Raw genomic sequence first — 115,343 nt, 5'->3', positions numbered from 1 at the left:
AAACTCGTCGGATTGTCAAGCGCCATATTAATGAAATTATGGAAACTCCATTGGTCAGAACTTCACTGCAGCTTTCATTAGGGCCAAGAGAATATGCTAGACTCAAGACCGACTTGATTGATCGCTCAATTGAAATTACTATGGGTCCAGTATGTGACCCAGCTCTGAATGCAAGTCGTGCGCAGAAGATCTTTCAAATGTTTAGAGACCGCATCCGTGAACTAACACCGAAAGAGTTCCAGAATTTATTGCGACCAGCGTTCCAAGAAGATGAGTGGATCCTAATTGTATTGGGTGGTGTGACTGGTTTTTTTGCAGGTTTAATCCACTTATTTGTTGCTTTCTTATAATTAATTTGATGTTGGTTGAGCAATAAATCTGTATCATATTGCTCAATTTAAGATTTATTGTTTTTAAATGAGGATGTTCTTTTATGCGCATTATTTTACTCGGACCACCTGGGGCAGGTAAAGGTACTCAAGCTCAGTTGATCTGTAAGCGCTACAATATCCCACAAATTTCAACCGGTGATATGCTCCGTGCTGCAATTCGTGAAGGGACTGAACTAGGTCTTAAAGCGAAAAGTGTTATGGAGTCTGGTGGTTTAGTATCAGACGAACTCATTATTGGTTTGGTTCAAGAGCGTATTGCTCAACCAGATTGCGTGAACGGTTGTATTTTTGACGGTTTCCCACGTACGATTCCACAAGCTGAAGCTTTGGAAACGGCGGGTATTTCAATTGATCATGTGATCGAAATTGATGTTCCAGATGAAGAGATTGTTCAACGTCTTTCAGGTCGTCGTCAGCACCCAGCTTCTGGTCGTGTTTATCACCTTGTTTATAATCCACCTAAAGTAGAAGGTAAGGATGATGAAACTGGCGAAGACTTGGTACAACGTCCAGATGATCAAGAAGAAACGATTCGCAAGCGTTTAGGTTCATACCATAGTGAAACTGAACAGTTAGTAGGTTTTTATCAAGGTCGTGCTGCTTCAGGTGAAAATGCACCAACTTATGATAAATTGAATGGCTTACGTGCAATCGAAGAAGTTCAAAAAGAATTATTTGCTATTTTAGATAAATAATTTAATTTTGATAGAACTGTCTTATGTAGCCATAAGACAGTTTTTTTATACCTATAATTATCTACGACATAAAATGTCGCTATGTCAGATTAAATGATATAAAAACTAAACAAAAAACGTTATATTTCATTCAAGCGTACAATTTAAAAATACTGAAACTTAGAATTATTTTAAAGGGTTAACTATGTTGCTGACGATTCAATCTGATCAAGTCGAGCAAATTATTCCAGATGCTAGTTCGGCAAAATCAGCCAAGAAACTCGCAAAATTTGAAGCGTGGAACAATATCTCGGGTTCGACTGATCAGTGGATTTGGGGAGAAATTCAGGGTAGTGCGATTTATCAAAGCGCAGTTTTTTTACCTGAACTTAAATGCGAATGTAGTTGTCCAAGTTTTAAACGACCTTGTAAACATGCTTTAGCATTATTGTTTGTTTATACCGAGTATCAAGATAAATTTACTGTGCAATCAGATGAACAAAGCATACCTGATCGAGTACAAAAATGGCGAGATAAAAAAACTAAAACACTTGAGAAAAAAGAAAACAAGATTGATAAACCGATTGATGAAGAAGCACGTGCGAAACGCCAATTGGCACGTGAAAAAAAAATGGATGCAGGCATTGAGGCATTACAAACATGGTTGAATGATGTTGTCACGATGGGACTAGGGAGATTGCGTCAACAACAACATGAAAAGTTCCGCGATATTCAAAGTCGTTTGGTCGATGCTCAAGTTGCAGGTTTAGTCAGCTATTTAGATGAGTTTTCGAGTGCACTGTATCAAAGTGATTGGCAAATGCAGAGTTCATTTTGGATAGCTAAATTACAAACAGCCGTTCATTTATGGCAAAACCGTCAACAGCTCAAACCAGAACTTTATGAAGAACTAAAACAGCTTTTTGGTGTGAATTTGCCAACTGATGCGTGGGATAACATATCCGCTCAGATACTTCATATTTATGCCTTAGGACAAGTAACACAGGAGTTGGTGAATACTCGTGGACGTTATCGTCGTCAATGGCTGTGGGATAGTCAAAATTTACGCGACTATTTGCTATTAGATTTTGAAATTCCACCTTATTCGAACTTTGGCTTAACGTTACCTTTCCAAAAACAACTGGCTTTAAATGCCAAACTTTATCCAGTGGTAAGCCAACAACGTCTTCGTTTAGAAGATAATTTAATGTCATTCAATGATTTGGGCCTAACGCTGGTTGCGCCAAAAGGCTTTGATAATTTTGATCAAGCATTTACTCAATATGCGAATGGATTAAAACAATATCCTTTGCAGTTAGTACGCTTTTTCTGGCTAGAGCAATTACGTTTAGTCAAACATGACAAAGTGATTTATTTGATCGATCAGGATCAAAAGATGTGTGAAATTGAAATTAAACAATTTGTTGAGCTATGGTTTTTAGTGGGGACTGAGCCATTTAGTGCAGGCGTTGAATGGAATGGATTGCAACTTAAACTGGTGAGTATTTGGCAAGGAGGGCACTTTGAATGTCTTTAAGTCTATCATACAGTGAGTTTAATCAGCAGTTATTACTCAAACTGACACTAGGGCAACAGTTTAAACAGACTGTAAAAGTACCGAGTGAATTGCAAATCTATGTGCCTCAGCAGATTGATTCAGCTCAAGATTTATTAGTCTTGAACCAATATTGGGTGCTGATGCAACAAGCAGGCTATCAAGCGCAATGTGTACCTGAAACATTACAAAAGAATATTGCTGAGATTGATCAGATAGAAAATGAAAAGCAATTGGATAATCAACTCGTGCAAATTTTGAAATGGGTTGTTGCACAAGAGTCGCCATTTTTATATCAAGATTGGGTTACTCAAATTTTGAAGCTTGCTCAACAGCAGCAGCACGTGATTCCTCGTTATTTGGTGTTGAAAGTTTTGCCACTGTGTCGAAACCCTGTGTTATTGGCCTCTATTCTGCCTGAGTTTGCATTTCAGGGCGATGTGACAACGCGTTTGGATGATGCAAAAAGGGTGTGGAAATATGTGAAGCAACAAGACGCAGCACCATTGATTCGTCAATTACAGAAATCAAAAAGTAGCGAATGGTCTTTGTTGATGAGCCAATTATGCGGTCATTTGCCGAACTTTATTCATCAACATATAGCAGAGTTTTGGTCACAATCGATTCAGAGAAATCATTTGCAAAGTCATGCTGAGAGTCTTGTGACATATAATATGCCAGTGACTCAATTTGAAGCTTTATACCAGCATGTAAAAACATTAGAACCACAGAATGCAGCGACAGTAAGTAGTAACGCTGCATTAGCTTTCTATTTATATTATCAAGATAATGCGCTTTATAACGAAATTATGGCGTTACTGCATTTATGTTTGAGCTACGATGCTCAAGCTAAAAAAGTTAAGTTCGACATTAACTTAGATCAAGATGATGCCCTCAATGATTATGGCTTTTTTGATCGAGAAGCTAATTTGGTTGAAAGTCGTAAGAGTTTAAAAACAGCTTACCAAAGTGCTCAAGTCGAGCAAGCTTATCAGGCATTTTGTGCAAGTTCGCAGGGCGTACTTTATCTCAAAAGAATTTTAATCCAATTGCCACTTGCGTATTGGTTAGAATTATTTGGTGCTTGGGAGCATTTATTCTCATTGCATTCACAGCAAAAAGATTCAATTTGGAATGCGTTTATTGTGTGTTGTTATCGAGAGCAACGACATGATTTAGCTTTATGGTTTTACCAACATCAAGTCAAATGGTGTGAAGCTGTAACGGCATCAAGTGGGAACATGTTTGAACGTGAGTTAGTCTTTATTTTACTAGACCAAGAACCAGCAACTGGATTGTTATTAAAGCAACTTGAGTCCCATTACCAAAATCAAGATTTAGAACATTTCTGGTTGTTGTTTCAGCGTGCTAAGGCGCTGCATGATGTTCAAAATATCTCAGAAATGGCAGTCGTTTTATTACAACATGCATATATGAACTTAGATTTGCAGCAGGATCAGAAGAAATTTGCATTATTAAAAGAGCAGGCTCAATGGCTGATTTTGCAAGCTTATCCAATCGACATCAGTAGTTTACAAGCTCTTTTTTCTATTTCTGAATGGAAACAGCTCATTCAATTGAATCAGTACAAACAAAAATTTATTGCTTAACGATCAAGAAATCATAAATTAGGATAATCAAGATGTCTCAACAAGTTTTACGTGCACGTGCAGAACAACAATTTTCTCATGAATTAGATGCATTAAAAGCACATGACAATTTAGTAAAACCTCCTCAATGGCAGCTTTCACCAAAAGCAGTGGTTGATTATTTACTAGGAACAACTTTAGCTGATGGCACAGTGATTTCACCGAAATATATTGGTAATCGCCGTTTGATGGAAATTGCAGTCGCAACATTGGCGACTGATCGCGCCTTATTATTATTAGGAGTGCCAGGGACAGCAAAATCATGGGTATCTGAACATTTAGCAGCGGCGATTTCAGGTAATAGCGCTTTGTTGATTCAAGGTACGGCTGGAACTAGTGAAGATACCTTACGTTATAGTTGGAATTATGCCCAATTATTATCCAAGGGCCCAAGTGAAGATGCTTTGGTGAAAAGCCCGATGTTACGTGCAATGCAAGAAGGTAAGATCGCGCGTGTGGAGGAACTGACTCGTATTCCTGCTGATGTCCAAGATACGTTGATTACTTTACTTTCAGAGAAAAATTTGCCTGTTCCTGAGTTGGGAATTGAGTATCAAGCGGTACAAGGTTTTAGTGTGATTGCCACCGCCAATAATCGTGATAAAGGGGTGAATGAACTCTCTTCTGCTCTCAAGCGTCGTTTTAATACCGTGATTTTACCACCGCCTGCAACTATCGCTGAAGAAGTGGAGATTGTTCAAAAGCGTGTTCATTCATTAGGTAAAAGTTTACAACTGCCTGAGATTCAGCCTTTGGATGCTCAAATTCAAAAACTGGTGACGATTTTTAGAGAGTTACGTCATGGGCAAACCTTAGATGGCAAGCAAAAACTTAAAACCACCACAGGAACTTTATCAACGGCTGAAGCCATTTCAGTGATGAGTCATGGTTGGGTTATGGCAGGGCATTTTGGTTCGGGCGATGTCACTGATCATGAGTTGGCAGCAGGTCTACAAGGTGCGGTATTAAAAGATCCTGTGCAAGATATCGTACCTTGGAAAGAATATGTTGAAACCGTGATTAAACAACGTGAGGGTTGGCAAGACCTGTATCGTGCTTGTCGTGATTTAGAATAAAACCAAATAATAAAAACCTCATCCCAATCTTCTCCTTGAAAGGGAGAAGCTGTGATCGGAATAAAGGATAAAAAATGCTGCATATTCTCGGTATTCGTCATCATGGGCCTGGTTCGGCGCGTAGTGTCTGTAATGCTTTGGCTTCGATTCAACCTGATTGTATTTTGATTGAAGGACCACCTGATGCCAATTCAATCATTGCTCAATTGCAACATGCCGATTTTAAGCCGCCTGTTGCATTATTGTTGAATACCCCTGTACAAAAAGAAGTGCGTTCACAAGCGGTTTTTTATCCCTTTGCTGAGTTTTCACCAGAGTGGCAAGCCTTACAATATGCGTTGCGTCAGCAAATTGCAGTAGAGTTTATGGATCTGCCTTTGCAACATCGTTTTGCGCTGGAAAAACAATGGGCAGAACAATGTTTACAGCAAGCTTCAGCAGACGAACAAGCATTAGTAGACGAGCAAGAGATTGAGTCTAATCAGCAAGGTGATGTTGAGCCAGAACAGAACTTGGAACAGCATTATCTTTCGATTCGCCGAGATCCAATTCAACTTTTGGCAGAACAGGCAGGTTATCAAGACAGTGAACGCTTTTGGGAACATTTGGTCGAACAGCAACCGCACGCTGGACAAATGTTTGCCGCAATTAGCGATGCCATGGCAGCTTTGCGTGATTATTTGCTAAGCCAGCAACCTGAAAATTATAGTAGTGAAGACCAACTGCTAGAGCAGTATCGCGAAGCCTACATGCGCAAAGTGATCAAGCAGGCAGAAAAGCAAGGCTACCAAAATATTGTGGTGATTTGTGGTGCATGGCATGCACCTGTATTGGCGGATTTAAAAGCGCAAAATAAAGCAGATACCGCCTTGCTCAAAGGCTTACCTAAAGTCAAAGTTGATGCTGCATGGATTGCATGGACACATGGGCGTTTGAGCAGGGACAATGGCTATGGTGCAGGTGTACAAGCGGTTGGATGGTATACCCATCTTTGGAAGCATTACCAACAAGCCTTAGATGCAGAGGCAGATGGTGAAAAAATTACGATTGATTGGTTAAGCAAATTTGCCCATGCCTTACGCCAAGCAGGTCACGATGCTTCTAGTGCTCAGATTATTGATGCGGTACAACTGATTCAATCTTTATTGCAATTACGTGGACGACGTATTCCTGATTTGGAAGATTTATTTGAGGCAATTCGTTCGGTCTTAAATCACGGCTTAGATATTCCGCAACCGATTTTAGCTAAATTGCTTGAAGACGAGCAATTGGGGCAAGTGCCTGATGAGTTGATTGAGTTGCCCATTCAAAAAGACTTTTTACAGCAAGTGAAGCATTTCCGTCTGAAGCTCGAAGCACCTCATCGTGACATTAGTCTGGATTTACGTGAAGCCTTCGACTTGGCAAAAAGTCAATTTTTACATTGCGTGAAATTACTTGGTCTCGCTTGGGCAGAGTTAGCAGGTACAGGCTCAAAACAAGGTAACTTTAAAGAAGTTTGGCAGTTGTCTTGGCAGCCTGAAACTAGTTTATATCTGAATGAAATGTCGTTGTGGGGCAATAGCATTCAGCTTGCCACACAAAGTTATGTCGAACATCAGATTAGACAATGTGAAGATGTGGCGCAAATTGCGCAACTGATCGAGAGCATTTTATTGTCTGGTTTGGATCAAAGCCTAAATTTGGCTTTGGATAAATTGAATGAGCTTACTACTCAGCATCAAGACCCAAGTATTATTTTGGCAACTTTAAAGCCGCTTATTACGGCAATTCGTTATGGCAGTGTGCGCCAATTTTCAATGCAACATTTACATCAAGTGGTAGAACATTTAGCGATTCGTTTGATGTTGAGTTTGCCAAGTTATTGTGTACAACTGAATGCCGAAATGGCTCAGCAATTTGCCCAACAACTACAAACTTTATATGAGCTTTTAGAACAATTACAACAAGATGAATTGTTACAGCTCTGGCAAGAGACCTTACATCAGTTATTGCAGTTGGAACATATGCAAGGTTATTTGCATGGTTGTTGTGTACGTTTAGCTCGAGAACAGCACTTGATTGATGTGGAGCAAACACAGGGATTTCTGTCTCGAGCTTTGTCGATCGGGCAGACGGCGGATTATAGTGCGGCTTGGTTTGAAGGTTTCTTGACCCATCAAGCTTTGTTATTGATTCATGAGCAAAGTCTTTGGGACACCGTGAGCCAATGGGTCAATCAATTACAAGAACAGCAATTCATTGAGTTATTGCCAATTTTGGCCAGAACAGCTTCAAGTTTTAGCCCTGCTGAAGCACAGCAATTAATTCAGAAAGTGACGCAGAAAGCGACTGCAGTCAAACAAGAGGTCGGTACTTTATATATTGCACGTGCTCAAACGGTACTAGATGAAATTTACGCGTATTTACAGCCTGTTGCTGTCGAGGTTTAAGTGATGAATATGAATGAAGAACTGATCACTTTAGAGCAACCTGACCTTGCGGAACAAGAACGACGTTGGCGATTAATTTTAGGACAAGTCCCAAATTCGACTTCGCATTTACCGAATTGGTCGGTGCAAGATACCAAAATGCAAGAATGTCTGAATGAGCTTTATCAGGCGCAACAGCCTAATCGCCGTGGTGGTTTGGGGCATTCTAGTCCTAGGGTGGCACAATGGTTGGGGGATATTCGCCAGTATTTCCCATCTTCTGTGGTAAAAGTTATTCAAAAAGATGCTTTAGAGCGTTTAAATTTACAACAAATGTTGTTAGAGCCCGAATTGTTAGCGAGTGTAGAAGTCGATATTCATTTGGTTTCTACCTTAATTTCACTCAATCATTTGATGCCTGAAAAAACCAAAGAAACTGCACGTATCGTGGTGCGTCAGTTGGTAGAGCAACTTGAAAATCGTCTAAAGCAACCATTACAGCAAGCGATTCGAGGCAGTATTAATCGCTCAGCACATACACGCCGTCCTAAACGCATGCAAGACATTAATTGGCAGCGCACCATTCAGTCTAATTTGAAACATTGGCAGGAAGATTTTAAAACGATTATTCCACATGAGTTACATGGTCATCCACGTCAACAAACGGCTTTAAAAGACATTGTACTCTGTGTTGATCAGAGTGGTTCGATGGCACCTTCCGTGATTTATTCCAGTGTTTTTGCGGCGGTGATGGCAAGTATTCGTGCAGTCAGTACGCAAATGATCGTGTTTGATACTGAGTTAGCCGATTTAACCCCTTTACTCGAAGACCCAGTGGATGTGTTATTCGGTACACAGTTGGGTGGGGGAACCGATATTGCTAAAGCAATTAAATACTGTCGTAGTAAAATCACTCGCCCAGAAGATACCATTTTTATTCTTATCAGTGATTTATGTGAAGGTGGAGATGCTAAGCAAATGCTCAAGCAAGTGGCTGAAATGCTAGATAGTGGTGTGCAAGTGATTACGCTACTGGCATTGTCTGATGACGGTGCACCTTGGTACGATACCCAACATGCACAGATCTTTGCGGATATGGGGATTCCAACGTTTGCCTGCACACCTGATCAATTTCCAGAACTTATGGCGACGGCTATTGAAAAACGAGATATTCATGCATGGTATGCAACCCAGCAAAATCTGACATAATAGAGGTTAAAGATGATGTTACGGCATGCAAGTCGAAACGTATGAGTAAATTGAGGATATGTCTTTGCTGAAAATTATTTTGATTGTGGTGGTAATTTTAAGTTTAGCTTTACTGTTGTTTTTATTGTATCAAAGTCAAAAAATGCTGCGTCATGTGCAGAAACAACAGGCTTCGGAAAATAAGAAAAATGGTCGAGAACGTCAGCTACATCCCAAATTACAGCAGCGTAAAAAACCTCAGGATTAACTGAGGTTTTTTGTTGGAATTGTTTTTACGGCTCCAAATTCAAAACGCTCAGGCCAGTTGCAGACATCGGATACGATACATTCAGCACATTTAGGTTTACGTGCTATACAACAATAACGCCCATGCAAGATCAGCCAATGATGAGCATCAATAATAAACTCTTTAGGAATAACCTTAATTAATCGATCTTCGACTTCTAAAACATTTTTACCTACTGCCAAACCAGTACGATTGCCAACACGGAAAATATGGGTATCGACTGCCATAGTAGGGTGGCCAAAGGCGGTATTGAGCACAACGTTTGCCGTTTTACGCCCTACACCTGGTAAAGCTTCCAGTTCTTTTCGCGTTTCTGGAATTTGTCCTTGATATTGATCAACTAAAATCTGACAAGTTTTGATCACATTTTCAGCTTTAGCGTTATATAAGCCAATCGTCTTAATATATTCTTTTAAGCCATTAACCCCAAGATTTAAAATAGCTTGTGCAGTATTGGCAACAGCATAGAGTTTATCAGTCGCTTTGTTGACACTGACATCGGTTGCTTGTGCAGAAAGCAAAACAGCAATCAGTAACTCAAAAGGAGAGCTGTAGTTCAGCTCCGTTTGGGGATGTGGTCTTTGTGTACGTAAACGTTCAAAAAAAGTCTGAACTTGTTTTTTGGTCATATTTTTGACAGGCATTTAGATTCCCTGTAATTCATTTAAACGTTTTTGCAAATCAAGCAATTGTGTTTGCTTGGATTCATCTGCACGTACACTTAACTGCTTTTCTAACTTTTTGATTTGCGTTCTAATTTTCGCAAGTTCAATTGTCGTTTTTGCATCTAATACAGGATTTTCTTTCGGTTTATCCATGAGTGTGATCACGGGTACATTGTTAAGTGCTTGAGAAAATTGAGCAAAAAATTCAGTATCAATTTCAGCACGAACAATCGGTCCTTTACGACTCAAACGACGTTTTTCTTCTCGTTGAATATGCGCATAGTAACGATGTCTTAGATCATCTTGTTCAAGAGTACGTTGTTGAGCTGTGGGTAATGGATTGGAATCTGCGACCAGATCAATACAATCTACAGGACAGGGTGGAATACATAACTCACAACCCGTACATAGATCAGTCAAGATACTATGCATTAATTTCCCGCTACCGATGATTGCATCAACAGGACAGGCACTAATACATTTAGTACACCCGATACATTCATCTTCACGAATTATCGCTTTCATTTGTTGCGGTCGACCATCTGCTTGAATGTCCCAAACACTTGGTTCCGCAATCATTGTTGGTCTTTTTAATAATGTCGCAAGTGCATCTGCAACGGGTTGTCCACCTGGAACGCATTTGTTTGCATCTTCACCTTCCACGATCGACTTTGCATAAGGTAAACAACCGTCACGATGTCCACATAAACCACATTGCGTTTGTGGTAAAAGTTGGTCTACTTGAACGATAAGAGAGAGTTGTTGTGCTGAAACTGACATGAAAGAAGATAGGATAAAAACAGTATCGCTATTATAGCAAAGAATAGTTTAATCGGCGGCAATCGTTGTTTAAATCTACTTTGATAGACTTTTTATTTTTGCGATTTTATAGTGCTAACATTGTTTTATTTTGGTGCTAAATTTTGTATTTTGAATTATTTCTGATGTTTTATTACTAAGTTAAACGCTGATTTAAGCTATTTTTTGAATATTTATTATAAAAATAATGAATATTTTTAAATTTAAAATATTGATTTAAAATAATAAAAAATATTTTTCATGAAAATTGGGTTGAGAGTTGATCATAAAGGGTATTAAATGTGTTTAATATTCTATTTTGGTGCATTTTTTGCACTAAATTAAATCACTATCTGGGGGTGAGAGTTGAAATACGATAGCTTAAATGATTTCTTGGAGTATGTTAAAGCTAGAGATCTATATCAACCTGAGTTTTTACAAGCAGTAGAAGAGGTCATGACGAGTTTATGGCCTTTTATACAGAAAAATCCTAAATACGCTCAATACGGTTTGTTAGAGCGTTTGGTTGAGCCTGAACGTGTTATTCAGTTTCGTGTATCGTGGATGGATGACCAAGGTCAAACTCATGTGAATAGAGCTTTTCGGATTCAATTTAATTCAGCGATTGGGCCATTTAAAGGTGGCATGCGTTTTCATCCTTCAGTAAATTTATCGATTTTAAAATTTTTGGGTTTTGAGCAAACTTTTAAAAATGCATTAACGACTCTCCCTATGGGTGGTGGTAAAGGTGGTTCAGACTTTGATCCAAAAGGAAAGTCAGAAGCGGAAATTATGCGTTTTTGCCAAGCGTTAATGTTGGAGTTATATCGTCATTTAGGATCGAATACCGATATTCCAGCAGGTGATATTGGGGTTGGTGGTCGTGAAGTAGGCTTCATGGCGGGGATGATGAAAAAGCTGAGTAATGATACGGCTTGTGTTTTTACGGGCAAAGGTATTTCTTTTGGCGGAAGTTTAATGCGTCCAGAAGCGACTGGTTATGGCACTGTTTATTTTGCTGAAGAAATGCTGAAAACTCGTGGTGATAGCTTTGCAGGAAAAACGGTTTCGATTTCGGGTTCGGGGAATGTAGCGCAATTTGCTGCTGAAAAAGCTATGTTTTTAGGTGCAAAAGTGGTGAGTCTGTCAGATTCGAATGGCACTGTTTTTGTAAAAAATGGTTTCACTGATGCATTACTTGCCGAAGTGATGGAGCTGAAAAATATCAAGCGTGGACGTATTTCAGAGTTTGCATTGAAGCATGGTTTTGAATATTTTGAGGGTAAAACCCCTTGGCATATTCCTGTTGATATCGCATTACCTTGTGCCACTCAAAATGAGCTAGGTGCAGAAGATGCAAAATTATTACTAGAAAATGGTGTGATGTGTGTTGCAGAAGGAGCCAACATGCCATCTACTTTGGACGCAGTTGAAAAATTTATCGCAGCTAAGATTTTGTATGCACCAGGTAAAGCATCAAATGCAGGCGGAGTTGCAACTTCTGGTCTTGAGATGTCTCAAAATGCGTTACGTTTCGGTTGGACACATGGTGAAGTCGATGAACGCTTACATGCCATCATGAAAGATATTCATGCCAATTGCTTAAAATATGGGACCAAAGAAGATGGTACTGTCAATTATGTTGATGGTGCGAATATTGCTGGTTTTGTCAAAGTAGCAGATGCCATTCTCGCGCAGGGTATTTATTAAGGGTCTCCTAAACTCCCGCTTTAATAAAGAGGGGATTTCCATAAAAAAATCCGATGTTGAAACATCGGATTTTTTATTTAGCTGACTAAAATTATGGTTTTTTCACAATTTCTTGTTCAACCACCATATCTAATACATCTGCAATACTTGATTGATCGGCAGCAGGGTTTTTAATGTCGAAACGTTTAACTCGAACGATCACACGTTGGTTTGGATTATGTTCAAAACCTTCGATTTGACCATAGTAAAGTGACCAATTTTTATCAGCGTATGTTTTGATGCCTTTATCGTCATATTTAATTTCACGAACTTGCATACAAGTTTGCGGTGCTACACCAGTACATGATTTAGTTTGTGGTGAAATTTCGAGGAAAACGATTTTACCTTCAGACTGGTATTTTGCTTCAGCTGTCATTTTACCAAGGAACGTATATTTTTGACCGTTTGCATCGCTTAAAGTTAAGCTCGGCTGGTCTAAATTTGTTGCATTGATTTCAAATGGAACTTTACGTTTTTGTAAAAGTGTACCTGCAAATTGCTCTTGTTTCATCAGCGCTGGTTCACATGCCATCATTGTTGAAGCGCCGTTACCTGTAACAATTGAACCATTTTCAATTTTCCATGAGGTATTTAAGCGGTTACAACCAGTGTCTACAGATAAACGATCATTAGCTAAGAAACTTAATACGATTGGTTTTTTTGTATCAGTTGGTTGATATGACCAAGTATAGTTTGTTAACACACTCGTATTCACGATTTTGCTTCCTGTAAATACATGTTTTTGACCTTTACTATCAGTTACCGTCAAGATTGCTTGATCATTTTGGGTACTGAGTGTGAAAGGAACTTTTTTCTCACTAAAAATATCAGCAGATAAGCGTTCTTGTTGCATTAAATCATCCGCACACGCCATCATTGTTGATGCTAGTGGTGAGGTTACAATGGTATTACCTTCAACTTTCCAAGTCCCACCTTGATTATTACAACCAGTTTGAATAGATAATCGTTGATTATCATCGAAAGATAAAACTAAAGGTTTTGATGCTTTTGAACCTTGATAAGTCCAATTATATTCAGTTAAATTTTTTGCTGCAGTTGTATTAATTTGAGAAATAACATTATCAGTTACATTTTGTACAGTTTGGCACGCCATCAAAGAAAGCGGTAATAAGGCAAGAACTAAATATTTAATTTTCATAGTCAAACAACAGTAAATAAATAACAGTGATAAGCTTAAAGTATTCTTAAAAAAATAAAATGTAATCAGTTTATGGATTAAGTTCGTTAAATGTATCTGTTTGTAAATTTTAAGAAAATTGATTGGGAAAATGACTTACTTAAATATGAGTAAGTCATTTGAAAAAGATGATGCTTGGTTTTTAATCAAAACGATAAATGTCCATACCTAATGACCCCATTGAAAAACTACTATGCACGATACTAAATCGATGACCAGTTCCCATTGCAAAGAATAATGGTGCAAAATGTTCAAGGGTAGGATGATTTCGTTGCACGTAGGGTAAAGATGGCCAGTCAAGTACAGCATCATAATCTTGATGGTTTAGTTTACTGACTACACTATTTCGAAATGTGCTTGCCCATATTGGAACTTCAGCATCTGCATGCCATGAAAGTTCAGAGAGATTATGGGTAATACTACCAGAGCCGATTAATAAAATTTGTTGTTCGCGTAAAGGTGCTAAAACTTGCCCGATTTTGTAAATCTGGTCAGCATTCATTTCGATAGGTAAGGAAATTTCAATCACAGGAATATCTGCTTCTGGATACATATGCAATAAAGGCATCCATACACCGTGATCTCGTGGTCGTGTGCTATTTGCATGTGCAGGAATATCTGCTTCTGCAAATAGAGTCAGTATTTCCTCAGCAAGTTTTGGAGCGCCCGCAGCAGGATAACGGATCTCATAAAGTTCAGGGGGGAAACCACGAAAATCATGCCACGTTTGAGCTCGAGTTGATGTACTCACTTCTAGCGCTTGGCTTTCCCAATGAGCAGACATCACAATAATTGCTTGAGGTTTTGGTAAATTATTGCTTAAACGATGCAATGCAGGACCTACTTGTTCAGGATCAAGTGCGAGCATGGGAGAACCATGAGAAATAAATAACCCGGGTAAAGTCTGGAAATTCATAGATAAGCACCTGATTGGAAATACATCATTATCGTGACAAATTCATGGGAACAATGACAGCCCTTAAATATCAACAGATTGTTCTATAATCAGAACAATTTTAAGCACGATGATAAGGATGATTATGATTGATACTCATTGCTCTATAAAGTTGTTCAATCAGTAGAATACGAACCATTGGATGTGGCATGGTCAATTTAGAAAGAGACCAATGCCAAGCTGCTGCTTTACGAACTGCGTCTGAATGTCCATCAGGACCACCAATCGCAAGAGCAATATCATTGCCTTCAAGCATCCATTGTTTCATGGTATCTGCCAGTTTTTCTGTACTGAGTTCTCGACCACCTACTTCTAAGGCAATTAACGTTTCATTGGGTTTAAGTGCATTTAAAATACTATCACCTTCAATTTGACAATATTTTAAAATATCGGCTTCGGAATCATTTTTACCTCGTTTTGCCATCGGGAGTTCAATCACTTGAGTTTGTACAAAAGGTTGAATGCGTTTGAAATAGTCTTCAAATCCAGTTAACACCCAAGCAGGCATTTTTTGACCAATAGTCAGAATACGAATTTTCATAGAATAAATAGATCGAGAAATTACACCTATTATAAACAGTGTTCTTTATCGATAGTGATCAGCATGAAAGGGAATAGTCGCTGAAAGTGTATTTATTGATTACGTCGCATAAAAAACGCAGCTCAAAATTGCGTTTGAGCTGCGATCAAAGTGTCATCAGTCTGGAGTTCGGATGACACTAAAAAATAGGTTCACTGAGTCAAGCTTCATCTTTATTTTTATCGACTCTATTTTATTATGCAATATATTGGTTGTTTTTCAACCAAATTATGTAACAAAAAAAGAGAGCCGAAGCTCTCTTTAATTTTCATTTACTTACTTGTTTAATGACGCGCAGCCTTTGCTTCTTCTACTGGTTTAACAATAGGTGTTTTAGGTAAAGGCTTCGGTGTATCCGTCAATGCTAAAGGTAAGATCTCATCAATACTTTTTACAGCTTTGATTTCTAAGCCTTCTTTTACATTGTCAGGAATCTCAGCTAGGTCACGAACGTTATCTTGTGGAATGAAAACTAATTTAATTCCACCGCGGTGAGCTGCAAGAAGTTTCTCTTTTAGACCACCAATACGCATCGCACGACCACCTAGACTCGTTTCACCTGTCATCGCAATGTCTGGACGAATCGCAATCCCTGTAAATGCTGATACAAGCGCAGTTGTGAGTGCTAGACCAGCAGATGGACCATCTTTTGGCGTTGCACCTTCAGGTAAGTGAACATGGACATCAGTTTCATCAAAACGTGATGCCTCAATACCTAATTCATCAGCACGAGTACGAACCACAGTCATTGCAGCAGTAATCGATTCTTTCATCACATCACCGAGAGAACCCGTTGTAATGAATTTACCCTTACCTTTCACGGCTGCAACTTCAATAGTAAGCAATTCACCACCTACCGAAGTCCAAGCTAAACCATTTACACGACCGACTTGTGCTTCATCTTCAGCCATACCAAAGTCAAATTTGTGCGGACCTAGGTATTCAGGAAGATTGGCAGAAGTGACATCAACTTGTAAGTTTTTAGACTTCTTGCTAACGGCTTCTTTCACCACTTTACGTGCAATTTTAGACACTTCACGCTCTAGGCTACGGACACCCGCTTCACGTGTATAACGTTGTACGATGTCACGGATTGCTTCTTCGTGAACAGTCAATTCTTTTGCACGTAGACCATTGTTCTTAATCGCTTTTGGAACAAGGTAACGTTCAGCAATATTCACTTTCTCATCTTCGGTATAACCCGGTAGACGAATGACTTCCATACGATCCAGTAAAGCTTCAGGAATATTCATACTGTTAGCCGTACAGATGAACATGACTTCTGAAAGATCAAGATCAAGATCTAAATAATGATCGTTGAACTTACTGTTTTGTGATGGGTCTAATACTTCAAGCAATGCAGAAGCAGGGTCACCACGGTAGTCTTGTGCCATCTTGTCAATTTCGTCGAGTAAGAACAGAGGGTTCTTCACGCCAACTTTTGTTAAAGACTGTACAATTTTACCCGGCATCGCACCAATATAAGTACGACGGTGACCACGGATCTCAGCTTCATCACGTACACCACCAAGCGCCATGCGAACAAACTCACGACCTGTTGCTTTAGCAACAGATTCACCAAGTGATGTTTTACCCACACCTGGAGGACCAACTAGACAAAGAATAGGACCACGGAGTTTTTTCACACGAGATTGCACTGCAAGATATTCAACAATACGATCTTTGACGTCATCTAAGCCGTAGTGATCTTCATCAAGAATCTCTTGTGCTTTCGCTAAGTTAATGCTGACTTTGCTCGCCTTATTCCAAGGTGTATCTAAAATGACTTCTAGATAGTTACGAACAACGGCAGCTTCGCTTGATGCAGGTTGCATAGCTTTCAGTTTGCGAAACTCAGCTTCAGCTTTTTTGCGTACATGTTCAGGCAAATCTGCTTCAGCAAGACGTTTTTCAATTTCCGCAACGTCATCTTCAGCACCGCCGTTCATATCAGAAAGTTCACGTTGAATAACTTTCATTTTTTCATTTAGAAAGTATTCTCGTTGATTCTTTTCCATCTGACGTTTAACACTGTCATGCAACGTTTGTTCAATTTGCTGTTCAGCAGATTGATTCATCAAGTAGCTCATCAACTCTTGCAAATGCGCTTCAAACTCGTCGTGCTCTAAAAACTTTTGTTTCACTTCGATATTTAAAGGTACACGAGTTGCAACAAAGAACATTAATTGTAATAAGTCTTCGATTTTATTTGCTGCTGCAACAAGCTCACGTGCATTGCGTAATTTCGCTTCAGCATATTGAGCGAATAGGGTACGCAATTCGTTTAAGCGAGTTGCTTGAGCTTCCTCATCCAATGGTAATGTAATTGGACTGAGGCTGTGCTCAGCAGTCAAGTATTCTTCACCATCAATAATCCGCTCTAATTTAGAACGATGCAGACCTTCAATCAGTACTTTAATGCAGTTTTCATCATTTTCATGATTTACGACTTGTACGATTTTAGCCACAGTTCCGTATTGATAGAGGTTATCGTGATCAATTTCTTCTGTAAGCGAATCTTTTTGCGCAACTACAAATACTAAATTGTCACCGTTACGAGCCACATCCACTGCATTGATCGATTTTTCACGACCCACAAATAGCGCAATTTGCATGTGTGGATAGACCACAACATCACGTAATGCTAATAGTGGTAATACACTTGGAACCTGTGGCTCTAAGCTTGATTCATTATTTAAAATATATTCAGACATGGGCACTCCTAATGAGTGACAACGGTGTTGCCATGTTTTTTATAGTGATGTGCATTTCAAAAATTACAAGGGTTTTTACTTAGAAAATATTAAAAAAAGACTAAATTGGTCGGTTTTTTTCTAAAAAATATTAGAACAATAAGGTTAAGGATTGAAAATATAGAACTTTTTAGGTGTTAGTAAACCATGAATAGGTTGATCCCATTTCTGTCTAGGTAAGGTTTGATCAATATATTGAAATGTATGAGCGAGACCCAAACGAAAAGGTCGATGCGGCGCACTTGCCAAAGTACGATCATAGAAACCACCTCCCATGCCGATTCGTGTCCCTAAGTGATCACAGGCAAGTAAAGGCATAATTAAAATATCCAAAATGGAAATATGATGACCGCGACTTGCCATGGGTTCTTTCATCCCGAGAGGATGATAGGAAAAACGTTGATTTGAGTATTGCTTAGAGCTTATTTTTACCCATACAAGTTCTTGATTCATCGTGCAAATCATGGGTAAGTAAACGAGTTTTTTGTGTTTAAAACAAAGTTGAATGAGTTTGTGAGTGTGCACTTCGCCAAAAGCATGAAGATATAATCCAACGCTTTTTGCAAACTTGAATTGAGGTATTGATCTGAGGCGATTTAAAGCGTCTTGCTCACTTTTTTTATGTTCAAACCGATTCACTCGTTTTCTTTTTAAACGAATATCTTTTCTGAGTACATGTAAATCACTATTCATCGTATTCAAAATAAAACAAAGCCTCGAGAATCATACTTGATTTAAGTGTGCTTAAGCATCTAAATAAATTGAAGCTCTAATCTTGTTGGTCAGTTCTGGATTCTGACAATTCAAAGTAATCACACAGCTGTAGCACTAGACTTAATCAGTGTGCTGTCAAAAATAAGAATAAAATAACAAATTTTGGTTTTATATGGCAAAAATATCACAAATTGTGTAAAAAGTGCTCTATAATCTTGCTGTGAAAATTGCAAATACTTGGTTATTTCACATATTTAAACAATTAAAAGGAATATTTTAGCGCTATGAATGGGGTGTTTTATTTCATTCGTTACGATATTCACTGTGTCACTTTATAAAAATATTGAAAAGACCATAGGGTAATGTTTAGAGGGAAAAAGTATGTTTGATTCAAAAAATGTAATTGTCTTAGATCAAATGCTTATCTTAACTAAAGAAGGTAAAAATGATTTGGTTTATCACAATGATACGCTGTTGAAAGTAATGATGATCTCTAATCAGCATCTCATCGTCGCCGATGATTACCAAACCAGTTTCTTATTGAAACAGAAGGATGAAAATGTGATTTGGTCATTTATCTAATGTTATGTACTTTTTTGATGAGTATTGATTCAACTGTCTAGATTGATTGATGGAATTTATTGTTTGAGTTCCATCAATATTGGGCAACATTCATTTTCTGTCGTTTTACACTCGTGTAACCATGTGGAAAGTCTTTGCTTAAGACCCATAAGTTCCTGAATTCTTTGATCGATCTTGCTCAATCGTTGTTCAATAACATGTCTGACTTGGATGCGATCTTCTAAATTCAATGTGAGCAATTCTTTAATTTCATTCAGTTGTAATCCAGCATCCTTCGCTTTCTGAATAAAGCTCAAGGTCTCTAAATCTTGCTGACTATAATGTCGGTAACTTTGAGTACTTTCAGGTATTCGCATTAAGCCTATACGTTGATAATAACGAATGGTTTCGACATTAACGTGGCAGGATTTTGCTAGTTTTCCGATTGTAAGGTTCATTTTCTCATACCTTTGTTGGGATAGTAAAAAAGCACTTGACTCTGTACCTAGGTACAGACTTTATCCTAGTCCTATCGAGAAAGAAAAGATAGGTGTCGTCATGACTCAACAACCATCTTCATGCCATTCTAAAAATGAAGTACCGCTTGTGTACGAATATATTGATCCAGTTTGCGGTATGACAGTCGCTGAAAATTCGCAGTACTATTTTGATTATCTAGGTATCCGCTATTTATTCTGTTCAGCAGGTTGCCAACAGAAATTCAGCTCAAAACCTGAAAATTATTTAAAATCAGATCAAGATCTAAAATTGACATCATCTTGCTGTGCTAAGCAGCCTCAACAAAAAGCAGGTTCATGTTGTGAAAGTGAATCAGAGCTGTCTATTGAATTAGCTCAAACATCTTCTTGTTGTAAGCCTAAGCCAACGAAGCAAAAACTAAGTTCATGTTGTGGCCCTAAACCAGAAGTACCATCTATTCAAGATGAAGCTAAAAAATCTTCTTCTTGTTGGGGTGGAAAGCATGATCATTCAAGTGAAAGCAATTTAGTTGATACAGAGATTGATCCTGTTTGTGGTATGTCAGTCAAAATCACGACAGATTTAAAAACAGATTATCAAGGTAAAACCTATTATTTCTGTAATTCATCTTGTTTATATAAATTTAAAAATGATCCTGAATTTTATCTAATTCCAGTCGATCAGCGTCCTGTACCTGAGGAGGCAATGGATATGGATTATACCTGTCCAATGGATCCTGAAATTGTACAAAAAGGGCCAGGAACTTGCCCAATTTGTGGGATGGCACTTGAGCCGATGCAACCCACTTTGGATGATGGACCAAATCCTGAGTTAGTAGATTTTAGTCGACGTTTTTGGACTACATTACCTTTGAGTTTGTTGGTGATGATCTTGGCCATGGGTTCACATATTCATGCCTTTATTTCGCCACATGTTCAGCCGTGGATTGAACTTCTTTTAAGTTTGCCTGTGGTGCTATGGGCGGGTTATCCCATTTTACAGCGTTGTTGGGTGTCCTATAAAACAGGACATCTGAATATGTGGAGTTTGATTGGTGTTGGGGTACTTGCAGCATTTATTTATAGTGTTATTGCCACGATTTTTCCATCATTAATCCCTATTGAAGCGAAAACAGGGCATGGTGTTGCTGTGTATTTTGAAGCAGCATGTATGATTGTTTCGTTGAGCTTACTGGGTCAAATTTTAGAACTAAAAGCACGTTCACAAACAGCAAATTCATTAAAAGCTTTACTACGTTTACAACCTGCTAAAGCGAAACTTGTGCAGCATGATCAAGTTGTTGAAGTAGATATAGCGATGGTCAAACAAGGTGATATTTTGCAAATATCATCGGGTGAGCAAATTCCATTAGATGGTCTAGTCGTTGATGGAAAGACCTATGTTGATGAATCCATGATGACAGGTGAGCCTGTTCCTGTGAAAAAGGAAAAAGATGACCGAGTGATTGGCGGGACAATTAATCAACAAGGCGCTATTCGAATCCAAACAACTGCTGTGGGTACGAACACGACATTAGCCAAAATGATCCAAACTGTCGCTGATGCGCAACGCTCCAAAGCACCATTGCAACGAATTGCAGATGTGGTTGCAAAATATTTTGTGATCGCCGTACTCAGTATCAGTGTGCTGACTTTTATTGCGTGGATGGTATTTGGGAAAGCACAGTTTGATTTGGCTTTAATGTGTGCAGTCGCTGTTTTGATTATTGCTTGTCCATGTGCTCTTGGCTTGGCAACGCCAATGTCAGTGATGGCAACCACGGGTCGAGCAGCTCAAAAAGGTGTGCTGTTTAAAGATGCAGAAGCAATTGAAGCCTTAAGCAAGGTCAATACTTTGATTATTGATAAAACAGGAACATTGACCGAGGGTAAACCAAGTTTAAAAGAGATTCGGCCTTTATCTGAAGCGTATAGCCAGACACAAATTGAGTTATGGATTGCATCGATTGAACAATATTCGACACATCCAATTGCACAGACATTAACTAAACTGGTTGATCTAAATCAATTGCTCAATGTCTCTGATTTTGAAGATGTCGCAGGCTTTGGTGTGAAAGGAAACATTGATCACCAGACCCTGTATATTGGTAGTCAGAAGCTTATTGAACAGTTGGCGTTGACCTTAGATGCTGATTTAATCCATGAGTTGGATCAAAAACGTGCACAAGGCGATGTGTTTAGTTTTTTGATGTCAGAACAAGAAGTGATTGCCTATATTTCGATTCATGATGCAATCAAACAAAATGCCAAAACTTTGATTGATCAACTACATGCTGATGGAATTGAAGTAATTATGGCAACTGGTGATCATCAGAAAAATGCAAATATGGTTGCAGATGTTTTAGGTATTAAAACAGTCTATGCCAATCTTGATCCTAAGCAAAAACTTGAAATTGTGAAACAAGCACAAGCTCAGGGAAAAATTGTGGCAATGGCTGGGGACGGTATCAACGATGCACCAGCACTAGCGCAGGCGAATGTTAGTATTGCGATGGGAACAGGAACAGATATTGCCAAGCAAACAGCGCAAGTGACTTTAGTTAAAGGGGACATTCAAGGGGTTGCACAAGCAGTTCATATGGCAAAATTAGGGGTAAAAAATATGAAGCAAAATCTTGCATTCTCTTTTGTTTATAATGGATTAGGTGTTCCTGTTGCAGCAGGTTTATTTTATCCACTAACAGGATTATTGCTCACACCAATGTTTGCTGCTGTAGCAATGTCATTAAGCTCGCTCTCTGTTGTGGTGAATGCTTTACGTTTGAATAAATCATAATTCATTTTTAGAAAAATAAAGCTTCTATTCTCATAAGTTGAGAGTGGAGGCTTTATTTTGACCCAACTGACATCATCAAAATGAATACTGTCAATTCTATTTCTCTCTTTTATCCTTAATTTGAATGAAAACTATTGGGAAATAGCTAAGGATGGAACTGAAGATGCAAAACAATAAATTTAGTCGTGTTGTAAAATCACTTTTTACTTCAAGTATTATCGTATCATCATTATTATTGACGAATGCGAGTCATGCAGCACCTGAAGGTAAACTGGATTTAACACTTTCTGCACATTCACAAAATAAGATTAAACAGCTACTTAACGATCCTAAAACGTGGCAACAAATTCCAAATCAAGTCACTTTATGTGTGTTCTCTCCAAATGGAGAGCATAGTGAGGCTTTTGAACAGGCTACAAGTTACATCACTGAAATTCCACGTATGGTACGTGTAGCCAAGCAGTTTGGTGTCAATATGAATGTGACACGACCATCTCATTTACAGTTCAAATTAGATTTTGATTATCCAAAACTTAAAAAATCAGCGTCTACTTTGGTCAATTTAAAAGTTTATACCAATGAAGCGGTATTAACAGAAGATTTCCGTAGTAAACGCTGTGATGGTGCAGGGATTAGTAATCTGCGTGCAAAACAATTTAATAAATTTGTAGGAAGTATTGATGCAATTGGAGCACTACAAACCTATAAACAATTAAGTTCAGTGATTCAAGTTCTAGCTAATCCAAAATTTGATGAAAAAATGGTGAATAAAGACTATGAGGTTGTGGGTGTTGTACCGTTAGGTGCAGCCTATATCATGGTGACGGATCGTAATATTAATACTTTAGCCAAAGCAGCAGGTAAGAAAGTTGCGGTTTTCCAATTTGATGAAACTCAAAAGAAATTGGTACAAAACGTGGGTGCGCAACCTGTCTCAGTTGATTTGGTGACTGTCGGTGGGAAGTTTAATAATAAAGAAGTTGATATCATGGCAGGTCCAGCTATTTTATTTGAACCGCTTGAGTTACAAAAAGGGATGACAGATAAATCGGGCAAAGCTGTTGGCGGAATTATCAAGTTCCCAGTCATTCAAGTCACTGGAACGTTAATTATGCATCGCAATAAGTTTCCAGCAGGAATGGGTTCTATTGCGCGTGAAGTTATCTCAAAACAGTTGAACCCAGCATTTGAATTTGTAGATAAAATTGAAGCCAAAATTCCAGATAAATTTTGGCTTAACCTTAACGAAAGTGATAAACCTGGTTATGTTCGATTAATGCGCGAAGCTCGAGTGCAAATGACCAAAGAAGGTTTTTACGATAAAGATATGATGAAGTTGCTGAAACAGGTTCGTTGTTCACAAGACCCTAGCAATTATGAATGTGCTTTGAAAGATGAGTAATCTTTAAGTCATTTTACATTATAGAAAAAGAGAATCATGGAAGTATCTGGATTAAGTTATAAACTTGGTATTTCCAACTTTGATCAATCAAGTGATACGTCATATCCAAAGAATTGATCATTTGATTCATAGAAATGATTTATTTTATAGAAATGAAGAGCTATAGGATCAATCATGAATATAATTTTTCAACTTAAAAATAAATTAATAAAACAAGATGTTAATCTAAATAAACCAGCAACGTGGCAGGAAATTTTGGCTTTTGAATATAAGCATCAAGTTAAATTATCACCCATTTTAACAGCTTACTTTTTGGAATTTAATGGTATAGCTGACCGAGATACGGATGATAATTATTTTACGTTCGTGTCGCTGGACGCATTCCAATCGGTTGAAAGTATTTCAAGCTACTATGATAAAGATAAGTTTTTATACCCTAACTGTTTTGTATTTTCGGACTATCTAACGTGGTGTTGGGGGTATGCGGTACAACTAGATCAGATTGGTTCGGATGGTGTTGTATATCATGTGGGAGGATCATCAAAAAGAAAAGTTGCAGATTCATTCACAGCATTTTTAAATCAATATTTGATTGATAGTGATGGATTATTATAAAAAATATTTAATAGAGATTGTTAAAAGGTTCATAAAAGGATGAGCAAAAGTTAAATTATTATTTTAATTCGATTTGAAAAAGTACTCCAGAGATGCCGCTGCATGGTCGTTACCCTGAACCCGATGAGTTCAAGGTGGAGGCGACGCATACTTACTGGGTTTCCTACTCGAGGTAGGCATACACTCAAAATACACAGAACGCATCCATAAATTTAAGTATCGGCAGGGGAATAGACGTACTGGCGAACACCCTAGAGACAGTTTTAGTATAACCTATCTTTACACGATGACAATCGCTACTTGTAAAGATAATTATTAATTGATGAGGCTTTGTGCAATTTTACTCAACAGTTTGTTCTATATCTTCCAAAATCGTTTGGAGTAAATGCTCACAATGTGCATATTCCTGTAATGATTTGTTTAAGCTAAACACTTCTTGAGCCATTTGCAGTGCAACCATAATAACAAGTTTATTATGTTCAACACGTGGTGCGTTACGGCGCATATCATGAAACTTTTGATTTAAAAATTCAGCGGCACGTTCAAGTTCTTCTCGCTTATCTTCGGTCGTATTTAGACGGAAGGTCTGTTCAATTAAGCGAAGCTCAACAACAATGGGTTCACTCATGATCAGGTTTCCTCTTGAGTTTCAGCATTTGGATGCGCGAGTTGCTGAATTTCTTGTGCATGTTGATCCTGTGCAGTACCTAAAATTGAAAGACGTTGAATAATCGCCTCAACTTTAGATTTTGCCAACTCATTTTTCTGTAGCAAGCGATCACGATCTTGTTGTAAATCTTGAATTTCTTGCTGACTATGACGTTGCTGTGCTTGGAACTTCTCTTTATTTACACGTAAGTCATTACGCTCAGCCAAAATCTCTTGGAAGCGGTTTTTTAAATCAGTGGTGCTTTTCTCTAAACGGCTATAACGTTCCGCTAAAGTTGTTGCATCTTGATTCAGTTGTTTAAATTGATCTTGTAACTGAGACAATTGTTCAGTTAAGTTATCAACTTCTTCCTGCTTTTGCGTGATGATGCTATTTTTCTGCACAACTTGTGCATGGTGGTCAGTTTCAGCTAATTGTTTAGCCTCAGTAAGCGAAGTATTCTCTCGCTCTAAATGATGTAAGCGTGTTTTTAAAACACCAATATGCGCTTGTAGACGCTGTAATTGTTCTAACATAACGAAGGTCGCACAGAGTTGCAATCAAAGGTAATATATACAGCAGTATAGAGATTGGATAAACGAATGCAAGACGATATTTCAGGTTGGACGGAATGGAATGCTCATTTTGATGGGATTGAAGAAATTTCAAGTCCAAGTGAGTTACATGGTTTACTCACAGGTATAGTTTGTGTCACACAAGCGCCAACCACCGATGAATGGTCACAAATTTTAAACACCCTCAACGTGCCAGCTTTACAGCCAGAAGCACTAGAAAGTTTAACGGATGAAGCAGAAGATGTTTCTCATGCTTTGTCAGATGATGAATTAGATTATTTGCCTATGCTTCCAGATGATAGCCATTTGCTCGTAGATCGTGTGCAAGCTTTAGCAGATTGGTGTGCAGGCGTAGTTCTTGGTTTTGGTTTGGCTTCAGGTCATATTCGTGGTGAAGAACAAGAGCTGATTGAACATTTACAAGATGTTGCAGCTGTTGAGTTTGAAGACTCTGATAATGATGAAGAGGGTGAAGAAAGCTATCAGGAATTGTATGAGTTTGTACGTTTGATTCCTGTGAGTTTATCAATTGGTCGTACTAAGATTCCTGTCGCTGAAAGTTCATTATTGAAAAACTTTCATGCCAAAAGCAGAAATCAAGATAATCAGGCGACTGATCCGCAAACGGTTGTCGAAATGTTCACCCCACATCGTCCGAGTTAACTCGGGCGGTGCCTTAAGCTCTTATAAATAAAGATACTTACAATCATTCATCTTCATCAGAAGGACAATATGAAATTAAGTCAAGCCGATTTCAAACAACGTCGTGATCTTCTTGCTAAACAAATAGGCAGCAATAGCATTGCAATTATTGCGACTCGAGCAGAAATGTATCGTAATCGCGATGCGGATTATAAATATCGTGCAGACAGTAGTTTTTATTATCTGACTGGATTCGCCGAGCCAGAAGCGGTTGCAATCATTGAAACTTTTGAAGCAGGTGAGGAATATAGCTATAGCTTGTTCTGCCGTGAACGTAATCGTGAAATGGAAATCTGGAATGGCTATCGTGCTGGGATTGATGGTGCGATTGAAATCTATGATGCAGATGAAGCGTATGCAATTGATCTGCTAGATGAAGAAATTATCGACAAGTTGTTAAATAAACAGCGTCTTTACTATCGTATTGGCCAAAATGCGGAATTTGATGCACGTGTCAGTCAATGGATCCAAAAAGCAGATGCACAACAGCGTCGTGGTGGTGCCGCACCCGCTGAAGTGGTTCAGTTGGACCGTATTGTTGATGAAATGCGTTTGAAAAAATCGACTCAGGAAATTGAGTTGATGCAGATCGCATCCAATATTAGTGCTGAGGCACATACACGTGCCATGCAAACGGTTAAACCAGAGATGATGGAATACGCGTTAGAAGCAGAATTGAATTATATCTTTGGTAAAAATGGTTGCGTGCCATCGTATAACAGTATTGTTGGCGGGGGTGAAAATGCTTGTATCTTGCATTATGTTGAAAATAACAAGCCATTAAACGATGGCGATTTAGTTTTAATTGATGCGGCATGTGAATACGAGTTTTATGCATCGGATATTACCCGCACGTTCCCTGTGAATGGTACATTTAATCCTGAGCAGAAAGCACTTTATAATGTGGTTTTAGCAGCGCAGCTTGCTGCGATTGATGCAACTCGTATTGGCAATCACTATAAATATCCACATGAAGTGGCCGTCAAGATTTTAACTCAAGGTTTAGTTGATCTTGGCTTAATGAGTGGCAATGTGGATGAGCTGGTTGAAAGTGAAGCATTCCGTCAATTCTTTATGCATGGTACAGGACACTGGCTTGGTATGGATGTACATGATGTCGGTGCATACAAGACTGGCGAAGATTGGCGTGCTTATGAGGCGGGTATGGTCGTGACAGTTGAACCAGGTTTATATGTTGCACCGGATGATGAAACCGTCGATGCAAAATGGCGGGGTATTGGCATTCGTATCGAAGACGATATTGTCGTGACTGAAAATGGTCCATTGGTTCTAACCAAAAATGTGGTCAAAACCGTTGAGGAAATTGAAAGTTTGATGATTAAAACAAAAATATAAAGATATGATATGGGCTAATGAATTTAGCCCATTTTTCTATAAAAAAAGAGAATAATAATGAGTGAATATGCGCCAAAATATACCTTTAAAGAAGGAGTAAAGTTGCGGTTATTGTATGTATTATATTCAATGCCAGTGATTTTATTTTTATGGGGCATTTTTGGAATAACTAAAATATCATATTGGTTGGAGTGTTCTCCTTATGGGCGGCAAGTGTTTTTCTATGGTGAATTTGTAGGAATGTATATTTTTTTTGGATGTGTTTCCTTATTTTTTTGGATTAAAAATGATTATCCGGTGATTAAGTTAAAACAATATCCATTACCTCATAAAAAAGTCTTAAGAAAAATAAAATATAAATATGGTTGGCGAGCGGTAATGCCCGTGGTCATTAAATTGATAATTTGTATTTCATTTTTTATTATTTCGATATGGGGATATTTTCAGGCAACCATTATAATTAACAATAATATTAATGTAATAGAGCAGCAGAGTTGGACTGTATTGTGTGAAAATATGAGTCAACGATCAAAAGAAATTAAAATGCTATCAAATATGCAATAACACCAAAAAAACACTAATGAAATTGGAAATCGCGACGGTTTTGTCTTTAATTAAGATGCCATACTTATACCCAAAGTGTGTAATTAATCGCAGCAGCCGCAGGTTGAATTGGATTGGCTTTATGACCTGCCAAATTTTCCATAATTTGTGGAATATAAGAAATTTACATTGCACAAGAAGTTACAGTTGCAATAATTGCAAGATATTTGAGATAAGGTGGTTGTTGTGTATTTCGCTAACTATTTTCTCTCTATACCTTTATTTGCAAGATAGAGGACTTTTGAACAGAAGAATCTTATCGCTATATGCTTTTAATAAATTAGCTACAAAGATCATAAGTTCGGAAACAAGAAAAAAGTATTTAATTTTTAAGTCTAATTTGAATGTAATTTGAAAAAAATAGACCAAACAAAGTACAAATTCCAATCCTGATTTGAGTTAGAGTAAGATAGTCCCGAAACATCAAGTCATGAAAAACTGATAAGGAATAATATTATGCAGCAACAAGTCATCATTGTCGGTGGAGGTATGGTTGGACTCAGCCTTGCTCTAATGTTGGCAAAATCTAATATCGTAGTAAAGCTATTGGAAGCTGTGAAATATCCGAATTACGATGACGAAAACGTTGCGCCTTATCATTCTAGCTTTGATGCGCGTAATACCGCATTGTCACGCCGTAGTGTACAGATTTACCAAAAATTAGGCTTATGGGATGCATTACAGCAACATGCGACACCAATCTTGCAGGTACATATTACTGAGCAGGGGAGTTTTGGTAAGGCACGCTTAGTTGCAGAGCAAGAAAAAGTAGAAAGCTTTGGACAAGTGATTGAGAATGCATGGCTAGGCCGTGTGTTGCTCACCCAAGTACGTCAACAACCATTGATTGAGTTGATTGATGGTGTACAAGTAACTTCACTGACGCAAGACGCAGACCAAGTCCAAATTGAAGCCATGCGCAATGGTGAATATATCCATTCCTTAAAATCCAAGTTAGTGATTGCAGCCGATGGTCGCGACTCTTTCTGCCGCCAAGCGATTGGCGTGGGTGTCGATGAGCATGATTATGACCAAGTCGCGATTGTGACCACCGTACAGACCTCTAAGCCGCACCAGCACGTTGGCTTTGAACGCTTTAGCGCATTGGGGCCATTGGCATTGTTACCATTACCGGGTGAATACCATCGTTCAGTGGTTTGGCCTGTAAAAAAAGGTACTGAAGCAGAATGGTTAGGTGAAGAAAATGATCAACATTTCCTTGATGCCTTACAGGAAACCTATGGTGATCGGGCAGGGAAATTTGAAAAAACGGGTAAGCGTTTTAGCTATCCATTGTCGCAAGTGTTAGCAGATAAGCAGGCGGTTGGACGTGTGGTGTTGATGGGGAATGCAGCACATACCATTCACCCAGTCGCAGGACAAGGTTTTAACCTGTGTTTGCGTGATGCAGATGTGTTGGTTCGGTTCCTGATGGAACAATTGGCGAAGTCCGATGATATTGGTGCTCCAGAAAATTTATTGTCCTATGAGCAATCTCGCTTAAAGGATCAGCAACGTGTGATTAAGTTCTGTGATTCAGTGGTGCGTGGTTTCAGTAATCAAAATCCAATCCTCAAATTATTACGTAATACGGGGCTGATTGCATTTGATGTGATTCCGGGTGTTAAGCCTTTGGTTGCCAATTATGCGATGGGACTAAAAGCATGAGCGAAATGTTAGATGTAGTCATCGTCGGTGGTGGTTTGGTTGGTGGTCTAACCGCTTTATTGCTAGCTCAAGGTGGCGTGCAAGCTACAGTGCTGGATGCTGCACCTGTGCTAGATCAAGAAAAGACATTGGCTGTAATGAATCCTCGAGTATTGGCACTGAGTCAGGCGACGATTCACTTACTTAAAACAGTTGATGTCTGGGATGATTTAGCGCGTCAAATGCCCTATTCAGGTATGCAAGTCTGGAATAAAAATGGCTATGGCGAAATTAATTTTGGTCATGCCTCTGAACAGCAACCTCAATCAGATCAGGCTTTGGGTTCGATGGTTGAGCCAAGTGTCTTGAATGTTGCGATTCAACAGAAAATGTTGCAGCAGCTTAAAGACTATCGTACCCAAGTCAAAGTCATACGGATTGAGCAGATTCCACAAGGCTGGTCAATTCAATTGGCGGATGGCACAACATTAAAAACCAAGTTGCTCATTGGTGCAGATGGTGCGAATTCTTTTGTACGTGAGCAAGCGTATATTGATCTAGATGTATTGGATTATAAGCAAGCCGCGATCAGTTGTGCGATTAAAACCACTCAGCCGAATCAATATGTTGCACGACAAATTTTCCTACCGACGGGTCCATTGGCTTATTTGCCGATGGCGAGTCTTGATCCACAAGAGAACGGCTATTGGCAGTCGATTGTTTGGACTTTACCAGATGATTACGCCGATGAATATTCAGCACTCAGCGATCAAGCGTTTATGCAACTATTGACGCAAGAAAGTCTGCAAATGTTGGGGGAAGTGGTTGCGGTTCGTTCCAGAGCACAGTTCCCACTAAAAGCTCGCGCTGCCCAGCGTTATATTAAATCTGGTTTAGCCTTGATTGGTGATGCAGCACATGTAATTCATCCTTTGGCTGGGCAGGGTGTGAATATTGGTTGCTTAGATGCCGCGGTACTGTGCGATGTATTACTGTACGATTTAAAGCGTGGTGTGTGGGCCAATGATCAAACCTTATTACGTTATGAACACCAACGTAAAGGGCAGAATGATGCCATGATGCACAGTATGTCCGCGATTGGTTGGTTGGAAAGTTCAGAATTATTTCCGTTTGTTTGGGCAAGGAACTTTGGTCTAAAACAAGTTGAACAATTCGATTGGTTTAAAGATCGCTTTATGCGACAAGCGAATGGATTAGGGGCTTTACAGCACACTCGTTATGCTTGCTAAAAAACAGTAGATATTTTTTAAACAATCATTTATAAATCAGAGTGAATTTGGTTATAAAAAGCACAATTTAATGAATATTTTGCTTTGATAAATGAGAAGAGCTTGTTAAATTTCATCAAGTTCTGATGACCAAATAACGATGATGAGAGTTTAGTCATTGTGGGGAGAGTAATATGACGGAAATGAATGATTACGACGAAAACACTGAAGATTCTGCGGTAGACGATGAAGAAGCGAAAGCTGCAGAAAGTGGTGCGGATAGCGAAGAGTCAAGTGCCAATGACGCAGATTTGGCTGAAGCAGAAACCTTAACAGTGACTGCTAAACAGAAACAACGCCAAGCTCTAGAAGATGAGGTTGCAGCGTTTTTGGCACGTGGTGGGCGTATTACCGAAGTGCCACCGGGTGAGACCCACGAATAATTTATGCATAAAAGAAGCCTAATCATAGGCTTCTTTTTATTGAGTTAAAGTAACTAGGATTCTGTGTTTACTATATTATTAGCTTATTGAAATATTTTTCTTATTATTCACAGTCGAACTCTTGCTAATCAATCCTCTAATTGCACCCATTAAATTGCTCATTGGTCAGTTTGTAGTCAGTCGAATAATTTTTTGATAGTTGCCAGTAGTTACGAAAAGAGAGCAGTTGAAAATTGATAAGGATTAAAATTAAAACCATAAATTGTCATGATTGAGGTGCTTTTTTATGTTGATGAGATTCATGTTCACATTCAAGTGGTTGATGTAACTCCTTTAAAATACCACATTGCTGAATTGTACGATGTTGAGAGCATTGCTGTTTTAGGTGATAAAGATCTTGCTTGAGATGTTCTAGATTTTTTATTTTCTGAGAAACTTCATTAAGATATTGATCTATTAGATGGTCTACTTCCATACATGTTTGATCTGGTTTTGCGGATAGTTCTTTGAGTTTTTGAATATCGTGCAGCGTAATTCCAAGCTCTCGACAATGTTTTAGAAATAAAAGCTCTGAAAGCATCTGTGCAGAGTAATAGCGATAATTTCCAGCACTTCTTTTTGCTTTTTCAAGCAATCCAATTTTTTCATAATAACGAATGGTATCTACTGAAACACCAGTCTCTTTTGCTAATTGTCCAATCGTAAGATGAATCATGCTTGACTCTGGAGTTACTCTAGGGTTTTAAATCACTATAACTATAAAAGATTATGTGAGAAAAGTCATGGCAGGATGTGGATGCAATACAGCATGTGCCCCAGCAAAAAAAATTAGCCCAAAATTCAGAAAAGCACTGTGGATTGCTTTAGTTTTAAATGCACTGATGTTTTTTGTTGAGATTATTGGTGGTTCACATGCACGTTCTGTGTCGTTATGGGCAGATGCATTAGATTTTGCAGGTGATGCCGCCAACTATGCTATCTCATTGGCAGTGTTGTCGATGACCTTGTATTGGCGGGCAACAGCGGCTTTGTTAAAAGGTATTACCATGGCTGCGTTTGGCATTTTCGTTATGATGAAAGTGATGTGGACATGGTGGCTTGGGATCACGCCTGAACCGATGTTGATGGGAACGATTGGTGTACTGGCATTAGTCGTGAATGTGGTTGTTGCATTAATGCTTTATGCATTCCGTGATGGTGATGCAAATATGCGGTCAGTATGGCTTTGTAGCCGTAATGATGCGATTGGTAATATTGCGGTGATTATCGCTGCGGTGGGGGTATTTGGGACAGGAACCATGTTTCCAGATTTAATTGTTGCTTTTATCATTGCATATTTAGGTGTTTCATCTGGTTTGAGTGTCATTCAACAAGCCAGAGCAGAAAGAAAAATAGACCCAAATACTTTCGGTACAAAAGCTTAAAAGAGATTGTTTTGATACTTTATCTTAACAGAGGTATAGATTTCACAGAAATCTATACCTCTGTTTTTTTTAATCTTTTTGAGTGAGTTCTAAAGCACGTTGATAAGCAACTTTCTTTTTGATACCTGTCAAATCAGCAGCCAATTGAGATGCTGCCTTGACTGATAAATCTTGTAATAAACGTTTTAGCAACTCATCCAATTTATCTTGCTCCATATCTTTTTCAGCAGTGGCACCACCCACCACGACTACAATTTCACCTTTCTCTTGGTTGTGATCGTTTTCAATAAATACGATTAACTCTTTTAAGGTCATTTTTTTGATGGTTTCAAAGGTCTTTGTGATTTCACGAGCAAAACCTACAGGACGATCTTCACCAAATACCTCAGCCATATTTTTAATACTGTCTAAAATACGATGTGGTGCTTCATAGAAAATGAGTGTTTGTGTCTCATCTTTTAGTTTTTCAAGTTGGCTAATTCGTTGCGAAGCCTTTGACGGTAAGAAACCTTCAAAACTAAAGCGATCACTTGGTAAACCTACAGCACTCAAAGCTGCAATTGCAGCACAGGCACCTGGTACTGGAATGACGCGGATCTTATGTTCTTGTGCTGCGCGTACTAACTTAAATCCAGGGTCACTAATTAACGGTGTTCCCGCATCACTAATCAGAGCAATACTTTCACCATTTAACATTCTTTGTATAAGTTGATCAATTTTGTTACTTTCATTGTGATCATGGCACGCTGTTAACGGTGTTGAGATATTATAGTGTTTAAATAATTGAGCAGATTGACGAGTGTCTTCTGCCGCAACCACCGATACAGACTTTAAAATATCAATCGCACGAAAGGTCATGTCATCTAAGTGCCCAATCGGGGTTGCTACAACAAATAATTGAGCACTCATAAAAGGTAACTCCCTCATGTATTACAAAAAATATTGTTTGCTGCTAGGTTTGGCAGCGCTTGTGAGTCCTGTATATGCGGACATACTCGTGATTCTACCTGAATCGGGTACGATGGCGCGAGCGAGTCAAAGCATCAAACGCGGTTTTCTGAGTGCTTATACAGCATCTGGCAGTAAAGAAAAAATTATTTTTGTAGATTCAACTAAAAATAGCATCGATACGATTTTTAAGAAAAAAATAGATCACAACGTCCATTTGATTGTTGGGCCCTTACTACGAACTGAAATTGAAGAGGTGATTCAAAGGAATCCTCAAATTCCTGTGCTTGCTTTAAATGATGTCAATACTCAAAGTGATAAGGTATGGCAATTTAGCTTAGCAAAGCAACAAGATGCGGCAGCATTAAATCAGCGCTTTCAAAAAGATCGCATCAAAAAGCTTTTTATTGTTCGAGAAACAGGTACTGAGTCAGCAACAGAACTTTTGCTTTCTGCATTAAAGGATCAATTTTCATCAGAAATAGAATTTGTTGATGAAGTACCACAAAAACGATCAAGTAAAGAAGGGGTATTATTGTTAGGGAGTCACCATTGGTTAGAACAATTAGGTACATTACCCGAAAAGAATATTTACGTCACACCGATGAGTATTGAGCAGGGACAATCTATTCCAATCGGTTTAAGTTTTTGTGATACACCCGCGCTATATAATGGGCAATGGGCAGATTTAATCGAAGCCTATAAGAAACAACCAGAAACAATGGCATTTCAACGTTTATTAGCTTTTGGAGGAGATGCTTGGACGATAAGTCAACAATTATTAGAAAACCCTGAGCGTAAATTCACCTTTGAAGGGCGTACAGGTACGATTAGCGTTAAAGATGGAAAAATTGATAGGCAACCTTATTGTTATCAACAACAAAAAAATGAAATTCAAATTTTAAAATAAAAATGGTCGTAGTATGGCAGAAGATATTGTTAAGGATTTGGGTCGTTGGGCAGAACAAAAAGCAAGGGAATTATTGGAATTAGAAAATTACCAATATGTAAATCAAAATTATCATTCTAGATATGGTGAAATTGATCTGATTGTAAGATCAGGTAAAGAGCTTGTTTTTATTGAAGTAAAGGCTAGATCTTCAGGGAGTTATGCGACCGCTTGTGAAGTTATTACTCGCGCGCAACAACGTAAAATCATTAAAACAGCACAATTTTTTTTACAAAAACATCCTAATTATGATGATTTTGATTGTCGTTTTGATGTGATTTGTTTTGATTTTCCAAAGAAATTTGCAAAAACAGTACAACCAGATTTTTCCAAATTGCAGTATGATCAGCAATGGATTCAACATGCGTTTACTTTAGATTGAGTAATAATTTATTATTTTTTAAGATAAATGCCAAAGATTTAACAAGTTTGAAGATAGGGAGTCTTGCCAAGTGTTAAAACGTTTAACGATTACGTTACTTTGCGCTGCAAGTTTATCAGGATGTGCGAGTTTTATTTCAGGTGGTACAGGAACTTCGCCGATTGGTACTGAAAGTGGTGAACGTAGTTTAGGGCAGGTTTTTATTGATTCCTCAATTAAACGCACTGCAAATATTAATTTGTATAAATTGGATCATCGCTTTAAGCAGTCACGAATCAATATTGAAAGTTTTCATAGTAATGTTTTATTAACAGGGCAAGTTCCTGATCCTTATTTGAAACAATTAGCAGAAGACAATTTAAGAGCGATGAGTGATGTAAAAGCTGTGCATAATTACATTACTGTTGGTGATAAAGTAAATTACAACACGATTATGCAGGACTCTACTGTGACTGCAAATACTCGTGGTTTGCTAATGAGAGCGCCTGTTGTATCTGACAGTAAAGTATTAGTTCATACTGAAAATGGCATCCTTTATGTGATGGGGCGTTTAAATACCGCTGAGATAAGAGATTTAGATGATGTCTTACAAAAAGTTGGTAATGTGAGTAAAATCGTGACACTGATTGATAATATTGATCAACCATCTGGAACGGTAGCAAGTGCTACTGCAGCAACACCGATGATTGGTGGTGCTTCAGCACAACCTTTAGTTGAGACTCCAGTTGCAATTGATCCCGATCAGACTGAACCAGCGACTATTACTCCGACTAAACCCTAATCTATGAAGCAACTTATTCAACAAGTACAAGAAAATGTTATACGGGCGAAAAACTTTTATCAGGAATTTCGCCTATATGATTTAGCAAGCTATTCGATGAATTATCTGACGCCAAAGGATACTTTTGAAAAAGAAGAACATCTTGCTTATGGATTAAAAGCCCGAAATCGATTGGATCTTTATCGAACCAAGAATCCAAAGAAGCAAAAACCTTTGATTGTTTTTGTACACGGTGGATCATGGCAACATGGTAATAAGAGAGATTATTTATTCATTGGCGAAACCTTTGCTCGAGAAGGTTTTGATGTTGCTGTGATTAATTATCAACTTGCTCCAGAGAATATCTTTCCAGCATTTGTCGATGATCTAGCGCAAGCGATTCATTATTTGAATCAAAATAAAGCGAAGCTGAATATTTCAACTGATAACATTATTTTGATGGGACATTCTGCGGGTGCTTTTAATGTGATGTCTGTGGTGTATTCTGCTCAGCCTCAGCAATTTAAATATACAGATAATATTAAGGCAATTGTTGGTTTGGCTGGTCCGTATCATTTTGACTATAAAGATGATCCTTTATCTGAACATGCTTTTGATCAAAAAACATCGTATCAACAAGTGATGCCGTATTATTTTATCAATCCGAATAAGATTAAACATTATCTATTAATGGCTGAGAATGATCAGTTGGTTGGTAATCATAATAGTTTCGATCTTGATAAGGCATTGAGAGAAAAGGGTAATCATAGCCATGTGATGATTATTCCTAAGACTGGACACATTACTATTGTGGCGACTTTGGCCAGTTTTGTAAGTCATTACTTCAAAACCAAGCGAACGATTTTGCATTTCTTAGATGAAGCTTTAGAAGATTAAATAAAAAAGCATCTTGATTAAGATGCTTTTTTATTCTCAACGATTTGCATAATCATTGCATGTGCAATACTACCTTTAAACGGAATTTCAGGTAGTTGATCAAACTTAAAGAATTGAGCTTCGCTAATTTCTTCCACTTGTAATTGAATATCACCTGAATCATATTCAGCATGAAAAGCAATCATTAAATTACTTGGAAATGGCCACGGTTGGCTCGACATATAACGAATATTTTTTAGTTTTAAACCGACTTCTTCAAAAGCCTCTCGTTGCACAGCTTCTTCTAATGTTTCACCGACTTCAACAAATCCGGCAATTAGCCCGTACATATTACTTTTATTATGCGCCGATTTCGCAAGTAAGATTTCATCATCACCTTTGGTAATGATTGTAATAATACAAGGCTGAACGCGAGGATATTGATGATAGCCACAAGCAGGGCAAACCATTGCATATTCTTTGGCATGAATTTCAGTCATATGACCGCAATGGCTACAGAATTTATGGTTACGTCGCCATTCTAATAGTTGGACTGCTCGACTGGCTTGAAGAAATTCTGTAGTTGACCATGACTGAATCAGTTCACGGATTGGAACGAGCTGATAGCCATGGGGAATGGCTTCATTTTCAAGTAGATCACGCGCGATAACGTGATCATTATGATTCAAGGGTAAATCACTTGCTAACTTTTCAACTTCTGGCAGTTGAAGATTTTGGTCGACTAGCAGTTTTTGGTGTTGAAAAATATAAGCAAGTGATAGTTGAGTCATTATGCGGCTATGTTTTGTAATTGCTGACTGCTTGATAATGCCACATCAAACATAGATTGCAATACAGGTTGCTTATTCTTCAGGTTATCAACGAGTAAATCTAAACCAGCAACAACATTTAGAATGCAGTTAATTTGCTCAGCATCAATCGCTTCGTTCTGATTCAAACGATGCTGTGCAAAATGTGCAGCACCTAACAGTGCAGTTTGTTGTGCAGAGCTACCTAAGAATAACGCAGCGCCTGATAACTCATTCAGATATACAGGAAGGGCTTCTAATGTATTGGCTGTTGGATCTTGTACATACAAACTTAAGGTTTGAGTCAATGTTTCAATCAAAGTCTTAGTTTCAGTCAACAATGCTCGATGAGCTTCATCTAAACGATCTAAAGAAATTTGCATATTGTTGACGCGTAATTGTAAACGACTTGAAGTGTAATTACGCTCTAAAATACCGATTGAATTCATCGATGCCAAAATACTATTCATTAACTGTTGAATAGAAGTTGCATCAGTTAATGTATTTGGTTGACTCAATTTTTCAGCTTGCTGAGTTAACTCTTTGGCTGCTTCGTTTAAGTTAAGTACCTTAAATACATTAGAAATTTGAGTTAACTTTTGCTGTAGTTCTTGGGTTTTTTCAGCTGACATATTTTGATGGTTATACTCAATTTCATTACGAATTTGAGCCATTTCATTTGTCATTAATTGACTGATTGTATGTACCGTTTCATAGTCAGGACCGTATAAATGACGACTCAAAACTTGAAGTTGAGTATCACTGAGTAATTCATCACCAATGTTCAATTGTTGACGAATGTGTTGTGATAAATCATCTTCTTGACTAATGCAGATCGTCAAAATATCTGCCAAGTCAGCAATACTGTTCTGATAAGTTGTTGGTTGAGCCAAGAATTTTGCAATATTCGTTTCGATTTGAATAAGGGTACGTAAACGTGCCTCTGTAATAAGAAGCTCATCAATATGACCTAACCCAACATTGACCAATTGCCAATACTGCTGACTAGGCAGATTGTTAGCCAAACCTGCAAGATAAACACCAACAAGCTTAATTCCCTGTAAATCGAGTGGAGATTCACTTTGCTTGATTAACTTGTTTAAGCACAATTTATAAAGCTGATGGATGTACTGTGACTGTTCCAAACTTGGTGCTTGTGGCAAATTAAAGTTTGGTGTCATGAAATCTAGTAACGGTTGAAGCGTTTGACCTTCTTTGGTAATTGGCTTGCCTAAAGCTTTCTCCAAGCGATTAAGCGTATCAATTAAGAACTGAGGTACTTTGACTTCACGTAAACAAATAAACTCAATATAGCGTTTTAACATCGTTGTGCCTTCACTGAGAGCAACGACATCGCTAGTTTTAATTTGTTGAGGTTGAGCCATGATTTGACGCATAAGCTCAGCTGAATATTGAGTGATTTGTGCCAAATGAGGCATATCAATTAATGCAAGTACTTGTGTGCATTGTTCGAACTGATTAAGTGCATCATCAATACCAAAAGGCAATGCTTGTTCTTCGGCAAGCGTATTGACTGCTGTCTCCACCAATTTAATCGAATTGTCGATCTCATTTTTTATTATTAATAATGCAGTTGGGTCGAAATGAATCGAGGTTTGGTAAGACATATGACCTACACCTTTCCTAAGTTGTTATATCCATGAACCTCCTAGAATAGGAGGCAAAATCATTAACAGTTAATATAACTTAAGTTTGAAAACTTGAAATACAAAAAATTACACTCAACAGCAAATTTATTTTGCAAAAAGGCAGGCGCTTCCATGTTTTTGCTCAAATTGTTTGACCCAAGTCTCATGTTCATTTAGTTCATGTTCTGATGGATAGATAATTGGTAAATCCACTTCGATACGAGAACGAGTGGTTTTATTTTGGTTTTGTTCATTTTGTGAAAGGGCATCCATATCAAAAGAAACTTGTCCACCCGTCATTGCGAGATAAACATCAGCCAAAATTTCAGCATCGAGTAACGCACCATGGAAGGTACGATCACGTACAGGAATTTCATAACGGCGAACTAAAGCGTCTAAAGAGTTCTTTTGTCCAGGATGTTTATTTTTAGCTAAAGCCAGTGTATCTGTAACTTCGCAAACATCTGATAATAATGGAAGACCAACACGTTTGAACTCCATATTTAGGAAGTTCATATCGAATGTCGCGTTATGCGCAATAATTTCAGCGCCTTGTAAAAAATTAAACAGTGTGTCAGCAATTTCTGCATATTTAGGTTTATCTTGCAAAAACTCATCGCTGATACCGTGAATATCTTCAGAGTCACCTACAGGTTTTTCTGGATTGATATAAATATGAATTGAGCTTCCTGTCAGTTTACGATTGATCATTTCAATCGCACCAACCTCAATAATACGGTCACCATCTTGGAAATAGAAACCTGTAGTTTCGGTATCCAGAATAAGTTGGCGAGGGCCTTGAAGATTTAATTTCGCTTCAGTAATGACAATGTGAGGGTGTTGAGCCTTTGCTGAAATATCTTCTATTGCTTGGGGCGCAGTTGCTACTGCGTCAATCTCAGCTTCTTCGATAGTGAGTTCATCATTGTCTTCGACCAATTCATCTGTATCTATATCGAGATCAAGACCAAATGGATCGTTTAACAGCCAATCTGCTTCAGGCTTTTTTATATCCGCGTTAGCCTGTATTGAAGATTTCATTTGTTGAGCAGTTTGTTCAGCACCTAGATTTGCCAATTGGTCCGCCATTTCATTACCTGCGTGTCCTGCATGACCTTTAATCCAATTCCATTCAATATTACGATTGGCACAAACAGCATCTAATTTTTGCCATAAATCAGGGTTTTTAACATCTTTCCAATTTTTCTTTTTCCAACCATGAATCCATTCGGTAATGCCTTGTTTAACGTAATTGGAATCTGTCCAAATAATCAGATGTGCATCTGTTGGGCAAAAACTTACACCTTCAATCGCAGCTTGCAGTTCCATTCTGTTATTGGTTGTTTCAGGTTCTCCGCCACAAAGTTTATGTTCACCCTGTTCGGTAATGATATATGCACCCCAACCACCTAAACCTGGATTGCCTTTACATGCGCCATCAACATAAAGTGTGATTGTTTGAGACATAGTTAAACCTAAAGTTAAAAGTTTGTGTTGTATTGCGAGATTACATTCATAAAAAACGATGTTTTATTTGAATGTATATGACTAGAGTTTAGCACTCTAGCTAGATAAGTTATATTTTAAAGCTTAATTCGGGTGTTGAACGGTTACAAAACTCATATTTTTTAATTTCTTGTAACATTTCCATGCAAATCACGTTAAATTATTGCCTTGTCTAAGTGACATGCTTTACTACAATGGCAAATCAAAGAAATAAACTAGCGTGAGTTGACTGGAAGTTTTTATGTATAAATCGAACACATTGGTGCTGCAAACATCTGCAACATCATTATTCAAAATCACTGTACTCACTTCTGCTCTAACTGCGTTGGGAATCACGACAGGTTGTTCCTCGACACCACAGTCAAACAAAGTATCATCATCTAAGCAAGTTGGTTCAGGTTATTTGGATGCAAGTAGTTTAGATTCTTTAGAAGATTTATTATCAGCTACCGATATGCGCGCTGTTGAAGGCGATCGTTTATTGGTACTGAAACACGGTGATGTGTGGAAGCGAATGACAGTTGGATTCAAAATGGATTTAAACCATTGGGATTCTCGTATTGAGGCACAACGTAGTTGGTTTATTTCTCGTCAACCATATTTAGATCGCTTAAGCGCGCGTGCCAGTCGTTATTTGTATCACACAGTTAAAGAAGCTGAACGTCGTGGTATGCCAACCGAATTGGCTTTACTTCCTGTTATTGAAAGTTCTTACGACCCAGCTGCAACCAGTAGTGCAGCAGCCGCAGGTCTATGGCAATTTATCCCAAGTACGGGACGTATTTATGGTTTGCAGCAAACCAGTTTATATGATGGCCGCCGTGATGTGGTTGAGTCGACGCGTGCTGCTTATGAGTTTTTAGGTAGTTTATATAATCAATTTGGTTCATGGGAATTGGCTTTGGCTGCTTATAACGCAGGACCGGGTCGTATTCAACAGGCGATTAACCGTAACCGTGCAGCAGGATTACCAACGGATTACTGGTCGTTAAAACTTCCGCAAGAAACTATGAACTATGTTCCACGCTTCTTGGCGGTTGCTCAAATTATTAAAAATCCAGGTGCTTATGGCGTAAGTTTACCGCCTATCGCAAACCGTCCACACTTCCGTGAGGTTGGTTTGGCTACACCTCTAGATATGAATCAAATTGCTTCAATTACAGGCTTAAGCCGTGCGGAATTGTATGCTTTGAACCCTGCTCATCGCGGTGAAACTGTTGATCCAATGAGCCCAATGCGTATTTTAATTCCTGCAGATTTAAGTCCGTCAGTTGATACGAAATTGCGTTCTGGAAAAGTAAGTTCTGGTGGTTTCTGGGCAAGCAATAGCCAACCACCTGCAATGAATAACAATACACCTAATGTCGCTACCACCACAGTTCGAACCAATATCAACTCTGGTCAGACGATTACACCGTCAACTAAGACACCACCGCCTTTAACAGCAAGTAATACAGTAGTAACGCGCCCAACTACATCAACGCTGACTAAAACCAATACACCAAGAGGTTCTGATGCATTAGCTTCATTTGCTGCTGCTGCCGATGTGCCTAGTGCACCGCGTATTCCTGTTGCGATTACACCAGCGGAAAATGTAAAGCCAGTTAAGATTGAGCCACCGATCTCGGTTAAAGAGCGTGAACAAATTATTGCGGCTGTAAAAGAAACGGGCGAGAAGAAAACAGTTACTCAAGTATTAGAACCACAAGCGACACAAGCAGAAAAAGACCAAGTCGTTGCTGAAATTAAAGCAATTGCACCTCAAGGTACAGAAATTGTCGATCCATTTGATGGCAAGATTAAATTAACAGCAATTCAAACCAGCCAATCTGTTGCTGATCAGAAAGGAGTTGAGGTCAGCAAGGGCTTTGCTTATCCAAAAAACTTAGTTGAAGATGCAGCGACAGCAAATAGTGAAGATGCTAAACGAAATCAAGGAAAGCCGTATATTAAAACGGATACTGATGTCGTTGTGGTTGCTCCGAAAGGAAAGCGTAGCACTTATGTCGTGTTACCAGGTGATACCTTAGCTTTGATTGCGCAAAAAAATGGCGTCAATTGGCGTGATATCGCAACTTGGAACCAGATTGATCCGACTGGAACTTTATTTGTAGGTGCAAGCCTGTATTTATATGATGCAAAACCACAGGTTGTTGAGGCTGTAAAAGTCGTTGAGCGTAAACCTGAGAGTTATGTCGTACAATCAGGGGATAATCTTACCAATTTAGCAACCCGTTTTGATTTAACTTTAAAACAGTTAGCAGACTATAATAATTTATCAGTGACAGATAATTTATTTGTTGGCCAAAAACTAACGCTCAAAGAACCAAAAAACAATCCACGGAACACTCAATTAAACGCGCCACAACAATCAACTCGCGCTGTCGAGAATAAAGCAACTACGATGCAAAAGGTTGCCACGAAATCTTATACAGTGAAGCGTGGCGAATATTTAAAACTGATTGCTGATCGTTATGCTTTATCTAATCAAGAATTGGCTGATTTAACTTCTGGTTTGACTGCAAGTAGCAATTTATTTGTTGGGCAAAAAATTAACGTACCGCTGCATGAGGTTTCAAAAACAGAAGAAAATGTTGAACCTAAAAGTACGGTTAAATATGAAAATGTAACAGCATCAAGTAACTATAAGACAGAGTCCTATATTGTACAGCGTGGTGATACTTTATCGAGTATCGCAACAAAATCTAAAATTACATTGAGTGAATTGGCTGAACTGAATAACTTCAAAGCCAACAAAAGTGTTCGTTTAGGGCAAGTTTTAAAAGTGCCAGCAGGTTCAACGATTCCTGAGCAATATGTCGTGCAATCTGGTGATAGCCTTAATGCGATTGCAAATAAATATGAGCTGACAGTAAATTATATTGCTGATTTAAATGGTTTAGAACGTACAGCAGGTGTTCGTGTTGGTCAAAAGCTCAAGCTAACAGGTGATGTCCCGAGCAAAAATAATCTCAGTGCAAATAGCAAGTTAAAAGAGAAAGAGCGTGAAGAAACTGCACCAGATGTTTATACCGTAAAATCAGGTGATACTTTAAGCAACATCGCGAGTCGTTATTATTTACAACTAGATTATGTAACTGCTTTAAATGGTCTATCTCGTGGGAGTAGTGTTCGTGTTGGGCAAAAGCTAAAACTTACGGGTGATGTACCAAAAGCTGAATCAGCAAAATCTGAAAATAGTAAAAACACTACTAAGTCTACGCCAAGCAAGAATACTGAAAAATATACGGTGAAGGCGGGTGAGTCTCTAAATAGTATTGCGAACCGTTTTGGACTGTCTGGTCGTGAATTGGCTGAGTTAAATGATTTGAAAGCGAATGCAAGTTTGCAACGCGGTCAAAGTATTTCAGTACCTAAAACAGTGACTGAATACAAAGTAAAACGTGGTGATACTTTGATTGGTCTAGCAAGTAAATATGGTATGGACACCAGTGCACTTGCTGAAATGAATGATTTCACTCCAAGTACACAACTACGTATTGGTGATGTGATTAAAGTTCCAAATCTGTAATTAGGAATGAATCAATTTGTTTTAGTTAAAAGGCTTAGTCTATTCTGTGGGCTAAGCCTTTTTGCTCATTTCGCATGCGCTACTATGCAGACGACACCTTATTTAGCAATGCATGTTCAGCCCAAATATGCAAAGTTAAATGCGATGCCTTATGCCAATCAGAATGCACCTAAAGGGGGAATGCTCAGTCAATCTAGTTTAGGCACATTCGATAATTTAAATAGCATGAATGGCAAAGGGAGTTCTACGGAAGGTGTAAATTATCTTTTTGATAGTTTGATGGATCGCGCTTTAGATGAGCCTAGGGTCATGTACCCATTATTAGCTGAAAAAGTGAGTTACGATCCTGATCATCTTAAAGATGTGATCTTTCATTTAAACCCTCAAGCCCGTTTTAACAATGGTCAGCCCTTGACCGCAGAAGATGTTAAATTTACTTTTGATACTTACCAAACCAAAGCCAATTTAGGCTTTCAAATGTATTTGTCTGATTTAGCAAAAACAGAAGTGCTTTCTAAGTATCAGGTCAAATTTATTTTTAAGTCCAAGAATAATGTGGAAATGCCACTGATTTTGGCGAGTTTACCGATCTACTCAAAATTGGATTGGAAAAATAAAGATTTTACACGTGTGACATTGCAACCGATTGTCGGTTCAGGGCCTTATATTGTTGAGCGAATTGATGCAGGGCGGAGTATCACCTATAAACGCAGTCCAAACTATTGGGCCAAGGATTTGCCAGTCAATAAAGGGCGTTATAATTTTGATCGACTCAAATATGTGTATTATCGAAATTTAGATGTTAGTTTTGAGGGTTTCAAATCTCGCCAATTTAATTTATATGAAGAAAAAAATATTCGTAATTGGATGACAGCTTATCATTTTCCCGCCGTGCAAGCAGGTCAGATCAAAAAATATAAAGCACGTTTGGGGACACCGCTCGATATTCAAAGCTTGGTGTTTAATATTCGTCGTGCTCCTCTAAATGATATTTATCTTCGTCAGGCACTCACATATGCCTATGATTTTGAATGGCAAAATAAAGCTTTATTCTTTAATCAAAATCTGCGTTTACAAAGTTATTTCGATAATACTGATCTGGCTGCTATAGGTCGACCAAGTATGGCAGAGTTAAAAGTTTTGAATCCTATCATGGCTCAGCTGCATCCACTCATGCGACAAGGTGTGTTAGCAGATTGGCATTATCCTGTTTCTGATGGCAGTGGTTTCAATCGGCAGAATTTATTGGTTGCACAACAGATTTTAAAAGATGCAGGCTATATGATTCGTCGTAATCAGTTATATGATCGGCAGGGTAAAGCGGTTCGCATTGAATTATTAATGCAGCAAGAAAATCCACAACGTGAGTTGATGCCTTTTGTGCGTAATTTGAATCGTTTGGGAATCCAAGTCAACCTCAGACAGGTAGATGTTCCGCAATATATGGAGCGAATCCGTCATCAGGATTTTGATATGATGATGTTGAAATTGCCACAGACATTGACACCTGGTAAAGAGCAAGCCCAGTTTTGGGGAAGTGCTGCTGCGGACGAAGCAGGAAATTATAACTATTCAGGGATAAAGAATCCTGCAATTGATCAGATGATTAACAAAATTGTCGCTGCAAAAACCCGAGAAGAAGTAGTCTTGTATACTCATGTACTCGATCGTTTATTGCGCGCAGGGTATTATCAAATTTTGACCTATGGTAAACCTGAGCGATGGTTTGCTTATTGGGATATCTATCAGCAACCGAAAATAAAACCGAAACTTTCTGTAGGGTGGGAATATTGGTGGGTGGATCGTGTAAAAGCTAATAAACTCGATCAACCAATACGAAAATCTGACTTAAAATAATCAAGGATCTTATTAGATGGTTCACTATATTCTGAAAAGAATGTTATTGATGATCCCGACCTTATTTTTCATTTTATTGATTAATTTTGTTATTGTGCAAATTGCACCGGGTGGTCCTGTCGAACAAGCCATTCAGCAAATTCAGAATGCGCAAGGTTTAGGTGTCGGGAATAATGCCCAATCTAGTTTGAGTACCTTGGCTCAATATCAAGGGGCACGTGGGTTAAGTCCTGAAATGATCGAAAAAATCAAAGCACAGTATGGTTTTGATCGTCCCGCATATGAACGTTTTTTGTTAATGCTCAAAGGTTATTTGACCTTGGATTTTGGCACCAGTTTTTTCAAAGACAAACCTGTAACACAACTTCTTTATGAAAAGTTACCTGTAACACTGTCTTTGGGAATATGGAGTACTTTTCTGATTTATTTGATCGCAATTCCCTTAGGTATTAAGAAAGCCAAAAATAATGGTTTGCTGTTTGATCAATCTACTTCGTTGTTGCTTGCGGTGAGTTATGCCATTCCATCTTTTGTTTTTGCTATTCTGCTCATCGTTTTCTTTGCAGGTGGGAGTTATCTACAGTGGTTTCCATTACAAGGATTAGTCTCTGAAAACTTTAATCAGTTAAGTTTTTTCGCCAAAATAAAAGACTATCTATGGCATATGAGTTTACCCATTTTAAGTATGGTATTGGGTAGTTTTGCTGCGCGAACCTATTTGACCAAATATTCTTTTGTAGAAGAATTAAAGAAACCGTATGTTCTGACGGCACGATCAAAAGGTTTAAATGACAATCAGGTACTTTATGGGCATGTTTTTCGTAATGCCATTTTAGTGGTGGTTGCGGCTTTGCCCGAAGCATTGGTGGGTATTTTCTTCGTCGGTAACTTATTTATCGAGATCATTTTTAATCTCGATGGGATTGGCTTATTGGGTTTTGAAGCAATCACTCAACGTGATTATCCTGTAATTTTTGGAACTTTGTTCTTATTTACCTTATTTGGAATGATTTTACGTTTAATTGGTGATTTGCTTTACCAAATGATTGATCCTCGGATCGATTTTGAAGCGAGGGGTGGAAAATGATGTCACCTCTGATGCGCGCACGATTTCTCCGTTTTAGACAAAATAAATTGGGTATTCGTTGTCTCATTCTATTTTTAATCATTTTTATTTTGTCATTATTTGCGGAATTGATTGCTAACGATAAACCTTTGTTGGTTCGTTATCAGCATTCCTTGTATTTTCCTATTTTTAAAGATTATCCAGAAACTACGTTTGGTGGTGTTTTTGAAACGGCGACAGATTATCAAGACCCTGCGGTAAAGCAACTAATTAAAAATCAAGGCTGGATAATTTCTCCACCCGTTGCATTTTCTTATCAGTCACCAAATCTTTCGCTTACTGTACCAGTTCCCTCCAAACCGAGTTCACAAAATTGGCTTGGAACAGATGATCAGGGACGAGATGTATTCGCTCGTATTCTCTACGGTTTGCGTGTTTCTCTCCTATTTGGATTTGCTCTGACACTTTGTTCCGCTGTGATCGGTGTTATTGTCGGTGCAACTCAGGGATATTACGGTGGTTGGATCGATTTAATTGGGCAGCGTATTTTAGAGGTATGGGGTGGTTTACCTATGCTTTTTATCGTCATGATTTTGGTCAGTATTTTTAGCCCTAGTGTCTATTGGTTGTTTTTGATCATGTTGTTGTTTGGTTGGACAGAATTAGTGGGTTTAGTCAGAGCAGAGTTTTTACGTGCCCGAAATTTTGATTATGTTCGTGCGGCTCAAGCCTTGGGTGTTCGTGATCATCAAATTATTTTTAAGCATATTTTACCTAATGCCATGAGTTCTAGCTTATCGCAAATACCTTTTATGTTGACCGCCAATATTATCGCTTTAACTGCATTGGATTTTCTGGGTTATGGTTTACCTGCTGATGCCGCTTCACTTGGGGAGCTATTATTACAGGGTAAAAATAACCTAGATTCGCCTTGGCTGGTACTTTCAGGATTCTTTACTTTAGCAATTGTACTTTCTTTACTGATTTATATTGGCGAGGCGGCGCGTGATGCATTCGACCCAAGACGATAATACAGTTTCGAATTCAGCTTTATTAAGAGTTAAGCAACTCAGCATTCACAATGAAACAGGACATCGTCTTGTGAAAGATTTGAATTTTGATGTTTATCCTGCACAGACTGTTGCGATTGTGGGAGAAAGTGGGTCTGGTAAATCAATCAGTGCGTTAGCTTTATTGGGGTTGTTACCCAATAATCTAACAGTACAAGGACAAGTTGAGTTTGCAGGTCAAGCGCTGTTGTCTTTAAGTCCAATTCAGTTACAGCAGATTCGAGGCAAGCGAATTGCCATAATTTTTCAAGAGCCAATGACTGCTTTAAATCCTTTGCATCATGTCGAAAAAATGATGGCTGAAAGCCTGATTTTGCAAGGTGTTTCTAAAGCGGATATTCGACAGCAGACGCTTTCTTTATTGCAGGATGTTGGGATTGCTGAAGCAGTGCAAATTCTTAAATGCTATCCACATGAGTTGTCTGGTGGGCAACGACAGCGTGTGATGTTGGCGATGGCTTTAGCTTTAGAGCCAGAGATTTTGATTGCGGATGAACCAACAACGGCCTTAGATGTGGTGTTGCAAGCTCAGATTTTAGCTTTATTAAAAAGGCTACAGCAGCAACGAAACATGGCGATAATTTTGATTAGCCATGATCTAAATCTTGTTAAGCAATATGCAGATCATGTTGTTGTTCTGAATCAAGGTCAGGTAGAAGAGCAGGGCAATATCACTGATATCTTTACACATCCTCAAACTGCATATACACAAAATTTACTCAATCACGACTTTGGACAAGCTCTATCGTTAACGCCGAGCGAGACATTACTTGAACTAAAAAATGTCACGGTCAAGTATCCTATCAAACGTGGTTTATTGAACCAAATTAAAGCGTATAAGGTCGCAGCGGACTCAATAAATTTCAATTTGTCCAAAGGAGAGGCTTTGGGTATTGTTGGTGAGAGTGGTTCGGGAAAATCATCATTGGCTTTGGCGATTGCACGTTTGATTTCAAGTGAAGGCGAAATTTGCTTGCAGTCCCATAACTTAAATCAACTCAATCAAAAACAACTTCGCCCTCTACGCCGTGATTTTCAAATTGTATTCCAAGACCCATTCAGCAGTTTAAATCCGCGAATGTCTGTTGAGCAGATTATTGCAGAAGGGCTGAATCTTCAAACCATTTCTAAGCAGCAGTGTCATGAGGAAATTGACGCTGTTTTAGCAAAAGTCGAACTCTCTTTGGAGGATAGAACCAAATATCCACACCAGCTTTCTGGTGGGCAACGTCAACGGGTCGCACTGGCACGCGCTTTAGTTTTAAAACCGAAGCTGATTATTCTAGATGAACCAACTTCTGCCTTGGATCGAGTAACACAACGTTCGATCATTGCGTTGTTACGTCGTTTACAGCAACAAGAGCAGATTAGTTATTTATTTATCAGTCATGACTTACAAGTCATTAAAGCCTTGTGCCAAAAAGTCATCGTGATGCATCAGGCGAAAGTATTGGAATATCAAGCAACAGCACTTTTATTTAGTCAGCCTCAAACAGCGTATACCCGTCAATTGATTGCCGCGAGCGAATATTAGCATTGAAATTAAATTGACATATGGTATTGTCAGTTTATCGGAAGAACGCTTGACAGTTACAATAATCAGATTAAATTAGAGCAAATACTCTAATTGAGACAGAGGATGACCATGAGTCAGATTGCAGACAGTATTCAAATTCGTAATATCACATTTAAAAACCGCATTATAAAAGGGGCAATGAGTGAAGCACTTGCGAATCACGAAGGGCAGCCAAATGAATTGCACATAGGCTTGTATGAGGCATGGGCAAAAGGTGGTTTAGGTTGTGCGATTACAGGCAATGTGATGGTCAATATTGCTGCCAAAAATGAGCCCGGTGTGGTTGCGATTGAAACTGAACGTGACTTAGCAAAATTAAAGCAATGGGCTGATGTTGGTAAAAAATATGGCATGGTGCAATTGATTCAATTGTCTCACCCTGGTCGCCAATGTCCAAAAGGTTTGAATAAAGAAACTGTTGCGCCATCGGCAGTTCCTTTTAGTCCAATGCTTGCAGCAATGTTTGGAACTCCCCGAGAACTTAAACATGAAGAAATCTTAGATATTATTCAACGTTTTGCAACAGCCGCAGCAGTGTGTGAAAAAGCAGGATTTGAAGGTGTGCAGCTCCATGGTGCACATGGTTATTTGATTAGCCAGTTTCTATCTCCATTAACCAATAAACGTACCGATCAATGGGGTGGTTCGATTGAGAATCGTATGCGTTTCTTGGTGGAAATTTATAAGGCTGTCCGTGCTGCAACATCAGAAAACTTTATCATTTCTGTGAAACTTAATTCAGCTGATTTCCAACGTGGTGGAATCACAGAAGAAGATGTCATTACTGTATTCAAAACCATTGATGAAGCTGGTATTGATATTATCGAAATCTCAGGTGGTACCTATGAAGCACCTGCAATGGCGGGTGCTAAAGCTGAATCACGTAAAGCCAGTACTATTGCACGAGAAGCTTATTTCTTAGAATTTGCTGAAAAAATTCGTCAGCATGTGGCGTGCAAATTGATGGTAACGGGTGGTTTCCGTACAGTAGCAGGAATGAATGCAGCACTTCAAAGTGGTGCATGTGATTTTATTGGTATTGCTCGACCACTTGCAGTGGAAACGGATCTTACTGATCGCTTAATTGCGGGCAATGATGTACGTTATGCAGTGAACCAAATCAAAACAGGGATTCCTTTTGTCGATAAAATGGCAATCATGGAAATTATTTGGTATGCGGCACAATTTAAAGCGATTGGGCAGGGTAAAAAACCAAATCCTAAATTGTCACCTTTAATTGTGTTTTTAAATTATGCAAAAGGCAATATTAAGGCTGTTGTTAAAGGTCGAGTGAATTCGCGTAAATCGGCATAACTGAATTACCACGCAATCGTCCAATAAGATTGAAATGTAGAAGCAGACCATAGTCCTTTGATTAAAGATTTTTTAAAGGCAGGTCTGTTTTCTATTTGGGCTAAATAACGCTGTATATGTTTAAATTGATGGTTGTTTTGTGCGCAAGCCAATAATGGAAACCACATCAAAATATCTGCAACCGTAAATTGATCCCCAGCAAACCATAAATGATCTTTTAAATGCTTATCAATCATGGTCATTTGTTGCTGTAACGATGGATTTAAATAGCCTTGATCAAATCCATATTTTAAAAATTTTGAAACGAAGCGAACAGGAAATGGTGTACGTTGTACAATTTGGTGAAAAATTTGTTTGAGTAATAGGTCTGGAATAAATGTGGCTTCACAATAATTTTTCCAATAATAAAAACTTTGAAGTTGTGATCCTAATAATTTAGTTTGCCCTAATTGAGGATATAGATAAGATAAGTAATCAATAATCGCTGAAGTTTCGGCTAAGATAAAAATTTGTTCTTGATTTATTATTTCAACGGTAGGAAATTTCGATAATTGATGCGGTGAATTTTTCTTTTCATCTGTGTTTGAATGATGGTTGATGACTAACTCGTAGGGAAGTCCTAATTCTTCTAAAAACCAAACGATGCGCTGAGAACGTGAATTTTGTAAGTGGAATAAACGGATTTGCATATTAGGTTTAAATTTATGGTTTTGATCTATTTTTAGTATAGGGTAGGAAATATGCTAAGGATAATAAAATAGATTTTTCAAAATAATTATTTTGTAGCAGCTCTATTTATAAAGAACCAATAAAAAAGCCACTGTCTTAAAGATGCAGTGGCTTTCTTGAATTTGGCGTCCCTACGGGGATTCGAACCCCGGTTACCGCCGTGAAAGGGCGATGTCCTAGGCCTCTAGACGATAGGGACTTCTTGAGGTGGGTGTATATTAGGGCTCTGTCACTAAACTGTCAAGAAGATGAGGAGACAGTTTGTTCAAAATATAGCAAAACAGTTCAGCAGTCTTTTGAGTATCGTACAATGCAGAATGAGCCTCTTTGCCATCAAACTCGATGCCAGCTTGAATACAAGCACGTGCTAGTACTGTTTGACCAAACATGACAGCACTCAAAGTTACGGTATCAAATACCGAAAAGCTGTGAAAAGGATTCTGATTTTTTGTACCAGATCGAGCAATTGCAGCTTGTAAAAAGCCTAAGTCAAAGTGAGCATTATGTCCTACCAATACTGCATGGGTACAATGCTGTGCTTTGCGGACTTCCGTGAGTGATTTGAAAATACGACGTAAAGCTGTCCGCTCATCTTCGGCCATTGCTACACGCATCGGATTAAAAGGATCAATTCCAATGAAGTCTAATGAGCGACGATCTAAGTTTGCACCTTCAAAAGGATTGATGTGTGCATGGAATGATGGGCCAGGTATGAACTGACCTTGCTCATCATAGATAATCGGGATACAAGCAATTTCAAGTAATGCATCAGTTTGAGAATTAAAACCTGCTGTTTCAACATCAACAACAACAGGTAAGAATCCACGAAAACGCTGACCAATCACAGGAGCTTTGTTTTCTTCTTGTGTCACACTTTTCTCCATTGCAGTGTTTTACCTGCATGAAGTGGAATGATTTTTTGATCTTCTAGATAATCAAAAGATTCAGCAACTGTATTTTCTTCTTTCACCAAAGTGATTGTTGAAGTATTACGTGGTAAACCATAGAAGTCAGCACCGAACATACTTGCGAAACCTTCTAAGCGTTCTAACTTACCTACTTGATCAAAGGCCTGTGCATAAAGTTCAATTGCATTTGGTGCACTATAGCAACCCGCACATCCACATGCATTCTCTTTTGCATTCTTGGCATGTGGTGCACTGTCAGTACCTAAGAAGAATTTTGGATTACCACTAGTTGCAACTTCTAATAATGTGGTTTGATGCGTTTGACGCTTTAAAATTGGCAAACAATAGAAGTGAGGTTTCACACCACCGACCAACATGTCATTACGGTTGAAGAGCAAGTGTTGCGGTGTAATCGTTGCGGCAACATTACGATCTTGTTCAAGTACAAAATTTGCAGCATCACTTGTCGTAATATGTTCTAACACAACTTTTAATTTAGGGAACTGCTTTAATAATGGCGACAAAATTTCGTCAAGGAAGCGTTTTTCACGATCAAAAATATCGACATGATTGTGAGTAACTTCACCGTGTAACAACAACGGGACTTGGTGTTCTTCAAGTTGTTCAATCACGGCATAGACTTTACGAATATCGCTAACGCCATTATCCGAATTTGTCGTTGCGCCAGCGGGGTAGAGTTTGATCGCATTTACATATTCAGATTCTTTGATTTTAAGAACTTCTTGAGGGGAAGTGAAATCTGTAAAATAAAGAACCATACGCGGATCAAAATGTAGTCCTTCAGGAACATGAGCGAGAATACGATCTCGATATGCCAAAGCTTCTTCTACAGTTTTGACTGGTGGAACTAAGTTCGGCATACAGATCGCGCGTGCAAATTGTTTCGCAAGATCTGGAACAGTACGTTTTAAAGCTAATCCATCACGCAAGTGGGCGTGCCAATCATCTGGCTGTAAAAGTGTAATCGTATTCAAGGTATACTTCAGGCTTAAAAATAATATAAATAATAATGCATATAGTGCGAAAATGGTAACTACAATTATGGATAAGTGGTTACGCAAAGCGCATGAAAATATGAGAAATTGTGTTATTTTTATGCTGGACAAGAATACAGCATTATAAGAAGAGTGAGAGGGATGGAAAATCAATATGATATTAAGCAGTTACGTAAAGAAAAAGAAGATCTAGAACGGTTAGTCATTACACATTCTAGAACCAAGAAAACACAAAAAAATTTGCCTACCCAACTCGAAAATGAGTTTTGGCAATTTAATATTGATCGAACTAGAATCAATGCGATTCAGTTCTTTGGTCAAGGGGTAATTACGTATACGATTTTTGTACTTTTGATTTTGCCATCGAATTTGTTGGTCATTCGAACAAGCACCCATTTCTTTTTAGATTTTGTATATAGCATTTTAAGCCTGGTAGTTGTTGGGGCAGCGCTATTTTTATTTTGGACATTTTCTCGTTTTAGACGGCTTAACCCATTATTTTATCCTGCAACCTGTGTAATTGTATTTTGTACGATTGTCATTCCCTCATTGTTAATGATGAGTATTTCTAATCTGGTGCTACAAAGCCAGTCGATGGTGTTGATTGCATTTTTATATATGCTGGGTTTTATTTTGAGTGGGATTAAACCCAAACATATGTTATGGATCGGTTCTTCAGCAGCAATTGTAATCTTATTGTCGTTATATTTTCTCAAAGTACCCTGTGATTTTTTGATGCTAGGGCGTACGTTTATAGGAAGTCTATTGTTGGGCTTTTCAATTAGTGTAATGCTCACCTCTAAGGAAAGAAAACTATTTCTAAAAACTAAAATATCTGAAATTGATGAGAGAATTCTACGCTTACAAGCATCTGAACTTTTACATTTAAGCCAACATGACGAATTAACAAAAGTTTCGAATAGACGTACATTTGAAGAAATGTTTAGTTATTACTATGAACTCGCATGTAAAGAAAGTAAGGCGATGTCAGTATTATTCATAGATATTGATTTTTTTAAAAACTATAACGATTTTTATGGTCATCAGATGGGAGATCAAGTCATTTCCGCGATTGCGAAAACGATTAAAAGCTCAATTCGGCACATGGATTTCATTGCACGTTATGGGGGTGAGGAATTTGTGGTGCTTTTACCAGAAACATCTGCTCAAGGTGCATATGCTGTAGCAACCAATATTTATCGAGCGATTGATCGGCAGATGATTCCACATGAAAAATCACTAGTTTCTAATCATGTGACCATTAGTTTGGGTATTACGGTGTTTAATGGAAACCCTAAAATTAGTCAAGATTCGGTGATTCATACTGCGGATAAAGCGCTATATAGAGCGAAACAACTTGGACGTAATCAGATTTATTATCAACCACTTCCCAGTGTTGAATAAAGAATAAAAAACCGAATACCACAAGTATCCGGTTTTTTTATTGAACAATCTAAATTATTCGAGGAATTTAACGGTAACACCAGAGCGTACTTTTCCACCAAGGTCATTCGCATCCCAGTTGGTTAAGCGAATACAACCATGTGATGCCGTCTTAGAGATCAAAGATGGATTTGGCGTTCCATGAATCCCAAAAGATCGTTTGCTTAAACCGATCCAAATATTACCTACAGGTGCATTTGGACCTGGTGGTAGCATTAAAGGTTTTAAGTTATTGCCTTGAACGAAATTTGAAGGTGAATAACTGTAGTATGGATTTTTAGTTACCCCTACAACCTTATACGTACCCGTTGGAGATGGTGTATCAGAACTGCCAATTGTCGCAGGAAATGACGCGATCATTTGATTACGACTATTGAATAAATAAAGTTGACGAGCACCTTTATGTGCCACAATTAAATGAATATCTTCTGGCAAATCATTGCGAACATTCGCAACAATGATTTTTTCACCTGCTTTCTTAAAGGTTGCAGTTGGATTTAATTTTTTGAGGAAACCTTCATCCATATGAAACTTTTCGCCCAACATCTCTGTTACACGCGTGTAGTACAAACCTTTCATTTTTGCTTGTAATGCATAGTCAGAAGGGATTGAATCTGCGTAAGGACCTTTTAAATCTGCATCCGTGATCGTGTATTCAACATAAGTTGGTTTAGTTTGTTGAGCGACTAAAGCATCCCAAGTTTCTTTAGTCAATTGACCTGTTGGTGTAAGGCCATTCATTTGTTGAAATGAAGCAATTGCTTTTAGTGTATTTTTACCATTTGAGCCATCAATTGCACCTGGTGAGGCATGAGCATTGTTCAACATCACATGTGCACGTGCATATACAGGAAATTGACCTTTACCAATATTTTCATACCAGTCAGCTGTATTCAAACTGTCTAAAGTCCATGAAACTTTGACAGCTGGCGCTGTTGTAGTCGTGGTATCAGGTGCATTTTCTAATTTTTGAGATACCGCAGAAGCCGCTCCAGTATCTACTTGTGGGTCAGAAGCTGCTTGGGCTGTCACTCCTGAGGCTGGTTGAGCAACTACACTCGATGCAGCAGAACGTTCAATAGATAATGGGTCAATAGGATCTTGAACTGGAGCTGAGATTTTTTTTGGATTTAATGGTTGCTCAGTTGTTGGGGCAGCAAAAGCAACATTAGCAAGAATACAACTTAAACTCATAGCGAGTAATGAGCGAACAAACATGTAATTCAACCTTAAGAATTATTCATATTGAGATATAAGATATTGCAAGTATTACAGAAAATAGAACAGCTTGCAGTAGCAGTTTTGTGTCCAAGTAAAAAAATAGTTGAAGTCTGATTTGTTGTATGGGTTTTCAATTATAAATTCGAGGTTAACTTTGCTATGATGCACTCAACATGAAAAAATTTAGAGATTGGTAATGACAACGTTGAAAAATGATCGTTTTTTACGAGCTTTATTACGTGAACCTGTAGACACCACACCCGTTTGGATGATGCGTCAAGCAGGGCGTTATTTACCAGAATATCGTGAAACTCGTGCTCAGGCAGGCGATTTCTTATCTCTATGTAAAAATACTGAATTTGCCTGCGAAGTAACATTACAACCGTTACGCCGCTATGAGCTAGATGCTGCGATTTTATTTTCTGATATTTTGACTATACCTGATGCTTTAGGTTTAGGTTTGTATTTTGAAACAGGCGAAGGGCCAAAGTTTCATAAAACGGTGCGCACAGAACAAGATGTGGCGAATTTACCTAAACTAAATTCTAAATCAGATCTAGCTTATGTCATGAATGCAGTTTCAACGATTCGATCTGCTTTAAATGGACAAGTTCCTTTAATTGGTTTTTCTGGTAGTCCTTGGACATTAGCGACTTATATGATTGAAGGTGGTTCAAGCAAAGAATTTCGTTTCACAAAAAATATGATGTACGCACAGCCAGAAGTATTACATGCTTTACTTGATCATCTTGCTGATTCAGTGATTGATTATCTGAATGCTCAAATTGATGCAGGCGCTCAAGCAATTCAAATTTTTGATAGCTGGGGTGGTGCGCTAGCGCATAGAGAATATGTTGAATTCTCACTGAACTATATGACCAAGATTATTGCAGGATTACAACGTGTAAAAGATGGTCGACGTATTCCGATTATTGTCTTCACTAAAGGTGGCGGTCAATGGTTGGAGACAATGTTGACCACAGGTGCGGATGCGTTTGGCCTAGATTGGACTACACCGCTTTATACTGCACGTGATGTGGTTGCAGGGCGTGCTGCTTTACAAGGGAATTTAGATCCTGCTGTGCTTTATGGTTCAGCTGCTTCAATTGAAAAATCTGTGAAAGCGATGTTGGATGATGCGTATGCCAATGGTGAAAAAACAGGGTATATCGCAAACTTAGGTCATGGTATTACCCAATGGGTCGATCCAGCACAGCCTAAGATTTTTGTAGATACTGTTCATGAATACAGTGCTAAATATTTAGGTTGATATTTTTAATCATTTCAAAGTAAACGCGCTAGGATCAGTTTTGTGCAGTTGATTGTATTACCGCTCAACTTTATCTTTAAGGCAGCTTCGGCTGCCTTATTTGGGTTGTTGCTTTTGATTGCATTTGCAGTCACCGCACCGATGGGAAGTCATGAATATTGGGGATTTTTTCGTTACGATTATTTGTTCTTTTATGCACTGATTATTCAAGCCTGTCTGATTTATTTAAAGCTCGAGTCGTGGGCAGAAGCGAAAGTGATTGCTTTATTCCATATCATGGCGATGGGAATGGAAATATTTTTGACCCATCCAGCGATTGCCTCATGGCAATATCCTCAACCAGCCATATTTAAATTACTGACTGTGCCATTGTTTGCAGGGTTTATGTATTCAGCAGTGGGTAGTTTTTTTGCTCGGTCTTTGCGACTCTATAATGTTTCATTCGAGAATTTGCCGAATTTTGGCAATATGCTGTGTTTAGCAGTTTTGTCTTACCTTAATTTTATGACCAAGTTTTTTATTCCTGACTATCGAATGGTTTTATTTGTTTGGAGTATTATTATTTTTTGGAAGACTAAACTTTATTTTCAATTACAACAGCATCAGTTTAAAGTTCCGATGTTACCTGTACTATTGGTGCTTGCCTTCTTGATCTGGATTGCAGAAAACATTAGTACATTTTATAAAATCTGGTTATATCCGAGTCAAGTTGATGCTTGGCATATGGTGGGTTGGGGCAAGTTAGGTTCTTGGTATTTATTATTACTTTTAAGTTTAGTCTTGGTTTTAAAAATATTAGGTGTGCGGGATAAAAATGGATCTTGGCGATTGTGCTAAAAGATTATAGTCGTGCAAATGGAGCTTTTATTGAGCTCCTTTTTGTTATGAATATTTCATATATATTTCAAAATTTATTTGCTAAAAAAGTTTAACCTCGTTATGTTAATCCTTGTGTAAGAACAATTACACAGCACAATAGTGATAACAAATAGTTAAAAATAATTGAGACTGGAGACATTTCTTATGTTAAAAAAAATTGCATTAGCAGCTTTGCTAGCAGCTGGCTCAAGTGTTGCAATGGCTGATAATGATGTTGGTTGCGGTGCTGGTACACAAATTTGGGCAGGTCAAAAAGGTATTGCACCTAAAATCCTTGCAGCAACAACCAATGGGATTTTTACGAACCAATTATTAGGTATTACGTTCGGTACTTTAGGATGCCGCCAAGGTGGTACGGTAACGGCTCAAGTTGTGACATTTACCAATGAAAATGCAGAGTCTTTAGCGCGTGATATGGCAGTTGGTCAAGGCGAAAGTTTAAATGTACTTGCTGAATTAATGCAAATCAAAGCCAACGACAAAGCACGCTTCTTTGCTGTGTCTAAAGCAAACTTTGCTGAAATTTATTCAAGCAAAAATACAAACTCACTTCAAGTTTTAGATGCTTTACAAAGTGTGATGGCAAAAGATGCTGTGCTTAAAGCATACGTTTAATTTGTTGCACGATAAAACCCTGTCTTGATGGCAGGGTTTTCTTATACCTATTCTGATTATTTTAAAAAATTGCGATTGAATGAAATTAGCTACTTTTGTATTTACGTCTTTGATATGTCATTTTACATATGCCTCGGTTGAATCTGATTTACAAAAGTATTTAGACCTTGCTCAACAAAAACAATTAGATCAGCAAACCACATGGCAACGTTTGATGTATGCTGATCAAAAACAAAATAGTGAAGTTACTTATGCTGGTTATTTTTATGCCAAAGATGGAAAAACAAATTTAAATAGCGAATTACAAGCAGATATTAAAGCCTTGTTTCGTGAAGCCCCAGATAACCAATCCATCCGTTGTAAGTTTCCTGCACGTAGCCGTTGGTTGATGCAGCAACTCAATATTGATGTACAACAACTTCCAAAAGTAAATTGCGTTGAATTTAACGATTGGATCAATCAAATCAAGCCGCATAAAGCCACGTTGATTTATGCCACTGACTTTATGGGCAATCCGAGTTCGATGTTTGGGCATACTTTGCTACGCCTAGACCCTAAAGATCAGAAGCAACTCAATCTAGTGTCCTATGCAGTGAACTATGCTGCCACAGTGAAAGGTGATGATAACTGGTCTTATGCATGGAAAGGCTTAACAGGACAGTATCCCGGTGAATATTCACTAATGCCGTATTATCGTAAAGTAAAAGAGTATGGTGATTTTGAAAGCCGTGATCTATGGGAATATGAGCTCAATTTAACACCTGAAGAAACTCGTTTTTTAGTTGAACATATTTGGGAAATGCAGCATGTGAGTTTTCCATATTATTTCGTCAGTGATAATTGTGCTTATCGTTTATTAGGTCTAATTGATTTAGTACGTCCCGATTTAAACCTAAAACAGCAGTTTAGTTACGCTGCAATTCCAATCGAAACCTTAAAGGCTGTTGATCAGCAAGCTTTAGTTAAAGAAGTGGTCTATCGTCCTGCATTGGAAACTCAACTACTTTCACAAGCCAAACAACATGGTACAGATTTGGCTAAAGTTGCCCATCAAATTACTTTTATTGAAACGGATCAAGTTCAATCCACGCTAAAAACATATAGTCAGCAAGATCAGGCCAAGATTTTAGAAATGGCTTACGATGATTTATATCTACAATATATCAGCCGCCAAGTTGATGCCAATATTGCTCAGCCAAAATTAAGGCAGCTTCTTGCTGAAAGAAGTCAAATTGAAGTTGAAAAGCAACGCCAAGAACCCTTACGTCCAAAAATGCAGCCTGTAGAAGGGCATCATGCACGTAATTTGTCAGTGAATGTGGGTGAGGTGCAAGGACAAAAGTTTGTGGAGATGGGTCATCGTCAGGCCTATCACGATTTGATTGATCCACAAGGGGGTTATCGCACAGGCACACAATTACTGTTTTTAGATGGTAGTCTGCAATATCGTGATGACAAGCTCAAGCTCGAACAGTTAGATCTATTATCGGTGAATTCTTATAATCCAGTTCAACCTTTTAAATCGCCGTTAACTTGGGGATTTAATCTAGGTTGGAAACAGGAAGCAATTGAAAATGGGCAGTTTAGTGAAGATGTGCAACATGGCGTGATGAATCTAAATATGCAAGTTGGTTATAGCATGGCAGATTATGATCGTCGACATCTGTGTTATGCCCAACTACAAAGCCATATTCAAGGTGGAAAAAATTTAGATAAAGGTTGGCGCGTTGGAGCTGGGCCGACTGTAGGTTGTATGAACGTATGGTCTGATAATATTAATAGTGTGGTGCAAGTTGAACTGCCGTATTGGCAAGATCAGAGTCAGTGGAATTTAAGAGTCGGTACACAGCTACAATATAGTGTGAATACAAATCATGCTCTGCGTCTTAATTGGGATTTTGAACAACAAGATCATAAAGACTGGAATAAAGTAGGTTTAGGCTATGTTCTGTTTTTTTAGATAAGATATCACTAGGATCAGGCTAATTTCCAGTATCTAGACTTCAACGATGACATAGTATTTTTTAACCGCTTCAATGACTTCAAATGTACCGACAAATGCGGGTGGGATAATCCCTGCATTTCCAGCAGTCACTTCAATAAAAGAATGAGTTTTTGCATCATGGATACGGACAATCCCTTCAATGACTTGAAAAAACTCTTGTTTATTGTCAGCGAATTGAATATTCCAAGCACCAATTTCACATTGCCAAATACCGCAGTCCATATGCGGATGTTCGTATAAACTATAAGTTAAACGTTCAGGATTACCTCGCACCAAACGATCAGGGCGAGGGTAATCAATAGTTGCTTGATTGGCGATTAAATCGCCGAAACCTGCTAACTGAACTGATGACATTCTAGGTTGCTCGGCTTAATAGCTTTCAGGAACAGCACTTAAGAACTCACGACGTGCATCTTTGTCAGTTTTAAAATCACCAACAAAAGAAACCGTACGTGTCGTTGATTCTTGCTTGCCAACACCACGCATCATCATACACATATGAGCAGAATCGATCACTACAGCCACACCACGTGCTTGAGTTACTTCAGCAACCGTTTCGGCAATTTGTTGAGTCAAGTTTTCTTGAATCTGCAAACGACGTGCAAACATTTCAGTAATACGCGCAAATTTAGAAAGACCTAAAACTTGACCTTCAGGTAAATAAGCAATATGGACACGACCATAAAATGGGAGAAGGTGATGTTCACAAAGCGAATAAAATTCAATATTTTTGACCAATACCATTTCGTGGTTATCGGATGGGAAAACCGCACTATTTGTAACTTCTTCAAGGGTTTTGCTATAACCAGAAGTTAAAAAAGAAAAAGCTTTAGCCGCACGCATAGGCGTATCTTTTAAGCCTGGGCGATTTAGATCTTCCCCAACGGCAGTTAAAATATTTGCGTACGATTGCTGCATAGACATAACAATGTTCACTTAGGTGGGTTGAACAAAACGGGAATTGTATCAGAAAACGACTCAAAAACTTAATTTTGAACCAAATGCCGATTATTGTTTGTGCTTTGGGTTCTTTTCTGCACGTTTTAAGAGCACTAAAACAGCACCAGTACCCCCTTGATTTTCAGGTGCGCTGACAAATGCAAGTACATCACGATGTTGTCTAAGCCAGCCATTGACATAGGTTTTTAAAATGGCTTCAGGTCCTTTACCGTGAACAATTTTGATGACATTTTGATTTTCATCTTTTGCCATTTGAATGATTTGTAGAACGGCTGCTCGGGCTTGTTCAACGGTACAGCCATGTAAATCGACTGCCTCAAACCAACGAGTTTTACCTGCTTTTAAGTCTTCAAATACTTTGTGCTGTAAGGTTGCAATGCGATAGCTTAAAGTCGCTTGGCTTGCCACTGGATTTAAGATCGCTTGAGTATCCGAAATTTCTGTAAGCTCTTGCTCAGCACCACCTTCGGCTGCTGCGCGTTTTGCTAAAGTTTGGGCATCAACTTTTTTGCGACGTGTGATTTTTGTATCGGCAATATTTTGATTGTCGATAGGTTTTACCCCAAGTAGGGCTTTTTTAAAAAGCTCAGTATCTTCCAACTCTTCATTGATAGCCTGAGTTTTTTTTGCCTCAACTTGTTTTGCGATAGCATTAGATTGAGGGCTAGAGATTTGCTTTTTAAAGGCTTTCAGTAAATTAAACTGATCTTTAGAAAGCGATGAATCATGTTTACTCATAAGTTTAGAAAAATAGGCAAGATACGAGAAAGGTAAAATTATAGTCTGAAACCGCAATGATTTGAACTAAATTGAATCTATTGAGTGCGGTATAGCATTTGCAGTACAAACATGAATCTGGGAAATATATTAAATTGATTTGAACGAATCGATTTGCTCCGGATCTGTTTTGCATATAAGTGGAGGTGGGGAATATCGAATATTTTGAATATTCCAATATAAATATATTTAAGATAGAATTTTTATCGAATATCATTTAATGAATTGAAAATTAATAATATTATGAATTGATCATAAAACCAATAAGAGGAATGATAAATTCCTCTCATTGGTTTTTAAGGTATCAATATTCAGTCTTCAAAAGATTTTTGAACTTTCAATGTAATTTTTTGAAATCTGATTAAGAGTGTTTAATATAAGAGAAGTATCTTGGCTTTTTAATGCTTCATTTAGATCGTGCATATAGCCTAGTAATTGATCTTTTGCTTTCTTTGCAAATTCGGGACTTATGGCTTGGTCTTCGTAAAGTAAAACGTAATTTTTTGCAAAACCATAAATGAAGAATAGTGCAGTGTAGTCGAGCTGGTCTTTAGAATCCTTAATAGATTGCTTACATTCAGCTTTAAGCTGTTTAAAAGCATCTGTTCCATTAGGTAAAACTTGAAAATTTTCGAATATAGATTGGAATGTCATTTTTGCTAATCCACTCAAAAAGAAAATCTACAGGTTAGAGAAATTAAAATCAATCATTAAATTTTGTATTAGTTTATTAGTCGCTCTAAAATTTTAAACACTGTATTTCTATGTGATTTATTTTTTATGTTTCTACATTCTTGTTAAAAGTCCAATTATTAAAATTGGACTTTTAACTTCGAGTTTTTTATCTTTTATTAGTCAATATTTTAGTTGTTCAACAATCAAAAAATACCTTTAAGAAAGGTATCTATTAACGATACAACTCAAACCTGTTCAGGCTTTCCAAACAATTCTGCAAATGCTTGATCTGGACGCGGCTGTTTCATAAAGCTTTCACCAACAAGGAAAGTATGAATATCATTGGTTTGCATCATTTCTACATCAGCAGGAGTTGCAATACCACTTTCTGTGACTAAAACACGAGAAGCAGGCAATAATTTCTTTAAACGTAATGAGGTATTTAAATCTACATCAAAGGTTTTAAGATTGCGGTTATTAACACCTAGAATACATTGCTCAGAAAGCTTTAACGCACGCTCTAACTCATATTCATCGTGTACTTCGACCAACACATCCAACTGATGCTCAAATGCAGTTTTCGACATTTCTTCAAGCTGTTGATCTGATAAACATGCCACAATCAATAAAATACAATCGGCATGCAGTGCACGCGCTTCAACAACATTATAAGGATCAACCAAGAAATCTTTGCGCAACGCAGGTAGGGCACAGTGATTACGTGCAATCGCAATATTTTCATCCGCACCTTGGAAGAAATCCACATCTGTCAATACAGACAAGCAAGCAGCACCTGCTTGTTCATATTGCTGTGCAATTTCAGCAGGATTGAAATCTGCTCGGATCACACCTTTAGAAGGTGACGCTTTTTTAATTTCAGCAATAACGGCTGGACGTTTATGTTGCAAAGCCTTGGTAAAACCACGAACAGGTGTTGCTTCTTTTGCCCACTGTTCTACATCATGCAAACTACGTTGTTTTAAACGTGTTGCAAGCTCCTCATGTTTGCGGTCAACAATTTTACCTAAAATGGTATTTTGAATATCGATCATGAGAAGTCCTTAGTCTGCCTGAGATTGTTTCAATGTCTTGGTAAATTCAGCCAAGATACTCATTTTTTCTAAAGCTTGTCCGCCATAAAGAATATCTTGAGCGAACTCAACTGCTTGCTTGTAAGTCTTGGTGATACCTGCAACATAAATACCTGCACCAGCATTGAGTGCAATCATGTTTGCTGCTTTTTCACCAATATCTGATTTATCTCGGCTTAAAGCATCTTTGATCAGCTTTAAGCTTTCTTCTGAACTATTCACCACTAAACCAGTGAGGGTTTGAGATGGAATACCTACATCATCTGGTGTCAAAGTCCATTCAGTAATTTCGCCATCTTTCAGTTCAGCAACTGTTGTTGGTGCTGCAAGACTGATCTCATCTAAACCATCTTTAGAGTGTACAACCAGTACATGCACTGCACCCAACTGCTTTAATACTTCAGCGATAGGGCGGCATAACTCATCTGAAAATACCCCAATCACAAAACGATTCACACCAGCAGGATTCGTTAATGGGCCAAGTAAGTTGAAAATACTACGAATACCTAACTCACGACGAGGTGCAACTGCATAACGCATGGCTTTATGATGATTTGGTGCAAATAGGAAACCTACACCCATTTCACGGATGCAGCGTTCGGTTTGTTGCATATTTAAATCAAGCTGAATTCCCATTTGTTCGAGTACATCGGATGAACCTGACTTACTCGACACACCACGGTTACCATGTTTGGCAATCGTTGCACCAGCAGCAGCTATAACGAAACTTGAAGCTGTAGATACGTTAAATAAATTCTGACCATCTCCACCTGTGCCGACAATATCGACCAGATGAGGAATATCACTCACATCAATTTTAATTGCAAACTCACGCATAATGCGTGCTGCTGCAGTGATTTCATCAATACTTTCACCTTTCATGCGCAAGCCCATCATCAGCGCACCGATTTGTGCATCAGTTGCTTCGCCCTGCATAATGCTACGCATGACATCTTCCATTTGTGGCTGGGTAAGATGAATGTTTTTGGTAATGTGATTAAGAGCCTGTTGGATATTCATAGTCATGAGTTACAGCATTAATGATTAAAATTCTTAAGTGAAGTTGGTTAATAAAGAAGAAGGGCTTGGTTTTGTGAAAAATGGCTCACTTGCTAATCGGCTATGTTAGCAGAAAATAGTCTCAGTTTTATGTTTGTGCTTAGATTTTAATTTAAATAGCTAGGTAGAGTGGTTTTTAATCTTTTCTAATCATGATCTGTATAAAATCAAAAGCCAATCATCGAATCGAATGACTGGCTTTGATTGAAACAATATATGATCAATCGTTATCGATGCTGTTTCTAAGCCCAAGTATTTGACTTGTTGCCACACCAGCAGTCATGGAGCCATTTACATTTAAAGCCGTACGGCCCATATCAATCAACGGTTCAATCGAAATCAGCAAAGCCACTAAAGTAACTGGTAATCCCATTGCTGGTAATACAATTAAAGCAGCAAAAGTTGCACCGCCACCAACACCTGCGACACCGATTGAACTCAGTGTAACGATTGTTACCAGTTGCGCTATCCATAAAGGATCAAGAGGATTAATTCCTGCTGTAGGCGCTACCATAACCGCAAGCATAGCTGGGTATAAACCAGCACAACCATTTTGACCTATTGTTGCTCCAAATGATGCTGAAAAACTGGCGATGCCTTCTGGAACACCTAATTGTTTATGTTGTGTTTCAATGTTGAGAGGAATACTTGCTGCACTTGAGCGGCTTGTAAATGCAAAAGTAAGTACAGGAAAAACTTTTTTGAAAAACTCAATGGGGTTGACACGAACAAATAACAAAATTAGCCCATGTACAATAAACATAACAGCAAGACCGAGATAAGAAGCAACTAGAAACTCACCTAATTTAACAATGTCAGCAAGGTTTGCAGTTGCGACCATTTTCGCCATTAATGCTAATACACCATAAGGCGTAAATTGCATCACTAAACGCACTAAGCCAATAATCAAGGCTTGTAATGCTTCGATGCCATGTCGAATTCTCTTACCATTGATCGGGTCTTTATCCATCAGTTTTAATGCTGCAACGCCTAAAAAAGCTGAGAAGATCACGACACTAATGATCGATGTTGGTCGTATACCTGTTAAATCTGCAAAAGGGTTTTGTGGTAACAAAGAGAGAAGTAATTTAGGTATATCTAGGTTCGTGACTTGACCAATGTAATCGCTTTGAATTGCAGCAAGGCGCGCAGTTTCTTTGGTGCCTTGAACTAAGCCCTCGGCAGTTAAACCAAATAAGTTAGTAATACTAATTCCGACAAAAGCCGCAATTGCTGTGGTAACCAGTAAAATACCAATAACAAATACGCTGATTTTACCTAATGAGGTGGTTTGATGGAGTTTGACGACCGCACTTAAAATGGAGATAAAAATAAGTGGCATGATCACCATTTGTAAAAGTTGAACATAACCATTACCGATAAGATTGAACCATGCAACAGATTGTTCAATAATTGCACTGTCGCTGTAAATCGCTTTAAGACCTAAACCATAAATAATACCTACGATCATACCGATCAGTACTTTTTTAGAAAGACTCCAATCTTGTCGGTAGCTAAAAAACAATCCTGCGATCAGCAAGAGAAAAACAATAATATTCAATAAAACTAAGATATTCACAATAGGTTATCCTGATTGATATTTCAGGGGGAGATCTCTAGAAAATAATGATTCAGATTCTATCATTCAGCACCCATGAAGCTTAATCATTCCTATGACTATACTTAATCTAAAAAATTAAAAAGGAATTCCAGAACTGAAAAAAATGATGATGAATTCCTTCTTCTGAAATACATGAAAAATATTTTAATTTTTTAAAAAGAATGATTTGCTTTGAATTAAATCTTTAAGTTTTGATTTTAATGCTGAAAAATTAATCAGTATGTATGAATTATATAGTGATTTTATATGTTCAAAATAAAAACAGCTTATTAATACAAATAAGCTGTTTTTAAATAAAACTTAGTAATTAAGCGTAAATATCTAAGAAGTTTTTAAAAATTTGATGGCCATGTTCGCTCAAAATAGATTCGGGATGGAACTGAACACCTTCAACAGGAAGTGTTTTATGTTTCACGCCCATAATTTCTTCAATTGTACCATCTGTTTGGTTCGTCCAGCACGTCACCTCTAGACATTCTGGCAACGTTTCTTGCTCAATTACCAATGAGTGGTAACGTGTAGCAGCAAACGGGGAAGGTAAGTGACTAAAAATTCCTTTGTCACTGTGGTGCATATCAGATAAACGACCATGCATCACCGTTTTAGCGCGGATAATCTTGCCACCAAATGCCTGTCCAATCGCTTGATGTCCAAGACAGACACCCAATAAAGGAATTTTACCTGCAAAATGGTTAATTGCAGGAATAGAAATTCCTGCTTCACTTGGTGAGCATGGGCCAGGACCTATAACCAAGTATTTTGGCTGCCATCGTTCAATGTCCTCTAATGTCACTTGATCATTACGAACGACTTTTACTTCTTGATTCAACTCGCCAAAATACTGGACGATGTTGTAAGTAAATGAGTCATAGTTGTCGATCATTAGAAGCATGACTTTATAACCTTTTGAAAAATAATTGCTTTATTGAGCTGTTAATGTGATTACTCTATTCTAAAGTTATATTTCTTTAGGATTTATTGAAGCTTAAAGGAATATGTTAAAAATAGAGAAGAATAATCATAACAAAAACAAATGATCAATGTTGAATATTTCAATTACCCGATGTTTAGTTGGCTTTGATTAATTATGATAGAAATCGTGTTTAAAAATCAGAATAAACTTCATAAATTTAAAGGTTTGAATAAAAATATACAAAGTGAACCAAAAGTCTAAATGAATTGATTGGAATGAAGTTCAAAAGAATGATATAAAAAGCGAATTTATGCTAACTCATGATAGTGTAAATTGCACTACATTAGTTCTCTGTTATATGTTTTGCACCACTTTGGTTCGTTATGTCTATTTTGGGGACGAGCTGAGATCGGAATGTTTAAATATGGTGCATTTGTGAAAGCAAACATTATAGTGGACATAGGACATGGAGCTTAAAGCATTTTTTCTGCAAAGAATTTCAATGTTTTAGGTATGCTTTAAAATTGTTGGTATGATAATTGCTAATTATATATCAACAACTAACACGCACTTAACAAGTGCATAAAAATTTCATTGGAGCAAATGAGCATGGCGAACAAGGTCCTTCAACTCATCAAAGAAAGTGGCGCAAAATGGGTCGATTTTCGCTTTACTGATACTAAGGGTAAAGAGCAACACGTAACTTACCCAGCTGACACAATTGATGAAGATACATTTGAAGACGGTAAAATGTTTGATGGTTCTTCAATCGCTGGTTGGAAAGGCATTGAAGCTTCTGACATGATCTTACGTCCAGATGCTGAAACAGGTTTTCTTGACCCGTTCTTTGCTGAGCCAACAGTTGTTGTAACTTGTGACGTAATCGAGCCATCTACTGGTCAAGGTTACGAGCGTGACCCACGTTCGATTGCTCGTCGTGCTGAAGAATATTTAAAATCTACTGGTATCGGCGATACTGCATTCTTTGGTCCAGAACCAGAATTCTTCGTTTTTGACGAAGTTAAATGGGACATCGATATGTCTGGCGCACGCCACACATTGATCGCTGAAGAAGCTGCATGGTCTACTGGTAAAGACTATGAAGCTGGTAACTCTGGTCACCGTCCACGTGTTAAAGGCGGTTATTTCCCAGTTCCTCCAGTTGACTCTCATCAAGACATGCGTGCTGAAATGTGTGCACGTATCGAAGATATCATGGGTCCTGGTCGTGTAGAAGTACATCACCACGAAGTTGCTTCTTGCCAATTAGAAATTGGTGTGAGCTTCAACACTATGGTTCGTAAAGCGGACGAAGTTCAGCAGTTCAAATATGCAGTTTGGAACGTTGCTCATCAATATGGCAAAACAGCGACATTTATGCCTAAGCCAATGGTAGGTGATAACGGTTCTGGTATGCACGTTCATATGTCTATCTCTAAAGATGGCAAGAACTTGTTTGCTGGTGATGAATATGCTGGTTTATCTGAAATGGCATTATTCTTCATTGGTGGTATCATCAAGCACGCTCGTGCATTGAATGCAATCACGAACCCAGGTACAAACTCTTATAAGCGTTTAGTTCCACACTACGAAGCTCCGATTATGCTTGCTTACTCAGCACGTAACCGTTCTGCTTCTATCCGTATTCCTTACGTTTCTAGCCCTAAAGGCAAGCGTATCGAAGCACGTTTCCCAGATCCATTAATGAACCCATACTTAGGTTTTGCTGCATTGTTAATGGCTGGTCTTGATGGTATCCAGAACAAGATCCATCCAGGTGAAGCTGCTGACAAGAACTTGTATGACCTTCCTCCTGAAGAAGAAGCAAAAATCCCAACAGTTGCTCATAACTTAGAAATGGCAATTGCTGCACTTGAAGCGGATCACGAGTTCTTATTAAAAGGCGGCGTATTCACTAAAGAAATGCTTGATGCATATATCGAACTTAAAACTGAAGATGTACGTCGTCTTAATACGACTACTCACCCAGTTGAATTTGATATGTACTACAGCCTGTAATACATTAGACTCTGAAAAAGCTCGCTTCGGCGAGCTTTTTTTATGTTTTTGATTCAATTGAAAGTCATACGCTTTTTCCAAAGAAATTCATGTAAACTAGTTGCGATGTTTTTAGTGAGCCAAGCATGCGAAATTTACGACCAAACAGAATTAAGGGGCGAGAGATCCCAGCTGAATTAAAAAAATGGTTGTATGCATCTGGTTCTCTCACTCAGCAATTGACTGATTTGGGTGAGGGGGCATTTCATGTCGAGCGTCTCAATGAACAGTTTCAACGACTCACTTTTAACGATAGCCAATGGATGCAAATGCCAGCACACCATATTGCATGGGTACGTGAAACGAATCTATATGGTAATCAGGCGCAGGCTTGGGTCAAAGCAAAAAGTATTTTTCCAATTCTAAGCTTACACAAGAAAGCTCGATTATTTCGGCATATCCGTAATAAGCCAATCGGTTGGTTTTTATTTCAACGAACTAATCCAGCTTGTGAAAGAAGGGTTATTTATCTAGAAGAAGGTTGGACCAGACAAAGTTGTTATACTTGGCATGGTTGTAAATTTATCGTGCAAGAGACTTTTCTCCCAGCATTTGAGCAGTTTATTCAACAGCATTGACTCTAAGGATTCATCATGGAAACAGTGCAACATACGACTTGGCGACAACGTTTAGAAGCCTATTATTATTTATGCCGCTTTGATAAGCCAATCGGTACAGAATTGGTTTTTTGGCCGACTATGTGGGCTTTGTGGATTGCTGCAAAAGGGATACCAGATCTTAAGATATTATTGCTTATGATTTTGGGTGTTATTTTTATGCGTGCAGCAGGCTGTGCGATCAATGATTTTGCTGACCGTAAAGTTGATGCGCATGTTGAACGTACAAAAACACGCCCTTTAGCTACAGGTATAATTCGTGCTCGCGAGGCTGTTTTTGTATTTTTAGCTTTAGTTACTGCAAGTGCTATGTTGCTATTTTTCCTGCCGATCGAAACCCTTTATTGGTCATTTGGTGCATTATTTTTAGCGTTTATTTATCCCTTTATGAAACGCTTTACCAATTTACCACAAGTGTTTTTAGGTGCTGCTTTTTCATGGTCAATTCCGATGGCATACACTGCGGTTGGGCAAACGCCAGATTTAACCTGTTGGCTTTTATATTTTGGTAATTTGGCTTGGACGGTAGCTTATGATACACAATATGCAATTACTGATCGTGAATATGATTTGAAAATTGGTGTGAAATCTACCGCAATTTTATTTGGTAATTACGATATACAGATAATTGGTTTATTACAGTTCATTAGCTTGTTATTAATTGGCTCGGCTTTGTATCTGCAACATATTTTTATACCGTTTGGAATGATTGCATTACTTGTTGTTGCAGGGGATTTTGTTTATCAGGCATATAAAACTAAAGATCGAGAACCACAGATTTGTTTTTGGGCATTCCGTCACAATCGTTGGGTGGGAATGATAATTTTTCTGGGAATTTTTTTGAAATTCATTTGCTGAAATAATGAATTAATAGAAAAGTGTCCTATGCAGGGCACTTTTTTTATGCCTTAATAGAATGGCATGTAGCATCATGTATAAAAAAGACAAAGACTAAAAGGATATTTTATGAAACGGTCTAATATTACTTTAGTAATTTCTACGTTAACAGCTTCATTATTCTTAACCGCATGTAATAATGGCGGCGGTGGTAGTGATAATAATTCACAACCCTCTACACCATCATCTTATGTTTCAGAAACAGCTTATGTGAATGAAGCAGACACTTTGAAAGATGTGGCTGAAGCTAGTTCGGTTAAAGTCATTAAATATAAAATGCCAAATGTTTTGGGTAAGACTGTTGAAACCTCAGCTCTTGTCTATTTTCCAACTATTGCTCCACCTAAAGATGGTTATCGAATGATTGTCTGGACTCATGGAACACTAGGTGGGGCTGATAAGTGTGCACCAAGCAATGCAGGATTAGGTGATCGATTTAATGACTTTATTGCTAAGGAGTTATTGGGTCAGGGGTATATAATTGTGGCACCTGACTATGAAGGGTTGGGAGGCGAGGGTGAGCATCCTTATCTGAACTTGCCAAGTGAGGCCAAATCTGCAATCTATGCAGTAAAAGCAGCTAAAGAGCATTATGGCACCAAGCTAAATGGTGCCTGGATGTCTGTAGGTCAATCACAGGGCGGGCAGGCTTCATTAGGTGTCGCTGAATATGCAAATGCAGATCCAAGTTATAAAGGTGCAGTTGCTGGTGCACCAGCATCAAGCTTGGGTGAAATTATTCTAAATGTTGCACCTGCTGCAATTAATGGCCTGCCGCAGTCTGTTGCTATTGAAACCTATGCAACATTACTCTCTTATGCTGCATTGGCTGGGGTTGGAATTACAGCTTATGAGCCAACTTTTAATTATCAAGATATGTTTGGTAGTACTAAGGCTAAGGCGATTGCTGATTTAGCAAAAACTGAATGTTTGGATGAAATTCAGGATGAGTACAGCAAAGATATTCAAGCCTTTATGGTAGCGAATCCTGACAAGAAAGTTATGGAATATCCAGGAATCAATCGACAAGAATTCGAAACAGATGAGGTTGTAAAGAAGTTCCTTAGTGATTATAGCCAACCAACGACGAAAAAACTGAATAAACCAATTTTGATCGTTCAAGGGGTTTATGATACCAATGTACCTTACACAGTGACCTACGATCTGTATGATAAGATGTCAAAAGCAGGTACAAATGTTAGTCTGCTTCCTGTTCCAATTCAACCAAGTGCGAGTGCTCCTGTAGTTAATGGTTCACATACTGGTGCAATTCTTTACGCAACACAAACTGGCCAGTTAAGGGATTTTGTTAAAGTTTACATGCCAGCACAATAACTTATTTTTCTATTCAAAAAAGAGTCTCTTCATAGAGGCTCTTTTTTGTTATATTGTTACATTAAGATGAGTTGTGTTATTGAAATCTGGATCATTTATGAGTCAACAATCTACTGAAAAGAAGTCAGTACCTTGGTTATTAATGGGTTTGGGGTTACTCATCCCGATCTTTATTGTAGGAATGGCTTTCCTAGCTGCAAAAAGTGATGCGGAAACCAAGAAAAAATATGATCAACAACATGCAGAAATTGCAAAGAAATTTGAAAAACAGAAAAATGCTGAATCAGCAATTAAGTCTGAATAATCCTTAATTAGAAAATTTGATTTATCGAATATCTATCTGTAATTGTTTTACAGATGGAATTTGAGTGTAGCGATGCACTTTGTATCCTGCTTCTAAAAGCATTTGATCGCGTTTTTTGTCTTCTAATTCTTTTCCAATATGACTTGGATCATCAAGTTCGATGATTGCTAATACATTCATTTCTTGGTCTAAGATCACGAAATCAGTCACTTTGCGATTGAATTGACTACGAATTTTATAATGATCGCTGGTAATTAAAGCACTGAAAGCGACTTGTGTAAGGATGTGATTGTTAGGGAATGCCTGTTGTAGCCTCGTGAACATCTTTGATTCAAATGTGGTAATAACAGGGCGAGCAAAAAACTTCTGCTGGGGTAGAAAAGAACGTAAGCAACTAATTAAAAGTAATACTGTGCTAATCAAGCCAATAAGCAAGAAGATAATCTGATTAGATGCAAACATATTTATTATCAATACATGAATAAAAAACCCACTCAATAAGAGTGGGTTTTTAGAATCTTGGCTCTCCCACCTGGGCTCGAACCAGGGACCTGCGGATTAACAGTCCGTCGCTCTACCGACTGAGCTATGGGAGAATCTGGATAGGCATTCTATGCATGAATAGAGGTATGGTCAAGAGCTGAATAATAAAAAAATTAAATATTGATTTGATTGTACTTTTTATCAGCATTTTTATAAATTTAATGGATAGGATACTTTGTTTTTAGTAGGAGTTAGGATGAATTTTGGTCAATAAAAAAGCCTATATCGTATTGGATATAGGCTTCTTTGAATTTGGCTCTCCCACCTGGGCTCGAACCAGGGACCTGCGGATTAACAGTCCGTCGCTCTACCGACTGAGCTATGGGAGAATCTGAATGCCATTATAGGCAGCTTTTAAAATCGGTCAAGCTAAAAGTGTCATGTTTCTTTCATTTTTTCACTGTATGCTTCTTATTTGCACAATTATGGCGAAATCGGAAAAATAACTTGAACTTTGATCAGGCTGTTGTTAGATTCGAAACAGAAAATTTTCTAGATTCTTATCTAGACAGTGTGGATTTAACCCAACTTGCCAGCACTAAAATGGCTAAATCGGAGGTCAAAATGACTATTCTTAGCATTCAATCTATTTTTTCAAATTTATCTTTTTATCAAGATCATTATCTTGAAATCATTCAAGATCCTGAGCAGTATTACACATCAGTTGAAAACTGCTTTTTGAATACATTTCCATTTAAGCAACAAGCTTTATTTCTAGGCGATTTATTGCAACTTTGGTTTGGTGATAAATGGAAAATCCAAAACGCTAAAAATATTTTGACGCAGAAAAATGTATTAACGGTGAATGAGCATTTGCCTTTGTACTTATTTCAGCTTGGTGGTGAGCTTATTTTGGGTGCAAATACGGCACTGGCTTGGTCAGTTGCAGAAAATAAAATTGTAGCTGTGCAAGTGAAGAGTATTTGGCAATATGCTGTTTTTAGTCACTTATGCTCACGACCAAAAAACTTTCATGGAAATAAAGCGATTGCATGAAGTCATAGTAAGCATAAATCTACAGCATAAAATTAAGGGGCGTATATATATGTCACTGTATGATTTTTTAATATTATCGCCCTTATTTTTGTATCAATCTAAATCAAGCTGATGTGTATGAAGTAAAAGAAATAGATTATTTTTGAAGTATCTTATGAACATAAAATTGTGTTGCAGAAATTATTAAATTCAATCTTTGTTTTATTCTATTCTAAAATTAATTGATAACAATTTTGAGTAAAAGGTAAATTTATAATGAAAGGACAATGTGTTTGTGGTGAAACCACATTTGAAGTTGAATTAAGCAATCATAACGTACATGCCTGTCACTGCTCAATTTGTCGTCGACAGACCAGTGGTGTGATTATGACGATTGATGTGAAACAGGGCAGCTTAAAATTTTTAAAACAAGACTATCTCTCTATCTATAATTCATCAGCTTGGGGCGAGCGTGGGTTCTGTAATGCTTGTGGCACAAATTTGTTTTGGCGGACTAAAGATCAGAATTATTGCAATATTAATGCTTTTGTATTGAATGAGTCACCTCAAGATTTGAATTTTGATTTGGAAATCTATATTGATAGTAAGCCTGAGTTTTACGCATTTCAAAATGCAACGAAGAAGATGACTGAAGCTGATGTAGTTGCTTTATTTAATGCAGAAGCAAAAGAATAAATTTTTAGTTGATTCATAAAGACAAAAAAAGAAGCTTCATTAAGAAGCTTCTTTTTATCGCAACTCAGATTATTGAGCGGCTTTTTCTGCTGCAATCGAAGCAATTGCGGCATCAACACCATCAATTGAGTCTGCTGCTTTTTTAATACGCGCTAAAGCATCAACTAATACATCATCAGCAGTTGCATAAGAAATACGCATAAAACCACCTAAACCAAAAGCGTCACCGGGTACAACAGCTACACCAGTTTCTTCAAGCAACCATTCAGAGAATTCTGTGCAAGATTTTAATCCTTTGGCACGAATTAATGGACGGATATTAGCATAGGCATAGAATGCGCCATCAGCAGGCAAACAAGAAATACCGTTGATTTCATTTAAGCCATTTACCACAAGGTCATGACGGCGTTTAAACGCTTCAATCATTGGTTTTAATACATCTTGCGGACCGTTCAATGCCGCTTCTGCCGCAACTTGAGAAATTGAAGTTGGGTTAGATGTCGATTGAGATTGAATATTTTTCATCGCACCAATGAGTTTTGCTGGACCAGCAGCATAACCAATACGCCAACCTGTCATTGCATATGCTTTTGATACGCCGTTAAGGACAATTGTACGATCATATAAGTCAGATGCAATTGTTGCGATGTTATAGAACTCATCTTCCCAACGAATTGGTTCATACATGTCGTCAGAAGCAATTAATACTTGTGGATGACGACGAAGTACCTCAGCCAAAGCTTCTAATTCAGCTTTGGTATAAATCATACCTGTTGGGTTAGAAGGACTGTTTAATACAAGTAAACGTGTATTTGGTGTAATAGCAGCTTCCAATTGTTCTGGTGTGATTTTGAAGCGTTGTTCTTCACCACATTTCACAATAACAGGCGTACCTTCAGCAATAATCACCATATCTGGATAGCTTACCCAGAATGGTGCAGGAATGATTACTTCATCACCCTTGTTTAACAAAGCAAGTGCCAAGTTAAAGAAACTTTGTTTACCACCACAAGATACTAAAATCTGATTAGGTTGGTAGTCTAAGTTATTATCACGTTTTAATTTTGCGATAATTGCTTTTTTTAAGCTCGGAGTACCGTCTACAGCTGTGTATTTTGTAAAGCCTTTATTAATCGCTTCAATTGCAGCATCTTTGATATGTTGAGGGGTATCAAAGTCTGGTTCGCCTGCACCTAAACCAATCACGTTTTTACCAGCAGCTTTAAGCTCAGCAGCTTTGTTGGTTACTGCAAGTGTAGGGGACGGTTTGATGGCATTGACACGATCAGAGAGACGTACGTCCACGGCATTATTCCTTCTTATGGGATTAGAAAATAAAAAAGCAGATCATTTTAGCTTAAATCGATTTATTTGTGGCTGAAACTTACCTTGATTGAATAAAAAGTTACCAAATTATAGGTTTAGATCGTACAGTACTTTTTTACATATTTTATTTTTAGCAAAATAATAAAAATCTATTACAATAGGCGCTAGAAATTTAAATTTCGAGAGAATTTCAATGACTGCGCAACAACCTAAAGCCAAGAAAGCTTTAGTCAAATTACCTTTCCCTATGCCATCTACTCAGGATGATTGTGAGGATGCTACGCATAATCAGGTGCGCCCAAAACCTGAGCAATATGCAGATCGTACTTGGATGCCACCGCGTGGTACTCGTCGTTCGATGGGAAAACGATGATTTTTGATGGATGTTCTAATATAGTGAATATCTAAAAAATGAATTGATTAAGAAAGCCAATGATAGGTTGATAAAATCTATCATTGGCTTTCTTATTTGATTAATTATTTATTGCCAATTTTAAATGCTGCTAAAAATGCGGTTGGTTTATTGGCATCAAACAAGATGCCGTCTAATCGGCTGGTCTGTGGCACTTTTATAAATGTTGCCGTCGCAAGATTTGGGAATTGCTCTCGCTTCATTTTTCCTTCAGCAATCAAGCTATTTGCGGCAGCCGTGTAAATATCTGGACGATAGGTTTTTTGTGCAATTTCAAGATACCAATGATCAGGTTTAGTTTCAGGAATTTGACCCCAGCGACGCATTTGAGTTAACCACCAGATTGCATCTGAATAGTAGGGAATGCCATATTGCCCTGTAAAAAACGTATTAAAAGACTTGAGAGGGCGAATATCACCTTTTTCATATTCAAAAACACCCGTCATGCTATTGGCAATAATATCTTCATCGACACCAACATAATTTGTTTGAGCGATGAGTTTAGCTGCCTCTCTACGATGAATATGATCATTTTCATCTAACCAATGAGATGCGCGAATGAGTGCTTTAACGACTTTGATCGTAGTATTTGGATTTTTTTCAGCAAATGTACCTGTGACCCCAAAGACTTTATCTGCGCCGTTTTCCCACAATACATCTGAAGTAATGACTGGAACACCGAAGCCTTTTTTTACTGCCTTTTGATTCCAAGGTTCGCCCACAGCATATCCTAAGGTTGTTCCCGCAACCATATTTGCCATCATCTCTGGTGGTGGTACAACAGAGAGATTTACATCTGCGTCAATATTACCGCTGAAATCATTTTTATTGGGATCATATCTACCGGGGTTGATACCGCCAGCTGCTAACCAATAGCGAAGCATGTAATTATGTGTGCCTGTCGGAAAGGTCATACCTAAATTAAAAGGTTTCTTTTGTTGTTTGTATTGATCCACGATTGGTTTTAGCGTGGACGCGCTAATAGGGTGTTTAGGTTTATCATTCTCTAATGGAATATTCTTTTTCATCTCCGTCCAAATAGCATTCGAAACAGTTATACCTGCGCCATTGTAGGACATGGTAAATGGGCTGATAATTTGTACATCACTTGTTGTCGTCATAGAGGCAAGCGGCATCGCTGCTAACATATGAGCCCCATCTAAATCGCCTTTTTGTACACGCTCATATAAAACTTTCCAATTTGGTTGAGCCTCAAGTTGAACTTGTAGCCCTTCATCTTTAAAAAAACCTTTTTCTGCAGCGATTGCTAAGGGAGCCATATCTGTTAATTTAATAAAACCGATTTTAAGTGAGGTTTTCTCAGATGTGGATGGTGCAATATTGTTGGTATCAGAGGCAGGGGATGGATGACAGCCAGTGAATAACAAAACTCCGCTGGTCATATAACAAATCATGCATGCTTTACTAAAATATATACTTTTCACCGAATTTCCCCCGTCATTAAAAAACTTCAGGATATTCAAAGCAATAAGCATACCATCATGTTACTTTTTGTAACTTTGAAGGACTATTCCGATTTAAGCGTTTACCTAAATATTGTTATTTTGACGAATATTTAGATGGTGTTAATTTAAAATTTATAAATAAAAATCAAATGATTATGTTTGTTCTGTATTATTATATTACAGTAGTTAAACTGATACGATCAATAGGATCATATTTCTCTTTGAGACATGAAATATGATCCTTAAATTTATAATGTAATTATTGTTTTAGCGTGCGATGAACGGGATGCTTAATAATGCTTTTGCCCTGCCATAATGCAATAAAGTCTTGTTCATCAAAATCATAAAGTTCCATTAATGCAATAATTGCACTAACAAAGATCATTGGACCTTCAGAATTGTCATGAAAATCAAATATTTTCCCATTCAATTTGGCCAATATATCGTTAATTTCATGTTCACGACCTCTTCCATAACGATCACGCGGATAAAGTTCTTCATTAAGCACTATTAACGCGATGGCTTTTTCTGACGGGCTTAATTTTGTTTGTTCTAGAGCTTCCTCAAAAGATTCATATCCATGATTAAAATAAAAAATGACTTCATCGCAAATAAAACTATGAACCATTTGGGCAGTCAGATCTGGAAATTGCGAAACAGCATCATCTTCGATGTAAGGTCGAAAAGATTCTGGAAAAATCACATTCGAATGAATTCCTTTGAATAAAGGTGCAATCTCAGAGACTTTATATCCTGCGATACCACAGCCCAATGCAGTTAAAAAATATTTCACTTTGGGATGATTTTTTGCATAAATTTTAAAATCATCGACATAGTGTTCAATTTGAGAAAGTGGCATTTGCTGGATATGTTCATTTAATGTTGGAATAGCAAAACTTTGCCCAGCCCAACCTCGTCCGACACCGTTAACTGCTGCGAAATGTTGTGCCGCGACACGTGCTGCGCCACTATCATGTATTCCAGCTAAATTACTACCAAAAACAAATACGGTGTCTTCAGGAAGTTCAGTGACAATAGTTTCATCGTGATATTGATAAGACATATTTTTTATCATTCAAATGTATATTGATCTCATGTTGCAACCGATTGAATAAGGGGTCAATAGTGCTTTAGATTTTTCTTATCGTTATTTCTTGATGCTGCTTTTATTTTACTTGATGACACGAGCAATTTTATTGTAGATGGAACTTAAAAGGATAGGGGGCCGCATTGAAACAAGTTTTAGCTATGAGTTTGTAAATCAGAGCATTAAATCAAAAGAGATCTGATTTCGACCATTGGTTTTTGCTTGATAGAGTAAATCATCTGCACGTTGTAATGCGTATTCAATATCATGCATATTATGAATATGGGTTAGACCATAACTTGCTGTCATTTTAATTTGATAATCCGTAAAAGTTGTCTGTTCTAGCAATCTCTTATAATGTTGGATGCGTATCAGGGCAGCAGCAGCATCCTCTGCGATGAATAAACAAATAAACTCTTCACCACCAAAACGAGCGATAAGATCTTCGGCTTGTTTATCTTTCAGCATCATTTGGCTAACACCATATAAAATCTGGTCGCCAATATAATGCCCCCAAGTATCATTAATGCTTTTAAAATGATCCAGATCTAGACTCACGAGAAAATATGATTGTGAGGTAAATGACAAGGATGCAGTTTTTTCAAAAAAACCACGACGATTGAGTAGGTGGGTCAAAGGATCATGTAAACGATCGTTATTGAGGTGATAAACGACATCTTTAATTGCACAGCCACTTAACACAATTGCAAACAGGATATTTAAAATAATATTGATAGACATCCCTAATAACCACCAATTAGAGGAGGTTAATGCAATGTGATTGTGATCAATATTATCTAAAAAAAAGAAATTTATTGTGGCTCTAACAAATGAGTAGAGAACGTTAATAAAATAGAAAATGAAAACCCAACGATCGAAAGAACGACTGTTAGAGAGTTGACGGAATAAATCAGGGAAAACCAAGACGCCAATACTTCCTAAAGCAATATTGAGAATCACTAGGCGCAGCCATATTTGTGGTGCTATATAGGAATAATAGGTTAGTGCGAGCAGAGCAGAGGAAAAAATTAAAAAAGCAATTCTGTGCTGAAAGGCGGTGTTTAGTTTTAAACTAATTGCATAGGCACCAATCCAACTTCCTAATAAATATAAAACGGATGTAAATGGTGCAGCTAAGGTGAGTTGAGGATTTGACATTAAACATTGAGCAAACAATGCAATAGAGGGAATGGTATATGCCAATCCAATCCATAATAAAAAAATATCAGCCTTAAAAAAAAGACGGCAGCAAGTAAATGCCAAACCAATAAAAAACAGGCAACTGGGGACAATTAATATAAAATATTGCGCATTGAGTGAATTCACAGCAATTTTTCTAAATTCTTGATATTTTTGAAAGGTGTAGATTAATGTGCTTTTATATATGAATTCAACACACTTAATCGAAAATATCAAAATAATTGAGTAAAAACTCTAGCTTACTCATATTTTTTTATTAATTGGTAAATAATTTATATGTATTTACGATTGGCATAATATTTTATAGTGAAATACATAAAAGTGATTGTAAATTGAGTCAATTGCCTCCATCAATAAGGCATCGATTGAAAAGGGTATTCTTGTGAGCGAAAATCAACCTTTTGAGTTAGTCACCAACTACCAACCTGCGGGAGATCAACCTCAGGCGATTGAAAAATTGGTCAGTGGTATCGACCAAGGTTTTCGCAATCAATTACTGCTCGGGGTTACTGGTTCAGGTAAAACCTATACCATGGCCAATGTGATTGCACAGACGCAACGCCCAACCATTGTCATGGCGCATAATAAAACCCTAGCAGCGCAGCTCTATGGTGAGTTCAAAGCTTTTTTCCCGAATAATGCAGTTGAGTATTTCGTCAGTTATTACGATTACTATCAACCAGAAGCCTATGTGCCATCATCCGATACCTTTATCGAAAAAGACTCAGCAATCAACGACCACATTGACCAAATGCGTCTTTCTGCAACGCGTGCTTTATTAGAGCGTCGTGATGCCATTATTGTCGCTTCAGTTTCTGCGATTTATGGTTTGGGTGATCCGAATGCCTATATGCAAATGCTGTTGCATATTGTGCAAGGCGATCGCGTCAGCCGTGATGAGATCATTCGCCGTTTGGTCGAAATGCAATATACCCGTAATGAATTAGAGTTTTTGCGTGGTACTTATCGTATTCGTGGCGAAATTATTGATATTTTCCCTGCTGAGTCGGATAAAGATGCGATTCGAGTGGAGTTATTCGATGATGAGGTTGATTCGATTCGCTGGTTTGACCCATTGACAGGAAAACTAGTGCGTAAAGTACCACGTGTGACGATTTATCCGAAAAGTCATTACGTGACCCCGAAAGATCATTTGACCCGCGCGATTGATACGATTAAAGATGAGTTGAAAGATCAGCTGAAATTCTTCAAAGAGCATGACAAATTATTGGAAGCGCAGCGAATTGAACAGCGTACTCGCTACGATTTAGAGATGATGCAACAGTTGGGTTATACCAATGGGATTGAAAACTATTCACGTCACCTTTCAGGTCGAGGAGCAGGCGAAGCGCCACCGACTTTATTTGATTATATCCCTGAAGATGCCTTGTTGATCATTGATGAATCACATGTGACCGTTCCTCAAATTGGTGCGATGTATAAAGGTGACCGTTCACGTAAAGAAAACTTGGTGAATTATGGTTTCCGCTTACCAAGTGCTTTGGATAACCGTCCAATGAAATTTGAGGAGTGGGAGCGGATTGTTCCAACCACGGTCTTTGTCAGCGCCACGCCTGCACATTATGAATTGGAAAAGTCAGAGCAAATCGTTGAGCAGGTGGTACGCCCAACAGGTTTGATTGACCCTGAGATCGAAGTGCGCCCAGTATTAACTCAAGTGGATGATGTGCTTTCTGAAATCAATATTCGTAAACAACTGAATGAACGTGTGCTTGTGACAACTTTGACTAAACGTATGGCTGAGGATTTAACTTCATATCTTAAAGAATATGGCGTTAAAGTGGCTTATCTGCACTCGGATATTGATACCGTTGAGCGTGTGAAAATTATTCACGAGCTACGTACTGGTGTACATGATGTATTGGTCGGGATTAACTTGCTGCGTGAAGGTCTGGATATGCCAGAAGTGTCTTTGGTTGCAATCTTAGATGCGGATAAAGAAGGCTTCCTGCGTTCAGAGCGTTCATTGATTCAAACCATTGGTCGTGCGGCACGTAATGTCAAAGGTAAAGCGATTTTATATGCGGATCGTATTACTGATTCGATGCGTAAAGCGATGGATGAAACAGATCGTCGTCGTAACAAACAAATTGAATTTAATGAATTACATGGCATTACCCCACGTAGTGCTGTGCGCCAAGCAATTAAAGAAATCGATACTGGTGAAGTACTGACGGACGATGAAATTGATGAAAAAGTGCTTGAGCAAGCGCAGGCGATCAGTGCGGATGAACAGCATTTGTTATCTGATCCAAAACTGTTTGCCAAGCATATTACCAAGCTTGAAAAAGAGATGTTAAAAGCTTCTAAAGAACTTCAATTTGAGCAGGCAGCAAGATTGCGAGACGAAATCGTGCGTTTAAAAGCACATATGTTGCAATCGTAATCTAGCAGAGAAATCCTCAAGAGGGATACATATCGCAACAATCTTTGTTTATAAAATAGGCTATGTTGAAAAGCTAAATATATGACTATTGATAACAAATTTCTGTTTTGAGGATTTCCCATGCCGCTAATTAAGAATTTCCCTAAAGCAAGTTGGCGTTTAACAAAAATTGCAATTGGTGGAGTGGTCTTAACTGGACTGGCTGTAGGAACGATTGCTTATGCACAATCAAAGTCTTTACCTACAGTTGAAAAAGTAGAACTGGATAAATATTTAGGTGTTTGGTATGAAGTGGCTCGTAAGCCAATGTTCTTTGAGCGTAAATGCGCTTATAACGTGACAGCAACTTATACGTTAAACGAAAATGGCAATATTGTTGTTGATAACAAATGTTATGACGGTGAAGGTAATTTACAACGCAGTTTAGGTGAGGCGTTTGTTGCGAATGCGCCTTTTAACACCAAATTAAGAGTGAGCTTTTTACCTGAAGGCGTGCGTTGGATTCCTGTTGCACGCGGAGATTACTGGGTTTTAAAGCTTGATGAAGACTATCAAACAGTATTGGTTGGAGAACCGAGCCGTAAATATTTATGGGTACTTTCTAGAACGCCTAATCCTAAGAAAGAAACAGTTCATGAATATTTAAATTATGCTAAATCCTTGGGGTATGAGATTGCTGATGTGATTTACCCAGAACATCGTTAAATCAGCTATACTTATTTAAAACCATGCTTGCATGGTTTTTTTATTTTTATATAGTGGATAATTCACGTTTTTAAGATACATCCCAAATGCTTCTGAGGTCAAAATGTTAAAAGGCATCGCTTATTCAGTTTTGGCTTCTGTCACTTTTGGGATTCTGTATTTTTACACTCAATTACTGGGTGCGTTAGATAGTGAACAAACTTTTGGGTGGCGAATTATTGCCACAATTCCATTTTTGACTTTATTTATGTGGTTTAGTGGTGACTTGACGCATATCAAAACCATATTGAATCGAATCATAGCAAAGCCTACTTTATTAGTATTTCTGATGATGACTTCCGTACTGACTTCAGCACAATTATGGTTGTTTTTATGGGGGCCAATTCACGGAAGAGGTCTACAAGTTTCTTTGGGTTATTTTCTTTTGCCTTTGGTGTTGGTCCTTGCTGGTAGTTTTCTCTATGGAGAGCGATTATCTAAATTTCAATATATTGCTGTGCTGTTGGCTGGATTTGGTGTAGCGCATGAAATTTGGCGCTTAGGTACAATAGCTTGGGAAACTGCTTTTGTTGCTTTAGGTTATGCAGCTTACTTTATTCTTCGTAAAAAAATTCAAACGGACAACTTAGGTGGTTTTTGGTGGGATTTATTTCTGATCCTGCCAATTGCGATTTTCTTTATTCAGACAGGTGAAACTCCATATTTAAAGTTTTTAGAGCATCCTAGTTTGGGAGTTGTGGTTCTAGGTTTAGGTTTGTTGAGTGCGATTGGCCTAGGAAGTTATATTTTAGCAAGTCGCTATTTACCCTTAATTATTTTTGGTTTACTGGGGTATTTGGAGCCTGTTTTATTGGCATTGGCTTCATTGATGCTCGGTGAAAAAATTGGTGAAGATGAATGGTTGACCTATATTCCTATTTGGTTGGCCGTATTGGTGTTGGTGATAGAAGGGGCATTACACCTTTTAAAACAAAGACAACGAAAACAACAGTTGGAGTTGAATATCAAACAGTATTCCAAGCGTTTAGGTGATGAGTAGAGGGGGAAGATGTTGCATAAACCCGTTAAACTGGTTTTTCTTTCTTTAATTTGGAATATAAATAATAGCTTAAATTTATGAGTAGAAACATTAAGATACGACCGTATTCTTTAGGTAAGCAACCGACTTCGCCATTACAATTAAAGAATGGTTCTCCAAGCCAAGAAATAGGGAAATAGACGATATTTGTCAGAACTAGTCCGATCATTCCAATAAAACCCATCGATACTTCGCAAGCGAGGGGGATGCTGATGAGTAATAACCATAATTTAAAATTCATTTTAGCTGTTTATGTGTTGTAGATAATTAGAGATTATTCTAAATACTTTATTCTTTTTATTTCATGTTTTTACATTAGTTTATACGATTTTTCTCGTTAAATGATTTGTCATGTATCACTTCCGTTTTTGCATATTTTTAGCATACTGTTTGAATCAAACAACGATAGCGTTAAGTTATCAGTAAAACTGTTATTAAAGTTAAACAAACAGCATGTATTTAGATGATTGCAAAAGGGTTTCCCTAAAATCACAAAAATAATTATAGGTATTTTATGAATTTATAGTCAATTGGGACAAAATCTTAGCCCAATTAACAGCTTTTGATTCAATCTTGATGATAATTCCATTACAATTATGGCGTTTTAAAAATTCACGCCCAGTATAGATATTAAATTTGAGGACGTAACTGTGAGCAAAGACACTATCGTTGCCCTACACGCAGAACATCAAGGCCGTTGGAAAAACCGTGAAGAAATCGCGGAACGCATGATTGCTTTGATTGGTCAATTATACCGTGAGAAAAATATTGTTGTTTCTGTTTACGGTCGTTCTTTAATAAACCGTTCAGTGATTCAAATTTTAAAATCACATCGCCGTACACGTATGCTTGACGTAGAACTTTCAGTTGTTCATACCTTCCCAATTTTGGAAGCGTTAATGAAAATTGAAAACATTGGTTCTGCTGAAGTAGACATCGGTAAACTTGCTGTTGAATATAAAAATCAAGGTGGCGATGTAGATGCATTTGTTGCAAATGCCGTTGCTTCGATTCAAGGTAAAGCAAAATCTGAACAACCTAAAGATGTCGTTCTTTACGGTTTTGGTCGTATCGGTCGTATCTTGGCCCGCTTAATCATTAGCCAATCTGGTTTAGGTCGTGGTTTAAGCCTTAAAGCAATCGTTGTTCGTAAATCATCTGATGGTGACTTAGCAAAACGTGCTTCATTATTACGTCGTGATTCTATTCACGGTACTTTTGACGGTACAATTTCTGTTGATGAAGAAAACGAAGCAATCATTGCAAACGGCCAATTCATTAAAGTGATCTATGCTTCAAGCCCAAGCGAAGTTGATTACACCGCTTATGGTATTGAAAATGCGCTTCTTATCGACAATACAGGTAAATGGCGTGATGCTGAAGGTCTAAGCCAACACTTGAAATGTGCAGGTATTGCACGTGTAGTATTGACTGCACCAAGTAAAGGCGAGATGAAGAACGTTGTATACGGCGTAAACAATACAGATATCTTAGATGAAGACAAAATCATCTCTGCTGCAAGCTGTACTACGAACGCAATTACACCTGTATTGAAAGTTTTAGATGATAAATACAAAGTATTAAATGGTCATGTTGAAACAGTTCACTCATTCACAAACGACCAAAACTTAATTGATAACTATCACAAGGCTGACCGTCGTGGTCGTGCTGCGACATTAAACATGGTGATTACTGAAACTGGTGCTGCGAAAGCGGTTGCGAAAGCATTACCAGGTCTTAAAGGCAAGTTAACAGGTAACTCTGTACGTGTTCCTACGCCAAACGTTTCACTTGCAATCTTGAACTTAAACTTAGAGAAAGAAGTTGATCGTGAAGAAGTGAATGAATACATTCGTCAAATCTCGATTAATTCTAGCCTACAAGGTCAAATTGGTTATACCAACTCGACTGAAGTTGTATCAAGTGACTTTATTGGTTCACGTACAGCAGGTGTGTTTGATGCGCAAGCAACAATCACTTCTGGTACACGTTTAACAGCGTATGTTTGGTACGATAACGAAGTGGGTTATAGCTGCCAAGTATTGCGTATCGCTGAACAAATGTGTGGCGTAAGCTATACAAAAATTCCAGCTGAAACAAATGCATAATTTGTGAAAGTTGAAAAAAGGAGCTGATTTAAAGCTCCTTTTTTTATGCTTAGGTATATCTAAAATATTGTATTTTAATTTACCGTATGTTTAATTATGCTTCTAATAAATAAAAGTGCTTCATAATGAAAAAATATATATTCACTATTTTAGTTGCAAGTATCAGCATGCATATACAAGCAAATCCTCAAACTTTTGATTTAACGCCAGTTTTACAGGATCGTTATGAAAAAGATTGTGCAGTTCGCTCTGATTATGACTTATATAAATTTCCTGATATTTCGAAAAAACTACAAACCTATGTGGTCAAGAATGAATTGGAAGAAGAACCTGCCTTTGTTAGTAATGTTTTTATATTGAAAAATGTGGAATATCGGGGTGTGCCCGTTACTAAGATAGAGTTCTCGTATGGGAATCTAGCTAAACAAATGAATCAAGCTTTATATTTCGATCTTTCAACCGCAAAAGCGAAACAGAGCTTTAGTAAAATTCAATTTAAGCGTAAGCAAACTAAAGCAGATGCAAGTCTAGACATTACCAAAGAGGGGAATATGACATCTGTATATTGCTCTTGGACAGATCAAAAAAACTAGATACCGACTTTGGGGATATTTAAAACACGAATATTCCTTATTAATCTTAATCGTACAAAATAAGGGCTGAACAAGATAGATAAATGAATGAAAATAACTGCATAGGAAAATAGTTCGATAGGGATATGCCATTATTGCAGTTGAAGCGTTTATTTGCAGTTTTTGCTCTTATTGTTGTCGCAAACTTATGTGGTGTATATATTGCCATGTGGGTATTTAAACATTTTAATATTTATATTCCATTGAAAAATCAAGATGTCGCAATTGATTTACAGGAACCCCTACAAGTAAGCGTAAAGGTTAAAGATGCTTTAAATGTCGATGTAAATGGGCGCGTTGATGCAAAAATTCCAATTGATGAGCAACTCAATGTTCCTTTAACTCAAACACTCACCCCCCGAGTTTATTTCGATAACTTAGTTCCAATTAGTACTACAATTCCTGTAAAAGAAACCATTAAAGTAAATCAAAGTTTACCGATTGATACCAAGGTTCAAATCAAGATTTTGGGTCAGGATGTCACTTTACCTTTAAAGGGTTCAATTCCATTAAATTTAGATGTTCCAATTGATATTCAAGTACCATTACAACAGAAAGTACATTTAAAATTCGATGCACCTGTTCGCACTGTTTTGAAAGAAAACTTAAATATTCCTTTGAAAGCTCAGCTAAATGCCAATATTCCAATTCAAGGAAAATTAAATGTCCCGATTACATCGAAACTTAATGCCTCGGTAGATGTGAAAAATACGTTGCCAGTAAAAATCGCGAAGGGAGAGCTGAAAATTCCTTTATCAACAATGCGTTTAAATCGGATTGAAGACCAGCACGTAGTAGTACCTAATACACAGCAACCTATTAAAGGTGAATGATGCTGATGATGAAATCTATTAAGAGTTTATTGATTAGCTTTGTCATACTCACGACTTTGGTTGCAATCTTGTTTTGGTTTTATCTTAATGTCCAAGCATCGCTGATTGTTTCTGCTCAGCAAACTGATATTCGTTTGCCAGCATCGCTTGCCACTAAAATTCAAGTCGGTGAACATTTACGTGTCCGATCCGAAGGGATGTTAAAAACTGCTGTTGCTATTGATCGAAATTTACAACTGCCTTTAAAAGGTAAATATTTGGCTGACTTAAGTTTTGAAGTAGAAACACCGATTACTGTGAACATCAATTATGAAACGATGTTAAAAGTTGACGAAGTGATGCCTGTTCAGACCACGACGGATTTAATTTATCAGAGTAAATTATTGCCAAAATTTCCCCTAAATCTAGATGTGCCCGTGAAATTGGATATTCCATTTCAACTTAAACGTAGTTATACCATTCCTGTAAAAATAGTATTTAATGGACCTGTTTACTTTGCATTTGATGAATCAGTAAATTTGCCGATTAAACATGAGTTTAAAACGAATTTTTATATGAATGATGCGATTAATATGAGCAATATTTCATCTTTTAATGCACTTATGTTTAATTCGGTTCAACAGACCAAAGCAAATTTAGATATGCAAATGGATTTGCCATTAAAGAATGTGCATCCTTAAGTGATTGGAGTTCATATTATTCAAATACACTTCGACTGTTAGTATATAGGTTTATTATTTTTAAATATTACATAACTAAGAAAGGAAATCTATAGCGATGAAAAAATGGTTTTTTGCTATAAGTATTTTTTTAATATCATATTATGGTTTTTATTCAATATATGATGATAAGAATAAAAAATATATTGTTGATATTATTAACAAAGATGTGAAAATAAAAGAAGAGTATGGAGTCGTTGAAAGCTATGATGTAAGGAAAGTAGGAATTACAGGAACTGATCGTTATTTTAAGATTGTGATTAATGGTACCAAAAAAACTGGAATGATTAAATTGACAATATATAAAGATAAAAAGGGAAATTATCTAAAATACGATGTGACTTAATGGAGTTTATCACTATGTTTGTATAATTTTGCATGATTAAGCGTGGTTGAATTGATTTAAAAAGCTACATTGATGATTTGAATGATTGTTTTTAAGTGCATGTTTCACCTAATTTTTTAGTGTTTTTTAAATCGAAAGGCCTATTTGCTGCTTTTTCTATTCGAGAAATTTATTAAAATGTGGCAAAATAGTCCGCTTTTAAGAATTTAGAGGATTGGCACATGCGCTTTGTTGATGAAGCAGTCATAACCGTAGAGGCTGGCGACGGTGGCAATGGCGTAGCCAGTTTTCGCCGTGAAAAATTTGTCCCTTTTGGTGGTCCAGATGGTGGAGACGGGGGACGTGGTGGAAGTGTTTATATCCAAGCCGATGATGACACAGGTACGCTCGTAGATTATCGTTATACGCGTCGATTCCGTGCTGAACGTGGTAAAAATGGTCGTGGTGCAAACTGTTCAGGTCGCGGTGGTGAAGATGTTGTTTTAAAAGTACCTGTGGGTACAACCATTGTTGATATTGAATCTGGTGACATTATTGGTGATTTGGTTGCTGATGGTCAACGTGTCAAAGTAGCCAATGGCGGTGATGGTGGTTTAGGTAACACACACTTTAAGTCTTCAACGAATCGTTCTCCACGTAAATGCACTCATGGTATCAAAGGTGAATACCGCGAAGTACGTTTAGAGTTGAAAGTACTTGCAGATGTTGGCTTGTTGGGTATGCCAAATGCAGGTAAATCAACGTTTATTCGTGCAGTCAGTGCAGCAAAACCAAAAGTTGCGGATTATCCATTTACCACTATGATTCCTAACCTTGGTGTGGTTGATGCAGACCGTCATCGTTCATTCGTCATGGCCGATATTCCAGGTCTGATTGAAGGTGCAGCAGAAGGTGCAGGTCTTGGGATTCGCTTCCTTAAGCATTTGGCACGTACTCGTATTCTATTGCATATTGTTGATGTTCAACCGATTGATGGTTCAGATCCAGCGCATAACGCCAAAGCAATTTTGGGTGAGTTAGTGAAATTCTCGCCAACTTTGGCAAAACTCCCAGTGGTTCTTGTATTGAATAAACTTGACCAACTTCCTGAAGAATCAAGAGAAGAGTGGTGTCAGCATATTCTTGATGAATTGCAATGGAAAGGTCCTGTATTTAAAACTTCTGGTTTGATGTCAGAAGGGACGAAAGAAGTTGTTTATTACTTGATGGATCAGATCGAGCAACAGCGTGAGCGTGAAGTTGAAGATCCTGAGTATGCAGCAGAAATGAAAGCATTCCGTGAGCAGCTTGAGGCTGAGACACGTGAACAAACCATCGCAGCAAAAGAAGCTTATCGTGCTATGCGTAAGGCTCAGCGTGAAGCTGGCTTAGAAGACGATGAAGATGATTTTGATGACGATGAGGATGAAGGCGGCGTAGAAAGCATTTACGTTCGTGATTAGTGAACCGAGGAAAAAATGATAGAAGTGGTCGATGGGCAACGTCAGCTCAATGCGTGTAAACGAATCGTTGTTAAAATCGGATCATCTTTACTCACTGCAAATGGGCAAGGGTTAGATTTAAATGCAATTTCGCATTGGGCGAAACAAATTGCAGATCTACATAATGCTGGGCACGAAATTATTTTAGTGTCTTCTGGTGCAGTTGCAGAAGGGATGGTGCGCATGAAACTTGCGAGTCGACCCACTGATTTACCCAGTTTGCAAGCTTGTGCTGCTATTGGCCAAATGGGTTTAATCCATACGTGGTCAAGCGTATTAGATCAACATGGGATTCAAACAGCACAAGTCTTACTCACGCATGATGATCTTGCTGATCGTCGTCGTTACCTCAACTCTTGTGATGCTTTGCAAAACTTGATCGATTGGCGTGTGATTCCTGTCATTAATGAAAATGATACAGTATCTACCGATGAGATTCGTTTTGGTGATAACGATACTTTAGCCGCAATGGTGGCAGGGCAGGTTCAGGCTGAGCTGTTGATTATTTTGACAGATCAGCAAGGCATGTTCGATTCTGATCCGCGTAGTAATCCAAATGCAAAGTTATTTTCTTCAGTTCGTGCATTAGACGATACTTTATTTGAAATGGCGGGTGGTGGTGGTGTTTTAGGTCGCGGTGGTATGGTGACTAAAGTTCGTGCAGCACGTCTTGCAGCGAAGTCTGGTTGTCCTACTTTAATTGCTAGTGGTGAAAGTGACCATGTGTTGGCTCGTTTAATGGCGGGTGAGATGCTTGGAACATTATTTACAACTGATAATGACCGTGTGACTGCTCATCAACAATGGCTTGCAGCTCATTTGCAAACAGCAGGTCGTTTAGTTATAGATGATGGCGCTGTTGAAGCGATTAAACTGAAGCATCGTAGTTTATTGCCTGTTGGTGTGAAAGCCATTGAAGGTCATTTTGATCGCGGTGATGTGGTTGAATGTGTTGATAAGAATGGTGCTCGTATTGCTGTTGGTCGTGTGAATTTTAGTTCTCGTTCAGCAGAAATGGTGAAGGGTTTACCTTCTGAGAAAGTCTACCAAGTTTTAGGTGAGGCACGTTCTTTAGAAATGATTCATCGAGACCACATGGCAATTTACTAAATACAAATATAAAAAAAGCTCGCTTAGGCGAGCTTTTTTACGTTCGTTCTATATTGGGACTAACTCTTAGTGCATCAAATTTTAATTCTGGAAGTGATTTATTTTCTCCCATCATGTACGGGTGGTCAGCCAATGACAACATATCCAGATCTTCTTCGCTATTTCCATAAGCATAGATATATTGATAGTCCTCTAAATTGTATTGTTGCAAAATCCGTAATTTTTTCTGTTCACGGCTACAATCTTGAGAGCGATAACGACCCGTTAAAGTACCATTCTTAATTTCTGTTTGGGTGCAAATCAACTCAATATTAAGCAATTCACATATTGGTGCTAAATATAAATCGACTGATGCAGAAACAAGAACAATATGATCACCACGCTGTTGATGGAGATAAAGCTGCTTTAGTAAAGCTGGATCTAATTGTTTTATTAATTTTTGCGCATATTCATTAACCAAATTTTCTACAAATGTGGCGGAGATACCTTCAAACATCGTTTGAAATAATCGAGGTCTCATCGCATGTGCAGGATATAGGCGTAAATAATAGGCTTGAATCCAAGGTAATATGGTTAAGCCTTTTTTTACAATGTGACGCTTTGATAGGGTAAAGAAAATAAACCCCGTAAAACTATCTTTAGGATAGAGCGTGCCATCAAAGTCAAATAAAGCAAGATTTATAGTTTTATGCGTTTGGCTCTTTGCATGCATGTCTCATATCGTCCATTTACACGGCTTGCAAACCAGTTTGTATTGTAATCACGACTCAGTTTTGGTCCTGAAATAACGACTTGTGGCATGGTTGCATAAATTGGTTCTTTTTTGGTTTTGTTTTGATATAGCTTTTGTACAGCTAAATAAGTTTGAGTATCTTCAAATTTTTTCTCTTTCTCTTTTTTCAAATCATCACGAATTTGGCGTGGTGTCACTAAAATATTATTTTGAGCAAAAACAGCAATAAGCTCTTTTTCACTTTGGCTTTGGGTTGATTTCACATCGCCATCTTTATTGTAAAGTAATAGATCACCATCGAGACTGATTTCAGTCTTGGTGAGTGCATTTAACATGCTTTGAAACGCTGCATTTCGACTTGAGTAAACACCAGAATTGTAGTCTGCAAAGCGATAGATTGCTTTGTCATAATCAGCAGGATATTCCATTAATCGATGAATACCATAGTATAAACCCCCATATTGGGTATACAGATCATTACGCAATTCGGCAATACTACCACTTTGGCGTTTATGTTCTTTGGCGTAATTAATATGAACTTGCATTGAACCCAATGTCGTAATTGGATTCATTTTTTCCCCGATATCTTGCCCAACGAGTTTAGCTGCACCCGTTAATGCACTGACATGATAATGTTTTGACATGTAGTCGAAAATCTCACGGTAGAGCAAATCCAGCTCACGCTCAGTTTTAACTTTACGCATTTGACTCATGTAATTATTTTCTGGAGAAGGTTGATTTTTGAGTACGTCCTCAAAATAGCCTGCGACGGTTCCACCGATGGTTTCACCCAACTTTGCTTCAAATTTTTCTTTGAGTCGGGTATTAATTTCTTGTACTGCTTTTTCTCCAAGTCCTGGAACGGCTGGATCAGCAACAAAGTTAGATTCCTGATCTACAACAGCAACAATACTGCACACATTTTCCTTGGATTTAGGAATACTGAGTTGTTGCATGATATCAAAAATATCTTGCGCCCATGACTGACGATCATTTACACGAGGGGGAAGCACTTTCTTAATTTGTTCTGCTTCCATTTCTGGTTCTTTACCATTAGACCACCATGCTTTATCTCCACAAGCTGTTAAGCTGAGACATGCAGTGAGGATGCCCATAATTTTTAATAAAGGACGAGTAGGGAATGATTTATTCATAATCAGAACAACACCACATAAAAAGATGAGTCAAATGGGCGAATGAAGTATACTATGTTGCTCAGAATTTGTAAGAATATATATGTATATTGGTTCATATCAACTGTCAAATAATTTGATTGTTGCGCCTATGGCAGGCGTAACAGATAGACCCTTTCGGACACTATGTAAATATTTTGGTGCAGGTCATGCCATAAGTGAAATGATGGCGGCTGATAAAACCTTACGTATGAGTAAGAAAAGTTTATATCGTGCAAATTTTGATGGCGAGCTCGCGCCAATTTCAGCACAAATCGCGGGTTCTGACCCAGAGCAACTCGCGGAAGCTGCTCGTTATCAAGTCGCTAACGGTGCACAAATCGTTGATATCAATATGGGTTGTCCAGCCAAAAAGGTTTGTAACAAGTTGGCAGGTTCAGCATTATTACAAGATGAAGATTTAGTAGCCCGAATTCTGGATGCTGTGGTTGCAGCGGTAGATGTGCCGGTGACTTTAAAAACCCGACTGGGATTTTTAAATGGTCATGAAAATATTTTGCGTGTGGCAAAACGTGCTGAAGAATCAGGAATTGCAGCTTTAGCCTTACATGGTCGTACGCGTGAAGATATGTATTTGAACACAGCACGTTATGAGCTGATTAAGCAGGTAAAAGAACTGATTGATATTCCATTGATTGCCAATGGTGATATTGATAGTCCTGAGAAAGCTAAATATGTACTAGACTATACTGGCGCAGACGCGATTATGATTGGACGTGCTGCACAAGGTCGACCATGGATATTTCGAGAAATAGCACATTACTTAAAAACAGGTAAACACTTGGCAGCGCCTGATATTGCTGAAGTCAAAGCTGTGCTATTAGGGCATCTATCAGAACTATATCAATTCTATGGTGAATATTCTGGTTGTCGGATTGCGCGCAAGCATATTGCTTGGTACACCAAAGGCTTACGTTCGAGTAATGAATTCCGCCAAAATATGTATAAAGTGGAAAATACTGCTGATCAGGCAAAAGTTGTAGAGGCATATTTTAATCAATTGCTTGATCTAGGGCAGCGCATGAGTGATGTTGAAGTTGAACAAGTCAATTTACTAGACATTAAATAGTGATGTGATTTTTATTCGTTTAAAAGCCTGTAATGATAAGTTTCATTACAGGCTTTCGATTATTCTAAATGTGCAGTGATTTTTTGCAGAATTTGAAAGATCACATCAAATTCACTTTGTAGAGGAGTGCTTTTACGAGTCACTAAAGCCAATGTGCGACTCGGGGCGTCTTCAATTGATTTTACTGCAATTTCTTCATTGAAATGAATCATACTGTTTTTCAAGGCAATTTCAGGTAGCAGTGTAAAGCCAAGATCTGATGACACCATTTCCACTAAAGTTGGAAGAGAGCTTGCCTTTAAGCGATGATCATTTTTGCGCTCACCCACAGGGCAGGCACTTAAGGTGTGATCTCGTAAACAATGACCTTCTTCGAGTAGCATTAGGCGAGATAAATCTAAGTCATCCAACGAGTTTGCATTTGCGGTATTATTGTCATCTTTATTATAAACAACGAATAAATTTTCTTTTGCAATTTCTGCAACTTTTAATCCACGAGTATCAAATGGAAGTGCTAGAACAATCATATCTAAATTGCCATGTTCTAGCTTTTCTACGATTTTCTCACTTTGAGCTTCGTGTAAATGAAGCTGAATCTTCGGCAGTTGTCGATGCACTTCATCAAGTAGTTGAGTCAAAATAAATGGTGCAATCGTAGGAATAATACCGAGATGTAAATCACCTGTTAATGGTTCACTCATTTCTCTACTTAGGCGCATTAAATCTTGTGCATCAGCAAGTAATACTCGTGCACGTGCAACGACTTGTTCGCCTAATGGAGTTAAACGAACGTTTTGACGATCACGCTCAACTAGGACGCCACCTAAGAGGCGCTCTAGCTCCATGATACCACCCGACAAAGTAGACTGAGTGACAAATGAACGGCGCGCAGCTTCAGTAAAATGTAAAGTTTCTGACAACGTAACTAAATACGATAGCTGTCTTAATGAGGGTAATGCAGCCATAGAGTCCTAGTGTGATGATCTAAAGTGATGAGCAAACAAACCGCTAAGTTGTGGAATGAAGTGAGCAGGAATATCATGCCCCATTCCTTGAATTAATTCAAATTTAGCACCAGAAATCGCCTTTGCAACAGCTTTCCCGTGACTTGGTGGTAATAAACGATCTTTTGAACCATGTACAACCAAAGTCGGTTGAGTAATATTTTTGTTCAATGGTAACAAAGAACCTGTACATAATATTGCTAAAAACTGTTGAAGTACACCCGCTGGGTAAAAACTACGGCGATATAGTTTACGAATGGTTTGAATTGCTTCAACTTGATTCACATAGCCTGGTGATCCAATAATATGAAATACTTTTAAACTATGATTCACAATCGCATCTTCGTCATGTGCTTCAGGTTTACCTAATAAACTGAAAAGTTGTTTTGGAAACGGAGGTGGCAGGAAGGGTTGATTATTACTTGTAAATAATAATCCGACTTTCTCAACTTTTTCTGGATATTTCGCTGCCACGATTTGGGAGATCATGCCACCCATTGAAGCGCCTATCAGATATGTTTTTTCAAGCCCCAATTGGTCGATTAACATCGAAACATCATCAGCCATATCATATAAAGTGTAAGGTGCACCTTTGTTACCAAGCCCGACGATGAAACGACTCATGAGTTTCATTGTATTGAGGCGTTTTCTTTTTTCACGAATTTTTGAAGATAAACCAATATCACGATTATCGAAACGGATAACGCGAAAGCCTTGATCAATCAATGATTTACAAAAGAAGTCAGGCCAAAACAGCATTTGAGCACCTAAACCCATAATCAATAGAATTGTTGGGTGTTCTGGATTGCCGCCCATTTCAACATGCAGTTCAATACCATTACCTAAAGTGACTTTGGTTTCTTGCATAAATGGAGCATAAGGTGACACATTAAATTGTAAAGCACTGTTCATGGCATTCATTCCGAATTGAATTCTTTTTATAGAATTAGAGTCTGCTAGAAATTCCTTTCTCAACAGACTCTAATTTAAACCTTAAACTTGTGCTGGAATCAAGTCTGGAACAAGTTTGGTTAAAGTTAAACGTTGTTTGCTTGCGGTCGCACCTAAAAGCACAAAACCTCTTAATGTGCCTTCACCATCTGCTGCTCTAGCAAGCATACCATCTTCAAACTCTTCAGTTTCCCAATTCACATCTACACCAATTGGTGCAGGTAATACAGTCAATGGTGCAGCAGGTGTTTTTACCGCAACAGGCATTGCAGGGTAGTGTACAGCAGTACTTTGCCCGCTCAGTGTTTTTGCTAATGCACGTGCTTGTTGCATGATTGGCATGACATATGGCAGTAATGTTCCATTCACTTCTGCACAGTCGCCAACAGCGTAAATATCTGCTTGATTAGTTTCAAGTAAGGTATTGGTAATAATACCGCGACTTGTTTGGATATCTGCAGCTTTTGCTAAAGATATATTTGGCTGTAAACCAATCGCTGAAAGAACGATATCTGCGATTAAAGTCTGACCTGTTGCCAAAGTCACTTCGTAATCTTCACCATCATTGATTTTTGTTACTTTTTCAACAGTGGTCGACAATGCGAATTTAATACCCGCTTGTTCTAAGTTTGTTTTAAATGCTTCAGCAACGTGATTTGGTAGCAAGCGACCAAGTGGTTGTGGTGCAAGATCAATTACTGTGACATCGTAGTTGCTATGTAATAAATCATTGGCAAATTCACAACCAATTAACCCAGCACCTAGAATTACAACGCGTTTATCTTTACGCTTTGCTAAATTTTCACGGAATGTACGGTAGTCGATCAAGGAGTTCACGACATGAATATCATCACTACCATCACCAGCAATTGCTAAACGAATTGGGTTTGCACCCACTGCAAGGACCAGTTTTGAATAAGGTTGAGTGAAAATTTCACCATTTTTTTCTAAAGTGATTTTATGTTGTTCAGCATTAATTTCTTTCACCAAGGTTTCAGCTTCAATGCGCATATTCAGTTGCGTTGCCATTTTAGCTGCATCACCTAGGGCAATTTGTTCAGGTGCTTTATTGCCTGCAAATGCATTAGATAATGTTGGTTTTGCATAATTTACCGCATCATCTGCGCAGATCATAACGAGTTCTTGTTCTGGGCTTAGTTTGCGAAACTCACGTGCAACAGTATAGCCTGCCATGCCCGATCCGATGATGACGATAGGATGCATTATATTCTCCAGTATTTCTTTCAATAAAAACAAACGATAGGAAAAAAAAGACCATGATCATGATCACGGTCTTTTAGATCTATTTAGATTTCAATCATTTCAAAATCAGCTTTTGAAACGCCGCAATCTGGGCAAGTCCAATCATCAGGGATATCTTCCCATTTAGTACCTGCTGCAATGCCGTCTTGTGGCCAACCATCTGCTTCGTCGTAAATCCACCCACAAACGATACATTGATATTTTTTCATGTGACTCTCCAAACTGATAGGTATGCTCAAATTGCCTTTCAGTAAAACTATTCCATAATGTCGCTACGATCGCTGTAATACAACAAACTTGTGTTGATCAGGAGTTAGATTTTTACGCAGAACGCCATTTAAGTAAAGTAAATGCAAGAGTTTAATCATTTATGTAAAAAGTGGAATGGCAATTTGTTCTGAAAGTCTTGTTATTTGAGCAATTACTCTAATTTTTTATAGATCTGTATATCCCTATAGCATTTTAAAAACAGTAAAAGTATAAATATAAGATGGGTGAAAAATAACCATTTAAAATTAAAAGATCAAAAATAACACCAAAATTATGGAGAAAACAAAAATGCAGACTTTATCTTACGGTATTGAAATTAAGGCTTCGAAGCAAAAAGTGTGGGAAATATTATGGCAAAAAGAAAGTTACCAAGCTTGGACACAGTTCTTTTCTTGTAGTTCAACGATGCAATCCGATTGGAAAGTAGGCGGTAAAACCTATTTCTATGATGCCAAAGGGGATGGCATGATTTCAATTATTGAGCGTTTGGATGAGCCAAATGTCATTATATTTAAGCATATTGGAATGATTCAAAATGGACATGAGGATACAGAAAGTGATGAAGTTAAAACATGGGCAGGTGCATTAGAAAAGTACATGTTGTTCGATTTAGATGACTGCACCCAAGTACATGTTGAGGTGGATATTCAACCCGAATACATTGAAATGATGAATCAAGGTTTTGAACGAGGATTGGCGATAGTTAAACAATTAGCTGAGCAATAGAAATCATTTTAAGTACATATTTATTGCAAGATAAAAGTATTATTTTCACTTTGAAATTGATAAATCTTTGCTTTTTTCACGATTGTGTGACTGAAATGGTGCGAAAATGGGCTTTGATCTGCTATTCTATGCCACTTCAATTTTACTTAAATCGAGGCAGAGATGACGCAACAAAACGCTCAATCGACTTCTGAACAAACACTTTCCGAAAACGATTTAATCGCACAGCGTCATGCCAAGTTAAAGCAAATCCAAGAGACTGCCAAACAAAGTGGCAAGAGCCCTTGGCCGAATACCTTTAAACGTGAGCACTATACAGGTGACTTACAAGAACAATTTAAAGATCAAGATAAAGCACAAATCGAAGGTGCTGAAAAAGTTTATGTAAAAGTCGCGGGTCGTGTCATGTTGAACCGTGGGTCATTTATTGTGATCCAAGATATGACAGGTCGTATCCAACTTTATGTAGATCGTAAAGGTTTGCCAGCAGACGTTTTAGAAACGATTAAAAGCCTAGATCTTGGCGATATTATTGCCGCTGAAGGTTATATCGGACGTTCTGGCAAAGGTGACTTATATGTACACCTCGAAGGATTTGAACTATTAACCAAATCACTCCGTCCGCTTCCAGATAAATTCCATGGTTTAACGGACACAGAAGCGAAATATCGCAAACGTTATTTAGATTTGATCGTCAACGAAGAAACGCGTAAGACCTTTGAAATTCGTGCCAAAGTGGTTGCAGGTATTCGTGCGTTCTTAACCAATGAACGTTTCATGGAAGTTGAAACACCAATGATGCATGTGATCCCGGGTGGTGCATCTGCAAAACCATTCGTAACACATCATAATGCATTGGATATGGAACTCTATTTGCGTATTGCGCCAGAGTTGTACTTAAAACGCCTTGTAGTAGGTGGTTTTGAGCGTGTATTTGAAATCAACCGTAACTTCCGTAACGAAGGGGTATCAACACGCCATAACCCTGAATTTACAATGATTGAGTTCTATCAAGCCTACGCTGATTATAAAGACTTGATGGCATTAACTGAGAATATGCTTGAAAAACTCGCAATTGATATTTTAGGTTCTACCGATGTGCCTTATGGTGATGAAGTGTATAGCTTCAAAGGTCCATTCAAGAAAATATCAATGTTTGATGCCATTCTTGAGCATAATCCAGACTTTACGCCAGAAAATGTAAATGATCGTGAGTTCTTGGCTAAATTTACTCAAGATGTGTTGAAAGAAAAAGTGAAGCCTGGTTTTGGTTTGGGTAAATTACAGACAATCGTGTTTGAAGAAACTGTAGAAACAAAATTACGCCAACCAACATTCATTACTGAATATCCTGCTGAAACCTCACCACTCGCTCGTCGTAATGATGATAATCCACATATTACAGATCGTTTTGAGTTCTTTATTGGTGGTCGTGAGTTAGCTAATGGTTTCTCTGAGTTAAACGATCCGATCGATCAAGCGGAACGTTTCCAAGCACAGGTTCAAGAAAAAGATGCTGGTGATGATGAAGCTATGCATTATGATGCGGACTTCATTGAAGCATTAGAATATGGTTTGCCACCTACTGCAGGCCAAGGGATTGGTATTGATCGTTTGGTTATGCTATTTGCTAATGCGCCAAGTATTCGTGATGTATTGTTATTCCCGCATATGCGCCGTAAAGATTAATTTTAAGCTGAATAAAAATAGCCACATCTAATTTGTGGCTATTTTTTTAACTGTAATTTATTGGTTATTTTGTTTGCAGTTCTTTTGCGAGTTTTTGAGCGGCTTGCATAATTTTAGGTGTTAACTCACCCATTTGTTGCTGACCAATTTTCAGACTTTTTTGCATTACAATAGGTAATTTATTAATTGTCGATTGACCAACAGGTGTTTTATAAAATTCAAGCATGCCGTTGATTTCTTCTTGGGTAAATTCTTCAACATAGAGTTGAATCATTTCAGGCTCTAATTTAGCCCAAGTAAAATCCTGTTTTACAATCTTTGCAATATCTTGATTAAAATTCTCAATGGCTTTCTTTTGTTTAGCATTGAGTTCTTGTCCTTGAGTGGCTTGTTCAATACTTGAAGCCATAATTTGGTGGACATATTGGCTTGATTGATCGATTAACTGTTCAGATTTAGTGACTTTTAATAGCTCTTTTACCGACTCTTTTGATGCTTGTTGAGCAAAAGTAGGCATGGAAATCAATGTGCCGATTATAAGGCTTAGAATAAACTTTCTCATTATCTAGTTTCAATGTTGCTATAGAAAGCCTAGATGGTACTCAGCCATCTCTTTTATTGTCAATTTCTTATTATATGTTAATAAGTGTAATTGTTTGGTTTGATGATTGAAAAAAAAGCATAAAAAAACGATGATGTGCTAATGAGTAAATTTGAGAACAGTTAGGGTATGTTTGTAAAAAAATCGCTTTATATCGCATTATTTTCGGCTATTTCAGCTACTACTTTTGCACAAGGGCTTGTATTGAATGATGCAAACTTACGCACTGACTTAAATTGGTTAAATCAGCAAGGTGTTATCCAAATCAGTACTTCAACTTGGCCGTTGAGTGGTGATGAAATTCAACGAGCTTTGTCGCAAGCAAAAGTGGCAAATAATACACAGCAAAAAGTCATCAATTCTGTAAAGAATGCACTTCAAGCCGATAATGAAACCGTAAAAGTTGGTTTGCATGCGGCTACTGATTTAAAAACTATTCCTCAAACATTTGGCGAGAATCAAAAATCACAATATCAAGTAGCCGTTGAATTTAACGCGGGTGGGGAAGGCTGGGATGCAAAACTACGTGTTAATGGAGAGAAAGATCCTTTAATTGATAATGGTCATGCTGCCAATGTTGAAGGTTCATATATTGCAGGAAAGCTTTGGAATCAATGGTTAATTGCTGGTCAAATCCCTACTTATTGGGGGCCTGGACATGATGGAAGTTTGATCCGTGGTGATGCTAGTCGTCCTGTTTATGGGGTGACTGTTCAAAGAGCAAATCAAAATGCATTTGAATCAAAATGGTTATCATGGATTGGACCTTGGCAATATCAGGCTTTTGCAGGCCAGTTAGATGATTACAAAGCTGTACCTGATGCTAAATTAATTGGTTTACGTTTAACAGCTCGTCCATTTCCAGCATTAGAAATTGGTGCTTCACGTGCCATTCAATGGGGAGGTGATGGTCGACCTGAAACTTTAAGTTCACTTTGGGATGCTATTACAGGAACAAAAGACAATGGCGGTACTGGTAAAGAAGATCCTTCTAATCAGATTGCAGGATTTGATGGTCGGTTATTTTTACAACCTTTATTGAACGTTCCAGTCAGTTTGTATGGTCAGTTTATTGGTGAAGATGAAGCTGGTGGATTACCTGCAAAATATATGTATCTCGGTGGTGCAGATTTTTCTTCAATTTATAAAGATATGCCATATCAATTATATGCAGAATGGGCTGACACGCGTACCAATGGCGAAGTAAGACGTATTTCTTATGCCCATACTATTTATAAAGACGGCTATTACCAGCACGGTTTCCCATTAGGACATGCAATTGGTGGTGATGGGCAGACATATTCTGTTGGTGGCGATATTCGTTTTGATGTGATGAATCGTCTAAGTGGACGTGTACTTTATGCCAAAGTGAATGAATCTAACTTGTTAATTAATGAGGCCTTTCCAAAACAAGATACCTTAAAAGGTTTAGATTTAACATGGACACATTATTTAAAGCCAACGATTCCATTAAAAATTAATGGTTGGGTGAGTGACTCGGATCTCAATGGTAATGATGGTGGTATTTCTGTTGGCGTTGAGATTCCATTAGAAAAAAATATGTTCCGTTTCTAATCTTAACTAAATAGATAAGAAGCCGAATTCGGCTTCTTTTTCGTTTAATTTAATTTCATGTTATTTTTAACAGTTCTTCTTCTCTTTTCGAGCTATGCATATCACAATTTTGCATATTGATATGAAAAAACAAGCTAAAGAAGCCGTTCTAAATTATTATAATGGATAAACTTTACTAGATTGCTCATTTGTCCACTAGTAAGAATATCGATATCACGAAAAATTGGAGTTGTTATGATACTCGTTCCTCCACACGGTCTTCCAAGTGGTGGTTTAATACCACTTATAGATTTTATGGGTAACATTGATAAGGGGGGATATGTACATGACTGAAAATAGATTAACTCACCTCAAGCAACTTGAGGCAGAAAGTATTCATATTATTCGTGAAGTTGCAGCTGAATTTGAAAATCCAGTGATGCTTTATTCAATTGGTAAAGATTCGGCAGTCATGCTACATCTTGCTTTGAAGGCATTTTATCCTGCTAAACTTCCTTTTCCACTCCTGCATGTAGATACAGGTTGGAAGTTTAAAGATATGATCACATTCCGTGACAACATGGCAAAAACCCATGGCTTTGATTTGATCGTACATCAGAACAAAGAAGGTCGTGATGCAGGCATTAACCCGTTTGATCATGGTAGTTCAAAATATACTGACATCATGAAAACTCAGGGTTTAAAACAAGCATTAGATAAATATCAGTTTGATGCTGCGTTTGGTGGTGCACGTCGTGATGAAGAAAAATCACGTGCGAAAGAACGTGTTTATTCATTCCGTGATACGAAGCACCGTTGGGATCCAAAAAACCAACGTCCAGAACTTTGGAATCTTTACAACGGTAAAGTGAACAAAGGTGAAAGTATCCGTGTTTTCCCTCTATCTAACTGGACTGAGTTAGATATTTGGCAGTATATCTATTTAGAAAATATTCAACTTGTTCCTCTTTACTTCTCAGCTGTACGTCCAGTTGTAGAGCGTAGCGGTACGTTGATCATGGTCGATGATGAGCGTATGCGTTTAAAGGAAGGTGAAGTTCCTCAAATGAAATCGGTACGTTTCCGTACACTTGGTTGTTACCCATTAACAGGTGCAGTTGAGTCTGAGGCGGATACATTGCCCGAAATTATCCAAGAAATGCTTTTAGCTACTAGCTCAGAGCGTCAGGGTCGTATGATTGACCATGATGAAGCTGGCTCAATGGAAAAGAAAAAGCAGGAAGGTTATTTCTAATTTCCTTAAGCAAGCCCCTCTTTTAAAAGAGAGATTTAGGGAAATTACAAAATTCGATTTCAAATTTTGTGGAGTTTTGAGCAATGTCTCATCAATCAGATCTTATTAGCCAAGATATTTTGGCATATTTAAAACAGCACGAAAATAAAGACCTTTTGCGCTTCTTGACTTGCGGTAACGTCGATGATGGTAAGTCAACGCTAATTGGTCGGTTACTTTATGATTCAAAGTTGATCTATGAAGATCAATTGCAAGCAGTAACGCGTGATAGTAAAAAAGTAGGTACAACAGGAGATGCTCCTGACCTTGCCTTGCTTGTTGATGGTTTACAAGCTGAACGCGAACAGGGGATTACAATTGATGTAGCTTACCGTTATTTTTCAACGGAAAAGCGTAAGTTCATCATTGCTGATACGCCAGGACATGAGCAATATACGCGTAACATGGCAACAGGTGCATCAACGGCTGATCTTGCGATTATTTTGATTGATGCGCGTTATGGTGTGCAAACGCAAACTCGCCGTCATACTTTTATTGCAAGTTTACTTGGTATTAAAAATATCGTTGTTGCGATCAATAAAATGGACTTGGTTGAGTTCTCTGAATCTCGCTTCAACGAAATTCAAGTTGAATATGATGCATTCTTAAGTCAGCTTAGTGAGCGTCGTCCAGAGAATATTTTATTCGTTCCGATTTCAGCATTGAATGGCGATAACGTTGTTAATCCATCTGCAAGTACGCCTTGGTACAAGGGTCAAACCTTGATGAGCATTCTTGAATCAGTGGAAATCAAGCGAGATTCGAACAAAAAAGAATTCCGTTTCCCAGTTCAGTATGTGAATCGCCCAAATCTTGATTTTCGTGGTTTTGCAGGTACGATTGCACTTGGTGAAATTAACGTTGGCGATGAAATCGTTGCTTTACCTTCAGGTAAAAAATCAACGGTTAAAGAAATTGTCACTTTCGATGGAAATCTTGAACAAGCAATTGCAGGTCAAGCGGTTACTTTAACGTTAAATGATGAAATTGATATTTCACGTGGTAATGTTTTAGTTCGTGCAGGTGAACAACCGCTTATTTCGCGTAGTGTTCGTGCATCTGTCGTATGGATGAATGAACATCCATTAGTGAAAGGTAAACTGTATAACCTTAAAATTGGTACGCAAACTGTTCCTGCAAAAGTCAGTGCAATTAATTATCGTGTCAATGTAAATACACTTGAACATACTCAAGTTGAAGAGCTTGAGCTAAATGCAATTGCAGATCTTGTAATTGAGTTTGATGCTCCAGTGGTATTTGACCAATATCAAGACAGCCGTTATACAGGTTCATTGATCTTTATTGACCGCTTAAGCAACGTTACTGTTGGTGCGGGGATGATTGAAGCAGCAGTAGAATGGACTGCGCATAGCAACCCTGTAACTGCTGAAGATCGTGCGGCACGTTTAGGTCAGAAACCTGCTGTGATCGGTGTTTCTGCACAGTTAATCGAGAATGCACAAGCTTTAGAAAGCTTATTGATTCAACAAGGTGTGGTTGCGATTGCAAAAGTTAGTTTAACGACTGAGCAAACTGCTTTATTACGTGAAACAGGTGTAGTGGTTATTACAACAACTGTTGATGGTACAGATACCGATATTAATGCTGAAACGGTTGAAGAAGCAGCTGAAAAAATCGTGGAGTTAGTTCGTCTTTAATAGATTAGACTGACTTCTAAAAGCCTGCTTATGCAGGCTTTTTTATTTTATAAATTCGAGATTTATATGTTTTAAGGTTCTTGATCCTTCGATTTAATTTCAAATAGTGATAAATATATCGAGCTGATATTTTTTTATTCTGTTTTGAAATGTCTTTTATGAGACAATAGTTCTTTGAATTATTGTCTAAGGACTCCCATGACTGAGCAAACTCCTGAATATTTAAGCGATATCGAAATTTTAGACATTTTACAGTCTATGAAAAAAGATAAGCTTGATGCAGAAGCGAACGAAATCATCCGTAATGGGGGGAAGGCCGGGCGTCAAGAAGCGCACAAGCAAGCTTTGGTTGCACTGAATACAAGTTTTGAAGATAAATTTGTAGAAGCAGTAACACTTGCATTAGGTTTAAATTCTGGACAAGCTAAAAAAATTCGTTATAAGAAAGATCGTATTCGTATTTTGAAAGTGCGAGGTATTGATTATCTCGCGATTGATGGGGCTGAAACAGCTCAAGTTCTGTCTCAGGTTGCTCAAGCAATTGTGCGTGAAGATTCAATAGTAACTCATGATCTGCATAACATCTTCCCATTTTGGAAAGAAGGATGGCCAATGGTTCAGTTCGATAATGCGTATAAAATCCTATCAGAAGACATTGCAATTCATTATCAAGCTACATTAGATCAATTAATTTCACTATATGGTGGAAATTAAATTTTCTATAAATCAAATAAATTATTATAAATAACAAGGATGTTAAATTTATGAGTTTGAATATAGAGATGCCACGTGAGGCTCTAGACGCTTTAAGAGCAGGTCAGTTGATAGATGCAATCAAAATTACTCGTGAGAAAACAGGTCTTGGGTTGAAAGAATCCAAAGACTTGGTCGAACGATATTTAAAAGAGCATCCACAAGAGCAAGCGCTAATTCAGGAACAGTTAGCCCAACGCAGTCGTGGCGGAATCCAAATCTTTATTTTGATTTTCATCATATTGGTGATTCTAGTTTGGTTTTTGACTAGATAAATTAAGCCCTTAAGAGGGCTTAATTTTTATGAGTTATTCAGTTATTGTTGAAGGCGGTTCATTTTCTAAGCTGGGAATAATTTGAGTGACCAGTAATTGATCGATTTTATAATGGTCAATATCAACTACTTCAAACTTAAAACTTGCATATTCTACTGCATCAGCTGGACGTGGAATTTTGCGTAAACGATACATGATGAAACCAGCAATCGTTTCATAATTTTCATTTTCAGGAAATTCTTCAATTTCCAATACATGTTTCACATCTTCAATTGGGGTGCTACCATCAATCAGCCATGAGTGATTATCACGCTTAATAATTTGTTGATCTTCTTCCATTGGTGTTACCCAATCACCCATCACAGTAATCATGATGTCGCTGAGAGTAATTACACCAACCACCAAGGCATATTCATTAATAACGACCGCAAATTTTTCTTTGGTTGAACGGAAGCGATCTAGTAATTCTGAAAGTGTTAATGTGTCTGGAATAATAAGAACAGTACGGATTGTTGATTCATTAAGCTGAAGGAGAGATTGATTGTTTAAGATACGAACCAAAATGTCTTTGGTATCAACATAACCAATGACTTGGTCAATTTGTTCATTACAGACTAAAAACTTGGAGTAGGGATATTCGGCTAATTTCTGACGAATACTGTTCTCATTTTCTTTTAAAGTGAAATAAACCACATTTTCACGTGTGGTCATACTTGATGGTACTGTGCGTTCTTCGAGTTCAAAAACATTCTCAATGAAGTGGTGTTCTTGTTTTTGTAGTACACCAGCTTGAGCTCCTGCATCCATAACCGCAGAAATATCATCAAACGTAATATTGTCATCACGAATGGTATTTACTTTAAATAATCGGAACAACAAGTTTGCAATTGCATTGATTCCCCAAGCTAAAGGCTTACAAATTTTGATAAAAACTTGAATCGGCTCAATAACGCGAATGGAAATTTTTTCTGGGGCGATCATTGCCAAACGTTTTGGCATTAGATCCGCGAACAAAATAAAAAGGGAAGTTACCAAAGTGAAAGATAAAGCAAAACCAATCGTTTCTAGCCAAGGGCCTACATAAAACTGTTTAAGCATTTCTACAAAAAATGGGCGAAAAGCTGCTTCACCTAAAATACCGCCTAAGATAGCAACAGCATTTAAACCGATTTGTGAGGCTGCAAAAAAGTCCGCAGATTGTTCCTGTAAATCTAAAACTTTTTGTGCTCGAATTTCACCAGATTCAGCCAAAATTTTTAATTTAACTTTTCGTGCGCCAGCAAGTGCAATTTCAGTGAGCGAGAGAAAACCTGCCGCAGTTATCAGCAGAATAATGACAATAATATTTTGGAAGAGACTCACACATCACCTGTGGTTCATCGTTTATTATGGATATGTTGTAACATAAAAAAAGAAGAGAGGTAATTGGGTATTACCTCAGTATAACAATTTTGCTTATGAAACAAGCATATCCGTAGAGGAAATCATATTATTACAAAGCAATATTTTAGTATTGTGAAAATTGTGAATTATTTAAAAGAAACTCACGATTTTCTTCTTCGATCATTTGGCGTGCTACAAAGAGGATAAGTTGTCTTAACCAACGATGTGCAGGATGATGGTGTAGCAATGGACACCAAGCCATTTTAAGCTCAAATTCTGGAATGTAAAATGGTGGGTCTTTAATAAGAAGACGAGGATTTTGTGCTTGCAAACGTGCCATACGTGTTGGCAATGTTGCAATCAGATCAACATTTTGCGCTAAAAGTGCAGGCATTTGATAGTGGCGAGTAAACACGGAAATTTTACGACGCTGACCAATTCGTTCCAAAGCTTGGTCAATCCAACCGAGTCCTGCTTGTTTATCTGGATTTACGCCAAAGCCAACACCCATACCTGTTTTAGAAACCCAAATATGTTGAGCATCTAAATAGCTTTTAAGGTTGAGATGGGTTACAGCAGGGTGTTTATCATTTAAAATACAGCTAAAACTATCGCGCCATACCAAAACTTGATGGAAGCTTTGCGGGATTTCATTGAAGCGGTTAATGGCTAGATCAACTTTGCCTTGCTCCATATCTCGATAAGAGACATCACTTGGAGTTAAGAAGTCCAGTACAACATTTGGCGCTTCAGAGCGAAGTGCTTTTACAAGACGCGGTACGAGCGTTGCTTCAGCATAATCGGAAGTCATTATGCGAAAAACGCGCGTACTGGTATAAGGTCTAAATTCGGTACGTGGTTCGAGAATCATCGACAAATCTGATAATGCATCACGAATACGTGGTTGTAATTCGAGTGCACGCTCAGTTGGTGTCATGCCTTCAGAAGAACGAATGAGTAGAGGGTCGTTAAATAAATTACGTAAGCGACGTAAAATATTACTCATTGCGGGTTGAGTGACACCCAGTTGTTCTGCAGCACGTGTGACATTTTTTTCACGAAGAAGTACATCAAGATAAATCAATAAATTGAGATCAACCCGCTCCAGATTCATAAAAAAAATACCGAAAATAAAATTTTTGAATTGTGATGAATTATGACATAACTAAAGCCGTTTGTGTAACTTAAAACGAGATAAAAGGTATAGCAAATAGTTGAATGGTTTGGTCTTATTAAACTTGAATAAGCTTATAACAGATTCATTATCATGAGGAAATGATATTCAATATATAAAAACACGATGGCCATTTCTGCATTTATTCGCTTTATTCATTCATATGTTTTGGTATTGGATAGTTGTTTTAAATGTATAGAAATAATACGAGTTAGATTGTTTAATGAATAATTTATGATGAATTTTATTTTTAAAAATATTTATATATCAAAGTCTTGGTTTATTGTTTTGAATATTCTATATCGTTTTATCTGTATATTTCATAAATAAATACTGAAAATTAACCAAGAATATTGGATTAATCTGTTTGCACAGACTAAGCTGTGCAATATGTTGATGAAGTGCTTAAAATCTAGACTATAAAAGCATGGTTTTTTGCGATCATTCGATGCCAATCCTCAAAAGGAATATATCATGTCTACATATTTAACAGCGATTGATGCAATTCGCGAATTAAAAGCAAAATTCGGCAACACTTGGCGCGATATTAGCCCAGAAGATGCTGCTCGTATGCAAATGCAAAACCGTTTCAAAACTGGTTTAGATATTGCTAAATATACAGCTGCGATTATGCGTCGTGATATGGCTGCTTATGATGCTGACTCTAGCAAATATACTCAATCATTAGGTTGCTGGCACGGTTTCATCGCTCAACAAAAAATGATTGCGAACAAAAAATACTTCGGTACTACTGAACGTCGCTATATCTACCTTTCTGGTTGGATGGTTGCTGCACTTCGTTCAGAATTTGGTCCACTTCCTGACCAATCTATGCACGAAAAAACTTCTGTTCCTGCATTAATCGAAGAAATCTATACTTTCTTACGTCAAGCTGACGCGAAAGAATTAAACGATTTATTCCGCGCTCTTAAAAAAGCTCAAGAAGCTGGTGACACTGCTAAAGCTGCTGAAATCACTGCTCAAATCGATGGTTTCCAAACTCACGTTGTGCCAATTATTGCTGACATCGACGCTGGTTTCGGTAACGAAGAAGCGACTTACTTACTTGCTAAGAAAATGATCGAAGCTGGTGCTTGTGCGCTTCAAATCGAAAACCAAGTATCTGATGCGAAACAATGTGGTCACCAAGCTGGTAAAGTAACTGTTCCGCACGAAGACTTCATCGCTAAAATCCATGCATTACGTTATGCATTCTTAGAAATGGGTCTTGATGACGGTATCATCGTTGCGCGTACTGACTCTGAAGGCGCTGACTTGACTCAAAAAATCCCAGTGGTTAAAGAGCCAGGCGACATCGCTTCTCAATACATCAGCTACTTAGAAACAACTGAAATTGACATTGCTGATGCTCAAGAAGATGAAATCTTGATCAAACGTAATGGTAAATTACACCGTCCTAAGCGTTTAGCTTCTGGTTTATATCAGTTCCGTGCTGACACTCAAATTGACCGTGTTGTACTTGACTGTGTATCTAGCCTTCAAAATGGTGCTGACCTTCTTTGGATCGAAACTGCGACTCCAAACGTTGAAGAAATCGCTCACATGGTTAACCGTGTACGTGAAACAGTTCCAAATGCTAAGCTTGTTTATAACAACAGCCCATCATTCAACTGGACATTAAACTTCCGTCAACAAGCTTACGATCGTTGGGTTGCTGAAGGTAAAGACGTTTCTGCTTACGACCGTGCTAAATTAATGAGCGCTGAGTACGATGCTACTGAATTAGCTGCTGATGCAGACGCTAAGATCCGTACATTCCAAGCAGATGCTGCTCGTGAAGCTGGTGTGTTCCATCACTTGATCACACTTCCGACTTACCACACTGCTGCTCTTTCTACTCATGAGCTTGCACAAGGTTACTTCGGTTCTGAAGGTATGTTGGCTTATGTTGCTGGCGTACAACGTAAAGAAATCCGTGGCGGTATTGCTTGTGTTAAACACCAAGCAATGGCTGGTTCGGACATCGGTGATGATCACAAAGAAATCTTCTCTGGTGACAACGCTCTTAAAGCGCACGATGATGCTAAAAACACAATGAACCAATTCGCTGCTCACTAAGCCTCGATTGATTCAAAAAAACCCTGCTTAAGCAGGGTTTTTTATTTTAATCATAAAAATGCTCGCAACAGCGAGCATTTAAAATTTAAAAAGATTATTCAGCTTCTTTTTTGAGTTGATATTTATCAGCCAAATCACCAGTAATTTCTTTACCATCCATATCTAATGCTTTTAAATAACCCTCAGCAACAAAATATTTACGGCTATCACCAGCTTTATCTAATTCAATAATAGATGAATTTTTGCTATCGAATTGGAAATTACCCTTGCTTTCAAATGGTTTGCCATCACCCTTACCAAGATACGTTTCTTTAATCTCATAAGTTTTATCTGAATTAAGTTCTAGTTCGGTTTTAATACCTTCACAATCTGCACAAGGGAGTATGCCTTTATATGTGCCATTCCAATCTAATGCATTTTCAGCAGTATGTGCAGTATCAGCTACAGTTGCTTCTGATACAGCTTCAGTTGTAGCTGGTGTTTGCTCTTCAACTTTTTTATTTTCAGTTTTACTACAAGCGACTAATACAAGAGAAGCTAGAGAAATTGCAATAATTGACTTTTTCATTTGGTATTAAACTCTTTTTTGAAAATATTGTTATTTAAACTATGGGATTTTAAGGAGAAAGGGTAGTGACAGTATGTAAGAGTTATTTAACCTTTGGTAAATCTATAAATGGCAGAATTTAAATTTATTATTTAACCTACTTATTGCAAAGTATTAAAATTTTAGAAAACAGTAAATTTTAAATATAAAAAAGCCTTTATCATTAGATAAAGGCTTTTTAAATTTTGGAGCGGGAAACGAGACTCGAACTCGCGACCCCAACCTTGGCAAGGTTATGCTCTACCAACTGAGCTATTCCCGCAATAGGACGCATTATAGAGAGTTTCATTCAACTGTCAACTCTCTATGTTACTGAGTGTTGAATTAATCAGCACGTCGCCAAATTGTGCCTTGGCGAGTATCTTCTAAAACGACACCTTGATCGAGTAAAGACTGACGAATACTATCGGCTTTTGCAAAATCTTTAGCCTTTTTCGCATCAACACGTTGTTGAATAAAATCTTCAATTTCTGTATCAGAGAGATTAAGTGCTTCTTGACCAATATCAGACTTTAAAAAATCTTCAACATCATGTTGCACTAGACCAAGAATGTTCGTCAGATAACGTAGCGTTGAATAAAGAATAGTTGCTTGTTCAGCCTGTTCTTCTTTAACCGCACGATTTAATTCTTTATTGATTTCAAATAGTACTGCGATTGCTTCCGCAGTATTAAAGTCATCACGCATTGCACTGTTGAAGCGTTCAACAAGATCTTGCGCTAAAGTTTCAACTGTTTTTTGACCATAAACTTGCTGATAAGCTTTAAATGAATGATAAAAACGACTTAGTGTGGTCTTTGCTTCTTTTAATGCAACATCAGAGAAATTGACAGGGCTACGATAATGTGATGAGACAATAAAGTAACGAATCACTTCGGGATGGAATTTTTCCATGACATCGCGAATGGTAAAGAAGTTGCCTAAAGATTTAGACATTTTCTCGCCATCAACATTGATAAAACCAACATGCATCCAATAATTTACATATTGTTCACCTGTTGATGCTTCACTTTGTGCGATTTCATTTTCATGGTGCGGGAACATGAGATCTGAACCACCACCATGAATGTCGAAATGATTGCCAAGGCAGCAAGTCGACATTGCAGAACATTCAATATGCCAACCTGGGCGGCCATTGCCCCATGGTGATGCCCAAGCGGGTTCATTCTCTTTAGCATGTTTCCAAAGAACAAAGTCAAAGGGATGTTTCTTTTCAACTTCGACATCAACACGCTCAGACGCACCCGCTTGCATATCATCCAGTTTACGACCAGATAAACGACCGTATTTATTGAACTTGCTCACCTCAAAATAAACATCGCCATTGGCCGCAGGGTAGGCAGCCCCTTTATCAACCAAGGTACCAATCATATTTTGCATTTGATCAATATATTCAGTTGCTTTAGGCGCCTCATCAGGTTCAGCACACCCTAAGTTAGCCGCATCTTCATTCATTGCTTGAATAAAGCGCGCGGTGAGTTGTTGGATGCTTTCGCCATTTTCATTGGCACGGGCAATGATTTTGTCATCAATATCGGTAATGTTGCGAATATAGCGAACTTTCCAACCTTGGCTGCGTAGAAAGCGAATGATGTAGTCAAATGCAACCATAACCCGAGCGTGCCCAATATGACAGTAATCGTAAACCGTCATACCACAGACATACATATCGATTTGACCTTCTTTACGTGGGACAAATTCAACTTTTTTACGTTGCTCAGAGTTATATAGAACAAAAGGTTGCATAAGGGTTTTCAAACACTCTACAAAAATCGTTATTCATCATAACGTATGCATCATATTTCATAAAGTTATCAGGCGAAAAAAATGGAGGAGTGCTAATCATGATTGGCTCAGTTTAAATCTAATCGATTGTTTCCAAACGGTGTCAGTTTAAAAAATCTATAAAATGAGTACGATTCATATTTATCTATATTGTTTACAGGGAATAATTTAATAATTCAGTTTACAGATTAGTGATTAATTCTATCGAATTTATAGCGGCTGTGATTTGTTTAACATAAGTTCAATCTCTCTTCATTTTCGATGAAAACTACTACATTTAGAAACGTGTATATTTTTCAGTTATGCTAGAATCTGTATCATTCTT

The 115,343-nt window shown here is 37.9% G+C and carries 105 protein-coding genes, 4 tRNA genes, 1 other RNA gene and 1 pseudogene (1 of these 111 running past the window's edge); 62 read left to right on the top strand and 49 right to left on the bottom strand.

Annotated features, from left to right (window positions below; genetic code table 11):
• The 8 genes from IEV17_RS03280 to IEV17_RS03245 all read left to right on the top strand — a co-directional run.
• Positions 1 to 350 carry the 3' end of a DUF445 domain-containing protein gene (locus tag IEV17_RS03280; RefSeq protein WP_004663204.1) on the top strand. 964 nt of this gene lie to the left of the window's left edge, so the window shows 350 of its 1,314 coding nt (coding positions 965–1,314); the start codon falls outside the window, past its left edge; the stop codon is at positions 348 to 350.
• 83 nt (positions 351 to 433) lie between these two features.
• Entirely contained in the window at positions 434 to 1,087 is a 654-nt protein-coding gene (gene adk / locus IEV17_RS03275) for an adenylate kinase (RefSeq protein WP_004663203.1), read from the top strand.
• Positions 1,088 to 1,271: 184 nt separating this feature from the next.
• A complete protein-coding gene (locus IEV17_RS03270) occupies positions 1,272 to 2,603 on the top strand; it encodes an SWIM zinc finger family protein (protein ID WP_004663202.1) in 1,332 nt (443 codons plus the stop codon).
• Positions 2,594 to 4,231, top strand: a complete 1,638-nt coding sequence (locus tag IEV17_RS03265) for a hypothetical protein (protein ID WP_004663201.1) — start codon at positions 2,594 to 2,596, stop codon at positions 4,229 to 4,231. The genes IEV17_RS03270 and IEV17_RS03265 overlap by 10 nt, the downstream gene beginning before the upstream one ends.
• Positions 4,232 to 4,263: 32 nt before the next feature.
• Positions 4,264 to 5,346, top strand: coding sequence for an ATP-binding protein (locus IEV17_RS03260; protein WP_004663200.1), 1,083 nt, complete (start codon positions 4,264 to 4,266; stop codon positions 5,344 to 5,346).
• Positions 5,347 to 5,420: 74 nt separating this feature from the next.
• Entirely contained in the window at positions 5,421 to 7,778 is a 2,358-nt protein-coding gene (locus IEV17_RS03255) for a DUF5682 family protein (RefSeq protein ID WP_004663199.1), read from the top strand.
• 3 nt (positions 7,779 to 7,781) lie between these two features.
• A complete protein-coding gene (locus tag IEV17_RS03250) occupies positions 7,782 to 8,966 on the top strand; it encodes a VWA domain-containing protein (RefSeq protein WP_004663198.1) in 1,185 nt (394 codons plus the stop codon).
• A gap of 64 nt (positions 8,967 to 9,030) precedes the next feature.
• A complete protein-coding gene (locus IEV17_RS03245; RefSeq protein ID WP_034601825.1) occupies positions 9,031 to 9,213 on the top strand; it encodes a hypothetical protein in 183 nt (60 codons plus the stop codon).
• Here IEV17_RS03245 and nth read toward each other — a convergent pair.
• Together nth and IEV17_RS03235 are read right to left on the bottom strand one after the other, a co-directional pair.
• Complete coding sequence (gene nth / locus IEV17_RS03240; protein WP_004663196.1) at positions 9,210 to 9,896, bottom strand: endonuclease III; 687 nt, start codon at positions 9,894 to 9,896, stop codon at positions 9,210 to 9,212. The genes IEV17_RS03245 and nth overlap by 4 nt on opposite strands.
• On the bottom strand, positions 9,897 to 10,697 hold the full coding sequence (locus tag IEV17_RS03235; RefSeq protein ID WP_004663195.1) for an RnfABCDGE type electron transport complex subunit B: 801 nt from the start codon (positions 10,695 to 10,697) through the stop codon (positions 9,897 to 9,899).
• A 344-nt stretch (positions 10,698 to 11,041) separates the two neighbouring features.
• Between IEV17_RS03235 and gdhA the strand changes: the two are divergent.
• A pseudogene (gene gdhA / locus IEV17_RS03230) lies at positions 11,042 to 12,425 on the top strand (NADP-specific glutamate dehydrogenase).
• Positions 12,426 to 12,516: 91 nt separating this feature from the next.
• On the opposite strand, the gene IEV17_RS03225 reads toward gdhA, so the two are convergent.
• The 5 genes from IEV17_RS03225 to IEV17_RS03205 all read right to left on the bottom strand — a co-directional run bounded on the left by IEV17_RS03225 (position 12,517) and on the right by IEV17_RS03205 (position 18,643).
• A complete protein-coding gene (locus IEV17_RS03225) occupies positions 12,517 to 13,623 on the bottom strand; it encodes an META and DUF4377 domain-containing protein (protein WP_004663193.1) in 1,107 nt (368 codons plus the stop codon).
• A gap of 181 nt (positions 13,624 to 13,804) precedes the next feature.
• Positions 13,805 to 14,578: a DODA-type extradiol aromatic ring-opening family dioxygenase gene (locus IEV17_RS03220; RefSeq protein WP_004663192.1), complete on the bottom strand. Its 774-nt coding sequence runs from the start codon at positions 14,576 to 14,578 to the stop codon at positions 13,805 to 13,807.
• Positions 14,579 to 14,678: 100 nt separating this feature from the next.
• Positions 14,679 to 15,158, bottom strand: a complete 480-nt coding sequence (rlmH, locus tag IEV17_RS03215; RefSeq protein WP_004663191.1) for a 23S rRNA (pseudouridine(1915)-N(3))-methyltransferase RlmH — start codon at positions 15,156 to 15,158, stop codon at positions 14,679 to 14,681.
• Between the two features lie 323 nt (positions 15,159 to 15,481).
• Positions 15,482 to 17,911, bottom strand: a complete 2,430-nt coding sequence (gene lon, locus IEV17_RS03210) for an endopeptidase La (RefSeq protein ID WP_004663189.1) — start codon at positions 17,909 to 17,911, stop codon at positions 15,482 to 15,484.
• Between the two features lie 144 nt (positions 17,912 to 18,055).
• On the bottom strand, positions 18,056 to 18,643 hold the full coding sequence (locus IEV17_RS03205) for a 5-formyltetrahydrofolate cyclo-ligase (protein ID WP_004663187.1): 588 nt from the start codon (positions 18,641 to 18,643) through the stop codon (positions 18,056 to 18,058).
• A gap of 402 nt (positions 18,644 to 19,045) precedes the next feature.
• Here IEV17_RS03205 and IEV17_RS03200 point away from each other — a divergent pair, with 402 nt between their 5' ends.
• Positions 19,046 to 19,246 (top strand): hypothetical protein, encoded by a 201-nt coding sequence (locus IEV17_RS03200; protein WP_004663186.1) that lies wholly within the window; start codon positions 19,046 to 19,048, stop codon positions 19,244 to 19,246.
• A gap of 56 nt (positions 19,247 to 19,302) precedes the next feature.
• On the opposite strand, the gene IEV17_RS03195 is transcribed toward IEV17_RS03200, so the two are convergent.
• On the bottom strand, positions 19,303 to 19,683 hold the full coding sequence (locus IEV17_RS03195) for a MerR family transcriptional regulator (protein WP_004663184.1): 381 nt from the start codon (positions 19,681 to 19,683) through the stop codon (positions 19,303 to 19,305).
• 100 nt (positions 19,684 to 19,783) lie between these two features.
• On the opposite strand from IEV17_RS03195, the gene IEV17_RS03190 reads away from it, so the two are divergent.
• From IEV17_RS03190 to IEV17_RS03180, 3 genes are all read left to right on the top strand, one after another.
• Positions 19,784 to 22,501, top strand: coding sequence for a heavy metal translocating P-type ATPase (locus tag IEV17_RS03190; RefSeq protein WP_004663182.1), 2,718 nt, complete (start codon positions 19,784 to 19,786; stop codon positions 22,499 to 22,501).
• 163 nt (positions 22,502 to 22,664) lie between these two features.
• Positions 22,665 to 23,903, top strand: coding sequence for a putative solute-binding protein (locus IEV17_RS03185; protein WP_004663180.1), 1,239 nt, complete (start codon positions 22,665 to 22,667; stop codon positions 23,901 to 23,903).
• A gap of 174 nt (positions 23,904 to 24,077) precedes the next feature.
• Positions 24,078 to 24,518, top strand: a complete 441-nt coding sequence (locus IEV17_RS03180; protein ID WP_004663178.1) for an SMI1/KNR4 family protein — start codon at positions 24,078 to 24,080, stop codon at positions 24,516 to 24,518.
• 79 nt (positions 24,519 to 24,597) lie between these two features.
• Here IEV17_RS03180 and ssrS read toward each other — a convergent pair.
• From ssrS to IEV17_RS03165, 3 genes are all read right to left on the bottom strand, one after another.
• Positions 24,598 to 24,779, bottom strand: a non-coding RNA gene (gene ssrS / locus IEV17_RS03175) — 6S RNA.
• 79 nt (positions 24,780 to 24,858) lie between these two features.
• Positions 24,859 to 25,146 carry a cell division protein ZapA gene (locus IEV17_RS03170; RefSeq protein ID WP_004663177.1) on the bottom strand — a complete coding sequence of 96 codons (288 nt, stop codon included), beginning with the start codon at positions 25,144 to 25,146 and terminating at the stop codon, positions 24,859 to 24,861.
• A gap of 2 nt (positions 25,147 to 25,148) precedes the next feature.
• Positions 25,149 to 25,703: a hypothetical protein gene (locus tag IEV17_RS03165; RefSeq protein WP_004663175.1), complete on the bottom strand. Its 555-nt coding sequence runs from the start codon at positions 25,701 to 25,703 to the stop codon at positions 25,149 to 25,151.
• A gap of 66 nt (positions 25,704 to 25,769) precedes the next feature.
• Between IEV17_RS03165 and IEV17_RS03160 the strand changes: the two genes are divergently transcribed.
• From IEV17_RS03160 to IEV17_RS03135, 6 genes are all read left to right on the top strand, one after another.
• Positions 25,770 to 26,405, top strand: coding sequence for a UPF0149 family protein (locus tag IEV17_RS03160; protein ID WP_004663174.1), 636 nt, complete (start codon positions 25,770 to 25,772; stop codon positions 26,403 to 26,405).
• A 69-nt stretch (positions 26,406 to 26,474) separates the two neighbouring features.
• On the top strand, positions 26,475 to 27,800 hold the full coding sequence (locus tag IEV17_RS03155; protein WP_004663171.1) for an aminopeptidase P N-terminal domain-containing protein: 1,326 nt from the start codon (positions 26,475 to 26,477) through the stop codon (positions 27,798 to 27,800).
• Positions 27,801 to 27,857: 57 nt separating this feature from the next.
• Positions 27,858 to 28,364 (top strand): hypothetical protein, encoded by a 507-nt coding sequence (locus IEV17_RS03150; protein WP_004663169.1) that lies wholly within the window; start codon positions 27,858 to 27,860, stop codon positions 28,362 to 28,364.
• 495 nt (positions 28,365 to 28,859) lie between these two features.
• Positions 28,860 to 30,071: a 2-octaprenyl-6-methoxyphenyl hydroxylase gene (gene ubiH, locus IEV17_RS03145; protein WP_004663166.1), complete on the top strand. Its 1,212-nt coding sequence runs from the start codon at positions 28,860 to 28,862 to the stop codon at positions 30,069 to 30,071.
• Positions 30,068 to 31,300, top strand: coding sequence for an FAD-dependent monooxygenase (locus IEV17_RS03140; RefSeq protein ID WP_004663164.1), 1,233 nt, complete (start codon positions 30,068 to 30,070; stop codon positions 31,298 to 31,300). Before ubiH ends, IEV17_RS03140 begins: the two co-directional genes overlap by 4 nt.
• A gap of 173 nt (positions 31,301 to 31,473) precedes the next feature.
• Complete coding sequence (locus IEV17_RS03135) at positions 31,474 to 31,722, top strand: hypothetical protein (protein WP_004663162.1); 249 nt, start codon at positions 31,474 to 31,476, stop codon at positions 31,720 to 31,722.
• A 265-nt stretch (positions 31,723 to 31,987) separates the two neighbouring features.
• Here IEV17_RS03135 and IEV17_RS03130 read toward each other — a convergent pair whose 3' ends face one another.
• Positions 31,988 to 32,437, bottom strand: a complete 450-nt coding sequence (locus tag IEV17_RS03130; RefSeq protein ID WP_004663160.1) for a MerR family transcriptional regulator — start codon at positions 32,435 to 32,437, stop codon at positions 31,988 to 31,990.
• A gap of 67 nt (positions 32,438 to 32,504) precedes the next feature.
• On the opposite strand from IEV17_RS03130, the gene IEV17_RS03125 reads away from it, so the two are divergent.
• Positions 32,505 to 33,146: a cation efflux transmembrane domain-containing protein gene (locus IEV17_RS03125; RefSeq protein ID WP_004663158.1), complete on the top strand. Its 642-nt coding sequence runs from the start codon at positions 32,505 to 32,507 to the stop codon at positions 33,144 to 33,146.
• Between the two features lie 69 nt (positions 33,147 to 33,215).
• Here IEV17_RS03125 and rsmI read toward each other — a convergent pair whose 3' ends face one another.
• The gene (gene rsmI, locus IEV17_RS03120; RefSeq protein ID WP_004663156.1) at positions 33,216 to 34,055 is read right to left on the bottom strand and encodes a 16S rRNA (cytidine(1402)-2'-O)-methyltransferase; all 840 of its coding nucleotides are present in this window, start codon (positions 34,053 to 34,055) and stop codon (positions 33,216 to 33,218) included.
• A gap of 16 nt (positions 34,056 to 34,071) precedes the next feature.
• On the opposite strand from rsmI, the gene IEV17_RS03115 reads away from it, so the two are divergent.
• The 4 genes from IEV17_RS03115 to IEV17_RS03100 all read left to right on the top strand — a co-directional run bounded on the left by IEV17_RS03115 (position 34,072) and on the right by IEV17_RS03100 (position 37,082).
• On the top strand, positions 34,072 to 35,004 hold the full coding sequence (locus tag IEV17_RS03115) for a penicillin-binding protein activator (RefSeq protein ID WP_004663154.1): 933 nt from the start codon (positions 34,072 to 34,074) through the stop codon (positions 35,002 to 35,004).
• Between the two features lie 13 nt (positions 35,005 to 35,017).
• Complete coding sequence (locus tag IEV17_RS03110) at positions 35,018 to 35,425, top strand: YraN family protein (RefSeq protein ID WP_004663153.1); 408 nt, start codon at positions 35,018 to 35,020, stop codon at positions 35,423 to 35,425.
• 70 nt (positions 35,426 to 35,495) lie between these two features.
• The gene (locus IEV17_RS03105; protein ID WP_004663152.1) at positions 35,496 to 36,206 is read left to right on the top strand and encodes a BON domain-containing protein; all 711 of its coding nucleotides are present in this window, start codon (positions 35,496 to 35,498) and stop codon (positions 36,204 to 36,206) included.
• A 3-nt stretch (positions 36,207 to 36,209) separates the two neighbouring features.
• Entirely contained in the window at positions 36,210 to 37,082 is an 873-nt protein-coding gene (locus tag IEV17_RS03100; RefSeq protein WP_004663150.1) for an alpha/beta hydrolase, read from the top strand.
• Between the two features lie 17 nt (positions 37,083 to 37,099).
• On the opposite strand, the gene nudC is transcribed toward IEV17_RS03100, so the two are convergent.
• The 3 genes from nudC to dnaQ form a co-directional block, all read right to left on the bottom strand.
• On the bottom strand, positions 37,100 to 37,852 hold the full coding sequence (gene nudC, locus IEV17_RS03095) for an NAD(+) diphosphatase (RefSeq protein ID WP_004663148.1): 753 nt from the start codon (positions 37,850 to 37,852) through the stop codon (positions 37,100 to 37,102).
• A complete protein-coding gene (locus IEV17_RS03090) occupies positions 37,852 to 39,498 on the bottom strand; it encodes a hypothetical protein (protein WP_004663146.1) in 1,647 nt (548 codons plus the stop codon). The genes nudC and IEV17_RS03090 overlap by 1 nt, the downstream gene beginning before the upstream one ends.
• A gap of 126 nt (positions 39,499 to 39,624) precedes the next feature.
• A complete protein-coding gene (dnaQ, locus tag IEV17_RS03085) occupies positions 39,625 to 40,986 on the bottom strand; it encodes a DNA polymerase III subunit epsilon (protein WP_004663144.1) in 1,362 nt (453 codons plus the stop codon).
• A 280-nt stretch (positions 40,987 to 41,266) separates the two neighbouring features.
• Between dnaQ and IEV17_RS03080 the strand changes: the two genes are divergently transcribed.
• From IEV17_RS03080 to IEV17_RS03055, 6 genes are all read left to right on the top strand, one after another.
• Positions 41,267 to 44,557, top strand: a complete 3,291-nt coding sequence (locus IEV17_RS03080) for a lytic transglycosylase (RefSeq protein ID WP_004663143.1) — start codon at positions 41,267 to 41,269, stop codon at positions 44,555 to 44,557.
• A 6-nt stretch (positions 44,558 to 44,563) separates the two neighbouring features.
• The gene (locus IEV17_RS03075) at positions 44,564 to 46,414 is read left to right on the top strand and encodes an extracellular solute-binding protein (RefSeq protein WP_004663141.1); all 1,851 of its coding nucleotides are present in this window, start codon (positions 44,564 to 44,566) and stop codon (positions 46,412 to 46,414) included.
• A gap of 16 nt (positions 46,415 to 46,430) precedes the next feature.
• A complete protein-coding gene (gene yejB / locus IEV17_RS03070; RefSeq protein WP_004663139.1) occupies positions 46,431 to 47,501 on the top strand; it encodes a microcin C ABC transporter permease YejB in 1,071 nt (356 codons plus the stop codon).
• Entirely contained in the window at positions 47,501 to 48,511 is a 1,011-nt protein-coding gene (locus tag IEV17_RS03065; RefSeq protein WP_034601822.1) for an ABC transporter permease, read from the top strand. The genes yejB and IEV17_RS03065 overlap by 1 nt, the downstream gene beginning before the upstream one ends.
• A complete protein-coding gene (locus IEV17_RS03060; RefSeq protein WP_004663136.1) occupies positions 48,489 to 50,084 on the top strand; it encodes an ABC transporter ATP-binding protein in 1,596 nt (531 codons plus the stop codon). The genes IEV17_RS03065 and IEV17_RS03060 overlap by 23 nt, the downstream gene beginning before the upstream one ends.
• Positions 50,085 to 50,195: 111 nt before the next feature.
• Positions 50,196 to 51,440 (top strand): NADH:flavin oxidoreductase/NADH oxidase family protein, encoded by a 1,245-nt coding sequence (locus tag IEV17_RS03055; protein ID WP_004663134.1) that lies wholly within the window; start codon positions 50,196 to 50,198, stop codon positions 51,438 to 51,440.
• A 5-nt stretch (positions 51,441 to 51,445) separates the two neighbouring features.
• On the opposite strand, the gene IEV17_RS03050 is transcribed toward IEV17_RS03055, so the two are convergent.
• The 4 genes from IEV17_RS03050 to pyrC all read right to left on the bottom strand — a co-directional run bounded on the left by IEV17_RS03050 (position 51,446) and on the right by pyrC (position 54,072).
• Positions 51,446 to 52,129 carry a glutathione S-transferase gene (locus tag IEV17_RS03050; RefSeq protein WP_004663132.1) on the bottom strand — a complete coding sequence of 228 codons (684 nt, stop codon included), beginning with the start codon at positions 52,127 to 52,129 and terminating at the stop codon, positions 51,446 to 51,448.
• 163 nt (positions 52,130 to 52,292) lie between these two features.
• Positions 52,293 to 52,368 (bottom strand) — tRNA-Glu (locus IEV17_RS03045).
• 19 nt (positions 52,369 to 52,387) lie between these two features.
• Positions 52,388 to 53,053 carry a ribonuclease T gene (gene rnt / locus IEV17_RS03040; protein ID WP_034601574.1) on the bottom strand — a complete coding sequence of 222 codons (666 nt, stop codon included), beginning with the start codon at positions 53,051 to 53,053 and terminating at the stop codon, positions 52,388 to 52,390.
• On the bottom strand, positions 53,038 to 54,072 hold the full coding sequence (pyrC, locus tag IEV17_RS03035; protein ID WP_004663128.1) for a dihydroorotase: 1,035 nt from the start codon (positions 54,070 to 54,072) through the stop codon (positions 53,038 to 53,040). Before pyrC ends, rnt begins: the two co-directional genes overlap by 16 nt.
• Positions 54,073 to 54,234: 162 nt before the next feature.
• Between pyrC and IEV17_RS03030 the strand changes: the two genes are divergently transcribed.
• Positions 54,235 to 55,497 (top strand): GGDEF domain-containing protein, encoded by a 1,263-nt coding sequence (locus IEV17_RS03030; protein ID WP_004663127.1) that lies wholly within the window; start codon positions 54,235 to 54,237, stop codon positions 55,495 to 55,497.
• A gap of 54 nt (positions 55,498 to 55,551) precedes the next feature.
• Here the strand turns inward: IEV17_RS03030 and IEV17_RS03025 are convergent, their stop codons facing one another.
• On the bottom strand, positions 55,552 to 56,754 hold the full coding sequence (locus tag IEV17_RS03025; RefSeq protein ID WP_004663125.1) for a L,D-transpeptidase family protein: 1,203 nt from the start codon (positions 56,752 to 56,754) through the stop codon (positions 55,552 to 55,554).
• 199 nt (positions 56,755 to 56,953) lie between these two features.
• On the opposite strand from IEV17_RS03025, the gene hemE reads away from it, so the two are divergent.
• From hemE to IEV17_RS03005, 4 genes are all read left to right on the top strand, one after another.
• The gene (gene hemE / locus IEV17_RS03020) at positions 56,954 to 58,027 is read left to right on the top strand and encodes a uroporphyrinogen decarboxylase (RefSeq protein WP_004663123.1); all 1,074 of its coding nucleotides are present in this window, start codon (positions 56,954 to 56,956) and stop codon (positions 58,025 to 58,027) included.
• A 42-nt stretch (positions 58,028 to 58,069) separates the two neighbouring features.
• Positions 58,070 to 58,864, top strand: coding sequence for a DUF817 domain-containing protein (locus IEV17_RS03015; protein WP_004663121.1), 795 nt, complete (start codon positions 58,070 to 58,072; stop codon positions 58,862 to 58,864).
• A 186-nt stretch (positions 58,865 to 59,050) separates the two neighbouring features.
• Positions 59,051 to 59,521, top strand: coding sequence for a DUF3015 family protein (locus IEV17_RS03010; RefSeq protein WP_004663119.1), 471 nt, complete (start codon positions 59,051 to 59,053; stop codon positions 59,519 to 59,521).
• A gap of 79 nt (positions 59,522 to 59,600) precedes the next feature.
• Positions 59,601 to 61,481, top strand: a complete 1,881-nt coding sequence (locus tag IEV17_RS03005) for an Lnb N-terminal periplasmic domain-containing protein (protein WP_004663117.1) — start codon at positions 59,601 to 59,603, stop codon at positions 61,479 to 61,481.
• 36 nt (positions 61,482 to 61,517) lie between these two features.
• Here the strand turns inward: IEV17_RS03005 and IEV17_RS03000 are convergent, their stop codons facing one another.
• The 8 genes from IEV17_RS03000 to IEV17_RS02965 form a co-directional block, all read right to left on the bottom strand.
• Positions 61,518 to 61,880, bottom strand: a complete 363-nt coding sequence (locus tag IEV17_RS03000; RefSeq protein WP_004663116.1) for a cupin domain-containing protein — start codon at positions 61,878 to 61,880, stop codon at positions 61,518 to 61,520.
• Between the two features lie 15 nt (positions 61,881 to 61,895).
• A complete protein-coding gene (gene folE, locus IEV17_RS02995; protein ID WP_171062451.1) occupies positions 61,896 to 62,444 on the bottom strand; it encodes a GTP cyclohydrolase I FolE in 549 nt (182 codons plus the stop codon).
• Between the two features lie 90 nt (positions 62,445 to 62,534).
• The gene (locus IEV17_RS02990) at positions 62,535 to 63,224 is read right to left on the bottom strand and encodes a Smr/MutS family protein (RefSeq protein WP_004663113.1); all 690 of its coding nucleotides are present in this window, start codon (positions 63,222 to 63,224) and stop codon (positions 62,535 to 62,537) included.
• Positions 63,225 to 63,581: 357 nt separating this feature from the next.
• Positions 63,582 to 63,917, bottom strand: coding sequence for a hypothetical protein (locus IEV17_RS02985; protein WP_004663112.1), 336 nt, complete (start codon positions 63,915 to 63,917; stop codon positions 63,582 to 63,584).
• 266 nt (positions 63,918 to 64,183) lie between these two features.
• A complete protein-coding gene (trpC, locus tag IEV17_RS02980) occupies positions 64,184 to 64,990 on the bottom strand; it encodes an indole-3-glycerol phosphate synthase TrpC (protein WP_004663111.1) in 807 nt (268 codons plus the stop codon).
• Positions 64,991 to 64,999: 9 nt separating this feature from the next.
• Positions 65,000 to 66,049, bottom strand: coding sequence for an anthranilate phosphoribosyltransferase (trpD, locus tag IEV17_RS02975; RefSeq protein ID WP_034601818.1), 1,050 nt, complete (start codon positions 66,047 to 66,049; stop codon positions 65,000 to 65,002).
• Positions 66,050 to 66,308: 259 nt separating this feature from the next.
• A complete protein-coding gene (locus IEV17_RS02970) occupies positions 66,309 to 67,667 on the bottom strand; it encodes an L-cystine transporter (protein ID WP_004663109.1) in 1,359 nt (452 codons plus the stop codon).
• Between the two features lie 349 nt (positions 67,668 to 68,016).
• On the bottom strand, positions 68,017 to 68,601 hold the full coding sequence (locus tag IEV17_RS02965; RefSeq protein ID WP_004663108.1) for an aminodeoxychorismate/anthranilate synthase component II: 585 nt from the start codon (positions 68,599 to 68,601) through the stop codon (positions 68,017 to 68,019).
• Between the two features lie 624 nt (positions 68,602 to 69,225).
• Here IEV17_RS02965 and glnA point away from each other — a divergent pair.
• The 5 genes from glnA to IEV17_RS02940 all read left to right on the top strand — a co-directional run bounded on the left by glnA (position 69,226) and on the right by IEV17_RS02940 (position 73,833).
• Positions 69,226 to 70,641 carry a type I glutamate--ammonia ligase gene (glnA, locus tag IEV17_RS02960; protein ID WP_171062418.1) on the top strand — a complete coding sequence of 472 codons (1,416 nt, stop codon included), beginning with the start codon at positions 69,226 to 69,228 and terminating at the stop codon, positions 70,639 to 70,641.
• A 125-nt stretch (positions 70,642 to 70,766) separates the two neighbouring features.
• On the top strand, positions 70,767 to 71,258 hold the full coding sequence (locus tag IEV17_RS02955; RefSeq protein WP_004663105.1) for a chorismate--pyruvate lyase family protein: 492 nt from the start codon (positions 70,767 to 70,769) through the stop codon (positions 71,256 to 71,258).
• Between the two features lie 15 nt (positions 71,259 to 71,273).
• The gene (gene ubiA, locus IEV17_RS02950) at positions 71,274 to 72,155 is read left to right on the top strand and encodes a 4-hydroxybenzoate octaprenyltransferase (RefSeq protein WP_004663104.1); all 882 of its coding nucleotides are present in this window, start codon (positions 71,274 to 71,276) and stop codon (positions 72,153 to 72,155) included.
• 108 nt (positions 72,156 to 72,263) lie between these two features.
• Complete coding sequence (locus IEV17_RS02945; RefSeq protein WP_004663102.1) at positions 72,264 to 73,529, top strand: alpha/beta hydrolase family protein; 1,266 nt, start codon at positions 72,264 to 72,266, stop codon at positions 73,527 to 73,529.
• 97 nt (positions 73,530 to 73,626) lie between these two features.
• Positions 73,627 to 73,833, top strand: coding sequence for a hypothetical protein (locus IEV17_RS02940; RefSeq protein WP_004663100.1), 207 nt, complete (start codon positions 73,627 to 73,629; stop codon positions 73,831 to 73,833).
• Between the two features lie 21 nt (positions 73,834 to 73,854).
• On the opposite strand, the gene IEV17_RS02935 is transcribed toward IEV17_RS02940, so the two are convergent.
• From IEV17_RS02935 to IEV17_RS02925, 3 genes are all read right to left on the bottom strand, one after another.
• Positions 73,855 to 74,295 carry a DUF2726 domain-containing protein gene (locus IEV17_RS02935; RefSeq protein WP_004663099.1) on the bottom strand — a complete coding sequence of 147 codons (441 nt, stop codon included), beginning with the start codon at positions 74,293 to 74,295 and terminating at the stop codon, positions 73,855 to 73,857.
• A 58-nt stretch (positions 74,296 to 74,353) separates the two neighbouring features.
• A tRNA-Asn gene (locus IEV17_RS02930) sits at positions 74,354 to 74,429 on the bottom strand.
• Positions 74,430 to 74,629: 200 nt separating this feature from the next.
• A tRNA-Asn gene (locus tag IEV17_RS02925) sits at positions 74,630 to 74,705 on the bottom strand.
• Positions 74,706 to 74,940: 235 nt separating this feature from the next.
• Here IEV17_RS02925 and IEV17_RS02920 point away from each other — a divergent pair.
• Complete coding sequence (locus tag IEV17_RS02920; RefSeq protein WP_034601815.1) at positions 74,941 to 75,372, top strand: hypothetical protein; 432 nt, start codon at positions 74,941 to 74,943, stop codon at positions 75,370 to 75,372.
• Positions 75,373 to 75,627: 255 nt separating this feature from the next.
• Positions 75,628 to 76,047, top strand: coding sequence for a GFA family protein (locus IEV17_RS02915; RefSeq protein WP_004663095.1), 420 nt, complete (start codon positions 75,628 to 75,630; stop codon positions 76,045 to 76,047).
• A 69-nt stretch (positions 76,048 to 76,116) separates the two neighbouring features.
• Here IEV17_RS02915 and IEV17_RS02910 read toward each other — a convergent pair whose 3' ends face one another.
• Positions 76,117 to 77,352, bottom strand: a complete 1,236-nt coding sequence (locus IEV17_RS02910) for a pyridoxal phosphate-dependent aminotransferase (protein WP_004663094.1) — start codon at positions 77,350 to 77,352, stop codon at positions 76,117 to 76,119.
• Positions 77,353 to 77,566: 214 nt separating this feature from the next.
• Here IEV17_RS02910 and IEV17_RS02905 point away from each other — a divergent pair, with 214 nt between their 5' ends.
• On the top strand, positions 77,567 to 77,746 hold the full coding sequence (locus IEV17_RS02905; protein WP_004663092.1) for a hypothetical protein: 180 nt from the start codon (positions 77,567 to 77,569) through the stop codon (positions 77,744 to 77,746).
• A 104-nt stretch (positions 77,747 to 77,850) separates the two neighbouring features.
• Here IEV17_RS02905 and IEV17_RS02900 read toward each other — a convergent pair whose 3' ends face one another.
• From IEV17_RS02900 to IEV17_RS02890, 3 genes are all read right to left on the bottom strand, one after another.
• Positions 77,851 to 79,188, bottom strand: coding sequence for a CmpA/NrtA family ABC transporter substrate-binding protein (locus IEV17_RS02900; protein WP_004663090.1), 1,338 nt, complete (start codon positions 79,186 to 79,188; stop codon positions 77,851 to 77,853).
• 322 nt (positions 79,189 to 79,510) lie between these two features.
• Complete coding sequence (locus IEV17_RS02895) at positions 79,511 to 80,314, bottom strand: A1S_2505 family phage non-structural protein (RefSeq protein WP_004663088.1); 804 nt, start codon at positions 80,312 to 80,314, stop codon at positions 79,511 to 79,513.
• 198 nt (positions 80,315 to 80,512) lie between these two features.
• Positions 80,513 to 81,664, bottom strand: coding sequence for a GGDEF domain-containing protein (locus IEV17_RS02890; protein WP_004663087.1), 1,152 nt, complete (start codon positions 81,662 to 81,664; stop codon positions 80,513 to 80,515).
• Between the two features lie 256 nt (positions 81,665 to 81,920).
• Between IEV17_RS02890 and uvrB the strand changes: the two genes are divergently transcribed.
• From uvrB to rarD, 3 genes are all read left to right on the top strand, one after another.
• Positions 81,921 to 83,945: an excinuclease ABC subunit UvrB gene (uvrB, locus tag IEV17_RS02885; protein WP_004663084.1), complete on the top strand. Its 2,025-nt coding sequence runs from the start codon at positions 81,921 to 81,923 to the stop codon at positions 83,943 to 83,945.
• A gap of 120 nt (positions 83,946 to 84,065) precedes the next feature.
• Positions 84,066 to 84,650, top strand: coding sequence for a lipocalin family protein (locus IEV17_RS02880; protein ID WP_004663083.1), 585 nt, complete (start codon positions 84,066 to 84,068; stop codon positions 84,648 to 84,650).
• 103 nt (positions 84,651 to 84,753) lie between these two features.
• The gene (rarD, locus tag IEV17_RS02875) at positions 84,754 to 85,689 is read left to right on the top strand and encodes an EamA family transporter RarD (RefSeq protein ID WP_004663081.1); all 936 of its coding nucleotides are present in this window, start codon (positions 84,754 to 84,756) and stop codon (positions 85,687 to 85,689) included.
• 25 nt (positions 85,690 to 85,714) lie between these two features.
• Here the strand turns inward: rarD and IEV17_RS02870 are convergent, their stop codons facing one another.
• Positions 85,715 to 85,897: a hypothetical protein gene (locus IEV17_RS02870; RefSeq protein WP_227554448.1), complete on the bottom strand. Its 183-nt coding sequence runs from the start codon at positions 85,895 to 85,897 to the stop codon at positions 85,715 to 85,717.
• 481 nt (positions 85,898 to 86,378) lie between these two features.
• Here IEV17_RS02870 and IEV17_RS02865 point away from each other — a divergent pair, with 481 nt between their 5' ends.
• The 7 genes from IEV17_RS02865 (at position 86,379) to proB (ending at position 92,957) form a co-directional block, all read left to right on the top strand.
• Complete coding sequence (locus IEV17_RS02865) at positions 86,379 to 87,836, top strand: glyceraldehyde-3-phosphate dehydrogenase (protein ID WP_004663078.1); 1,458 nt, start codon at positions 86,379 to 86,381, stop codon at positions 87,834 to 87,836.
• 125 nt (positions 87,837 to 87,961) lie between these two features.
• Positions 87,962 to 88,429, top strand: a complete 468-nt coding sequence (locus IEV17_RS02860; RefSeq protein WP_004663076.1) for a hypothetical protein — start codon at positions 87,962 to 87,964, stop codon at positions 88,427 to 88,429.
• A 125-nt stretch (positions 88,430 to 88,554) separates the two neighbouring features.
• Positions 88,555 to 89,301, top strand: coding sequence for a hypothetical protein (locus tag IEV17_RS02855; protein WP_004663074.1), 747 nt, complete (start codon positions 88,555 to 88,557; stop codon positions 89,299 to 89,301).
• On the top strand, positions 89,301 to 89,981 hold the full coding sequence (locus IEV17_RS02850) for a hypothetical protein (protein WP_004663072.1): 681 nt from the start codon (positions 89,301 to 89,303) through the stop codon (positions 89,979 to 89,981). The genes IEV17_RS02855 and IEV17_RS02850 overlap by 1 nt, the downstream gene beginning before the upstream one ends.
• A 97-nt stretch (positions 89,982 to 90,078) precedes the next feature.
• Entirely contained in the window at positions 90,079 to 90,366 is a 288-nt protein-coding gene (locus IEV17_RS02845; protein WP_004663071.1) for a hypothetical protein, read from the top strand.
• Between the two features lie 221 nt (positions 90,367 to 90,587).
• The gene (gene cgtA / locus IEV17_RS02840; protein ID WP_004663070.1) at positions 90,588 to 91,808 is read left to right on the top strand and encodes an Obg family GTPase CgtA; all 1,221 of its coding nucleotides are present in this window, start codon (positions 90,588 to 90,590) and stop codon (positions 91,806 to 91,808) included.
• A gap of 15 nt (positions 91,809 to 91,823) precedes the next feature.
• A complete protein-coding gene (gene proB, locus IEV17_RS02835) occupies positions 91,824 to 92,957 on the top strand; it encodes a glutamate 5-kinase (RefSeq protein WP_004663068.1) in 1,134 nt (377 codons plus the stop codon).
• A gap of 37 nt (positions 92,958 to 92,994) precedes the next feature.
• On the opposite strand, the gene IEV17_RS02830 is transcribed toward proB, so the two are convergent.
• Together IEV17_RS02830 and IEV17_RS02825 are read right to left on the bottom strand one after the other, a co-directional pair.
• Positions 92,995 to 93,669 (bottom strand): HAD-IB family hydrolase, encoded by a 675-nt coding sequence (locus IEV17_RS02830; RefSeq protein WP_004663066.1) that lies wholly within the window; start codon positions 93,667 to 93,669, stop codon positions 92,995 to 92,997.
• Positions 93,636 to 94,844 carry a DUF1615 domain-containing protein gene (locus tag IEV17_RS02825; RefSeq protein ID WP_004663064.1) on the bottom strand — a complete coding sequence of 403 codons (1,209 nt, stop codon included), beginning with the start codon at positions 94,842 to 94,844 and terminating at the stop codon, positions 93,636 to 93,638. Before IEV17_RS02825 ends, IEV17_RS02830 begins: the two co-directional genes overlap by 34 nt.
• 82 nt (positions 94,845 to 94,926) lie before the next feature.
• Here IEV17_RS02825 and dusB point away from each other — a divergent pair, with 82 nt between their 5' ends.
• Positions 94,927 to 95,952, top strand: coding sequence for a tRNA dihydrouridine synthase DusB (dusB, locus tag IEV17_RS02820; protein WP_004663063.1), 1,026 nt, complete (start codon positions 94,927 to 94,929; stop codon positions 95,950 to 95,952).
• Positions 95,953 to 96,011: 59 nt separating this feature from the next.
• On the opposite strand, the gene oxyR is transcribed toward dusB, so the two are convergent.
• From oxyR to rubA, 4 genes are all read right to left on the bottom strand, one after another.
• Positions 96,012 to 96,917 carry a LysR family transcriptional regulator OxyR gene (gene oxyR, locus IEV17_RS02815; protein WP_004663062.1) on the bottom strand — a complete coding sequence of 302 codons (906 nt, stop codon included), beginning with the start codon at positions 96,915 to 96,917 and terminating at the stop codon, positions 96,012 to 96,014.
• 6 nt (positions 96,918 to 96,923) lie between these two features.
• Positions 96,924 to 97,868, bottom strand: coding sequence for an esterase EstB (gene estB / locus IEV17_RS02810; RefSeq protein ID WP_004663061.1), 945 nt, complete (start codon positions 97,866 to 97,868; stop codon positions 96,924 to 96,926).
• An 81-nt stretch (positions 97,869 to 97,949) separates the two neighbouring features.
• The gene (rubB, locus tag IEV17_RS02805; protein WP_004663060.1) at positions 97,950 to 99,131 is read right to left on the bottom strand and encodes a rubredoxin reductase RubB; all 1,182 of its coding nucleotides are present in this window, start codon (positions 99,129 to 99,131) and stop codon (positions 97,950 to 97,952) included.
• An 83-nt stretch (positions 99,132 to 99,214) separates the two neighbouring features.
• The gene (rubA, locus tag IEV17_RS02800; RefSeq protein WP_004663059.1) at positions 99,215 to 99,379 is read right to left on the bottom strand and encodes a rubredoxin RubA; all 165 of its coding nucleotides are present in this window, start codon (positions 99,377 to 99,379) and stop codon (positions 99,215 to 99,217) included.
• 349 nt (positions 99,380 to 99,728) lie between these two features.
• On the opposite strand from rubA, the gene IEV17_RS02795 reads away from it, so the two are divergent.
• The gene (locus IEV17_RS02795) at positions 99,729 to 100,166 is read left to right on the top strand and encodes an SRPBCC family protein (protein ID WP_004663058.1); all 438 of its coding nucleotides are present in this window, start codon (positions 99,729 to 99,731) and stop codon (positions 100,164 to 100,166) included.
• A gap of 162 nt (positions 100,167 to 100,328) precedes the next feature.
• Complete coding sequence (gene lysS, locus IEV17_RS02790) at positions 100,329 to 101,855, top strand: lysine--tRNA ligase (protein WP_004663057.1); 1,527 nt, start codon at positions 100,329 to 100,331, stop codon at positions 101,853 to 101,855.
• 64 nt (positions 101,856 to 101,919) lie between these two features.
• Here the strand turns inward: lysS and IEV17_RS02785 are convergent, their stop codons facing one another.
• Positions 101,920 to 102,417: a DUF2059 domain-containing protein gene (locus IEV17_RS02785; protein WP_034601559.1), complete on the bottom strand. Its 498-nt coding sequence runs from the start codon at positions 102,415 to 102,417 to the stop codon at positions 101,920 to 101,922.
• Between the two features lie 168 nt (positions 102,418 to 102,585).
• Here IEV17_RS02785 and IEV17_RS02780 point away from each other — a divergent pair, with 168 nt between their 5' ends.
• From IEV17_RS02780 to IEV17_RS02760, 5 genes are all read left to right on the top strand, one after another.
• Positions 102,586 to 104,031: a capsule assembly Wzi family protein gene (locus tag IEV17_RS02780; protein WP_004663055.1), complete on the top strand. Its 1,446-nt coding sequence runs from the start codon at positions 102,586 to 102,588 to the stop codon at positions 104,029 to 104,031.
• A gap of 325 nt (positions 104,032 to 104,356) precedes the next feature.
• Positions 104,357 to 105,265, top strand: a complete 909-nt coding sequence (gene cysD, locus IEV17_RS02775) for a sulfate adenylyltransferase subunit CysD (protein WP_004663051.1) — start codon at positions 104,357 to 104,359, stop codon at positions 105,263 to 105,265.
• Positions 105,266 to 105,348: 83 nt separating this feature from the next.
• A complete protein-coding gene (gene cysN / locus IEV17_RS02770; protein WP_004663050.1) occupies positions 105,349 to 106,962 on the top strand; it encodes a sulfate adenylyltransferase subunit CysN in 1,614 nt (537 codons plus the stop codon).
• A 198-nt stretch (positions 106,963 to 107,160) separates the two neighbouring features.
• Positions 107,161 to 107,676 (top strand): hypothetical protein, encoded by a 516-nt coding sequence (locus IEV17_RS02765; RefSeq protein WP_004663047.1) that lies wholly within the window; start codon positions 107,161 to 107,163, stop codon positions 107,674 to 107,676.
• A 50-nt stretch (positions 107,677 to 107,726) separates the two neighbouring features.
• On the top strand, positions 107,727 to 107,990 hold the full coding sequence (locus IEV17_RS02760; RefSeq protein ID WP_004663044.1) for a ribosomal protein L7/L12: 264 nt from the start codon (positions 107,727 to 107,729) through the stop codon (positions 107,988 to 107,990).
• Positions 107,991 to 108,023: 33 nt separating this feature from the next.
• Here the strand turns inward: IEV17_RS02760 and paeA are convergent, their stop codons facing one another.
• The gene (gene paeA / locus IEV17_RS02755; protein WP_004663041.1) at positions 108,024 to 109,352 is read right to left on the bottom strand and encodes a polyamine export protein PaeA; all 1,329 of its coding nucleotides are present in this window, start codon (positions 109,350 to 109,352) and stop codon (positions 108,024 to 108,026) included.
• 145 nt (positions 109,353 to 109,497) lie between these two features.
• Positions 109,498 to 110,487, bottom strand: coding sequence for a LysR family transcriptional regulator (locus IEV17_RS02750; protein WP_004663040.1), 990 nt, complete (start codon positions 110,485 to 110,487; stop codon positions 109,498 to 109,500).
• A gap of 534 nt (positions 110,488 to 111,021) precedes the next feature.
• Between IEV17_RS02750 and IEV17_RS02745 the strand changes: the two genes are divergently transcribed.
• Positions 111,022 to 112,626, top strand: a complete 1,605-nt coding sequence (locus IEV17_RS02745; RefSeq protein ID WP_004663037.1) for an isocitrate lyase — start codon at positions 111,022 to 111,024, stop codon at positions 112,624 to 112,626.
• A gap of 94 nt (positions 112,627 to 112,720) precedes the next feature.
• On the opposite strand, the gene IEV17_RS02740 is transcribed toward IEV17_RS02745, so the two are convergent.
• The 3 genes from IEV17_RS02740 to cysS all read right to left on the bottom strand — a co-directional run bounded on the left by IEV17_RS02740 (position 112,721) and on the right by cysS (position 114,979).
• A complete protein-coding gene (locus IEV17_RS02740; RefSeq protein WP_004663035.1) occupies positions 112,721 to 113,194 on the bottom strand; it encodes a copper resistance protein NlpE in 474 nt (157 codons plus the stop codon).
• A 225-nt stretch (positions 113,195 to 113,419) separates the two neighbouring features.
• Positions 113,420 to 113,495 (bottom strand) — tRNA-Gly (locus IEV17_RS02735).
• A gap of 62 nt (positions 113,496 to 113,557) precedes the next feature.
• Positions 113,558 to 114,979 (bottom strand): cysteine--tRNA ligase, encoded by a 1,422-nt coding sequence (gene cysS / locus IEV17_RS02730; protein WP_004663033.1) that lies wholly within the window; start codon positions 114,977 to 114,979, stop codon positions 113,558 to 113,560.
• Positions 114,980 to 115,343: the final 364 nt, after the last annotated feature.

The sequence above is a fragment of the Acinetobacter modestus genome (genome assembly GCF_014636095.1).
Classification (GTDB): domain Bacteria; phylum Pseudomonadota; class Gammaproteobacteria; order Pseudomonadales; family Moraxellaceae; genus Acinetobacter; species Acinetobacter modestus.
Note: the sequence above shows the minus strand (reverse complement) of the source record. Positions and strands in the feature narration are given on the sequence as shown.

What these genes read in the sequence shown, in the direction of transcription:
- adk (WP_004663203.1), top strand. Translation starts at nt 434, where the DNA reads ATGCGCATTATTTTACTCGGACCACCTGGGGCAGGTAAAGGTACTCAA.
- IEV17_RS03270 (WP_004663202.1), top strand. Translation starts at nt 1,272, where the DNA reads ATGTTGCTGACGATTCAATCTGATCAAGTCGAGCAAATTATTCCAGAT.
- IEV17_RS03265 (WP_004663201.1), top strand. Translation starts at nt 2,594, where the DNA reads ATGTCTTTAAGTCTATCATACAGTGAGTTTAATCAGCAGTTATTACTC.
- IEV17_RS03260 (WP_004663200.1), top strand. Translation starts at nt 4,264, where the DNA reads ATGTCTCAACAAGTTTTACGTGCACGTGCAGAACAACAATTTTCTCAT.
- IEV17_RS03255 (WP_004663199.1), top strand. Translation starts at nt 5,421, where the DNA reads ATGCTGCATATTCTCGGTATTCGTCATCATGGGCCTGGTTCGGCGCGT.
- IEV17_RS03250 (WP_004663198.1), top strand. Translation starts at nt 7,782, where the DNA reads ATGAATATGAATGAAGAACTGATCACTTTAGAGCAACCTGACCTTGCG.
- nth (WP_004663196.1), bottom strand. Translation starts at nt 9,896, where the DNA reads ATGCCTGTCAAAAATATGACCAAAAAACAAGTTCAGACTTTTTTTGAA.
- IEV17_RS03235 (WP_004663195.1), bottom strand. Translation starts at nt 10,697, where the DNA reads ATGTCAGTTTCAGCACAACAACTCTCTCTTATCGTTCAAGTAGACCAA.
- IEV17_RS03225 (WP_004663193.1), bottom strand. Translation starts at nt 13,623, where the DNA reads ATGAAAATTAAATATTTAGTTCTTGCCTTATTACCGCTTTCTTTGATG.
- IEV17_RS03220 (WP_004663192.1), bottom strand. Translation starts at nt 14,578, where the DNA reads ATGAATTTCCAGACTTTACCCGGGTTATTTATTTCTCATGGTTCTCCC.
- rlmH (WP_004663191.1), bottom strand. Translation starts at nt 15,158, where the DNA reads ATGAAAATTCGTATTCTGACTATTGGTCAAAAAATGCCTGCTTGGGTG.
- lon (WP_004663189.1), bottom strand. Translation starts at nt 17,911, where the DNA reads ATGTCTGAATATATTTTAAATAATGAATCAAGCTTAGAGCCACAGGTT.
- IEV17_RS03205 (WP_004663187.1), bottom strand. Translation starts at nt 18,643, where the DNA reads ATGAATAGTGATTTACATGTACTCAGAAAAGATATTCGTTTAAAAAGA.
- IEV17_RS03200 (WP_004663186.1), top strand. Translation starts at nt 19,046, where the DNA reads ATGTTTGATTCAAAAAATGTAATTGTCTTAGATCAAATGCTTATCTTA.
- IEV17_RS03195 (WP_004663184.1), bottom strand. Translation starts at nt 19,683, where the DNA reads ATGAACCTTACAATCGGAAAACTAGCAAAATCCTGCCACGTTAATGTC.
- IEV17_RS03190 (WP_004663182.1), top strand. Translation starts at nt 19,784, where the DNA reads ATGACTCAACAACCATCTTCATGCCATTCTAAAAATGAAGTACCGCTT.
- IEV17_RS03185 (WP_004663180.1), top strand. Translation starts at nt 22,665, where the DNA reads ATGCAAAACAATAAATTTAGTCGTGTTGTAAAATCACTTTTTACTTCA.
- IEV17_RS03180 (WP_004663178.1), top strand. Translation starts at nt 24,078, where the DNA reads ATGAATATAATTTTTCAACTTAAAAATAAATTAATAAAACAAGATGTT.
- IEV17_RS03170 (WP_004663177.1), bottom strand. Translation starts at nt 25,146, where the DNA reads ATGAGTGAACCCATTGTTGTTGAGCTTCGCTTAATTGAACAGACCTTC.
- IEV17_RS03165 (WP_004663175.1), bottom strand. Translation starts at nt 25,703, where the DNA reads ATGTTAGAACAATTACAGCGTCTACAAGCGCATATTGGTGTTTTAAAA.
- IEV17_RS03160 (WP_004663174.1), top strand. Translation starts at nt 25,770, where the DNA reads ATGCAAGACGATATTTCAGGTTGGACGGAATGGAATGCTCATTTTGAT.
- IEV17_RS03155 (WP_004663171.1), top strand. Translation starts at nt 26,475, where the DNA reads ATGAAATTAAGTCAAGCCGATTTCAAACAACGTCGTGATCTTCTTGCT.
- IEV17_RS03150 (WP_004663169.1), top strand. Translation starts at nt 27,858, where the DNA reads ATGAGTGAATATGCGCCAAAATATACCTTTAAAGAAGGAGTAAAGTTG.
- ubiH (WP_004663166.1), top strand. Translation starts at nt 28,860, where the DNA reads ATGCAGCAACAAGTCATCATTGTCGGTGGAGGTATGGTTGGACTCAGC.
- IEV17_RS03140 (WP_004663164.1), top strand. Translation starts at nt 30,068, where the DNA reads ATGAGCGAAATGTTAGATGTAGTCATCGTCGGTGGTGGTTTGGTTGGT.
- IEV17_RS03135 (WP_004663162.1), top strand. Translation starts at nt 31,474, where the DNA reads ATGACGGAAATGAATGATTACGACGAAAACACTGAAGATTCTGCGGTA.
- IEV17_RS03130 (WP_004663160.1), bottom strand. Translation starts at nt 32,437, where the DNA reads ATGATTCATCTTACGATTGGACAATTAGCAAAAGAGACTGGTGTTTCA.
- IEV17_RS03125 (WP_004663158.1), top strand. Translation starts at nt 32,505, where the DNA reads ATGGCAGGATGTGGATGCAATACAGCATGTGCCCCAGCAAAAAAAATT.
- rsmI (WP_004663156.1), bottom strand. Translation starts at nt 34,055, where the DNA reads ATGAGTGCTCAATTATTTGTTGTAGCAACCCCGATTGGGCACTTAGAT.
- IEV17_RS03115 (WP_004663154.1), top strand. Translation starts at nt 34,072, where the DNA reads ATGTATTACAAAAAATATTGTTTGCTGCTAGGTTTGGCAGCGCTTGTG.
- IEV17_RS03110 (WP_004663153.1), top strand. Translation starts at nt 35,018, where the DNA reads ATGGCAGAAGATATTGTTAAGGATTTGGGTCGTTGGGCAGAACAAAAA.
- IEV17_RS03100 (WP_004663150.1), top strand. Translation starts at nt 36,210, where the DNA reads ATGAAGCAACTTATTCAACAAGTACAAGAAAATGTTATACGGGCGAAA.
- nudC (WP_004663148.1), bottom strand. Translation starts at nt 37,852, where the DNA reads ATGACTCAACTATCACTTGCTTATATTTTTCAACACCAAAAACTGCTA.
- IEV17_RS03090 (WP_004663146.1), bottom strand. Translation starts at nt 39,498, where the DNA reads ATGTCTTACCAAACCTCGATTCATTTCGACCCAACTGCATTATTAATA.
- dnaQ (WP_004663144.1), bottom strand. Translation starts at nt 40,986, where the DNA reads ATGTCTCAAACAATCACACTTTATGTTGATGGCGCATGTAAAGGCAAT.
- IEV17_RS03080 (WP_004663143.1), top strand. Translation starts at nt 41,267, where the DNA reads ATGTATAAATCGAACACATTGGTGCTGCAAACATCTGCAACATCATTA.
- IEV17_RS03075 (WP_004663141.1), top strand. Translation starts at nt 44,564, where the DNA reads ATGAATCAATTTGTTTTAGTTAAAAGGCTTAGTCTATTCTGTGGGCTA.
- yejB (WP_004663139.1), top strand. Translation starts at nt 46,431, where the DNA reads ATGGTTCACTATATTCTGAAAAGAATGTTATTGATGATCCCGACCTTA.
- IEV17_RS03065 (WP_034601822.1), top strand. Translation starts at nt 47,501, where the DNA reads ATGTCACCTCTGATGCGCGCACGATTTCTCCGTTTTAGACAAAATAAA.
- IEV17_RS03060 (WP_004663136.1), top strand. Translation starts at nt 48,489, where the DNA reads ATGCATTCGACCCAAGACGATAATACAGTTTCGAATTCAGCTTTATTA.
- IEV17_RS03055 (WP_004663134.1), top strand. Translation starts at nt 50,196, where the DNA reads ATGAGTCAGATTGCAGACAGTATTCAAATTCGTAATATCACATTTAAA.
- IEV17_RS03050 (WP_004663132.1), bottom strand. Translation starts at nt 52,129, where the DNA reads ATGCAAATCCGTTTATTCCACTTACAAAATTCACGTTCTCAGCGCATC.
- rnt (WP_034601574.1), bottom strand. Translation starts at nt 53,053, where the DNA reads ATGGAGAAAAGTGTGACACAAGAAGAAAACAAAGCTCCTGTGATTGGT.
- IEV17_RS03030 (WP_004663127.1), top strand. Translation starts at nt 54,235, where the DNA reads ATGGAAAATCAATATGATATTAAGCAGTTACGTAAAGAAAAAGAAGAT.
- IEV17_RS03025 (WP_004663125.1), bottom strand. Translation starts at nt 56,754, where the DNA reads ATGTTTGTTCGCTCATTACTCGCTATGAGTTTAAGTTGTATTCTTGCT.
- hemE (WP_004663123.1), top strand. Translation starts at nt 56,954, where the DNA reads ATGACAACGTTGAAAAATGATCGTTTTTTACGAGCTTTATTACGTGAA.
- IEV17_RS03010 (WP_004663119.1), top strand. Translation starts at nt 59,051, where the DNA reads ATGTTAAAAAAAATTGCATTAGCAGCTTTGCTAGCAGCTGGCTCAAGT.
- IEV17_RS03005 (WP_004663117.1), top strand. Translation starts at nt 59,601, where the DNA reads ATGAAATTAGCTACTTTTGTATTTACGTCTTTGATATGTCATTTTACA.
- IEV17_RS03000 (WP_004663116.1), bottom strand. Translation starts at nt 61,880, where the DNA reads ATGTCATCAGTTCAGTTAGCAGGTTTCGGCGATTTAATCGCCAATCAA.
- folE (WP_171062451.1), bottom strand. Translation starts at nt 62,444, where the DNA reads ATGCAGCAATCGTACGCAAATATTTTAACTGCCGTTGGGGAAGATCTA.
- IEV17_RS02990 (WP_004663113.1), bottom strand. Translation starts at nt 63,224, where the DNA reads ATGAGTAAACATGATTCATCGCTTTCTAAAGATCAGTTTAATTTACTG.
- IEV17_RS02985 (WP_004663112.1), bottom strand. Translation starts at nt 63,917, where the DNA reads ATGACATTCCAATCTATATTCGAAAATTTTCAAGTTTTACCTAATGGA.
- trpC (WP_004663111.1), bottom strand. Translation starts at nt 64,990, where the DNA reads ATGATCGATATTCAAAATACCATTTTAGGTAAAATTGTTGACCGCAAA.
- trpD (WP_034601818.1), bottom strand. Translation starts at nt 66,049, where the DNA reads ATGAATATCCAACAGGCTCTTAATCACATTACCAAAAACATTCATCTT.
- IEV17_RS02965 (WP_004663108.1), bottom strand. Translation starts at nt 68,601, where the DNA reads ATGCTTCTAATGATCGACAACTATGACTCATTTACTTACAACATCGTC.
- glnA (WP_171062418.1), top strand. Translation starts at nt 69,226, where the DNA reads ATGAGCATGGCGAACAAGGTCCTTCAACTCATCAAAGAAAGTGGCGCA.
- IEV17_RS02955 (WP_004663105.1), top strand. Translation starts at nt 70,767, where the DNA reads ATGCGAAATTTACGACCAAACAGAATTAAGGGGCGAGAGATCCCAGCT.
- ubiA (WP_004663104.1), top strand. Translation starts at nt 71,274, where the DNA reads ATGGAAACAGTGCAACATACGACTTGGCGACAACGTTTAGAAGCCTAT.
- IEV17_RS02945 (WP_004663102.1), top strand. Translation starts at nt 72,264, where the DNA reads ATGAAACGGTCTAATATTACTTTAGTAATTTCTACGTTAACAGCTTCA.
- IEV17_RS02940 (WP_004663100.1), top strand. Translation starts at nt 73,627, where the DNA reads ATGAGTCAACAATCTACTGAAAAGAAGTCAGTACCTTGGTTATTAATG.
- IEV17_RS02935 (WP_004663099.1), bottom strand. Translation starts at nt 74,295, where the DNA reads ATGTTTGCATCTAATCAGATTATCTTCTTGCTTATTGGCTTGATTAGC.
- IEV17_RS02920 (WP_034601815.1), top strand. Translation starts at nt 74,941, where the DNA reads ATGACTATTCTTAGCATTCAATCTATTTTTTCAAATTTATCTTTTTAT.
- IEV17_RS02915 (WP_004663095.1), top strand. Translation starts at nt 75,628, where the DNA reads ATGAAAGGACAATGTGTTTGTGGTGAAACCACATTTGAAGTTGAATTA.
- IEV17_RS02905 (WP_004663092.1), top strand. Translation starts at nt 77,567, where the DNA reads ATGACTGCGCAACAACCTAAAGCCAAGAAAGCTTTAGTCAAATTACCT.
- IEV17_RS02900 (WP_004663090.1), bottom strand. Translation starts at nt 79,188, where the DNA reads ATGACCAGCGGAGTTTTGTTATTCACTGGCTGTCATCCATCCCCTGCC.
- IEV17_RS02895 (WP_004663088.1), bottom strand. Translation starts at nt 80,314, where the DNA reads ATGTCTTATCAATATCACGATGAAACTATTGTCACTGAACTTCCTGAA.
- IEV17_RS02880 (WP_004663083.1), top strand. Translation starts at nt 84,066, where the DNA reads ATGCCGCTAATTAAGAATTTCCCTAAAGCAAGTTGGCGTTTAACAAAA.
- rarD (WP_004663081.1), top strand. Translation starts at nt 84,754, where the DNA reads ATGTTAAAAGGCATCGCTTATTCAGTTTTGGCTTCTGTCACTTTTGGG.
- IEV17_RS02870 (WP_227554448.1), bottom strand. Translation starts at nt 85,897, where the DNA reads ATGATCGGACTAGTTCTGACAAATATCGTCTATTTCCCTATTTCTTGG.
- IEV17_RS02860 (WP_004663076.1), top strand. Translation starts at nt 87,962, where the DNA reads ATGAAAAAATATATATTCACTATTTTAGTTGCAAGTATCAGCATGCAT.
- IEV17_RS02855 (WP_004663074.1), top strand. Translation starts at nt 88,555, where the DNA reads ATGCCATTATTGCAGTTGAAGCGTTTATTTGCAGTTTTTGCTCTTATT.
- IEV17_RS02850 (WP_004663072.1), top strand. Translation starts at nt 89,301, where the DNA reads ATGCTGATGATGAAATCTATTAAGAGTTTATTGATTAGCTTTGTCATA.
- IEV17_RS02845 (WP_004663071.1), top strand. Translation starts at nt 90,079, where the DNA reads ATGAAAAAATGGTTTTTTGCTATAAGTATTTTTTTAATATCATATTAT.
- cgtA (WP_004663070.1), top strand. Translation starts at nt 90,588, where the DNA reads ATGCGCTTTGTTGATGAAGCAGTCATAACCGTAGAGGCTGGCGACGGT.
- proB (WP_004663068.1), top strand. Translation starts at nt 91,824, where the DNA reads ATGATAGAAGTGGTCGATGGGCAACGTCAGCTCAATGCGTGTAAACGA.
- IEV17_RS02830 (WP_004663066.1), bottom strand. Translation starts at nt 93,669, where the DNA reads ATGCATGCAAAGAGCCAAACGCATAAAACTATAAATCTTGCTTTATTT.
- IEV17_RS02825 (WP_004663064.1), bottom strand. Translation starts at nt 94,844, where the DNA reads ATGAATAAATCATTCCCTACTCGTCCTTTATTAAAAATTATGGGCATC.
- dusB (WP_004663063.1), top strand. Translation starts at nt 94,927, where the DNA reads ATGTATATTGGTTCATATCAACTGTCAAATAATTTGATTGTTGCGCCT.
- oxyR (WP_004663062.1), bottom strand. Translation starts at nt 96,917, where the DNA reads ATGGCTGCATTACCCTCATTAAGACAGCTATCGTATTTAGTTACGTTG.
- estB (WP_004663061.1), bottom strand. Translation starts at nt 97,868, where the DNA reads ATGAACAGTGCTTTACAATTTAATGTGTCACCTTATGCTCCATTTATG.
- rubB (WP_004663060.1), bottom strand. Translation starts at nt 99,131, where the DNA reads ATGCATCCTATCGTCATCATCGGATCGGGCATGGCAGGCTATACTGTT.
- rubA (WP_004663059.1), bottom strand. Translation starts at nt 99,379, where the DNA reads ATGAAAAAATATCAATGTATCGTTTGTGGGTGGATTTACGACGAAGCA.
- IEV17_RS02795 (WP_004663058.1), top strand. Translation starts at nt 99,729, where the DNA reads ATGCAGACTTTATCTTACGGTATTGAAATTAAGGCTTCGAAGCAAAAA.
- lysS (WP_004663057.1), top strand. Translation starts at nt 100,329, where the DNA reads ATGACGCAACAAAACGCTCAATCGACTTCTGAACAAACACTTTCCGAA.
- IEV17_RS02785 (WP_034601559.1), bottom strand. Translation starts at nt 102,417, where the DNA reads ATGAGAAAGTTTATTCTAAGCCTTATAATCGGCACATTGATTTCCATG.
- IEV17_RS02780 (WP_004663055.1), top strand. Translation starts at nt 102,586, where the DNA reads ATGTTTGTAAAAAAATCGCTTTATATCGCATTATTTTCGGCTATTTCA.
- cysD (WP_004663051.1), top strand. Translation starts at nt 104,357, where the DNA reads ATGACTGAAAATAGATTAACTCACCTCAAGCAACTTGAGGCAGAAAGT.
- cysN (WP_004663050.1), top strand. Translation starts at nt 105,349, where the DNA reads ATGTCTCATCAATCAGATCTTATTAGCCAAGATATTTTGGCATATTTA.
- IEV17_RS02765 (WP_004663047.1), top strand. Translation starts at nt 107,161, where the DNA reads ATGACTGAGCAAACTCCTGAATATTTAAGCGATATCGAAATTTTAGAC.
- IEV17_RS02760 (WP_004663044.1), top strand. Translation starts at nt 107,727, where the DNA reads ATGAGTTTGAATATAGAGATGCCACGTGAGGCTCTAGACGCTTTAAGA.
- IEV17_RS02750 (WP_004663040.1), bottom strand. Translation starts at nt 110,487, where the DNA reads ATGAATCTGGAGCGGGTTGATCTCAATTTATTGATTTATCTTGATGTA.
- IEV17_RS02745 (WP_004663037.1), top strand. Translation starts at nt 111,022, where the DNA reads ATGTCTACATATTTAACAGCGATTGATGCAATTCGCGAATTAAAAGCA.
- IEV17_RS02740 (WP_004663035.1), bottom strand. Translation starts at nt 113,194, where the DNA reads ATGAAAAAGTCAATTATTGCAATTTCTCTAGCTTCTCTTGTATTAGTC.
- cysS (WP_004663033.1), bottom strand. Translation starts at nt 114,979, where the DNA reads ATGCAACCTTTTGTTCTATATAACTCTGAGCAACGTAAAAAAGTTGAA.